Here is a 103,171-nt window from a genome sequence, read left to right on the forward strand (position 1 = left end):
GAAGAAAAGATTGGAGAGTATGTTGCTTCTTTAATTGAAGACCGAAGCACACTGCAAATGGGCATCGGTTCTATTCCGAATGCGGCACTTAGTAAATTGAAAAACCACAAGGATTTAGGGCTACACACCGAAATGTTTTCCGACGGGGTGATTGATTTAATCGAAAGCGATGTGATTAACTGCAATTATAAAGGCACTTTGCGGGGTAGGGTATTGGCCACTTTCCTTATTGGTTCCAAACGATTGTATGATTTTGTCAACGACAATCCGTTTATCGAAATGAAAGAATCCTCTATGGTAAATGATACCGCGCGTATTCGCAAAAACCCGAAAATGATTGCCATCAACTCAGCCATAGAAGTGGATGTAACCGGACAAGTATGTGCCGATTCCATAGGACCCCGAATGTATTCGGGCGTAGGAGGACAAATGGATTTTATTCGTGGCGCTTCGTTAAGCGAAGGCGGAAAAGCCATTATTGCCTTGCCTTCCATAACCAAAAGAGGGGAAAGTCGCATAGTTCCTTTTTTAAAACAAGGTGCCGGTGTGGTTTCTACCCGAGCCCACGTGCAATACATCATCACCGAAAATGGGATAGCCAACCTTTATGGCAAAACCCTAAAACAACGAGCCAGTGAAATGATTAAAATTGCACATCCAACGCATCAGGAGAGTATTGAAAGAGCGTATTATGAAATGTTGAGATAAAAAAATCTCTTTTCCGGAACTTCGGAAACCTTCCCGACGTGGTCAGCACACTTTCCGGCACTTCGGAAACATTCCTGACGAGGTCAGGACTCCAATAAAAAACCCCTCAATTGAGGGGTTTTCTTTTTTATAGTAACGACTTTCCGGTCATGACCTCAGGTTTTTCAATGCCCATCAACTCAAGAATGGTTGGAGCAAGATCCCCTAGAACGCCGTTGTTAACGTTTTTTAATTCCGGGTCAACCAAAATAATCGGCACCGGGTTAGTAGTATGCGCTGTGTTTGGAGAACCGTCAGGGTTTATCATCGTTTCGCAATTTCCGTGGTCTGCAATGATGATGGTAGTATAGTTGTTGGCCAAAGCGGCTTCTACGACTTCTTTTACGCATACATCTACCGCTTCACAAGCTTTAATGGCTGCAGCCATAACGCCGGTGTGTCCTACCATATCGCCATTGGCAAAATTCAGGCAGACAAAATCCACTTTGCCTTCTTTGAGTTCCGGAATCAAAGCGTCTTTTAATTCAAAGGCGCTCATCTCGGGTTGCAAATCGTAAGTGGCTACTTTAGGAGAGTTTCTCAAAATTCGGGTTTCGCCTCTAAACGGAATTTCTCTACCGCCCGAAAAGAAGAAGGTAACGTGCGGGTATTTCTCGGTTTCGGCTATACGGATTTGGGATTTATTGTTTTTTTCCAAGACTTCGCCCAGTGTTTCGGTGATGTTGTCTTTGTCATAAATTACGTGTACGTTTTCATAGGTGTCATCGTAATTGGTCATCGTTACATAATACAGATTCAGCTTGTGCATGTTGAATTCGTGGAAATCCTTTTGCGAAAGCGCTTCGGTTAATTCCCTTCCTCTGTCGGTTCTGAAGTTAAAGAAAATCACCACATCATCATTTTGAATTGTGGCTATCGGAGTATCAGTAGCATCCACAGCAGTTAGCGGATGGATGAATTCATCGGTTACGTTTTCGGCATAACTTTCGGCTATGCTTTGCACCAAATTGGCACTGTGTTTTCCGATGCCGTTAACCACTAAATCATAAGCCAGTTTTACGCGTTCCCAGCGTTTGTCGCGGTCCATCGCATAGTATCTTCCAATAACCGAAGCAATTTTAACGGAAGTATTTTGAATGTAATTTTCTAAATCCTGCAGATACGCTTTTCCTGATTTCGGATCCACATCACGACCATCCGTGAAAGCGTGAACGTATACTTTTTCCAATCCAAAATCCTGTGAAGCATCAATCAATCCGCGCAAATGGGAAGTATGCGAATGCACGCCACCATCAGAAACCAATCCTAAAAAGTGAACCGCTTTGTTATGGTCTTTGGCATATTGAAAAGCATCCACCAACGGTTTTTCCTGATTCATGGTTTTATGGGCTACCGCCAAATTGATTTTGGCCAAATCCTGGTACACAATTCTTCCAGCACCTAGGTTCATGTGACCAACTTCTGAATTTCCCATCTGGCCTTCGGGCAAGCCTACGTTTAGACCATCGGTTCTCAGTTGCGCATTTGGGTATTTAGTATATAGGCTATTGATAAAAGGGACATTGGCATTGTCAATAGCAGAGACTTTTGGGTCGGGAGATTTCCCCCAACCGTCCAATATCATTAGGATTACTTTCTTTTTCATTGGGTAATATTTTAAACAAAGATACTGCTTAAAATTGAGTATTAGAAGTGAATTTTTTCGGTAGGTTTGGTAAAGGACTTGGCTAAATTAGAATTCTTTACCGAATTATAATCGATGAAATAACGAATACTAATGGAGAAAACATGACTTAGATTTTGGTTGTCGATAGCATCCTTAAAATTGCGTTCAAACTGATGGTTTAAATTCTGACTGAACAAGGAAGAATTGTTTCGGTATAAAACAGACATTTGACTACCCGGCGCAAACCACCAAGAGTAAGACAAGTCTAAATTCCACAGGTTTAAATTGTAGTTTTTGTTTTCGTTGAAAGTAGTGTTGGTCACTAAACTGCCGTCATTTTGCAGCGTCAGGAAATCGTGATTGGTTACATAAGACCAATAATGACGCACGTTGAGGTTAAAATTCATCTTGTTGTTGATGGAGTATTTTCCCTGCAAGGTGTTGGTATAAGTAATGCGGTCTCTTCGAGCAAAGATGGTATTGTCGTTTTCATCAAAGGCCACCCATCCGGTGTTCTTGTTTTGACGGTATAAATTAAAATTATAACTCAACGAAAAGTGGTCGCTAAAGCGATACCTCGGGGCAATGACAAACCCATAACTGACTCTTCCTTTTTCATTAAAGAAATTAACGGACGGATTAAAATCCAGGGCAAATCTCTTGTTGTAATTAGAAGAATAATAGAACCACATGTTTAAGCTTTCGGGCAAAGTGACATAGTTGGTTTGAAACTCCGATCTTGGTTCGTAAAAATCATAGAGTTTCAACGGTCTTATATTAAATCCGCCACCATAATAATCGTTTTTAGTATCGTAAGAATTGATGTTGAGATTAATCTGCCCAGCCTGAATTCTTCCGGTTTTATTATCATATTCCGAATAAAGATTCAAATTCGTTTGAAAGGTATTAAAGGTCTTGGTAGGTTTTAAAATTCGGTAACTCATATTGCCATAAAGCGAATGGTAATGCGTTTGAAAATTGATGCCCAAATCGTTAATATCGTATTCTTTCGAATAGTATTCGCTACCCAAACCATACCGGTATTTGCCGCTGGTTTTGGCCACGTAAAGTTCGGAAGTGAATCCTTTTCTGTCTTCAAGATTCGGCGCTTCGTTGATATAACTGTATTTAATGCCGCCATTAACATTGTAGGTGTTTTTACGGGTATTCAAATCAAAAACCATAGCCGAAACATTGGCATCCCGGAAGTCGCCATTACGGGTCACATTGGTATTGACTAAAGAGACCGAGGAATTTTTATTGAAGCGTTGGTCTAAAACCAACACATTGTAGTTGGTCAGCGGCGAAATGGTTTCCAATCGTGTCACGCCAGTATCCGTGTTTTTGATGCTGACACTTGTTTTCTCCGAAACGGCATTCAACACGCCAATTCCCAAACCACCTTTGGTTCTGCCGGAAATTTTTAAAGCATTAATCAGTTTTATGGAACTCGGTCTGTCAACCACTTCTTCATTGCCAGCCGTGGCTATAGACTGTGTTTCGCCAATTCTTCGGGTGTAGAGTAAGCCTCCTTTATTGAACAAATCGGTTCCCTCGGTAAAGAAAGGGCGGTTTTCGCTAAACTGTTGCTCAAAGGCGCTTAGGTTTAATTCCACATTGTCAAATTTGGTTTGCCCAAAATCGGGAATCAAAATAGCATCCAAGGTAAAAGCATCGTTGATGCCATATTTTATGTCCAAACCACCTTTGAATTCACCATACGTTTTATGCGCTTTACTGGCATAAATATATTGGGAGGCATAAGGAATCAGAAACAAACGTGTTGGTGTTTTTACGTTTGCAATGCCTTGTAAAATACCAGCCTGGGTACTTTCGTTGGCAATTTTGTTATCCAAAAAATTCCAGGAATATTGTTGACGATCGCGGCGGATTTCTCTGTAAAAATTCAAGCCCCAGGTTTGTGTTTTTTCCGAAGAGAAGCGCAAAGCAGCGTAAGGGATTTTCATTTCAACGGTCCAGCCAAAATCAGTTATCACGACTTTACTGTCCCAAATAGCATCCCAGGAGAAATCTTCGCCTTTCGATTCGGTATAAATTCCGTCTTGTTGAACACCGGCGGCACTCACAAAAAAGCGAAACTCCTGTTGCCCGTCATTGTATCCATTAAAGAAAACACCAAAATGATCGGCTGTAGCAAATTCATCTCTTGGGGCTAGTTCTTTTAAAATTTTGTTGGGTTCATTGTCATAAAGCGTAGCGGCCACATAAATCGCCTCATTGTCGTACACGATTTTAACTTCGCTTCTTTTTTCCGGGGCGATGGGTTTCCCGTTGTCCGGATTGATCATCATGAAATCGGTAGCGATGGCGGCTGTTTTCCAGCAATTTTCATTCAATTTCCCGTCAATGGTTACTTTTTCAGTAGTGGCTTGCGTCTGCAATGTTTTTTTTTGACAAAAAACGAGGCTTGTGGAAAGCAAAAAAAAGTAGGTTAAAAAGTAGGAATACTTGGGCATTGACATTGTTGTTTGACGAACAAAAATAACTATTTAATTGATATTTACAACGCTACGTAAAAATAAAATGTCTCGTTTTTCGCCACTTTGAAAAATTAAAATTTCCTTAATAAACCCAAAAATATTTTGTTTGTATGAAATAAAATTTACATTTGCCTAACCCAAGTCTAATATTAAACCTATTGTATTCAATGAATTATAAGATTTTCCCCCTATTCTTTTTTGTGTTGCTGATGTCTTTCAATAGTGTTCCTAAGAAAGCAACTTCTGCAGTTAAGAAACTTAAAATTGAAGCTGAATCAGTTTCAAAAAATGTGTCTATATACAATCAATTAGATCCGAATTCTTTCGAAATGCCAAGCTTTGAAAGCTTCAATATGGCGTTGGATGGGTTTTATTATCTTAAAAGTAAAGGAGTTATTCAAAAAGACATCTTGACATTGGTTGATTTCAGTTTGTCCTCTAACACTAAAAGAATGTGGGTAATCGATTTAGATAAAAACATTGTTTTGTTTCAAACTTTAGTGGCGCACGGAAGAAACACAGGTGAAGAATATGCCCAAGAATTTTCTAATGATGCCGAGTCTTTCAAAAGCAGCATTGGTTTTTATGCTACGGGTGAAATTTACAATGGTAAACACGGCTTGTCCTTAAAATTAGACGGGTTAGAAAAAGGATTAAATGATAAAGCCAGAGAAAGAGCTGTGGTTATTCACGGTGCTGATTATGTATCGGAATCGTTTATCAAACAAAACAAAAGATTAGGAAGAAGTCAGGGTTGTCCGGCTATTCCGGTTGAGATGAATCAAAAAATCATTAATGTAATTAAAGATAAATCGTGTTTGTTTATCTATCATCCGGCCAAAGTTCAGGAAATAACGGCAAAACTATCGGCTTAATACCTTGAACATTACAAAGTGTACTCCAACACCTTTTATTTCAAAAGCATTCCCGATTATTTCATATCCCATTTTTTTATAAAAGCGCACGGCATTTTCCCGGGCATTGAACCAAATTAAATCAGTGGTTTGTTGTTGCAGAAACTGTTCAACGTATCTTACCAAGTCGCTTCCATAGCCATTTCCCTGATGGTTTTCTAAAACGGCCATGCCTCTTATTTGTGCTTGATTCGTGCTATCAAACAACAAATTGGCCATTTCAAAAACAGAAATTACCCCAATAAGCGCGTTCTTTTCGAATAAACCAAAATGATGCGTAGTGGCTAAATCATCGCCGTCAAAGCGGCAGCTTTCTATCGGAAGCCCTTTTCTAAGCACCGGATGCCGAACCGAAAAAGTTTGCTGGGCTGTAATTTTTTTGATATCAGGCATAATCAATGGGCATAACTAAATGGTTTTCTATAGGTTATAAAACGGTAAATTTTCTTCAACATTTTTTTTGAAAAAAATTTGCATCAAAGGAAACTTATTCTATATATTTGCACTCGCAATGCGGAAGTAGCTCAGTTGGTAGAGCTCCAGCCTTCCAAGCTGGTTGTCGCGAGTTCGAGCCTCGTCTTCCGCTCTAAAGTCTCAAACGAAAGTTTGGGACTTTTTTTATTTCCCTAAAAAGGCCAAATCTATTTCAGGCTCTACTTCTTCCGGACTTTGATTTTGCCTGAACAAACGAGCGGTTAAAGTTCCTTTCAAAATTATTTTTTCACCGCTTACTTCCAGCCAACTTCCTTCGCGCAATCCTAAAACAGGAAGGGTGTTAAAGGCATGGAATTCTTTAATTCGGGTTTCGCGTGTTTCTCCCATGTGTTTGCTTTGCAAATCAGCATCTAAATAGTGCGGATTCAAATTAAACGGAATCAATCCCAGGGTTTTGAAACTCGGCGGATATATAATTGGCATGTCATTGGTCGTTTGCATGGTTAAACCGGTTATGTTACTGCCGGCACTTGAACCAAGATACGGTGTGCCATTTTCTACCGTTTTGGCTAACACTTCCATCACTTTGTTTTCATATAATTGGGTCACCAAAAGAAACGTATTGCCACCACCGGTAAAAATACCTTCCGCTCGTTGGATTGCATCAATAGGATTTTCAAATTCATGCAATCCTTTAACGGTCTTATTTATTTTGGCGAAAGCCGCACGAACCGTTGCCGTATACTCGTCATGTGAAATTCCCCCCGGACGCGCATAAGGAACAAATAGGATTTCACGACAATCTTTGAAGTGAATCTCCAACGTTGGCAGTAAGTATTCTAAATAGTTGCCACCGTGAATGGTGGAAGTACTGGCTATGATTAGTTTTTTCATCTTTTAGTTAATTCTCCTCCAAAAATACGGCTTTTACCGATTTTATTTAACAAAAAATTACCAAGGCATTGGCATTTATTTAGGATGGTGCTATGATAATTTTACCAAATACTTGACTGCCAATGAAACACCTTTTTCAAATAGTGCTGCTGCTACTCGCCACAAACTTACTTTCTGCACAAAACAACCTTGGTAAAGACATAAGAGGGAAAGTTGTTTCGGAAGCTCCCGAACTGGAAAATATTTATATAATCAATTTAAAAACCGAAGCCACCACAGCCACCACTCAAGGCGGTTATTTTGAGATCGCTGCCGCAGTGGGTGATACGTTAATGTTTTCGGCCATTCAAATCAAAGGCAGAAAAATGGTGGTTACCGATAAGGATTTTGCAAAAGACTTGGTTTTTGTGAAACTTGAGCCGGTTATCAATCATTTGGCTGAAGTAGTGGTAAGGCAATATCCCAATATCAATGCGGTTTCCTTGGGAATTATTCCCGCCAGCACTAAACATTATACTCCAGCCGAACGAAAACTAAAAACGGCTTCTAATGCTGATTTAAAAGGAAATACAGATGGCACTATGGGTGCTTCGGCCAGTTTAGATCCACTATTCAATTGGATGTCGGGACGAACGGCTATGTTGGAAAAAGAAGTAGAAGTAGAGAAAAAAGAAACCTTACTGCAACGAATAGAAAACCAATTTGGCTTCGATTATTTCATTGACCGATTGAAAATTCCAAAAGAATATGTCAAAGGATTTTGGTATTATGTGGTAGAAGAAAAGCGGTTTGTCAGTGCTTTGAATGCCAAAAATAAAACGATGGAGACCTTTGTGTTAGCGGAGTTGGCTAGCAATTATCTGCAAATGCTAAAGACGGAAACTAAATAGTTTTAGTACTTTTGAAATCAAACGGAGCCCACTATGTTTTCAGCCAAGCTTAAAATTCTTTTCTTTTTTTTCTTTCTTCAAAGTATTGGATTTGCACAATCGAATGAGTTGTTTTTTCTGAAAGGGAAAATTGTTTGCTCCGTAAAGGAATTGAGTCAGGTCAATGTTTTTAATCTTCGTTCTGAATCCTCCACAGCTACTGATGAAAATGGGGATTACAGTCTTTTTGTTAAAGTGGGTGACACGCTGAAGTTTGCCAGTTTGCAGGTGGAAACCAAAAAAATAGTCATACTGGAAACCGATTTGAAGAAGCCACTTTTCGTAACCGCACTAACGCCCAATACGATTGCTTTGGAAGAAGTTCAAATAAAAGACTATAAAAACATTAATGCGGTATCACTCGGTATTTTGGAGAAACCGGCCAAACATTATTCACCGGCTGAACGTAGGTTGAGAGCTGCAGAAGAGCTCCATTGGTACAGCCCGTTATTGATTCCTGTAGGAGGGATGAGTGTTGACGGTTTGCTAAATTCCATCAGCGGAAGGACAGCCATGTTGAAAAAAGAAGTAGTGATTGAGAAAAAAGAAAAGCTGTTACTGAAGATAGAAAACCAATTTGGCGCCGATTATTTCACGCAAAAACTGAAAATTCCACCGCAAAACGTTAGGGGATTTTGGTATTATGCTGTTGATGATGAGAGGCTCGAAAATGCTTTAAATACTAAAAATAAAACCAAAGCCTCCTTTATTTTGGCCGAATTGGCGATAAATTATTTGGCATTGCAAAAACAATAGCGAAATAGAAATTTGATTAGGAGAACTTTGTAACTTTGCGACTTTAATTTAGCACTACATAAATATGTTTGGAATAGGCGGCGGCGAAATCATATTCATCATTTTCATAGCTTTAATGCTTTTTGGTTCTGAAAAAGTGCCTGATATTGCCAGGACTTTAGGCAAAATAATGGCGCAATTAAAAAATGCCACTAACGAAATTAAAAGCGAAATCCAAAAAGGAGCTGAAGCTAACGGTTTGGATACCTCTATCAAAGAACTGACTTCTACCTTCACTTCGGAAGTAGATAAAGTCAAAGAAGGATTAGATACCAATTTGACCAATCCGGTGCAGAAAGCTACGCAGGATATCGAAGATATTACCGGCCCAATAAAAAGACAACTGTAGATGTTCGAAAAAATCATTCACCTCGATAAACAACTTTTCGTTTACCTCAATGGATTAGGTTCGGAATCGTTCGACGGATTGTGGTTAATGATTACCAAGCAAGCTTACTGGTCACCACTTTTTGTAGTTATTTTTTATCTGTTGTATAAAAAAATCGGCTGGAAAAACTTCCTTTTATACATCGTTTTTACGGCAGTTTTGATTTTGGTTTGCGATCAAACTGCGAATCTTTTCAAAGACCATTTCCAGCGTTTACGCCCTTGTAATGACGAAGAAATAAAGAACATCATCCGTATCGTGAAATCGAGTGATACCTTTAGTTTTTTCTCTGGTCATGCCGCCAACTCCATGGCAACAACGGTTTTTGCGTTTATGATTTTGAAAAGATATTACCAACACGCCTATTGGCTGTTTTTGTTTCCATTGGTATTTGCTTACAGTCGTATTTACCTGGGATTGCATTTCCCTACCGACATCCTAACAGGCTATATCATTGGTGGTGCTTTTGGATTTATTTTTTATAAACTGTATCAAAAGTACATCCTTAAAGTCGCTTAGCGGTTCAATTCATAAGGCTTGTCAAGTAATGTCATTATAATAAAAAACACAAACAAAATCAGTGTCAGCGTAATGAATACTTTCTTGGCTTTTAATTCTCTTTTTAAAATATTTTTGTAAATACTTTTAAGTATAAGAGTCCATGTTCCGCATAGTAGCACGGCTGCCACGGCGTAAAATACAACAAACCCGAAGGATAAGTTTTCGAAGTGAAATGTCATATTGTAAATTAAATAATCCTTGAAACTGTCAGTCCATCACGGATAGGAAGTAATACAGTTTCCACTCTCGCATCTTCCTTTAGTAATTGGTTGTATTCTAAAAGTATTTTGGTGGCCAAATCACCGGCTTTGAGTTCTTCCACCACTTTGCCACTCCACAATACATTGTCTGAAAGTATGATGCCGCCTTTGTTCATCATCGGAACAATCAAATGAAAATAGTTGATGTAGTTTTCTTTATCGGCATCAATAAAAACCAAGTCGTATTTCTTATTCAGCGTCGGAATAATTTCCAAAGCATCGCCAAGATGTTGGTTGATTTGATTGCCCCACGGACTCCTGTCAAAATACTTTCGTTGAAAATCGACTAGTTCTTCCTCAATGTCTAAGGTGTCAATCGTTCCATTTTGCGCCAAGCCTTCTGCTAAACAAAGCGTGGCATAACCGGTATAAGTTCCGATTTCCAAAATGCTTGTCGGATGAATGATTTTAGAAAGCATGCTCAGTACTCTGCCTTGAAAATGACCGCTCAACATGCGTGGCTGCAGGATTTTCTGGTGAGTTTCTTTGTTCAGTTCTGCCAATAATTCAGGTTCGTTTTCTGAATGTTCGGTAACATAAGTGTCTAATTTTTCGGAAAGGAAATGCATGGTTTTATTTTTTACAAAAATACAAATTACCAACTAACCAAAATACCCTAAATTTGCGCCATGGAAATCGAGAAAAAAGACATCCGAAGTTTAACCAAAGCTCAGCTGCGCGATTTTTTTGTGGCCAATGGCGATAAAGCTTTTCGTGGCAATCAAGTCTATGAATGGTTGTGGAGCAAAGCGTCGCATAGTTTTGAAGACATGACCAACGTGTCTAAAGAAACCCGCGCCATGCTCGAAAACAACTTTGTGATTAACCATATCAAAGTTGATACCATGCAACGCAGCGAAGACGGAACCGTGAAAAACGCCGTTCGTTTGCACGATGGGTTGATAGTGGAAAGTGTTTTGATTCCAACCGAAACCAGGACCACCGCTTGTGTTTCGAGCCAAGTGGGTTGTAGTTTGGATTGTAATTTCTGCGCCACAGCGCGTTTAAAAAGAATGCGAAATTTGGAACCGGGAGAAATCTATGACCAAGTGGTAGCCATTGACCGAGAAAGCCGTTTGTATTATAATCGCCCACTTTCCAATATTGTTTTTATGGGTATGGGAGAGCCGTTGATGAATTACAACAATGTGATGAAAGCCATTGACATGATTACCTCGGAAGAAGGATTAGGCATGTCGCCAAAGCGCATCACGGTTTCTACTTCCGGAGTTTCCAAAATGATTAAAAAGATGGCAGATGATGAGGTGAAATTCAAACTGGCAGTTTCGTTGCATTCCGCGGTGGAAGAAACCAGAAATCGCATTATGCCCTTTACCAAAAACTTCCAATTGCCCGAATTGAAAGAGGCTTTACAGTATTGGTATCAAAAAACAAAAAGTAAAGTAACATATGAATATGTGGTTTGGAAAGGCATCAACGATGATAAAGCTTCCATAGATGCTTTGGTAAAATTCTGCAAATACGTACCATGCAAAGTCAATTTAATCGAATACAATCCAATTGATGATGGCGAATTCCAACAAGCTTCTGACGAAGCGATCGACAATTACATCAAGGCTTTAGAACGCAATGATATCGTAGCCAAAGTACGCCGAAGCAGAGGCAAAGACATAGATGCTGCCTGCGGGCAACTAGCTAATAAATCATAAAAAAAAGTCCCGACACTAACACAGTATCGGGACTTTCTCCTTTTATAATCAGCAATTTTTAATTTCCAAAAGTGAAGGCTACCGGTGCTCCGCCATCAATAGCGATGGTGGCATTGTTGTCACAAGTTCCGGAACCGTAATCTAAAACGGCGGTATGATTTGGTCTGGTGATGGTAAGCGTACCGGAAACAATTCGGTATTGGCAATTCATTTCAATTCTCAACGGACTTGCATCAGTAACCGTATTGGTATGCACCACGCCGTTTGATTTTGTTGTGGTAACACTTCCGGTAATTAAATAGACATTATCATGCCAGTTCAACGGAGAGGTAAATCCATCAATGCATTCTCTTTTTCGGGTTCCTACTCTGGTATAAACATCACCATTCGGGAAAGTAGCCGTCATGTTAATATCCATTACATGAATTGGGTGGTTGGTGGCCAGAAGCGTGCTGCTGGTGAAAGTGCGGGTAACCGTTCTGTTGCCTTCAATTAAGATATTGTTGTGGTGGAAGTTTACAAATTGGTAATTAATCACATAAGATGGCGTATCAAAATTCAAGCTACCGCTAACGATAATGGTTCCTTCCAATACGTTTCCGTTAGGCATAGTACAACCGCCAGTGGCAAAAACAATAGTTCTGGTCCATGTAGTAGCAGTTACAACCGTTGTTACAGTAGCACAAGAAGGCAATATGGATGCAGGAGCGACACTAGTTTTACCGGCAGCGGAAGGATTTTGTTGTAAATATTGATCTTCCACAATTTCGGAAACATCATTTGATGCCTGATCCATTTTGTTACTTGCCTTTACATCATCAGAGGTAAGTGTTGAATCGCTGGTGCTACTGTCTTTAGAGCAACCGGTTAATGAAAAAACAGCTACTAACGCTATTAATCCAAGTAAATTCTTTGTTTTCATATTTGTAGTTTTTTTTTAGTTTTAGTTAAGACCTTGTTAAATAGAAATGGTTTAATCCAAAGTAAAAATTTTTTTCAAACGATGGCTTTGTTGTATATTTGAAAGCGATGAATATCACCTCACAAATAAAACAACCCATCCAGCAGGAAATGGAACTTTTCGAGAAAAAGTTCTATGAATCGATGACTTCGAAGGTGGCGTTACTCAATCGCATTACCTATTATATAGTCAACCGAAAGGGAAAACAAATGCGACCGATGTTTGTTTTTCTTACGGCTAAAATGCTTTCGGATGGCAATGTCAACGAGCGAACTTATCGTGGGGCGAGTGTAATCGAATTGATTCACACGGCAACCTTAGTGCATGATGATGTGGTAGATGACAGTAACCGCCGCCGCGGATTTTTTTCGATTAATGCGTTGTGGAAAAACAAAATAGCGGTTTTGGTCGGTGATTATTTATTATCAAAAGGCTTATTGCTTTCTATAGACAATGGTGATTTTGATTTGCTCCGAATCATATCAGTGGCCGTGCGCGAAATGAGTGAAGGTGAATTATTGCAGATAGAAAAAGCCCGAAGATTAGACATAGTGGAAGCTGTTTACTATGAAATCATCCGAAAAAAGACAGCGACTCTAATTGCTTCCTGTTGTGCGCTTGGCGCCAAGTCCGTTTCGGAAGATGAGGTTAAGGTGGAAGCGATGCGTAAGTTTGGCGAACTCATCGGGATGGCCTTTCAAATCAAAGACGATTTATTCGATTATACGGATGATGCCATTGGCAAACCTACCGGCATTGACATCAAAGAGCAAAAAATGACATTGCCTTTAATTTATGCTTTGAACAATTGCAGTTCCAAAGAAAAGAGCTGGTGCATCAATTCGATTAAAAATCACAACAAAGACAAAAAGCGCGTCAAGGAAGTGATTCAGTTTGTAAAAGACAAAAACGGTTTGCATTATGCCGAACAAAAAATGGTGCAATTCCAGCAGGAAGCCCTTCAAATCTTGGAAAATTTCCCCCAATCGGAATATAGAGATGCTCTTTCACTCATGGTGAATTACGTAATCGAAAGAAAAAAATAAATTTTTTTACTTTTTTTTTTTGCTTTGCTAAGGCTTGATTTTATTGGGTTTTATCATTTTTAAATCTTCAAATCGAAAATTTTTCAAACCACCATGCAACCATTTTCCAACGACACTCGTCTATGCTAATAGAACACTCTAACAATAGGTTTTGAAAGTAATCAACTTACATAAAGATGAAAAAGAATTAATCGAACTGGCTGTCGACAACAATCGTCACGCACAGCATCAGATTTATTCCAAATTCGCTCCCAAAATGTTGAGTGTTTGCCGTCAGTATATCAAAGATGTGCACCAAGCGGAAGACATTATGATTACGGCTTTCATGAAAGTGTTTACCAATTTGAAAAACTTTGAACACAAAGGAAGCTTTGAAGGTTGGATTCGCCGAATCATGATTAACGAATGCATTTCGTTTATCAGAGTGGATAAAAAAGTGAAGTTTATCGAAGACGAAAACTTCTTCGAAGAAAGACACAACAATATAGAAAGCCAGTTTTCGGTAGAAGACATTCAGTTTTTGATTGACAGTTTGCCGGAAGGTTACAAAATGATTTTTAATTTATACGCCATAGAAGGATTCAAACACCAGGAAATTGCGACGATGCTGGGCATCAGCGAAGGCACTTCGAAATCGCAATTATCACACGCCCGAAAAATGCTGCAGGAGAATATTACCAAATTAAAAAACTACGACAATGGAACCGAATAAAATAGAAAAACAATTCAGAGACCAATTGAATGCCAGAGAAATTCAACCCTCAGCGCAAGCTTGGGACCGATTGGATGCGATGCTTTCGGTGGCCGAAGAAAAAAAAACAAAACGACCTTTTGGCTTTTTGTTTATTGCTGCCAGCATTTTGGTTTTAGTCACGCTTGGTATCTTTTTCTTCACCCAAAACGGTACAGAAATTAAACCGGTAAATGGTGTTGTCGGAACAGAAACTAAAAAAGACACCGTTCAAAATCCGACCACTAAAATTCAAAGTCCAGTTCCGCCGGAAGCCTTAGAAAAACAAGTTGTGGTTTCTGAAAAACCTATAGAAAGTAAGGAACAACCGATCATTAATCATCAATCATCAAGTCATAATCAAGGAGTTGCAATCATCAATCAAAAAACAACAGTAAATCAAAAAAACAATGCCAATCAAAATCAAATCATTAAAGACAAAGCCATTCAATTCCAAAACTCGTCTGATGTAGCACTAAAAGACCTGCCCGTTATCGAAACCAGAAAAGAAATTGTAGTGGAGAATAAAAAAGAAATCAAATCAGATGATGCTTTATTGGCCGATTTAGACAAAACGGCGAAACAATACACGAGTAAAAAATCAACTTTGAAAGTAGATGCCAAAAGCCTGCTTTCGCAAGTGGATGGGGAATTAGATTTGACTTTCAGAGAAAAAGTAATCAATAAAGTCAACAAAAATTACCAGGAAGTAAAAGTGGCTTTGGCCAACCGAAACAAAGAATAATCATTAATCAAATAAATCAAAAATCATGAAACATTTTACTATTTATGCAGCGTTATTACTGAGTCTGATTGTCAGTAAAGTAACGGCACAGGAAACTTTTGAAGGAAAAGCCAGAGCCATAGCCGATAAAATCGAAAATATTACCAAAGAAGAAAAAGCGGCTTTGAAAGTGGAAATTGAAGCGGTAAACAAAGAACTGGAAGCCGGAACCATCACCAAAGAACAAGCCGATGCTAAGAAAATGTTATTAGCCGAAACCCGCTCCACCAACATTGAAACCCGCATTGGGCAAGCGCAAGACGAGTTGAAAGATTTGGTAAAACAAAAAGTAGACGGCAAAATCAAGGATTGGAAAAGCGAATATTTTTCTTTTTCCGTTAAGAAAGATTCTTTGCGAAGAAACAGAGGAGAAGCAAGAACCACATCTCAGTTTGTGTTTGCTACCGGTGTAAACAATGTAGTGACTGATGGAAGCGTTGCCAATTCTGATTTCAGATATTGGGGTTCGCACTTCTACGAATGGGGGATTACCGCCAACACCCGTCTTTTCAAAAACGATAATTTATTGCACTTGAAATACGGACTTTCGTTAATGTACAATAACCTTCGCGCCACTGACAACCGCTATTTTGTGGTCAATGGTGATCAAACCGACTTAACGGATAGCCCAATTCATTTAGAAGATTCCCGTTTCAGAAATGTGTTTTTGTCGGTACCGGTGCATTTAGAATTTGATTTTACCAAAGCCAAAGATAAAGACGGAAAGAAAATCTTCAGAACTCATGAAAGCGTGCGTTTCGGAATTGGAGGCTATGCCGGTGTGCGTGTGAAATCAAAACAAATTCTGCAATACGAAGAAGGCGGCCGCGATGTAACTCAGAAAACCAAAGGGAATTTCAACGTGAACGATTTCATTTACGGAGTGAGCACATACATTGGTTACAAAGAAACCAGTTTGTATTTGAAATACGATTTGAATCCGATGTTCAAAGACAATGCTATCAAACAAAACAACATCTCGTTGGGCGTGCGTTTTGACTTTAATTAATTTTGTTTAGGTTAATTTTATACTTTGAAAAGATGTTTCAGCAATGAAGCATCTTTTTTTATTTTTGTGTATTTTTACCCTCTTTCAAATTTTAAAATTCAAAACTTGATTACCCGCGAAACCATAGATAAAGTTTTTGAAACTGCGCGAGTAGAAGAAGTCATTGGTGACTTTGTTCAACTGAAGCGTGCCGGTAGCAATTACAAAGGATTGAGCCCATTTTCGGATGAGCGCTCTCCGTCGTTTATGGTGTCTCCGGTGAAGCAGATTTGGAAAGATTTCAGTTCCGGAAAAGGAGGCAGTGTCGTGACTTTTTTGATGGAGCACGAGCATTTCACGTATCCGGAAGCGATTCGTTTTTTGGCCAATAAATACAATATCGAAATTGAAGAAACCGAAGTTTCCCAAGAAGATAAAATTGAAGCCAACGAAAAGGAAAGCATGTATTTGGTTTCAGAATTTGCCAAAACCTATTTCCACGAAACTCTTTTAAATTCGGAAGAAGGTAAAGCCATTGGTTTGTCATATTTTAAAGAGAGAGGTTTTACCAATGAAACGATTACCAAATTTGGGTTGGGTTACTCGCCCGAATCCTGGGATGCTTTTACCAAAGAAGCATTGTCAAAAGGGTATCAATTAGAATTTCTGGAAAAAGTAGGATTGACGATTGCCCGGGAAGACGGCAAACATTTCGATCGTTTCAAAGGCAGAGTGATGTTTCCTATTCAAAGTTTGTCCGGCAGAAACTTAGGTTTTGGCGGTAGAATTTTAACCAATGATAAAAAAGCGGCTAAATATCTCAATTCGCCAGAAAGCGAGATTTACCATAAGAGTAAAGTCCTTTACGGAATTTTTCATGCCAAGCAAGCCATTGCCAAACAAAACAATTGTTATTTGGTAGAAGGTTATACGGATGTGATTCAAATGCATCAGGCCGGAATTGAAAATGTTGTAGCGTCTTCGGGAACGGCTTTAACACCAGATCAAATTCGGTTAATCAATCGGTTGACCAAAAACATCACCGTGCTTTTTGATGGTGATGCTGCCGGATTGCGAGCTTCCGTTCGTGGAATCGATTTGATTTTGGAAGAAGGCATGAATGTAAAAGTTTGTACTTTTCCTGACGGCGATGACCCGGATAGTTTTGCGAGAAAGAATTCGTATGAAGATTTAGTACAGTATTTAGAAAACAACGCCAAAGATTTTATTCAGTTCAAAGCCTCACTTTTGATGAATGAAGCCAATAACGATCCTATTAAGAAAGCTGATTTGATTCGCGATATGGTCGTAAGTATTTCCAAAATTCCGGACCGAATCAAACGCGAAATCTACATTCAGGAAACGGCCCGTATTATGGATATTTCGGAGCAAGTGTTACTGAATACTTTGGCTCAATTGGTTCAGAAAGACATTTCGGAAGCCGGAAAAAAACTGAAGACGGAACAAAAAGCCTTTGAAGTTGTTAAGGACGATATCAAAGTTACGCAAGAAAAGTTCAATGTTATCTATGAACTCGAGCGCAAGATTATAGAAATGCTGTTGCTTTACGGTTCACAGGAAGCCGATTTTGACGACTATATTTTAAAAGCCAACGAAGAAGGTGAAATGATGGAAGAGAAAGAAACCAACACGGTTAAAGTCTTTCAGCGCATTTATCTGAGTTTGCAGGAAGACGAAGTGGAGTTGGCCAATCCTCTGTTTAAAGAAATCTATAATGATTTGATTGGGTATTTCAACCAAAACGAAGAATTCAATATTGAACATTATTTGATGCAATTGTCATCCGAACATTCCCAAATGGTGACTGATATTTTGATGTTGGAAGAAAAAGAGTTGCTGCACAATTGGGAAACCAAACATATCTATGTAAAGACTAAAACACAAAATGTAAGTCAGTATGTTTCAGAAACCATCATTTCACTACGCGAATATCTAATCAACAAGTTGATAATGGATTTGATGCAAAGTTATAAAGAAGAAGAGGAAAATGATCTGGAGGAACTAAAAGCAACCATCAACGATTACAACAAACTTAAGGTTAGTTTGACCAATAAAATAGGGCGAATCCGTTCGACTTACCTATAAAAAAACCCCGCGTTTGCGAGGCTCATTTTTTAGACGATTTCCAAAGTCTTAGCTTTATTAACAAGATCTACCAAGTTGGTTACATTGAGCTTCGTCAGCAGACGAAGTTTGTAAGTACTAATGGTTTTCTCATTAAGAGCCAAAATTTTAGCGATCTCATTGTTTTTCTTGCCATCACTTAAGAAACGCAATACTTCAATCTCTCTGTTCGAAAGTTTTCGGTACAACCGCTCTGATTTGTTTTGTTTGGCAATAAGCGCTAAGTTTCTCTTGATTTCTTCATTTAGAATAATTTGTCCTTGGTTTACTTTGACAATCGTTATTCCTAAATTCTCAAGCTTTGATGTCTTGTGAACATATCCTGCACAGCCCGCTTTGATGGCGTTTGGTGCGTAAATGTGTTCAGACAAACTACTGAAAACGATAACTTTAGTTTTTGGAAAATTTCTGATGATTGACTTGATTTCATAAATACTTTTTAATCCCTCAAGCTCTAAATCGATGATTAAGACGTCAATTTCTTTGTTTCTTAAAGCATCGGGAACCATAAAAAAATTTCCTACGTTGGATACAATGCTTATTTCAGGATGGTCCTTGAAGTAAGCTTTCATTCCAAAGTGTACAACTGGAAAGTTATCAGCAATACATACATTTATCATAATTGTGGTATTTGATAAAAAATTAATAGAAATTTACTGTAAAGTTAAATAATTATATTTTAAAAAAGCGTAACTATTTCAATTTTTTTGGGATTAAACATACAGGAATTGGATTCATTTTGTGTTGGTTACCGGAGTTTAACTTCTTGTAAATTCCAAACACTTCTTTCTCTCTTCCTGAAAAATCATCCGTGGTTTTGTTGTTTTCAGCCTCTAGCATCGCCCATTCCAATTCATCATAACTGGCGCCCAATTGATCTTCGTCGGTTCTGGAATCGCCAAACAAACCATCCGTAGGAGCTGCGTTCTGAATTGATTCCGGAATTTCCAGGTATTTCCCCAAAGCATACACATCACTTTTCATCAAATCAGCAATCGGACTCAAATCAACCCCGCCATCTCCATATTTGGTATAAAACCCAACCCCAAAATCTTCGACTTTGTTTCCGGTTCCTGCTACAAGCAAACCATGAATGCCTGCAAAATAATATAAGGTCGTCATGCGTAATCGGGCTCTGGTATTGGCTAATGACAAATAGAGCTTGGCATCATCATCGGAACTGGGTACATTGCTTTTAAATGTTTCAAAAACAGATGTCAAATCGGCCTCAACATTTTTTACATTCGGGAATCGCTTTTTCAATTGCTCAATATGTTCTCTGCCACGACTCACTTGAGTACTGTCCTGATGAATCGGCATTTCCACACACAAAGTGGTTAATCCCGTTTGGGCACACAATGTTGAAGTAACAGCCGAATCCACTCCCCCCGATATTCCAATCACAAAACCATTCACTTTTGATTTAGCTGAATAATCTTTCAACCATGAAACAATAAAGGCATTGACTTCCCCTACCTTGATTTTACTTTTTTTAGCCATTTGTTATGAATTTTTTTGAAAACTGCAATGTATATTTGCAAAAGTAAAAAAATCGAGAACCTTTTAACTTGATTTCCATCTTATAAATTTCTTAAAAATGAAAAAATATAGTTTAGTCGTTTTTTTAGTTTTGATGCTTATTTCTTGTGATAAAAAATCAAAGGTTGAAAAAGCGGTAGAAGCCATTCCGGTGGAGTTAAAAGTTGATCGTTTTGATAAAGCTTTTTTTGAAACGGCTCCCAAAGATTTGCCAAAGCTAAAGGCCGAGTACCCTTTTTTCTTTTCAGATCAATTTGAGGATAAAGTTTGGATAGACAAAATGCAGAATCCATTGTGGCGAGAATTGTATCAGGAAGTGGAAAAGAAGTATTCCGATTTTGGCAAGCAAACCACAGAAATTGAGGATTTGTTCAAGCATATAAAATATTATTTTCCGGAAACAACTACGCCAAAAGTTTACACCGTTATTGCCGAAATGGATTATAATAAAAAAGCCATTTACGCCAATGATAAACTGATTATCGCTTTAGAATTATACCTTGGCGCTAACCACAGGTTTTATGAATTTCCAAAATATTTGAAGCAAAATTTTGAAGAAAGACAAATGATGCCCGACATAGTGACGAGTTTTTCGTTGCATAAAATTCCACCACCAAGCGATAAAACCTTATTGGCCAATATGATTTATTATGGTAAGGAGTTGTATTTAAAAGATCTTTTACTGCCTGAGTATACCGATGCCGAAAAGATTGGATACCAACCCCAGCAAATCACTTGGTGTCAGGAAAACGAGAGTTATATGTGGCGTTTTTTTATTGATGAAAACCTGCTTTTTGATTCCGATTCCAGATTGCCAAATCGCTTTATTAATTTAGCGCCTTTTTCTAAGTTTTATCTTGAAATTGATAACGAATCTCCGGGTAGAGTTGGACAATGGGTAGGTTGGCAGATTGTGCGTTCCTTTATGGAAAACAACGAAGTGAGCGTGCAGGATATGCTAAAAATGGATGCCAAACAATTATTTGATAAATCAAAATACAAACCTAAAAAGAATGAGTAAGACCATTAAATCCGAAATAAAATTCCTGGTAGAATTAGATGAAAACCGAGTGCCCGAAAAATTATCGTGGACGGCGCAGGACGGTGGTGTGCAACAAGAAGAAGCCAAAGCCATAATGCTTTCCATTTGGGATAGTAAAGTGCAGGAAACGCTCCGTATTGATTTATGGACGAAAGACATGCCGGTAGATGAAATGAAGTTGTTTTTTCATCAAACCTTGGTAGCGATGGCCGATACTTTTCAACGCGCCACTGCCGATGAAAAAATGGCGGACACTATGAAAGATTTCTGCGATTATTTTGCCGAAAAACTGGAATTGAAGAAATAAAAAAAGCGGTCTGTTGACCGCTTTTTTTATAAACTATTGCTTTTAAACATTTCGTCATTCACACTATCAATGAAGTTTAACACTTGATCCCTTCCGGTAGATTCCAGGGCTGAGGTTACAAAGTGTTGTGGCATTTCTTCCCAGTTGTTAGCCAAAAGCGCTTTGCGGTAAGCGGCAACATGAGAATCTATTTTTGTTTTACTGATTTTGTCGGCTTTGGTAAAAATGATGCAAAACGGCACTTCAATTTCTCCCAAATAATTGATGAATTCCAAATCGATTTTCTGAGCTTCCAGTCGAATGTCTATCAAGACAAAGGCACAAACGAGTTGTTCTCTTTTTTCGAAATAATCAGTAATGAATTGCTGAAAAACTTCTTTGGTTTTTTTCGAAACACGGGCATAACCATATCCTGGCAAATCGACCAAAAACCAATTCAGATTGATTTTAAAATGATTGATTAATTGCGTTTTTCCGGGTTTTCCCGAAGTTTTGGCCAAATTTTTATGATTCGTCAACATGTTAATCAAAGATGATTTTCCCACATTGGAACGACCAATAAAAGCATACTCCGGCAAAGGGTCTTTAGGACATTTGCTCACATCGGAATTGCTGATGATGAATTCGGCTGAATTGATTTTCATTGGTTTTTTATTTAAAATAAAAAAGCCCCAAAACAGGACTTTTAGTCTATAAATGCACTTCTTTTAACCATTCGTGTAACAGGCGGTTAAACTCGTCCGGATGTTCCATCATGGCAGCATGGCCACATTTATCAATCCAGTACAACTCGGAATTTGGCATCAATTTGTGAAATTCTTCGGCTACATCCGGCGGCGTAACTTGGTCGTTTTTCCCCCAAATGATACAGGTTTTTACATGCATTTTTGGCAAATCTTTAGCCATGTTATGACGAATTGCACTTTTGGCAATCGTCAACGTTTTAATCACTTTTATACGGTCGTTTACCACTGAAAAAACTTCGTCAACGATTTCTTTACTGGCCACTTTTGGGTCGTAAAAAACTGCTTCTGCTTTTTTCTTGATGTAGTCATAATCACCACGCTTTGGATAACTATCGCCCATAGCGCTTTCGTAAAGCCCTGAACTTCCTGTGATTACAAGTCCGGCTACTTTCTCCGGATACATTTTAGAATGGTACAATGCTATATGTCCACCAAGCGAATTCCCTAAAAGAATCACTCGGTCAAAACCTTTAAACGTGATGAAGTCTTTCACATATCTCGCAAAAGCCTTAACGTTAGTTTTTAGTATATTTTGAGTATAAATTGGCAATTCAGGAATAACTATTTTGTATCCTTTGGTTGAAAAATAATCAGCCACTCCGTTGAAGTTGCTCAAGCCTCCCATCAAACCGTGTAAAACAACGATTGGCGTGCCTTCGCCCACTTCATAATAAGAATACCTGCCTTCTTTTTTAAAATTTCCTTCCATATATTTTTCGACTTTTACATCGGCAACAAATATATGATTTTATAGCTAAAAACACTTTTCTATTAGGAATATTTACTACTAAAATCGAGAATTCCATCAACAATTCTTGAAATGGACCACCGCCAAAATCTTCAAAAATCATTGTTCCATTTTCTGTTAATAAAAATTGATTTTTCGCAACAAAAAACCTTAAAATCAGTTTTTTATGTTTTTTTCTTTTTGTCTGCCAGTATTCCTTAAAGATTTGTTAAAAAAAGCAAGAAGTTGATTTTGATGTATTTTTCAAACAAACGGGAATAAAGTGGTAAAACTTATTAACAAAGTGGTATTTTGTGGTAAATTGTGGTAATTATTTTTATATTTTTGCTGATAATCAAAACAAACCACTCTTGAACTCCATAATCGGAACATACGAATGCAAGGTTGATGCCAAAGGAAGACTCATGATTCCTTCGGCATTGAAGAAGCAATTGGCTAGCTCTCTGCAAGATGGCTTCGTCTTGAAGCGTTCCGTTTTTCAACCGTGTCTCGAATTATATCCGATGACGGAGTGGAATTTGATGATGCAAAAAATCAACAAACTCAACCGATTTGTAAAGAAAAATAACGACTTCATTCGTCGGTTTACCGCTGGTGTGAAAGTGGTGGAAGTTGATGATTTGGGTCGTTTGTTAATTCCAAAAGATTTGGTGGCATTTAGTAAGATTTCTAAAGACATTGTTCTTTCGTCAGCTGTAAATATCGTTGAGATTTGGGATAAAGATTTATATGAAAAATCAATTGCCGGTGACGATGTTGATTTTGCTGATTTAGCTGAAGATGTAATGGGAAATAGTAATGATGACAACGATGGAATATCATAATCCGGTTTTATTGAAGGAAACTGTTGATGGCTTGAATATCAAACCTGACGGAATTTATGTGGATGTGACTTTTGGTGGCGGTGGGCATTCCAAAGAAATTTTGAGCCGATTAGGAGCCAATGGAAAACTGTTCGGATTTGATCAGGATGAAGATGCTTGGGCTAATGCTTTACCGGACGAACGATTTACTTTGATTCAGGAAAATTTCAGATATATCAAGCGCTTTTTGAGATTTCACGGCGTAAAACAAGTGGATGGGATTTTAGCTGATTTGGGCGTTTCGTCTCACCAGTTTGATGTTCCGGAAAGAGGTTTTTCTACTCGCTTTGATGCCGATTTGGATATGAGAATGAGCAAAAAAAATGATTTAGACGCTTACAAAGTCATCAACGAATACGACGAAGCTAATTTGAAAAGAGTCTTTTTGGATTATGGCGAATTGAAAGCGGCACCGGCCTTGGCAAGAACCATTATCGAAGCCAGAGAAAACAAAGCTATTGCCACAACTGACGAATTAAAATTGATTTTGGCGAAGTTTTTACCGGATCAGTTCAAAAATAAAATATTGGCACAAATCTATCAGGCCATCCGTATCGAAGTGAATCAGGAAATGGATGTTTTAAAAGAATTTTTGGAACAATCCCTTGAAATATTGAAACCGGAAGGAAGATTAAGCGTGATATCCTATCACTCACTCGAAGACAGATTGGTGAAACGTTTCATGAAAAACGGTCTGTTTGAAGGCGAGCCGGAACGCGATTTCTTCGGAAATTTTTCGGTTCCGTTCAAATTAGTTGGAAAACTGATTGTTCCTGATGAAGCTGAAATCAAACTCAACAACAGAGCGAGAAGTGCCAAACTAAGAATAGCAGAGAAACGATGAAAAAAGGAGTTTACGGCATATTAAAAGCTCGGTTTCTTGTCAATGAAGACGCTACTAAAAACTGGCGATTCATAGTGTTTTTAATCCTTCTGGCTATTTTGATGATTGCGAATGAGCATCGATACGATGAGAAAATTTTTAGGATTGCCGAATTGACTAATGAAGTAAAAGAACTGCGTTCCGAATTTGTAGACAAACGCTCAGAATTAATGAAATTAAAAATGGAATCGACCGTTTCAGAAAAAATGGAAGAACGAAAAATTTTCCCTTCCTCGGTTCCGCCCCAAAAGATAAAAGTTAAAAAACCGGCAGAAAAAAGTTTCTTTCAAAAACTATGGCAATAGAAGATAAACATATCTCTTACCGCATTTACCTAGTTGCTTTCAGCATCTTTTTGATGGCTATGGCAATTACTTTCAAACTCTCTAAAATTCAGTGGGTGGAAGGTGATTACTATAGAAAATTAGCCAAAGAAAGAACCGTGAAAAACTTCGTGATCCCAGCCAATAAAGGGAATATCTATTCTGCTGACGGCAGTTTACTAGCCACTTCCATTCCCAACTACAACATCCGATTTGATGCCGTGGCACCGAAAGGAGAATCATTTGAAAAAAATGTAAAACCATTGTCGGATTCTTTGGCTTTGTTATTGGGCAAACCAAGTTCCTATTACCAAACGCAATTAAGAATGGCACGCGCCAACAAAAACAGATACTTGTTCGTTGCCCGTGATTTGAGTTATACCGAATACATGCGAATGAAGTCTTTTCCATTGTTCAATTTAGGACCAAACAAAGGCGGAATGATTACTGAGCAGGAAACGATTCGTAAACATCCGATTGGAAAAATTGCCGAAAGAACCATTGGTTATGAAAGAATTACTCCGGAAGGAAAGCCCGACGGTAAAGGGATTGAGTGGTCATTTCGAAGCTATTTAAACGGAAAAGACGGGAAAGTTTTAAAGCAAAAAATTGCCAAAGGCCAATGGAAACCTATTCGTGATGTAAACGAAGTAGATCCACAGGATGGCTATGATGTGATTTCGACTATCGATGTGTATATTCAGGATATCGCGCACCATGCCTTGCTGAAACAGCTTCAGGAATACAAAGCCGAACACGGTTGTGTGGTAGTAATGGAAACCAAAACCGGTAAAATCAAAGCGATTTCCAACTTAGGAAAATTAAATCCAACCGATTCCACTTATTTCGAAACTACCAATTACGCTATCGCCGAAGCACACGAACCGGGCTCTACCTTTAAGTTAATTGACATGATTGCTTTGTTGGATGATCATAAAATTGACACCAGCAAAACTTATGACAGTCAAGGCGGGATTATTGAATACAGAGGTAAAAAAGTACGCGATTCCCATGAAGGCGGTTACGGAAGAATCTCTTTGGCCAGAGGTTTTGAAGTGTCATCCAACACCATTATGGTACAAGCGGTTTATGAAAATTATAAAAACAATCCACAGGAATTTGTGGATCGAATTGACCGAATGGGCTTGAACAAACCTTTAGGATTGCCGTTTCAAGGAGAAGGAAAACCATATATTCCGCAACCAAACGATAAACACTGGAGCGCTATATCCTTGCCATGGATGGCTTTTGGCTATGGCGTTGCCGTGACACCATTGCAAACGCTGACATTGTACAATGCCATTGCCAATAACGGCGAAATGGTAAAACCACAATTCGTTTCCGAGATTAAAGAATGGAACAAAACCATCAAAAAATACGACAAGCAAGTCATCAATCCTAAGATTTGTTCGGATGAAACGATTAAGAAGTTGAAAGCTGTCATGCAGAATGTGGTGAAACGAGGAACGGGCGCCAAGTTGTATTCCAAAGATTTCTCAATGGCCGGAAAAACAGGAACAGCTCAGGCTAATTACGCTAAAAATGGTGGTTCTGAGAAACATTATATTTCTTCTTTTGTTGGGTTTTTCCCGGCTGAAAATCCAAAATATTCCTGTATCGTGGTGGTGCACAAACCGAATACTTCCGGAAACAATTATTATGGAGCCGATGTGGCCGGCCCGGTCTTCAAACGCATTGCGCAAAAGATTTTTACCGATGCGCCATCCACTAATGAGATTAAAAATCTGAATCGAAAAATCGACAAACAAGAGAAAGCCTATAACGATTACGCCATCAAATCGCAGGAAGAAACCAAAGGAGTGCCTAATGTTAAAGGCATGAGCGGCATGGATGCTGTAGCGCTTTTGGAAAATTTGAAATATAAAGTAAAAGTAATCGGTGTTGGAAAAGTCAAAAAACAATCCATTCAACCGGGAGAAGCTATAGATAAAAACAAAATCATCATACTCGAATTATCGTGATTATTTTAAAAGACATATTATACAAAGTCGCCATCGAAGTCGTAAAAGGTTCGACGGAAATGACTATTAACAAAATTGAATTCGACTCCCGAAAAATTCAGGAGAATGACGTATTTGTGGCCATTCGCGGGACAGTTTCTGACGGGCATGACTTTATCGAAAAAGCCATTAATCTTGGCGCTGTTGCGATTGTTTGCGACACGTTGCCGGAAGTGATAGTGACCGGAATTACTTATATACAAGTAAAAGACACCAATTTGGCTTTAGCCTTTTTGGCCACCAATTACTATGGCAATCCGTCACAGAATTTAAAGTTAGTCGGCATCACCGGAACGAACGGAAAAACTACGATAGCATCTTTATTATACCAATTATTCAAAAAGGCAGGTTTCAAAGTGGGATTGCTTTCTACCGTGAAAATCCTAGTGGATGATATGGAATACAAAGCCACTCATACTACGCCAGATTCGTTGACCATCAACTATTATTTGGCTGAAATGAATGCCGTTGGTGTGGAATATTGCTTCATGGAAGTGAGTTCCCACGGGATTCACCAAAAACGTACCGAAGGCTTACAGTTTGCCGGAGGAGTATTCACCAATTTGTCGCATGATCATTTAGATTACCATCCAACCTTCGCGGAATACCGCGATGTGAAAAAATCATTTTTCGACCATTTGCCAAAAACCGCTTTTGCCTTGACCAACATCGATGACAAAAATGGTTTGGTGATGTTGCAAAATACTTTCGCCAGAAAACTAACATACGCCTTAAAATCGTACGCCGAATACAAAGCGCAAATCCTGGAAAATCAATTGTCAGGCTTGTTGTTGAAAATCAATGAAAATGAAGTTTGGGTGCGATTGATTGGCACTTTCAATGCCTATAATTTATTGGCGATTTACGGTACAGCTGTAGAATTAGGTTTAGACAAATTGGAAGTATTGCGATTGTTGTCGGAACTGGAAAGCGTTTCCGGGCGTTTCCAATTTATTGTTTCCAACGACAAAATCACAGCGATTGTGGATTATGCCCACACACCGGATGCTTTGGAAAATGTGTTGAGTACCATCAATGATATTCGAACCAAAAATGAACAACTAATCACCGTTGTTGGCTGCGGTGGTGACAGAGACAAAGCCAAACGTCCAATCATGGCACACATCGCCAGTTCAATGAGCAATAAGGTCATCATCACTTCGGACAATCCAAGAACAGAAGATCCGATTGATATTATCGCGGATATGGAAAAAGGGGTTGAGCCTCAAAATCAAAGAAAAACATTGTCGATTGTCGATAGAAAACAAGCCATCAAAACCGCTTGTCAGTTGGCAGGGCCAAACGATATCATTCTTATCGCCGGAAAAGGGCATGAAACCTATCAGGAAATTAACGGCGTGCGCCACGATTTTGATGATATGCAAATTGTAAAAGAACTTTTAGAACAGCTAAACAAATAAACCTATGCTATATTATTTATTTGAATACCTCGACAAAACTATGGATGTTCCCGGAACGGGAGTTTTCCAATACATTACTTTTCGTTCGGCTTTAGCGTTAATCTTATCGTTAATGATTTCGACCATTTACGGGAAAAAAATCATCAACTTCTTGAGAAACCAGCAAGTGGGGGAAACCGTGAGAGAATTAGGTTTGGCAGGCCAAACACAAAAAGCAGGAACACCAACCATGGGGGGATTAATCATCATCATCTCCACGTTGATTCCGGTTTTGTTGTTAACCAAACTGAATAATATTTATATCATCCTCTTGATTGTGACCACACTTTGGATGGGAACTATCGGTTTTATCGACGATTACATCAAAATCTTCAAAAAAGACAAACAAGGTTTAAAAGGTATTTTCAAAGTAATTGGTCAGGTAGGATTAGGATTAATTGTGGGTTCTGTACTTTATTTTCACCCGGGTGTTACCGTTAGAGAAAGATCTACGACACCAATAACTTTCAACCAAACACAAAACGAAATTTCTCAGGCACCTACCGAAAGCAAGTCAACCGTTACCACGATTCCGTTTATGAAAAACAACGAATTGGATTATGCCAAAATCTTGGAATGGACCGGCGATGGTTATGAAAACTGGGCTTGGTTGGTATTCATTCCAATCGTAATTTTCATCATTACAGCAGTTTCTAATGGAGCCAATCTTACCGATGGAATTGATGGTTTGGCCGCTGGAACTTCCGCTATCTCAGTACTGGCACTTGGAATCTTCACCTTTATTTCAGGTAATATCATTTTGTCCAGTTATCTAAATGTAATGTACATCCCCAATTCAGGAGAAATGACCGTTTTTATTTCGGCTTTTGTGGGAGCTTTGGTTGGATTTCTTTGGTACAATTCGTATCCGGCATCAGTCTTTATGGGCGACACCGGAAGTTTAACCATTGGTGGAATCATTGCAGTGTTAGCGATTTCTGTTCGTAAAGAAATGTTGCTGCCGGTATTGTGCGCCATCTTTTTTGCCGAAAATCTATCGGTGATTTTACAGGTTTCCTATTTCAAATACACCAAAAAACGCTTTGGCGAAGGGAAGCGAATTTTCCTGATGTCGCCATTGCACCATCATTACCAAAAGAAAGGCTACCACGAAAGTAAAATCGTAACCCGTTTTTGGATTGTGGCCATACTGTTAGCCATCGTTTCCATAGTGACTTTAAAATTGAGATAATGAAGAGGTTAGTGGTGCTTGGCGGAGGCGAAAGTGGCGTGGGAACGGCCATTTTAGGAAAGAAAGAAGGATACGATGTGTTCGTTTCCGATTTCGGACAAATAAAAGATAAGTATAGAGAAGTTCTTAAACAATATGAGATTCAATGGGAAGATGACCATCATACGGAAGCATTGATTCTGAATGCGGATGTCGTGATGAAAAGCCCGGGCATTCCTGAGAAATCGCCGATAGTAAAAAAACTGTTGGAAAAAGGAATACCCGTGATTTCCGAAATCGAATTTGCTTGCGAATTCACCAAGGCAAAAACCATCGGAATCACCGGAAGCAACGGAAAAACAACGACCACCATGTTGACCTACCATTTGCTGAAACAAGGCGGATTGAATGTAGGATTGGGCGGTAACATCGGAAAAAGTTTTGCCTGGCAGGTGGCCGAAGAAAACTACGATTGCTATGTGTTGGAGTTGAGCAGTTTTCAATTGGATGGTATTATAAACTATCGCCCGGACATTGCCATCATTACCAATATCAGTCCTGATCATTTGGACCGATACGATTACAAATATGAAAATTATATAGCATCAAAATTCAGAATAACCATGAACCAAACCGAGAGCGATTATCTCATCTTCGATGCCGATGACGAAGCGATTTCAGAATGGTTTAAACAAAACAAAACAAACGCAAAACTAATTCCTTTTTCACTAACCCAAACCTTTGAAAACGGAGCCTTTATAAAAAACGAAACTATGGACATCATCATCAACAACGAGGAATTTGAAATGAAAACCGGAGAGGTTTCATTGGAAGGAAAACACAACCTGAAAAACGCTATGGCCGCCACTTCGGTAGCCCAGCTGATGAAAATCAGAAAGCAAACCATCCGTGAAAGTTTATCCAATTTCCAAGGGGTAGAGCATCGTTTGGAAAAAGTACTCAAGATTCAAAATGTTCAGTACATCAACGACAGTAAAGCGACCAATGTAAACGCGACTTTCTTTGCTTTAGACAGCATGACTGTGCCAACCGTTTGGATTGTCGGAGGGGTTGACAAAGGAAATGATTACAACGAGTTAATGCCATTGGTGAGAGAAAAAGTAAAAGCCATTATTTGTTTGGGTGTCGATAATAAAAAAATCGTGGATACGTTTGGAAATGTGGTGGATATGATGGTGGAAGTGGACAACATGCGCGATGCGGTAAACACAGCCAGTCACATTGCCGAAAAAGGGGATGCCGTATTGTTATCACCAGCTTGTGCGAGTTTCGATTTATTCCAAAACTACGAAGACAGAGGACAACAGTTTAAAGTAGCCGTACAGAATTTATAATTTGGTTATGCGGTTATTTGGTTATCTGAATTACGAATAACCGAATCCACAAATCCACAAATCCACACTATGAAAGAACTAATTCACAGTTTAAAAGGAGATAAAGTCATCTGGGCCTTCGTGGCTCTGTTGGCGTTATTTTCGTTTATGCCGGTGTTTAGTGCGAGTAGCAATTTGGCTTACATGCGCCACGGTTCCGGAAATGCGTTGACGTATTTGCTGAAACACGGAGCACAGGTGTTTGTTGGGTTTTTTATTTTATACAAAATTCATAAGGTTCCGTACCATTATTTCAGAACCATTTCAAGGTTATTATTGCCTGTCGTTTGGCTGCTCTTAATTTACACCTTGCTCAAAGGAACGGTAATCGAAGGCGCCAATGCCAGCCGTTGGATTCAGATTCCGTTTATCGGCATTACATTCCAGACTTCCACTTTGGCTTCGATAGTGTTGTATGTTTTTGTGGCGCGTTATTTGTCCAAAACCAGAGAAACCCCTATCACTTTTCAATCGTCTTTATGGGAATTATGGACATCGGTTTTCATTACTTTAATCTTGATTTTGCCAGCGAATTTATCTACGGCAGCGTTGATTTTTTCGATGGTGATGATGTTGGCTTTCATTGGTAAATACCCATTGAAATATATCGGAATCATTATCGGTGCCGGAATCATTGGCTTGACCTTTTTCATACTTGTTGCCAAAGCCTTTCCGGGAGCCTTTCCCAATCGTGTGGATACCTGGATTGCCCGTATCGATAATTTCACCAGCGACAAACCCGATGAAGATGATTACCAAATTGAGAAAGCTAAAATCGCTATTGCTTCCGGTGGAATTTATGGTTTAGGACCCGGGAAAAGTGTACAGAAAAACTTTTTGCCACAATCATCTTCCGATTTTATCTACGCAATCATTGTGGAAGAATATGGTCTTTTAGGAGGATTATTAGTCTTGGGATTATACCTGTTGTTGCTGTTCCGATTTGTAGTAGCGGCACACAAAGCCAATTCGCTTTTCGGAAAACTCGTCGTCATTGGCTTAGGATTCCCCATTATTTTTCAGGCAATGACTAACATGGCAGTGGCTGTGGAATTATTGCCGGTAACGGGACAAACCTTACCCTTAATCAGTTCGGGAGGAAGTTCCATTTGGATGACGTGTATTGCTTTGGGAATCATTTTAAGCGTGACCAAAAAAGACGAAGAAATTGCCGAAGAACAAGCCGAAAAACAAAAACGCGAAGACGCTTTGCAAAAGCTAATCGATAAACAACTAAAAGAAGACGAGGAAACCGAACAGGAAGATTTCTCGATTGAAGACAAAACCAATCCATTGGAACCAATTTTAAAAAGAAGTTAAGCATGGGCAAATTAAAATTCATATTAAGCGGTGGCGGTACGGGTGGACATATCTATCCGGCGGTGGCGATTGCCAATGAATTAAAGTTGCGTTTTCCGGATGCGGAGTTTCTTTTTGTAGGTGCCCAAGACAAAATGGAAATGCAAAAAGTACCCCAATCCGGTTATAAAATCGAAGGATTGTGGATTGCCGGTTTGCAACGAAAATTGACAGTACAGAACATGATGTTCCCATTCAAGCTAATGAGCAGTTTGTGGAAATCAAGAAAAATAATCAGAAAGTTCAAACCCGATGTAGTAATCGGAACTGGTGGTTTTGCCAGTGGCCCTTTATTACAAGCGGCGAACAGTTTCAATATACCAACCGTGATTCAGGAACAAAATTCCTATCCGGGTATTACGAACAAATTGTTGAGCAAAAAAGCCAATGCGATTTGTGTAGCGTATGAAAATTTGGAGCGCTTTTTTCCAAAAGAAAAAATCGTGTTCACTGGAAATCCCGTTCGTCAGGATTTGTTAGATGTGGAAACCAAAAGACAGGAAGGTATCGCCTATTTTAAATTAGACACCAATAAAAAAACATTGTTAATTCTCGGCGGAAGCTTAGGAGCCAGAAGAGTAAACCAGTTAATCGCTAAAGAACTCGATTTTCTTTTGGCAAGTGGCGTTCAGGTTTTTTGGCAATGTGGAAAATTGTATTTTGACGAATACCAACATTTCAACGAAAAAGAAAATGTGCAGGTCGTTGCCTTTATTGACCGAATGGATTTAATTTATGCCGCAGCTGATTTTGTGATTTCGCGTGCCGGAGCTTCATCGGTTTCGGAGTTGTGTTTGGTGGGAAAACCGACCATATTCATTCCGTCACCCAATGTAGCCGAAGATCATCAAACCAAAAATGCGAAAGCCATCGTTGATAAAAATGGCGCCATTCTTTTAAAGGAAAGTGACCTGGATGCAAGGTTTGAAGAAACCTTTTCCGATTTGATTTCCAATGAAGATTTACAGGTAACGTTAAGTGATAATATCAAAAAACTGGCAAAACCAAACGCGACTAAAGACATTGTAGCAGAAATAATAAAATTGATAAAATAAAGTGAATCTAAACCAAATCCATAACGTCTATTTCATCGGCATCGGAGGCATCGGAATGAGTGCTTTGGCTCGTTATTTCCAGAACATTGGCAAAAATGTTTCGGGCTACGACAAGACACCAACTATGTTGACCGATGAGCTTGTTGCAGCTGGAATGAACATTCACTTTGAAGACAATATCAGTTTAATTCCGGCTGATTATTATACCGAAAACACCTTGATAATTATTACGCCGGCTGTTCCCAAAACGCACTCGGAATGGAATTACTTTTTGGAAAGAGAGTACGTGGTGAAAAAACGCGCCGAAGTATTGGGCATTATCACCAAAGATACCTTTTGTTTCGCCGTTGCCGGGACGCACGGGAAAACAACAACTTCCAGTATTCTTGGTCATATTTTGTATGAAAGTGGTGCTGATGTTACTGCTTTCCTTGGTGGCATTGTAGAAAATTACCATTCCAATTTAATCGGAAATGGAAAAACGGTTACTGTTGTAGAGGCAGATGAATTCGACCGTTCGTTCCTGCATCTGCATCCGGATATTGCCTGCGTAACTTCGATGGATGCGGATCATTTGGATATTTATGGTGATAAATCGGCAATCGAAGATTCGTTCCGCGAATTTGCTGCCAAAGTAGCAAATAAAAATAAGCTGTTCGTTCCGAAAGGTTTACCATTAGAAGGCTTAACCACCGGAATCGAAGAAGACTCAACTTATAAAGCTTTCAACATCCGAATAGAAAATGGTTTTTATGTTTTTGATGTGCAAACGCCGTCGGAAACCATCCAGAACTTGCAATTCGGTTTGCCCGGAAGACACAATTTAATGAATGCTCTGATGGCTTTGGCGATGGCTAAAACTTATGGTACCCCAACCGAGTCCATTGCTAAAGCCCTGGCATCATTTAAAGGAATTCAGCGTAGATTTTCGTATCAGATTAAGTCGAAAGACTTGGTTTATATTGATGATTATGCACATCATCCGACTGAAATTAACGCGGTCCACCAAGCCGTTCGCGAATTGTATCCGAATGAAAAAGTGTTGGCGATTTTCCAGCCACATTTATTCAGCAGAACCAAAGATTTTGCCGATGATTTTGCCAACAGTTTGTCGCAATTCGATGAAATCTTACTGTTAGATATTTATCCGGCCAGAGAATTACCAATGGAAGGAATCACCTCAAGTTGGCTGCTTTCCAAAATGGAAAATCCAAATAAAAAATTGATTTCCAAAGCCGATTTAATTCCAACAATTTTGGCCAACGACGCTAAAATAATTGTAACCATCGGTGCCGGAGATATTGGAGAATTAGTTCCTAACATTAAGAAGGCTTTATTATGAAAATTTTCACCTGGACAAATATCAGATTGGTCTTGATGGTTGCGGTCGTAATCTTCCTGTATTCGTTCACTTCGCACCGAAATGCGTTGCGAAAAATTAAAAAAACAGAGGTGATTTTTGTGGGCGAAAAGAACCTTTTTTTGAAACCGGAAACGGTTAATAAATTGTTAATAGAAAAAAATCAGGACCTAAAAACATTAAAAAAAGATGGGTTAGATTTGAATAAATTGGAAAAGTCCATCAACCAACAAAAATTGATTGAGAAAGCAGATGTGTTTGTCAGTGTTGATGGGGTTTTAAAAGCGGTGGTGAAACAAAAAACACCTCTTGGGCGAGTGTTTGACGAGACGGGTTCTTTCTATATTGATAATGAGGGAAATAGTATGCCGTTATCGGATAATTATACCGCCAGAGTGCCGCTACTATCGGGGGAGATTACAGTAGTAAAAAAAGAAAAATTATCTGAAGTTTTACGGATGATTGCTGAAGATGATTTTTTGAAAAAAAATATCATTGGTGTACAGGTTTTGCCTAACGGTAGCCTGATTATGGCGAACCGGAATTACGATTATCAAATCGATTTTGGAAGAACTATTAACATCGAGACTAAATTTAAGAATTACAAAGCATTTTTTCAGAAGGCTGTTTCCGATAGCACTTTGAACAAATACAAAAGAATCAACCTGAAGTTTACCAAGCAAGTGGTGTGCATAAAATAGAAGATTATGGAAAAAGAGAATATTGCAGTCGGATTAGACATTGGAACAACCAAGATTGTTGCCATGATTGGCAAGAAAAATGAGTATGGAAAATTAGAGATTTTGGGCGTTGGAAAATCCAAAAGTCTTGGTGTGGCACGCGGTGTAGTAAATAATATCACGCAAACCATTCAGTCAATTCAGCAAGCAGTTCTTGAAGCGGAAAATAATTCAGGATACAAAATTAACGATGTGGTGGTTGGGATTGCCGGACAACACATTCGCAGCATTCAACACACCGATTACGTTATCAGAACCAACCCGGAAGAAGTAATCAGCGGTAGAGATATTCAGTTGTTGATTGATCAGGTAAATAAACTGGCAATGCTTCCCGGAGAAGAAATCATCCACGTATTGCCACAGGAATTCAAGATTGACGGACAATCGGAAATCAAAGAGCCTATAGGCATGTACGGTGGTAGACTGGAAGCCAGTTTCCACGTAGTAGTAGGACAAGCGTCTTCTATCCGCAATGTGGGCAGATGCATCCAAAGTTCAGGTATTGAATTGTCAGGATTGACGTTGGAGCCATTAGCTTCGGCTGATGCGGTGTTGAGTCAGGAAGAAAAAGAAGCCGGTGTTGCGTTGATTGACATAGGGGGTGGAACTACCGATTTAGCTATTTTCAAAGATGGTATCATTCGTCATACTGCTGTTGTCCCATTTGGTGGAAACGTAATTACAGATGATATCAAAGAAGGCTGTTCGATTATCGAAAAACAAGCCGAATTGTTAAAAACCAAATTCGGTTCGGCCTGGCCAGGAGAAAATAAAGACAATGAAATTGTATCGATTCCGGGATTGAGAGGAAGAGATCCCAAAGAGATTTCATTAAAGAATTTGTCGAAAATAATTCACGCGAGAGTGGTTGAAATTATTGAGCAAGTGTTCACCGAAATCAAAGCCTACGGACACGAAGATCCGCGCAAAAAATTAATTGCCGGAATCGTATTAACCGGTGGTGGTTCGCAGTTGAAACACATCAAACAATTGGTGGAATATATCACCGGCATGGACACCAGAATTGGGTATCCAAACGAACATTTGGCAGGCAATTCGAGCGAAGAAATTTCCAGTCCGTTGTTTGCAACTGCTGTAGGATTGGTGATGAACAGCATCGAAAACAATTCGAACAGCGCTTATAAAATTGAACTGAAAGAAGTAGTAGCGGAAGCACCAAAACAAGTGGTTTTCCAACCGGTAGCGGAAGAAAAAATAGAAGAAGAAGTTTTCAATGAAGTAGAATTACCAGTTTCCAAAATTGAAAATGAAACGACCGAAAGCAAAATCAGAAGATCCTTTTTTGACCGCTATGTAGATAAGATTAAAGATTTTTTAGATAACGCAGAATAGAAACCCTGAGGTTTCAGATAATTTCGCTTTAGCGAAACACAAAAGACAAACAGAATACAGAATATATAATACCTAACAAAACCAAAATAGTATGATAAGCAACTCAGAATTTGGAAGCATCTCATTTGATTTACCAAAAAATCAATCAAATGTGATTAAAGTAATCGGAGTTGGTGGCGGCGGAAGCAACGCGATCAATCACATGTTCAAACAGGGCATAAAAGGAGTTGATTTTATAGTTTGTAATACAGACTCACAAGCACTTCAAAACAGCCCGGTACCCAATAAGATCCAGTTAGGCGTAAACTTAACCGAAGGTCTTGGCGCAGGCGCTAATCCTGATGTAGGACAACAATCCGCTTTAGAAAGTGTGGGCGACATTGAAAAGATGTTGGATACCAATACTAAAATGGTGTTCATTACAGCCGGTATGGGTGGTGGGACAGGAACAGGTGCTGCTCCGGTCATCGCACAATTGGCCAAAGAACGTGATATCCTTACGGTCGGAATCGTAACTATTCCTTTCCAGTTTGAAGGGAAAGTGCGTTCAGAACAAGCGTTGTTAGGCGTTGAAAAATTAAGAAAACAGGTCGACTCTTTAATTGTTATTAATAACAATAAATTGAGAGAAGTATACGGAAATTTAGGGTTCAAAGCCGGATTCTCCAAAGCGGACGAAGTGTTAGCTACGGCTTCTCGTGGGATTGCCGAAGTAATTACACACCACTACACTCAGAATATCGACTTGAAAGATGCCAAAACGGTATTGTCTAATAGCGGAACAGCCATCATGGGTTCGTCTATCGCTACTGGGGATAACCGTGCCAAAGAGGCTATCATTACTGCTTTAGATTCTCCGTTATTGAATGACAATAAAATCTCCGGTGCCAAAAACGTATTGTTGCTTATCGTTTCGGGTTCCAACGAAATTACTATTGACGAAATCGGTGAAATCAATGACCACATCCAATCGGAAGCGGGTCATAATGCCAACATCATTATGGGAGTTGGTGAAGATGAAACGTTAGGTGAAGCGATTGCGGTTACCATCATTGCTACAGGTTTCAATGTAGAACAACAAAATGGGATTGTTAATACCGAAGTAAAGAAAATCATCCACACCTTGGGTGACGAACAAAAATTGGTACGCGATTTAACGCAAAAACCAGTGGAAGTTTTTCAATCCATCGTAGAAACACCAACGGAAGTAAAAGAAGAAAAAATCGTATTCGAATTAATCGAAGATGAGATAGAAACTCCAACAGTAACTGCGGCTATTGTTGATGATAACGAATTAATAGCGATGAACCAATTCATCCGCAATCTGGATGTGACTTTTGAAATCGTATCGCCAATCATGGACATCGATTACAAAGTAACCACTCCTGAGGTTCGTGAAATGAAAGTGATAGAGCCGCAAAACATTGTAGAAGAAGAACAAATTACTTTTACGTTTGATATTCCGGCAGCCTTTGAAAAAGCAGAACCGATTGAAGCTGTACAAGAAGAAAGCAAAATTGTTTTCGATTTGTCAGAAGCTAATGATATCGTAGTGAACGAACCAGTACAATTTGTTCCGGTAACCGAACTAAACGAAGAAGGCGTTATCAAATATTCTTTAGAAGAATACATGGAGTTGGAAAACGACTTATTGAACTCCAAACCAGCAGCAGCTGTGGTAGAAGAGCCAATTGCCGAAGAGCTGAACATTATCATGAAAGCCCAACCGGAAGTTGAAAAAACACAGGCTCCCGTAGTGATGCATTTTGACGATGTTTCTCCGGTAGAAATGACCATCGAAGAAACGTTGAAACACAGAGCTGACGAGCGCAGAAGAAAGTTAAAAGAGTTCAATTACAAATTCCACAACAATCCTTCCCGTATCGAAGAATTAGAAAAAGAACCAGCATACAAACGCCTTGGTGTTGACCTGTCAAACAACGCCGACAATACTGCAAACTCAAGAATGTCTTTGGGCACTGATAGTAACGACGATTTACAAATCAGAACCAACAATTCATTCCTGCACGATAATGTAGATTAATCTGCCATTTTTTTAATCGGATAACCCGAAAATTTCACTGAGATTTTCGGGTTATTTTTTTTACCTTCGCAGTGCTTTTTAGGAGCGAATGGTTCGGGCTGTTTCAGTCATCCATTTTCCTGCTGTCCGCACTACATGGTAGTCGCTCCCATCAGGGCTAAAAAGTAAATCCTAATGATTAAACGTAAATAGAAATACAATGAGTTTAGAAACACAAATCATGGACGAAATGAAAAACGCCATGAGAGCCAAAGATACTGTCGCTTTAGAAGCTTTAAGAGCCATCAAATCGGGTATCATCTTAGCCAAAACCGAAGCCGGTGCCAGCGATGTTTTAGCCGCTGACGACGAAATCAAATTATTGCAACGTTTGGTAAAACAACGTAAAGACAGCGCCGCCATTTATACAGAACAAAACCGTGCCGACTTAGCCGCACCCGAATTGGCGCAAGTAGCCGTTATAGAGAAGTTTTTACCGGCACAGTTATCTGAGGCCGAAGTAGAAGCTATAGTAGCTAAAATCATCGCAGAAGGTGGTTTTTCAGGCATGGCCGCTATGGGTCAGGTGATGGGGAAAGCCTCAGCAGCCTTAGCCGGCAAAACCGATGGCAAAACCATTTCGACTATCGTTAAAAAATTATTGGCATAAGCGAATAAAATGGCTGCGTAGTTCAACTGGATAGAATATCAGATTTCGGCTCTGAGGGTTGGGGGTTCGAATCCCTTCGCGGTCACATAAAATGCCTGAGAGATAATCTCAGGCATTTTTTATTTCTACTCTAAAATAGATTGCTTATTATTGGCATAAATATAAAAGTATGATTATCATTTTAATTGTGATTTTAGCCTTATCGCTATTGGCTTTGCTGCTTTTTTTTAATATCGTTTTTTATGTGGTGGAGTATTATTACAGCCTTGTTTTTGGTAAACCTTTATTTGTTCATTTTTATACTCATTTAAAAACACTTTCGCCACAGGAAGAATCCATACTGCGTCAAAAGTTTCAGTTTTATAATTCCCTTACGGATAAAAAGAAACACTATTTTAGGCACAGAGTGGCTAAGTTCCTCGAAAGCTATACATTCATTGAAAGAGAAGATTTTTTGATTACAAATGAAGTCAAGCTACTGGTGGCGGCTACTTATGTGATGCTTACTTTCGGAATGCGAAGTTATCTTATTGATGAATTTGATAAAATAATACTATATCCCGACGAATATTATTCAACTGTTAGCGAGGAATATCATAAAGGAGAATTCAATCCAAGACTAAAAGCGGTTGTCTTTTCCTGGAAAGATTTTTTACTGGGGTATGAAATCAGCAATGACAATCTAAACCTCGGAATACATGAGTTCACCCATGTTATCCTTTTCCATGGTTTAAAGAAGAATGATGCCAGTGCCACCATTTTTTCAAGCCGGTTTAACCGACTGAAAAAAGAAGTAATGCATCCGCCAAACAGACAGCGCCTCATCAATTCAAACTATTTCAGGGTTTATGCCTACACCAATGAGTTTGAATTTGTATCGGTAATCATCGAACATTATTTTGAAACACCCCAGGATTTCAAAAGAGAATTCCCGGAGTTGTTTTTGAATGTGAGTTTACTGCTCAACTACCAACCGTAATGGGTTAATTATATTACCAGAAAACAGTATATAAAGCCGCCAGAACAGCTACAATAATCAGCATTCCAACAGTAAAGCTTGGCGACATTTTGAACATCGTTTTGTTTACTTCCAAGCCGTTGGTCTGGACGCCTTTTCTGTTTTCATACATACTGATGATATACATTCCAATCACACAAATCAGGAACACAAATCCCATCCGGTCAATAAACGGAATCTCGTAAATACCATTAGCATTCGGTACCGCAAATCCCATTGGATTCAGGAATGATAAATCGACAAAAGCCGGCATGAATTTGAAAATAATCGAGAATAGAAACCCGCCAATTGTGGCAAATAAAGCCGCATTGGAAGTCGTTTTTTTCCAGAAGAACCCTAAGATGAACATCGCAAAAACACCCGGACTCACAAAACCGGTATATTCCTGAATGTATTGGAAACCGCCTTTTTTGTCAATGCCTAAAAACGGAGCTACAATAACCGCAACAATCATGGCCGTTATGATAGTCATTTTTCCCATGCTTACTAATTTCTTCTCGCTGGCTTCTACGTTTAATTTGTTTTTATAAATGTCTAACGTAAAAATCGTAGCGATACTATTGGCTTTTCCGGCTAACGAAGCTACAATGGCAGCCGTCAAAGCGGCAAAGGATAATCCTTTCAAACCAACCGGCAGCAGATTTAGTAAAATTGGATAAGCTCTGTCTGGATTTACAGTTCCGTCTTGTAGCATTTCGGTGTGAAAGTGTCCGTTTTGGTATAAAACATAAGCGGCAATTCCGGGTAAAACCACGATGACCGGCATTAATAATTTTAAGAAGGCTGCGAATAAGATGCCGCCACGCGCTGTTTTTAAATCGGCGCCCAAAGCCCGCTGCGTGATGTATTGGTTGCAACCCCAGTAATTCAAATTGATAATCAGCATTCCGCCAATCAATACGGAAAGCCCTGGCAAGTCCATGTAATTCGGATTCGTCTTGTCAAATATCATGTGGAAATGGTCATTGGCATGGGTCGTCATCAAAGTAAAACCATTGAGAACTCCGGTAGAACCAAATTCGGTAGCGACCAAATTCAACGCTAAATACGTTGTTACCAATCCGCCCAAAATCAAAAAGAACACCTGAATCACATCGGTATAGCCAATCACTTTCATGCCGCCAAGCGAAATCATCACAGCAAAAAGCGCCAAGAAAACCATACAGAAAGTAATGTTCAATCCGGATATGCTACTAATCGCCAAAGCGCCTAGGTATAAAATTGAAGTCAGATTCACCAAGACATAAAGTAACAACCAAAACACCGCCATAATCATCGCCACATTGCTGTTGTAACGCTTATTCAGGTATTGCGGCATGGTGAAGATTTTGTTCTTCAGATAAACCGGCATAAAGAAAACCGCCACGATGACCAGTGTTGCTGCCGCCATCCATTCGTAGGTTGCAATGGCCAATCCCATTTTGAAACCGCTACCGCTCATTCCGATGAATTGCTCGGCACTGATGTTACTGGCAATTAACGAAGCGCCAATGGCCCACCAGGTCAACGAACCTTCCGCTAAAAAGTAATCGTTACTACTGGTTTGTGCTTTCTTTTTTCGGTTGTAAATCCAATAGCCGTATCCGACAATAATGACGAAATACAGCAAAAAAACGATATAGTCTTTGGTGGTTAGGGTTTGCATGTTATTTGGTTTTAGTTTTGTAATGTAGGGTTGGTAAGTCTCTTAAAATTTTGGCACTTTGTTCCGGTGAAATATCGCGTTGTGCTTCGCCCAGCATTTCGTAGCCGACCATGAATTTCTTTACGGTTGCACTTCGCAACAAAGGCGGATAAAAATGCATGTGAAAATGCCATTCGGGATGCGAAATCCTATCGGTTGGTGTTTGATGAATTCCCGAAGAATACGGAAAAGAAGTCTCAAAAAGATTGTCGTATTTCACCGTGATTCCTTTTAAGATTTCGGCAAATGCGGTGGTTTCTTCCTTATTCATGGCAATGATATTGCCAAAATGTCTTTTGCTGATAATCATCGTTTCATAAGGCCAGGTTGCCCAAAAAGGCACCAAAACCACAAAATGATCGTTCTCCAGCACGATGCGTTCTTCTTTTTTCAATTCTTCGTTTACATAGTCTTTCAGCAAACTGGTTTTGTTTTTTTCGTAATAGGAGCGAAGGCTTTTTTGGGTTTTTTCGACTTGTGTCGGCAACGAAGATTGTGCCCAAATTTGTCCGTGCGGATGCGGATTGCTGCACCCCATCACGCTGCCTTTGTTCTCAAAAATCTGAATGTAATTAATGAAGTTGTGGCTGCCCAGTTCAATGTATTGTTCGGCCCAGGTGAGTATTACTTTTTCAATAGCCGAAACTTCCATTTCGGGTAAGGTGAGGTTGTGTTTGGGCGAAAAGCAAACCACTTTGTTAATGCCCCGTTCCGGTTTTAATTGAAACAAGGGTTTGTTGTTGTTTTTAAAGGAAACTTCCTCTTTCAGCAAAGCTGAAAAATCATTTTCGAACACGTAGCAATCGGTATACTCTTCATTTTTCACACCATTGGCACGCACATTTCCGGCACATAAATAACAGTCTTTATCGTGTTCTGGGCGATTGTCTTCGGCTATTTTTTCCTTTTGACCTTGCCACGGCCGCTTGGCGCGATGCGGCGAAACCAAAATCCATTCGTCAAGCAAAGGATTGTATCTTCGGTGTGGGTGCTCGTTATTATTGAAATGTTGCATGATTTAGTTTTTGTAAAGCGTAGTGCCTTTTGAAATTTTTATTTTATAGGGTTTCAATTCGATGCCAAAAGCGTTGCGGTATTGTTGGGAAATGCGTTCAATGAGTTCATTTTCGGAACCTTTTTCCACCAAATTAATGGAACAACCACCAAAACCGCCGCCCATCATTCTCGAACCTAAAACCGATTTTTCATGTTGTACGGCATCGACTAAAAAGTCAATTTCATCACAACTCACTTCATATTCTTTGGACAAGCCTTCGTGTGTTTCAGACATTAATTTGCCCAGTTTTTTGAAATCAGCTTGTGTCAAAGCAGTAGTCGCATCTAAAACGCGCTGGATTTCTTTCACAACAAAATGACAACGTTTGAAAACAGTATCGCCTAATTTTTCGCGGAGCTCCAAAACCATTTTTTCAGAACAGTCTCTAAACGTTTTGACTTCCGAAAAGTGCTGTTTGATAATCGCCAAGCCTTGCTCTACTTCTTGTCTTCGGACATTATACCCTGAAGTCAAATGCGTATGCTTTACATTGCTGTCCAATAAAAGTAACGAATATTTTTTGAAATCCGCTTTGTAATATTCATAGTCAAGCGTGTTGCAATCGAGTTTGATAACGCTGTTTTTTTTGCCAAAAACCGAAGCAAACTGATCCATAATGCCACAGTTGACGCCGGCAAAAGTATGTTCTGCTTTTTGTCCGATGAGCGCAATCTCTTCTTTGGTTAAACCCAAATCAAACAGCGTATTCATGGCGTAAGCAATCCCACATTCCAACGCAGCAGAAGAAGAAAGTCCGGCACCCATTGGGATGGTACTACTGAAAACGATGTTAAAACCATTCATAGCAAACCCTCTTTCTTTCAATTGATACAAAACGCCCAGAATATAATTGGCCCACATTTTATCAATGGGTTTCAAGTCATCGTTTAAATCAAATTTATAGGCTTCGTTCAAATCTTTGGCAATTAACGTGCATTCAGAAGTGTCATTTTTGGAAATGGCAAAGCAGATGTATTTGTTGATGGCGGCCGGCATCACAAAGCCATCATTGTAATCAATGTGTTCCCCAATGATATTGATTCTTCCCGGCGAAAGGAAAATGTATTCCGGTGTTTTTTGAAGTATTTTTTCAAAATGTTCCGAAGTATGCTGGATTAATTTCTTTTTCATCAGTTAAGATTTCACAAGGTTGATTATGGTAGAACCGGAGTTTAGTCCGTTCGATTTGGCTTCCAGTTTTATGGACCCCGCAGTTTTTCCGGCTTGAATAATGATTTGACATTTTCCGTTGAAGGCACTTCTTTGCCAGGCACCGTCCTTGCATTTATCCGGTTCGTGAGAACTTGGGTCGCCATTGCCCACTCCTATAATTTTGGCATCGCCGGTTAGATAAAACTTCACCATATTATCAGCAATCGGAACTTCACGTCCTTTGTCATCGGTTAAGGAAATATTGATTACTGTAGCATCAGTACCGTCAGCCATCAATGTGGTTTTGTCGGGGGCCATTACCACATTGACTACCTGATCGGTGGTTTCTACTTTTGAGGTTATTTTTTTGCCTTTTTTATAGCCAATAGCTTCCAGCGTCCCGGGTTCGTAATTGACTTGCCATTGCAAATGACTGTTTCTCGGCATTACTTTTTTGCCCAAACTTTTGCCATTTAAGAAAAGTTCCACGTCATCAGCATTGGAGTTCACCCAGACATCTATAGGTTTTCCTATTTTTTCAGGCCAATTCCAGTGGGGAGATATGTGCAAAACATCTTCATCGGTCCACCAACTTTGATAGTAGTAATAAATATTTTTTGGGAAACCACACACATCCATGATTCCGAAATGAGAGTTTACATTTGGCCATTTATAGGGAGTTGGTTCCCCGCGATAATCAAAACCGGTCCAGACAAAACCACCTTGCCAATAATCATTTTCAGCGGCTAGTTTCCACCAGTCTTCGGCTTTACTGGCCCACCATGGCGCGGTAATATCTTGATCGGGAACATAGGCTCTGATGCTGTCTTTTTCATAAATGCCACGAGTGGTTACGGTACTTCCCATTTCAGTTCCGATCAAAGGCTGATTCGGATGGTCTTTGTGGTAATCGGCGACAGCAAATTGACGGTAATTGAAACCGCGAACCGGAATCACTTCATTAACTCCATTGAATTCATTACCCATATCGGCAGCATACGTACTCGTTCTTGACGGGTCTAGTTCTTTTTGTTTGGCCAAAAGTGTTTGTGCTATTTTTTTGCCGTGTTCTGTTTTTTGAATCCAGCCTTCTTCGTTTCCGATAGACCACAGAAATACAGAAGGATGATTTCGGTCTCTCAAAATCAATCGCTCGAATTGGTTTATGTATTCCGGACTGCTGTTGAGTAAACGTTGTTCGTCCAGCACCAACATGCCCAAGCTGTCACAAGCTTCCAGAAGTTCAGGCGTAGGAGCATTGTGACTGGTTCTGTAGGCATTAGAGCCTAATCTTTTTAATTGTTTGATGCGATAGTATTGCATATAATCAGGCATTGCACTACCGATGCCGGCATGATCCTGATGGTTGTTGGTGCCTTGAATTTTGAGGTGTTTCCCGTTTAAGAAGAAACCGTCTTTGGCATCAAATCTCACATTTCTGACACCAAATCGGGTTTTAGTCTGATAAACAATTTGACCATCCTGTTTCACTACTGAAAATGCTTTGTACAAATAGGGGTCTTCTAAAGACCACAGGCGGGCATTGTTTATCGTTAGTTTTTGTTTGACAGTTGATTGGGCATTTACCGCAAGTGACAATTTCTGTTCGTTAGTTTTGGCCAATACCTTTCCATTTCTGTCTGTGATATAGGAGTATACCGTACACTGGGAAGTTTTCAGATTTTTATTCTCAACGGAAGTCTCAATTGCTACAATTGCCTCTTTTCCTTTTATTTCCGGAACGACATACAAACCGCCTTCCGGGATGTGTAAGTTGTTGTATTGATTGAGCCATACATGGCGGTAAATTCCGGCACCTTCGTAGAACCAGCCTTCGTATTGGGTGGCATCGACTCTTACGACGAGTACATTTTCTTTATCAAAATTGATGTAATCGGTCACATCATAGGCCATCCCAACATAGCCGCTCATATTAGTTCCCACATAAAAACCATTTAACCAAATGGAAGCATTGCGATAAATACCGTCAAATTGAATTTGAAACCTATCATTAGCATCCTTTTTGTTTACCGAAAAATGCTTGCGATACCAGCCAATACTGGTTTCCGGATAAAATCCGCCCACCGGTTTGTAACCATGGGATTCCACATCAAAATTGGGAGAATTTTCAAAAGGCAACTCCACTGCCCAATCGTGTGGGACATTTACAGATGTCCAAGTGCTGTCGGCAAATTTTGGATCAATAGCTGTTTTTGCAGCGGCACCCGATTTAGAGAAAATCGTGGCAGTACTGTAATTAAAATCCTTATCGGGATTGGCAGCATGGCCGAAATGAAATTTCCAACCTTCATCAAAGTTGATTTTCTTTTGAGCGTTGGAAAGGAAGCCATTCAGTAAAAGACTGGCCAGTATCAATGCTGATTTTAAGGTTAGGTTACGCATATCCATTACTTTAATTTTCTTTAAAAGCATCTAAGGCCGGCGAAGGTTTGCCATCAGCCTGCCAAGCGCTTAAACTGTAATGACTCCAGCTTTTGGCGCCTTGCGGTTCCCAGTAAAGCACGCCCAATCCTTTGTGGTTCGGAACATTTTTTACGGCTTTAATCGTCGCTGCTAAAAGTTCGTAAGTGTTTTGCACTTTGTCATCTTCACCACCTACTTCCACCACCATAACTTCTTTGTCGTAACGTTTTGCCATGTCGTTTAAGTTAAATTGTAAATCGGCAATCGTTTCGCTGTAATCTTTTTTGATCCAATAGGGATAATAGGACATTCCGATTACGTCATATTTTACTTTTTGAGCAGTGGCATTGTCAAAGAAGGTTCGGAATTTGGCATTGTTGTTTCCTTCATCTACATGCACTATGACTTTGATGGATTGATCCACGGCTTTTGTAGCTTCGTATCCTTTGTTTAATAATTGGCCAAGTTGTTTCCAATTGTTGGTGCTTCCGTCAGGCCAAAGCATTCCGCCCGGAATTTCATTGCCAATTTGAACCCATTCCGGAGTTACACCTGCTTTTTTCAAGGCTGATAAAACATCAAAAGTATGGTTGTACACATCGTTTAGTAATTCAGGAAATGAATGTTTCTCCCAAGCTTTCGGTTTGAATTGCTTAGCCGGATCAGCCCAGGAATCGGAATAATGAAAATCAATCATAATGCGAAAGCCCATTTTTTGAGCCCGTACTGCCATGGCAACCGTTTCGTCTTTGCTGCAATGGCCGCTGGCTTTATCATCGTTCGGATTGACCCAAACCCGCAACCGAATTGAATTCATGCCGCGGTCTTTTAATAGTTGCAGACAATCTTTTTCGCGGCCATCGGAGTCGTAAAATTTATACCCTGTGGCTTCCATTTGGGGTAACCAACCTACATCGGCGCCTTTGGCAAAGGGTTTGTTTTGGCTGAAGCCAATTATTGAAAAGAATACTAATAAAATCGTTTTTTTCATAATTAATTAGCATTAAACACATCCATAGCAGGAAGTGCATTGTTATTAAAATCCCATAAAGCCTGGTTTTCCCATGAAGAACCATTGGTGGCCGTTGGCCCTCTGAAAGCTACCCATTCGGTTCCCCAATAACAAAAACCGATTCCGGATGTACTTTGGGTTAAACCATTTTTTATAGCAGAAAGAAACCCTTTTTGGCCTGTTTCTGTGGCAGGGAAAGCGGGAATTATTTGATTGTCTAATCCAATAATATTGTTGGTATAATCGTTATAACCAAAGGTAAACGGATAAGCTGTTTCGGCAATCAGTACTTTTTTGTTATATAATTGCCCCAAGCTATTGATGGTGCTTTGCAGTGTAGCCAAATTTTTTCCGTGATATATTGGATAATAAGACAAACCGATGTAGTCATAATCGATGTTAGCCACTTTGCTGAAAAACCAATCAGAACCGGTAATTCCGGCGAAATGAAGCATGATTTTGGCAGTGGATGATTTACTTCTTACGGCTGCAGTAGCACTGGAAACCAATTGTAAATACTGACTTTCATTCGTTGATAATTTGCCTTCCGGCCAAAGCATCCCGTCGTTGGTTTCGTTGCCAATTTGAATAATGTCCGGATTGATTTCAGTCATTATTTGCGTGGTATAGGTAGCCACAGCCGTTTTCAAATCGGTAAATGATAAACTCTGCCAAGCCGCTGGTTTGGTTTGGTTTCCCGGATCAGCCCAAGTGTCTGAATAGTGAACGGTGAGCCAAACTTTCAAACCGGCCTGTTTTACCCGGAGTGCTAAAGCTTTTACTTCAGCCAGTCCCGAATGACCGTCGGAAGGATTTTGCCAAAGGCGAATTCGGATGGCGTTGCAACCGGCATTTTTTAGTGTGGTTATGGCGTCTTCTGCCTGATTGTTGTGTTTGTAAATGGTTCCTTCGCTTTCGATTAAAGGCAAAAAAGACATGTCGGCACCGCGAATGAAAGTGTCTTCTACAACGGGTTGAGGAGTTGAACTACTGTCGGAAGAACAAGAAAATAAGGTGATGGTAAGTAAACTGAAAATTAGTTTTTTCATACTTGATAGATTATAGGTTTTCAAATTTGAATGTTGTTTGGTGTAAATATTCTTCCTCTTTTTTCAATAAAGCACTCGGAAAATGAGAATGATTTGGAGCATCGGGAAAGTTTTGTGCTTCAAAGCAAATGCCGCTTTTGGGATGATAATTTGCCTTTTCTTTTCCTTTTATTTGGCCAAAACAATTACCGCCAACATAAATGTGAACAGCTGGTTGATTCGTTAGTACCGTCATTTTTAATTTGTTTTTTTTGCTGTAAAGAACCGCCGCTTTTTTACCAGTAAGCACAAAAGTGTTGTCAATGGATGTTGGGCAATTTTTGGCAACAGCAAAATCAAAAGGATGGTTTTCTAACGAGATAAAATTTCCGGTTGGAATAAGTTCATCAGTGGTTTCCAATATTTTATCAGAATTGACCAAAAGCGTTTGATTGGTAATATCATCGGAATGTCCGTCAAGATTAAAATAACTGTGTTGGGTTAAATTAATGATGGTGTCTTCTGAGGATTTAGCGATAAAGGTTATTTTAAGTTCGTTGTCTTCGGTTAACATATAAGTCACTTCCACATATAATTCTCCCGGGAAATTTTCTTCGTTGTTCTTACTGGTGTATTCTAGTGTGATGGAGGGATTTTCCTCGTCGGAGATTGATTTTACATTCCAAAATTTTCGACTGAACCCAATGGAGCCGCCATGAATTTGATGCGAGTTCCAATTTTTGGATAAGTCAATAGTTTTTCCGTTCAATGAAAAAGAGCCATTGTTGATTCTGCCGGCATAACGACCCACAATGGCGCCGAGATAAGGAGCACTTGGCAAATCAAAGGAATTGATATAATCTTCTAAAGTTTCAAATCCCAATACGACATCTACTTTTTCTCCAGTTGAGTTGGGGATTTTTAAGGAAGTAATGGTGGCACCATAGTTTATCACAGAGAATTCACAACCATTTTTATTACTCAGGGTATGACGGAAAACCACTTGGTTAGTAGTTAGCTCCCCAAATAATTTCGTATTTTTTGTACTGTAAATTTGTGAAAAATGATTTTTATTCATTGCTTTTTTATCAATATGATAACGAAATTATTATTTATTCTTTCGCTTCCATACCACTACCTACCAGTTTTTTCATATCTTGCTACCAGTTAGTGCATTTCGATGAAAATTATTACTATAAATAATCAGTCAAATCAACCCAAATACAAACAGATAGTGCTTTCTGTTGAAATGGCTATTGCCGAAAAAAGACTGAAGCGGGATGAGAAATTACCTTCAGTTAACAAAGTCAGTTTGGAGTTTTCCATTTCCAGGGATACCGTTTTGCTGGCGTATGATGAATTGAAAAAAAGAGGCATTATTTACGCTATTCTGGGCAAAGGCTATTATGTGAAAAGCGTTGAGTTTACTTTGGAACAGCGTATCTTTCTGTTGTTTGATGAACTAAATGCGTTCAAAGAGGATTTGTATAATTCTTTTATGGCGCATGTCAACAAAAATTTTCAAATCGACATTTTCTTCCACCATTTCAATTTAGAAATGTTTAAAAAACTCGTTAACGAGAGCAGAGGGAATTACTCAAAATATATTATTATGCCATCCAATCTGGAAGGAACTACGGAGTTTATTAAAACCTTGCCGTTGAACAGTACTTACATTTTGGATCAGACTAATGAAAAACTAAGTGATTATCCTGCCGTTTATCAAAATTTCACAACTGATATGTATGATGCTTTGGTTTTTGGCAAAGATAAATTAGACAAATATGAGGAGCTGATTTTGATATTTCCGGGAGATAAAGAGCCCATAGGAATGGTAGCCGGTTTTGAAAATTTTTGCAGGGAAAATGGGTGTAAACATAAAGTCGTTGCGACATTTGATAATGATGCAATTGAAAAAGGCAGCTTGTTTATCATTCCGAGTGACCGGCATTTAGTGAATGTTATCGAACAGTCGAAAAGTCAAAACCTAAAATTGGGAGTTGATTTTGGCATCATTTCCTATAACGAAACCTCCTTGAAAAAAGTTGTAGAAAACGGCATCACAACCATTTCAACAGATTTCAAAGTCATGGGGAAAATTTTGGCCGAAATGATTAATACCAATTCTAAACAACAACTGAAAAACAGCAGCCAATTAATAATCAGAAATTCTATTTAAAGGAATTAGAATGTTGTGATTTTTTTCAAGTCGGCGATGGTTAGCGTTGGGTCTTCGGCTTTAAAAACAAAGCTTCCCGCTACTAAAACATCAGCACCGGCTTCAACCAGTTGTTTGGCATTTTTATTGGTCACGCCACCATCAATTTCGATAAGAGTAGCAGCGTTTTTTCGGATGATTAGCTCTTTTAGTTTTGCCACTTTTGAATATGTATTTTCAATAAAAGATTGTCCGCCAAAACCTGGATTTACACTCATCATGCAAACCAAATCGATATCCTGAATCACATCTTCCAACAAATCCACACTGGTATGCGGATTTAAAGCCACGCCGGCTTTCATGCCTTCGGCTTTGATGGCTTGTAGCGTTCTGTGCAAATGCGTACAGGCTTCGTAGTGAACGGTTAAAATATTGGCGCCTAATTCGGCAAAAGTTTTGATGTATCGGTCGGGTTTAACAATCATTAAATGCACGTCGATGGTTTTCTTAGCATGTCTTTTAATGGCTTCCAAAACCGGCATCCCGAAAGAAATATTGGGAACAAAAGCACCGTCCATGATGTCGATGTGAAACCAGTCGGCTTCACTGTTATTAATCATTTCAATATCGCGTTGCAGATTAGCAAAATCAGCAGCAAGAACAGAAGGTGCAATAAGTGTATTTTTCATTGTTTGTGTTGTTTCGGCAAAGATAATTATAAAAAATAAAACTCCGGTAATCAGCCGGAGTTTCAATCATCAATCAAAAAACGAACAGTTAATCAGACTGTTGTTATCGTGCTTAGGATTATCCTAAATATGTTTTTAATATTTTACTTCTGGAAGTGTGTTTTAATCTGCGAATCGCTTTTTCCTTGATTTGACGTACACGCTCACGAGTTAAATCGAAAGTTTCTCCAATTTCTTCTAAAGTCATTGGGTGTTGATCGCCTAAACCGAAGTATAAACGCACTACGTCAGCTTCTCTTGGTGTTAAGGTCTCCAAAGAGCGCTCAATTTCTGTACGCAACGATTCGTGGATTAATTCTCTATCTGGATTTGGAGATTCGCCTGAACGCAAAACGTCGTAAAGGTTTGAATCTTCTCCTTCAACAAGTGGCGCATCCATGGATAAATGACGACCGGAGTTTTTCATGGACTCTTTTACATCATTAACTGTCATGTCCAATTCTTTGGCAATTTCTTCAGCAGAAGGTGGTCTTTCGTTAGATTGCTCTAACAAAGCGTACATTTTGTTGATTTTATTGATCGAACCAATTTTGTTCAAAGGCAAACGTACAATACGAGATTGCTCAGCCAAAGCTTGCAAAATCGACTGACGAATCCACCATACCGCATAAGAAATGAATTTGAAACCACGTGTTTCATCAAAACGTTGAGCTGCTTTAATCAACCCTAAGTTTCCTTCGTTAATCAAATCGGGAAGTGTTAATCCTTGATTTTGGTATTGTTTGGCTACCGAAACCACGAAACGCAAATTGGCTTTTGTCAATTTCTCTAACGCACGTTGGTCGCCGGCCTTGATTTTCTGAGCTAATTCTACCTCTTCATCAGCAGTAATTAAGTCAACTTTTCCAATTTCTTGTAGGTACTTGTCTAAGGAAGCAGTTTCACGGTTGGTTACCTGCTTGGTGATTTTGAGCTGTCTCATTAATGTATCTCCTTTACTTTAAAGTGTTCAGGTGGTTATACGTATTGAAAATCAAAAAAGTTACAAAATGATAAATAAAATTTAATGCAGGAGATCCACCTGGCTGTTTAATTTCTCTAAATAATAATCAATTTTTCTATTCGCCCGGTTGAAAAACAGCTGTTGTTCTTTGATTCCGGATTGGTTCAATAGTTTTGAATTGACAATTTGCTGGTCAAAAAATTGCTGGGCATTATGACAACTTTCCGGATGGTCAGTGATAAAATAACCAAGCAAAGTATAAGGGACAAACATCGTGAGTTTGTTTGCGGTTTCGATTAGCATATTGTTATTTAAAAGAATCAATTCGTTGTAAAAGAGCGAGTAGTTGGTGTTTGTCTTATTTGATTTTTCTTGAATCACCTTTAAAATTCTCTTTAAATCCTGATACAAAGCAGTGGCGTTTTTGAAAGAAAGTAAGCCAGCCTCATAAAAATATAGGATTTGCTGTAAACTACTGTTTATGGTGGTGTCATTCCAGATTTCCTTCACGCTAACCGTTTCGTATGTTTTTTTCAGCTTTTGCATGTGTTCCATAAACGATTCGTCAATTATGAAATACTCAAACGCTTCTTTGGGTTGGGTTTGATTTAAGAGCATCAGCCATACATAGGCCTTGAATTTAGACATTATCGTTCCATCCATAAAATAAAAAAGCGGAATGTCTTTGGCCGAATAATACAAGATTGCATCACTATTTCTAGTGAGTTGTTCAATGCGTTCCGCCGATGTTTTAAAATAGGACAGCATGTCTTTTAACGAAGTAATTTCAATGGTTTTTTCGATGATTACTTTCTCATTTTTAAGAAATAAAGCATCCAACGAAATATTGTAATGATGCACTAATTGTATGGTTTCATCAATAGAAAATTTACTTTTTCCCGAAACACGGCGGTGGGCGGCATCATAACTAATATTCAGTACAGTAGCAATCTCATCATTTAGTGATGTGCCGGAAAGTTGCTTTCGGATAGTTTTTAAAAGAAGTTCTTGAGGGTTCATAATTTGTGATAATCGCAAATATATAAATTTTAATTATTATTTATTACCAATTTAAATGTAATAATCACAATAGGTTTGTGGTGTTAATTTTAAAACAAGTAATTATGAAAACAACAATTATGCTAGTGCTGATTTTAGTTTCTGAAATCACGTTCGCCCAAGACACTATCAATTCACAATGTCCTGATAGAAAGGAAGTTTTCTTCTGGATTAAAGAAAAAAAGCAAGTTTTTGCCATTACTCCAATGTCGAAAAGAATAGAAGAGGTGAACGGTTTGGCGTTTGGTTTTGGTCATGTTGACAACAAACTAGTGGCAAAACAAACCATCAATGGCTTGAATGTTGAAGTAAATCCGGCGCCAATTGTCGGTGGTTTTATGGCTTTTATGTATTTGATGTATTTGCCTGAAATTATTCAGAGAAACCACCACGCCAAAGCAAATGGTAAGCCCCGAAAGTTAGAACATAGCTATATTGTTAAAGATTTTGACACAACAACCCATCTGGTCATTAACGGACTCAATATAAGCTCTGGCTGTTTTTTTACTCAAACGAGTATGAATGGACTGAATCTTTCTTTTGGAAACAAATTCAAAAACTTCAATGGACTGTCGATTGCGCCTCTGGGAACAATGGCAGACAGACAAAATGGTATTTCAGTAGGATTACTAAATGCAAATAATGATTTGAATGGTTTTGTTGTTGGGGTTTACAATCAGTCGTTCCAATTGGATGGTTTGCAAATAGGACTGGTCAATCAAGCGGTAACTAATCATGGCCTGCAACTAGGATTGTTCAATAGATCTCATTCCAAAGGTTTTCAAATTGGTATTTGGAATAAAAATGTAAAAAGGTCTTTCCCAATTCTAAACTGGTAAGCACAAAAAACCAACTCAAATCGTGAGTTGGTTTTTTGTGATCTAGTTTTTTTGAAAACTATATTGAATTCCGGTTCGGATGCCAAAAACAAAAGGCTTGACATTAGTATTGTTTTCAAACGTTTTGAGCTGGTAATTAAACATCGGTTCCAGGATGAGTTTTAGTTTTTTGGCTATTTGATAATCTAATCCAATGCCAAAATTGGCCGAAAAAGCCATTTTAGATAAACTCGAAGTTTTTCCAATAGTTTGACTGAAACCAGTATCTGTTTTGATGCTGACTTCATTGTCATTCAGCAACAAATAACTAAATCCGAAAATTCCTTTGACACCAATTTTTTTATCCAAAAATTTATATTTCACTTCCATAGGAATCTCAGTGTAGGAAATTTTCTGAGTGATATCCATGGTTTGGGCATTGTTGGAAGCGGCATAAATCGATTGATTGGAAACGTTGCTGTTGTAACCAATGTTGTTGTAATTAGCAGTATTGACCGCCGCTCCTTTAGTAATCAGACTTGCATTGGTTTTTTGAAATCCAAGACGAAACGAAATCCGCTCTGTCAAATTGAAACTAATTCCCACGCCAAAACTAAATTGAATTTTGGAAGAACGGGAAAGCGAATCCAACCGCGTATCAAACATCGATTTGTTGGGAAAACTACCATAAAGCGTTGGGGAAACAAAAACATCGATGTCAAAGTTGCGATGGCTTTCATCAATACTATCTTTTTTGGTTGGATCTTTTGGATACATAGTGATGGTTTTGACTTTGTCCTTCTCTTTTTTGGCCGCAATCGAGTCGGTTTTTTTAAGAGCCGTTTCAGTTGTTTTATCAGAAGGAACAGCGGTTTGTAATGATGTTGGGTCAAAAAGGGCAACGGTATTTTTATTGGAAATAGTTTTGTCTTTGCTGTTGTTTTCTTTTGATTTTCGGTGTTTTGATTTGGTTTTTCGGCTTGATTTTTTGACTAATTTTTTCAAGCTAACTTTTGAAAGCAGTTTGTTTTTTCCTTTAGAGACTTTCAACGTATTGGCTTTGGAATAATTCCCATTTGCTGAATTATTGCTGTTAGTAGTACTGGTAGTTTTGGTTTTTTCGTTGTTCACGCCATTTTTGGAAGTTATGTTGTTTTCTTTTCCGGAAATGGTTTCCTTTTCAATACTGCTTTTGTTTCCGTTGCCAATAGAACCATCACTTGTTATGGTGTTTTTATTGTCAATGGTGTTTGTGTTTTCGCCACTAACGGTAGTCGTTTTTGTGTTTTTTCCAGTACCATTCTCCATTGTCGATTCATTGGAATTGATTTGTGGCAAGGAGTTAGAAGATGTAGTCGCATGGTATACATAAAAAGCAGCTATAGCGCCGGCAAGCAATAATCCAATGGTTTTTGTCCAAAAGAAAAAGAAAGCGATTCGTCTTTTTTTCTTCTTTTGAAGCTCATAACTGATGCCGTTCCAAACGTTCTCCCTTGGCGTTTTGTCCAAAGAATTCAGCTTGTCGCTAAAGGCTCTTCCTATGTCTTTTTTATTTTCCATATTTCATATTCAGATTAGGGACGGTGGTATTGGCTTTGATTTGTTCTTTCAAAATCATCTTAGCTCTGTGCAGGTTTGATTTGGAAGTACCAATAGATATCGTCAGCATTTCGGCTATTTCGGCATGCGAATAGTTGTCTAATTCGTATAAACAAAAAACCAGTCGGTATTGGTTGGGTAAATTTTGAATCAGCGAAAGTATATAGTCTAACGAATACTCCTCCAACTCATTTTCATCAAGGTCAGTGTCGGGGAAAGTCTGGTCACTTATCGGCACTAATTGATATGATTTTTTATAACTGTCAATGGCTTTGTTAATGGTGATGCGTTTCATCCAACCTTCAAACGAACCACTGTTATTGAATTTTTTAATATTGGTAAATATCTCCAAAAAAGCATTCTGCAGATTGTCTTCTGCCTCCTCCACATTCTTGCAATACTTCAGACTCAAGACAAAAAGCATATCCTTATACAGATGATACAGTTCTTCTTGAGCCTTGAAATTATTGTTTTTACACTTTTTTATGAGCTCTTCTAAATTCAAAAATCAGTTTTTTTAAAAATAACGAATACATCTAACATTTATCGTGTTTGGTGCCGGAACTTTTAAACTATTAACACTTTGTCCGTTGCTAAAGTCAATGGTTTTAACGGTTGTGGCATCATTTTCAGTAGAACTCCAATAAATGGTGCTGGCGAAATTGCCTAAATTCTGCTGCTGCAAATTAGTATAAAGTAACAACAATTCCCCTTCCGATGGCAAAAACCAATCTTTAACGCCATTGAGTTGATAAGCCAATGCTTCTTTGGCTACGACCGTTCCGTTATTGGCAACATCGCAAACGCCTGGAGTAGTATAAAAGTTAGTCAAAGCATCATGGAAATTTAAAATAGCACCCGAGTTATAAAGTCCTTTTCCAATGGCACCGTCTTGAGAATTTGCAATAGAAGAGCTGGCGCAACCCCATTCAAAATAAGTCAAGTCAACCGGGGAAGCTTCGGCATAACGCCATCCTTCGGTGTAAGAGCCTTTGTCATAAAAGACAATGCCACCGGCCGGGCCAACATCCCCAATAGCATAAGGCGCTATATTTTGACAGGTTTTTTTCAGATGAATGTCTTTCGGCGGATTGACGATTATGATTTCATCACCGGCAATAATGACTTTCCGGTCAATGTTCCAATCCTGTGCCACCTGCGAAGTTCCTTCCAGATTGATATTAATATGGAATTCATTATTGATAAACAGGAAAACCCAACTGCCTAAATAATCCTGTCCACCATAATGCAATTTTATGGTTCCATCCACATTGACATCAAAATAACCACTCAAATAACGATTATCTCCCGTGGCATCGTATTGCACTTTCCAGACACAAGGCGTGACTATGGATGGGCTTGCCGTACAGAATAATCCGCTGCAATAACTAATGATGTCTTCACGCGAACAACTGTCAATAGCCAGTTTCAGTTCAGAGTTATTGTTTACCGTGAATACAGTTCCATCGCTGAGTGTGGTTGCTATAGGATAACTTATGCTCAATGATTGGTCGGCTGGTAAAATGCCAAGAAATGCACTGAAATTATCATCGCCTATAATGGTTACTGAACCAACAGGAACTAAATTGGCATCGTAAATTTCTAAATGAATTGGATACACAAAATCAATACAAACAATGTCTTTTATAGGATCGCCTTCTTCTTTAGTAACGCGACCAATCAAATCATACAACTCCGAATCTTTTTGAATCAAATCTTGCGCTTCCGGAATTCTTATAGTGTCATCAATGTCTTTACAACTGTTAGTAACCAAGGTTAAGAGTAGCAAAGCAACTAGTTTCGGGAAATGGTTTAGGTTTTTCATGATTATTGACTTTTTATACAAAGTCTGAAAAGAACAAAATGGTTGCGTGCTACATTTAAAAAAATCAAAAATCCCTATTCCAAAGTAAGGAAACAGGGATTCTGATAACTAACTAATTATAAATACCACTTTTATAACATATATTAGTCGGAATAAATTAAAAAGGTTGCGTTGTCTCCAAATAAAAAATCCGTTCCAAAAATTGAAACGGATTAAAATAGTTGAGATGTTTACTATTATAGTTTTCGGGTGCCCGACCAACTTCCAGATTCTGAAAAAGTATTTTGCCAAGTGCCACTCATACTGTTGCCGCTAGCAGTGCCAATAAAAGTTCCGTTTTCCCATCCTCCGGCAATAGTAGTTCCGGTTAGGCTTCCGCTTAAAAGAACAGAATTGTTATCGTCGCTTGGTTTAGCCAATCCGTAAAGTACATTCCCTTTAATTATTAGGTTAAGCGCTCCCGAACTATCTCCGGTAAAGGTGCCTACATAGCATTTGACTAGTGAATTTGAATATTCTTTAACAATATCAATGTTGGCGTTGGGATGACCGCTTATGTTGATGTTGCTGATAGCAGCATTGCCACCCACAGCACTTACATTAAAGTCAAAAGAAGAACTGCCGTTGGTAAAAGTTAAACCTTCTATGGCTGTAGCCAATGTAACCGTTTCAGAAGAGGTATAAGTAGAAGCAGTTCCGTCAATTGTTAAGGTGGCCGAAAGAGTACCTTCGTTCTTGATGTTTATTAAAACCGTCCCGGTTGAACCTACAAAAACTCCTTTGTAAATTCCGTAATTACTGCTGTCATATTCTGATTTTGCAGTGGGTGTGTCAGATAGTGAACTGCCAGAAGAACTGTCACTGGAACATGAAAAAGTCAACGTTCCTAAAAAGAGTGCTAAAAATAATCTTTTCATGATATAAAATATTTAATGGTTAGTCCTATTAAAGTTAATAGTTTTATTTAACACTCTGATTTTTAATCGTTAAAGTGTTTTAAATATCGGTTTATCTATTGTGTGAAATTAAAAACCCCGACTCAAAACAATGAGTCGGGGTTTTATATGAATTAATATATTCTGAATTAACCTTGTGGAGCGTCTTTTCTTTCTTCTCTTGGAGGTCTTGGTAAAAGTGCTTTTTTCGACACTTTTTCTTTTCTGGTTTTTGGATCCACACCTAAGTATTTTACCATAAACACATCGCCCATCTTTACAACATCGGCAACGTTTTCTGTGCGTTCCCAAGCCAATTCCGAAACGTGTAATAATACTTCATTTCCTGGAGCAGCGGTATATTCTACAACAGCACCAAAGTCAAGCATCTTAATTACTTTCACTTCGTAAGATTCACCAACCGTTGGTTTGAAAATGATAGAATCGATTTTCGCCAATACTGCTGCAATTCCGTCCGGATCAGTTCCTAAGATTTCAACCACACCTTGTTCGTCTACTTCGTTAATAACGATTGTAGTTCCCGTAGCTTTTTGTAATTCCTGAATCACTTTTCCACCAGGTCCGATTAAAGCACCAATGAAGTTTCCAGGAATGGTACGCATGATGATTTTAGGAGCATGTTTCTTAACGTCAGCTCTTGGTGTAGCAATAGTTTCCACCAATTTGCCTAAGATGTGCATACGACCGTCACGAGCTTGGTTTAAAGCTTGTTCCATAATGTCATAACGCAATCCGTCGATTTTGATGTCCATTTGACAAGCCGTGATTCCGTCTTTCGTTCCGGTTACTTTAAAGTCCATATCGCCTAAGTGATCTTCATCCCCTAAAATATCTGAAAGAACCGCAAATTTTTGACCATCTGTAATCAATCCCATAGCAATACCAGAAACCGGTTTTACCATTTGAACTCCGGCATCCATCAAGGCCATAGTACCCGCACAAACGGTAGCCATAGAAGAAGAACCGTTAGATTCTAAGACTTCAGATACAATACGGATAGTGTAAGGACAATCAGCAGGAATCATATTTTTTAAAGCTCTTTGCGCTAAGTTTCCGTGACCTACTTCTCTTCTTGAAGTTCCTCTTAAAGGTTTAGCTTCTCCAGTTGAGAATGGTGGGAAATTATAGTGTAAATAGAATTTTTCTTCTCCTTGTTCTGATGGAGAATCAATTTGGTTAGCTTCTCTGGATGTTCCCAAAGTTACTGTAGCTAAAGCTTGAGTTTCTCCACGGGTGAATAAAGACGAACCGTGAACCGAAGGTAAATAATCGGTTTCACACCAGATTGGTCTGATTTCGGTTGTTTTTCTTCCGTCTAGACGGATTCCTTTTTCAAGGATTACGTTACGAACGGCTTCTTTATTGGTTTTGTAGAAATATTTCCCAACTAATCCGGCTAAGTCAGCGTTTTCAGCATATTCTTCTTCAGTAAATAAAGCTTTACATTCTTCTTTTACAGCGGCAAATTTTTCACCTCTTTCACTTTTTCCTGAAGCTTCCTGAGCAATGGCGTAACATTTGTCATACCCGGCTGCTTTTACTTTTGCATAAACTGCTTCATCTTCTACTTCACCTTCATAAGTACGGATTTCTTTTTTACCAAAAGCTTCCTGTAATCTTAATTGGGCTTGGATTTGAACTTTAATCGCTTCGTGTGCAAATTTGATAGCTTCTACCATTTCGGCTTCTGAAATCTCTTTCATTTCACCTTCTACCATCGCCACTGAATCCAAAGAAGCGCCAATCATCATATCAATATCGGATAACTCTAATTGTGCTTTGCTTGGGTTGATGATGAATTTTCCGTCTACGCGTGCTACACGTACTTCAGAAATTAAGTTGTAGAAAGGAATGTCAGAAACGGCTAAAGCTGCTGAAGCGGCTAATCCTGCTAAGGCATCCGGCATCACGTTTTCGTCATGCGACATTAACTGAATCATTACCTGAGTTTCAGCGTGGTAATCATCCGGGAATAATGGACGTAAAACACGATCCACCAAACGCATGGTTAATACTTCGTTGTCGCTTGGACGTGCTTCTCTTTTGAAAAAACCACCAGGAAAACGTCCTGCAGCGGCAAATTTTTCACGGTAATCTACCGTCAAAGGTAAAAAGTCAACATTTGGGTTGGCTGTTCTTGCAGATACGGCTGTGGCTAAAAGCATACAGTCTCCTAATTGAACAACAACAGAACCATCTGCTTGTTTGGCTAATTTACCGGTTTCGATTGTGATAGTTCTACCATCACCTAAATCGATTGTTTCTTGGGTTACTTTTGGAATCATAAAAATTAATTCGTTTAAACTATTAGGTTAGTTGTGTTGTAGTTGTTGTAGTAGTTGTTTGTAACCCAATGAAAAACCGAAACTTTTCTTCTTTATTTATAAAACAAAAAGAGGCGCGCAAGCACCTCTTTAGATATGTATTATTTTCTAATACCTAATTCTTTGATAATCTCACGATATCTGTTGATTTCTTTTTTCTTCAAGTAGTCAAGAAGACTTCTTCTTTTACCTACTAAAAGTACTAACGAACGCTCAGTGTTGTAATCGTGACGATTTTTTTTCAAGTGCTCTGTTAAGTGAGAGATTCTGAATGTGAACAAAGCGATTTGCCCTTCAGCAGATCCAGTGTTTTCAGCTTTTCCTCCGTGTTTAGCGAAGATTTCAGCTTTTGTTTCTTTACTTAAATACATTCCAATATTATTTTAAATGATTATTATGTATGAATCGAGGCTTTCCCAATTCGAGTGCAAAGGTAATTTTATTTTTTAATTAGGCAAATAAAAAGAGGGTGTAAACTTAAAAAAGTTTAGCAACTTGCTCATTTACAAACTCTAAAAATCGTTCGTCAGCTTCGGTAAAAGGATCAATCACATGACTGTCGATGTCAATCTGGCCAATGTTTATGCCGTTAACAAAAAGCGGCACCACGATTTCCGACTTCACGGTAAAGCTACAGGCAATGTAATTGTCCTGAGCCGCTACATCGGGAACGACAAAGTTAGCATTCGATTCAGCCACTTGTCCACAAATGCCTTTTCCGAAAGGAATCACGGTGTGATCGGTTTCGGCACCTACATAAGGACCGAGATGCAAGGTTCGGTTTTCGTGATGGGCAAAATAAAAACCAACCCAATTGTAATATGAAACAGTATCAGATAAGAACTGGCAGAGCGATTTTAGTTTCGCATCTCTTTCCACATTCGCTTCCGAAAGGATGGTAATGACCTGAGGTTTTAAGTTTTCGAAATTCATTTTCAATTTTTTATGCAAAAGTAACGACTGCGCTTTTTTTATTTTATATAAATTTGTTAAAAATTATCTCTTGAAAAATCTCCTGCTGCAATACAAACCATTTTTACTTTTTCTGGGGAAATTTTTATTGAGCTATCTTATTCTTACGATTCTCTACCAATCGTATTTAAACAAGTTTGATGCCTCCAAATCAGAAGTGGATACGTTTACACAATCAGTAGCCCAACAAACGGTTACAGTTTTATCTTGGTTTGATTCGCAATCCTATACGATGCCCAATCTCAAAGAACCGAGTATCAAGATATTTTATCACAGCAAATACGTTTCCCGAATCATTGAAGGCTGCAATGCTTTGAGTGTCATTATATTGTTCATTGCCTTTGTCGTTGCGTTTACCGGAAAGTTCAAGCAAACGGTCTTGTTTATCCTTCTTGGAAGTGTTTTTATTCATGTGTTGAATATCGGCAGAATCGCATTGTTGAGTATCGCTTTATATCATTTTCCACAATACGAACATCTACTTCACGGCGTCATTTTCCCCTTGATTATTTATGGAATAGTGTTTTTATTATGGGTTGTTTGGGTCAATAAATATTCGTTATATGCTACAGCAAGTATTACAAAATAAAGAAAAAGTGTTTTGGGCACTATTCCTAATCGGACTTTTGGTCTGCATCCGGCTTTTCGAAAACCAATTGTTTTATGATCCGTTTTTGAATTATTTCAAAAGTGAATACGCTCATTTGCCATTTCCGAGAATCAACATTTTCAAACTGTTTTTCAGTCTCGGCATGCGGTTTTACCTGAATTCGGTGATTTCGTTGCTGCTGTTGTATGTCATTTTTAAAGACAAAAAAATGATTAAATTCTCCATGTTGCTTTACATGATTTTAGGTTCGGTATTAATGATTAGTTTCATTTTTGTACTCAATTTTTTTGGTGAAGAAAACAAAATGACGTTGTTTTATATCCGACGATTTTTAATTCAACCCATTTTCATCCTGCTTTTTATTCCTGCTTTTTATTATCAGAAACAAATCAAAAAGTAAGTGATTTTTTCGTAATTTTACTAGTGTCTACAAACTGAAATTTAATTTAGTTGATTATGAAAATAGTAAAGCATTCGGGGAGCATCGTTGATTTCAATCGGGACAAACTCAGAAATTCTTTGCTCAAATCCGGTGCCGATACACATACAGTAGAAGATGTGCTGAGTGCTATTAATGAGCAGATTTACGAAGGGATTACTACTAAAAAAATCTACAAGTTAGCTTTCAACTTACTCAAAAAATCTTCCAATTCCCATGCAGCGCGTTATAATTTAAGAACGGCCATTCAACAACTTGGGCCGGCAGGTTTCTTTTTTGAAAAATATATTGCCAGGCTATTCATTTCCGAAGGCTATTTGGCACAAACCAATCTTTTCTTATCCGGCAGATGCGTCGGCCATGAGGTGGATGTGGCGGTTATGAAAAACGATTATGTCGAAATGATTGAATGCAAGTTTCACGCCCGAAATGAAACGAATTCCGATGTAAAAGTACCGATGTACATACTCTCGAGATTCAATGACCTAAAAGATAGAAACCACTTGATTTACACCAAGGAAGATAGAATTTCCGGCTGTTGGATTGTGACCAATAATCGCTTTACCTCTGATGCTATGGCTTTCGCCAAATGTTCGGGCCTGCAATTGTTGAGCTGGGATTATCCCGAAAAAAACAGTTTGCGAAAACGGATCGATACCGATCATTTGTATCCCATTACGTGCTTAACGACTTTGACTTTGGCAGAAAAAGACAAACTCATGGTGCAGGATGTTATTTTGGCCAAAGAAATCATTAATAGCATGGAACTCCTGGAGAAAATAGGATTGAGCCCTAATCGAGTAAAAAATGTAGTAAAAGAAGTTACTGAACTTTGTAAATAATGATACAATGAAAATCAAATTTTTAGGCGGAGCCGGAACCGTAACAGGATCTAAAACATTAGTCGAAAGTAACGGAATTAGAATCCTAATTGACTGCGGACAATTTCAAGGCATCAAGCCTTTGCGCGAACTCAATTGGGAACCTTTACCGATTTTGCCCAATACCATTGATTTTGTTTTGCTGACGCATGGTCATTTAGATCATTGCGGTTGGTTGCCACGCTTGGTGAATCAGGGATTTGAAGGGAAAATTTATTGCACGTCACCCACCAAAGACGTCACAAAGTTGATTTTGCTAGACAGCGCCAAAATTCAGGAAGAGGAAGCCGAGCGCGCCAACAAAGAGCAGTTTTCCAAACACGAAAAAGCCGAACCCTTATACGATTTGGCACAAACCGAAAAAGTATTTCCGTTGTTCAGAGTCATCCAACCCAATGAAGAAGTTCAGTTGGATGCCGAAATTTCAGCCACTTTTCGAAATGCCGGTCACATTATTGGCGCCTGCTCCATCGAATTGAAACTGGAAAACAAAACCTTGGTTTTCTCCGGGGATATCGGTCGAGATGATGATGTGTTGATGTATGCTCCAACCAAACCAACAACAGCCGATTACATTTTTCTGGAAAGTACTTATGGTAACAGAATCCATCCGGAGGAAGATGTGAAACTTTCTTTGGAAACCTATATCAATAATGCTTTCCAAATGGAAGGAACTGTAATCATTCCGAGTTTTGCAGTAGAACGGGCGCAAAGTCTTATGTACCTGCTTTGGCAATTGAAAAAAGAAGATAGAATTCCCAATATACCGTATGTTATTGATACGCCTATGGGAATCAGTGTTTTGGAAGTTTTTACCAACAACAAAAAATGGCACAAACTTTCCGAAAATGATTGCATTGAAATGTGCCGAATGTTTACCATGAACACCGATTATCAGGAAACGATTAACACCATTTTTGACAAACAACCCAAAGTGGTTATTGCCGCCAGTGGCATGATTACCGGTGGAAGAGTTTTGAGTTATCTGGAACGTTACATCGGTTTGCCCGAAACAACGGTTATTATGGTAGGCTATCAAGCCGAAGGAACCAGAGGAAGAAAATTGCTGGAAGGGGCTACCGAATTAAAAATCTATGGAAAATATTATCCTGTTCTAGCCAAAGTTCTCGAAATAGAAGGCTTATCAGCACATGGCGATCAAAATGATTTACTGAACTGGCTTTCGGATTTGAAAACTAAACCCAAAAAAGTCTTTTTAGTTCATGGCGAAAACCAGCCTGCCGATGAGTTGCGCATCAAAATCCAGGAGAAATATGGTTTTGATTGTTCTGTCCCTATGATGGGACAAGGGTTGGAGTTATAAGTTTAAGACCATTTTAAGTTTTTTCTTGGCTATTTGTTAGTAACTTTGTCCTATGATTTTCAAAAAAAACCTAAGCCTTTTGCTCACTTTTTTCCTGTTGGTTTCCAACTTGGGATTGGCGTTCAATGTGCATTATTGTGATAATCAAATCGCTTCGGTTACATTAAGTACAGCTTCCGCCTCACAAGAAGCAGAGATGGATTGTTGCGGTGTGGTGGAAAAAAAATCTAAGTGTTGTAAAGACAAAATCATCAAATCGGAAATCAAATCAGACCAGCTTGTTGCTAAGAGTTTGTCATTCGATGTTGATGCCATTCCGGTTTATAACGATTGGCAACCCATAGTTTTTACTACTGTTTTCAATTTTAATACAAGAGAAAATTTCTCTTACTATTGTGATGCCCATGCGCCACCACTTTATCTCTTGTACAGCCAATATACTTTTTACTCCTGATTTTTCTATTCGATAAAACACCATTTATACGAATATTAAAATCTATTTATAATGAAAAAAACACTGTTATTCTTAACGTTGTTGCTTTCTGTAGTTGCTTTTTCGCAGGAAACCATCCAACAAGATTCCCTGAAAACCGTAACGGTGGAAGCCCAACGCAAAGGATTAAAAAAGTCTCTCTCGGGAACAGCCAACACAACTTTAGTGACCAGCAAAGAACTGCTCAAAGCCGCTTGCTGTAATTTAGCCGAAAGCTTCGAGACCAATCCGACCATCGATGTCAATTTTTCGGATGCTTTGACCGGAACCAAGCAAATCAAAATGTTGGGTCTGACCAGTCCGTATATCATGATTACCGAGGAAAACATTCCTTCGGTTCGCGGCGCTTCCCAGGCTTACGGTTTGTCCTTCACTCCGGGAACCTGGGTGGAAAGCATTCAAATTACCAAAGGAGCCGGGAGTGTGGTGAATGGCTACGAAAGCATTTCCGGGCAAATTAATACGGAGTTAATCAAACCGATGAAAGACATACTATTTTTATTGAATGCCTATGGTTCGACGGATTCGCGGTTTGAATTGAATACCCATTTCAACAAAAAAGTCTCTGATCATTGGGCGACGAGTTTGTTTGTACACGGTAACACTCGCGTTTCCAAAAACGATATGAATGATGATGGTTTTCTTGATAATCCTTTGGGGAAACAAGTCAATGTGGCCAACCGTTGGCAATACGCTAATCCGGAAACCGGCTGGGTTTCGTTTCTGAATCTTCGTTTCATGAAAGACGATAAACAAACCGGAGAACTCAATTTTGATCCAGACAGAGACAAGCTAACAACTAATTACTGGGGTTCCGAAATCAATACGGAGCGTTTGGATTTTACTTCCAAAGTGGGCTACGTTTTTAAAGACATGCCGTATCAAAGTATCGGTTTTCAGAATGCCTTCAGCAATCACAATCAGCAATCGTATTTTGGTTTGAATCAATACGACATCAAACAACAAAGCTATTATTCGAACCTGATTTTCAATTCGATTATCAGCAATACGATGCACAAGTTTGCTGCCGGGTTGAATTTTACCTACGATAAATATGCAGAATTTGTGAATCTGACAGATGTGAGCCGCATTGACAATTCGGTGGGGACTTTCTTTGAGTACACTTATGATGATATGGATAAATTCAGTTTTATTTTGGGTGGACGATTGGATTATCACAATAAGCTAGGAGCATTCTTCACGCCGAGATTGCATGTGAAATACAATCCGTGGGAGAAAGCAGTGCTCCGATTTTCAGCCGGAAGAGGTAAACGCGCCGCTAATATTTTTGCCGAAAACCAAAACCTTTTTGCCAGTTCCAGAACGTTTTCCGTTTTAGATACTAATGGAAAAATCTATGGCTTGCATCCGGAAATTGCCTGGAATTATGGTGTGAGTTTCACCCAAAACTTTCTGTTGTTTGGCAAAAGTGCCGATGTGACGTTAGATTTTTATCGCACCGATTTTCAAAACCAAGCCGTGGTGGATGTAATGAATTCGCCGCAACAAGCGTTGTTTTACAACTTAAGAGGGAAATCGTATGCCAATAGTTTACAATTGGATTTTAATTTGGAAATCATCAAACATCTGAATTTAAGAACAGCTTACAAATACTATGACATTTCTACGGATTACCTTTCCGGGAGTTTTCAAAGGCCGTTGCAGGCGAAGCACCGTTTTTTTGGTAACTTAGAATTCGCTACCCACATAGCCGACAAAGGCAAACAATGGAAATTTGATTATACGTTCAATTGGTTAGGGAAACAGCAATTACCCAATACCGCCAGCAATCCGGAGCAAGACAGATTACCCGAGTTTTCTCCATCTTTTAGTGTGATGAATGCGCAAATTACCCGAACTTTTTCGAGTACTTTTGAAATGTATGTTGGAGGTGAAAATATTGGGAATTACCGTCAGGAGAAAGCCATTTTAGGAAGTGATAATCCTTTTGGCCCCAATTTTGACACTTCGATAGTATATGCGCCGGTATTCGGACAAATGTATTATGCCGGATTGCGATTTAAAATAAAATAACTTTAAAAATTTATAATATGAAGAATATAGTTTTAGGAATGATGTTACTGTTTGTAGCTATTTCAACACAAGCACAGGAAAAGAAAAACAAAAATGCCAAATACGAATTTGAAGTCAGTGGCAATTGTGAACAATGCCAGAAACGAATTCAAAAAGCCGCTCTCTCAGTTTCCGGAGTGAAAAGCGCCGAATGGCATATTGACGATCACATGTTGCATTTGATTATCAATGAAGAGAAATGCACTGTTTTGGATGTAAAAAAAGCAGTGGCCAAAGCCGGTCATGACACCGATGAAGTAAAAGCAACGGTTGATGTTTATGATAAACTTCCGGGCTGTTGTCAATACGACAGAAAATAATGTTGAAAACTCCTCTATTTTGAGGAGTTTTTTATTTAAAATAGTTTCGACTAATAATTTTATCTTTACGGCAAGTAACGTATTACAACCTTTCTTATGAGTGATTTTTATAAAAAGATACTGGACAACAATAAACAATGGGTGGAAAACCAGTTAAAGCTTGATCCTAATTATTTCAAAGATTTATCACAAGGTCAAAATCCACCACTACTTTGGATTGGTTGTTCGGATAGTCGCGTTCCGGCGAATGAAATTATTGGAGCCAAACCGGGAGAAGTTTTTGTGCACCGTAATATTGCCAATATGGTCGTGCATTCGGATATGAACATGTTGAGCGTTTTGGATTATGCGGTGAATGCCTTGAAAATCAAACACGTTATTGTTTGTGGGCATTATGGTTGCGGTGGAATCAAAGCGGCAATGGGCAACACTTCTATCGGGATTATTGATAATTGGATTCGTCACATTAAGGATGTCTATCGTTTGCATCATCAGGAACTGAATGCGATTGAAAATGAAAACGACCGTTTTAATCGCTTTGTAGAAGTTAATGTTGTTGAGCAAGTTTGTGATTTGGCCAAAACATCCATCGTACAATCCGCCTGGAAAAGTGGTCAGGAATTGACACTTCACGGTTGGGTTTACGGTTTGAATTCGGGATTTGTGACCGATTTGAATGTGAATTTCAGCAGCAATAAAGATTTAGATGATGTTTATCAATTGGAGTTTTAATGCGTAAAATTTTAGTGCTGTTTAGCTTTCTTTTCGTTTCCATTTTTGGTTTGCAGGCACAGTCATTGGAGCAAAATCAAAATGTATGGTTTTCCTATATTGGCCAATTTAAGGTTTCTCAAAAATGGGGTTTCCAACTGGAAACGCAGTTCCGTTTTGATAATCAATTGGATCAAAATCTTCAAAATGTATATAGAATTGGCGGTATTTATTTTTTGTCACCAACTCAAAATCTTATACTGGGCTACTCTTTGGTTAGTACTTTTAACGCAGGATTGGATGATTTTTATAAAGAGAACCGACTTTGGGAGCAATATCAATGTAACAAAAAATGGCACGAAAACAAGCATAGTATTTCCCATCGCATTCGATTAGAGCAACGATGGGTGGAGAAAATAGGTAGCATTGACGGGAATGTGGTTTCCCTCGGCAATACCTATCAAAACCGACTGCGCTATCTCAATAGGAATTTATTTCATTTAACTAATCTCAATACGGAACAAAGTGAACTCTATGCTATACTTCAGAATGAAATTTTTATAACGCTGGGGAACAATAAAATCAACTCCAATGTCTTTGATCAAAACAGATTTCTGGTAGGCTTAGGATTGAATTTAAATCAAACGCGATTCGAAGTGGGGTATATGAATCAGTTTGTGAATTCTAACGTTAAAAATGATGTTATGAATCATACGGTTTCCTTTTCAATAATTCAAAATCTGGATTTGCTTAAACAATAGCATAGTTTAACTTTTGAAAAAGTGATAATCCCAAAAAAAAGGAGTATTTTCACGCTCGATTTTTTATCTTTTAAATTTATAATCCATGAGTGATTTTGATTGGATGCAATTAGTGAACCCTGAGTTTTATATCACCATGTCTGTTGGGGGTGTAAAAGTAGGTCTTTGGATTGTACTGTTCATTGTATTTGCCGAAACAGGACTTTTTGCCGGTTTCTTTCTGCCGGGTGACAGCCTACTTTTTTTATCAGGAATTTACAGCCGGGATTTGATAGAGAATTTTTCTTTTATCAAAAGCGATATGGTCAATGTAACGCTATTGTCAACACTAGTAGCCATTGCCGGAATTTTTGGGAATATGATGGGCTATTGGTTTGGTGCCAAAAGCGGTTATTATTTATATAAAAAAGAAGACAGTTTTTGGTTTAAGAAAAAATATTTGATTCAGTCTAAAGATTTTTTCGAAAGATATGGTGGCAAAGCAATCATTTTCGCTCGTTTCTTGCCTATTGTAAGAACGTTTGCCCCTATAGTGGCCGGAATTGTAACGATGGATAAAAAGAAGTTTATGTTCTATAATATCGTGAGTTCTTTCCTTTGGTCGTTTGTGCTTATTTTCTCCGGACATTATTTGTACGGCATGTTTTTAGACAAATTTGACATCGATTTAAAAAAGCATATTGAAGTCATTGTCATCGGAATTATCATAGTATCAACGTTTCCTGTTTTTCTGAAGTTCTTAAAGAAAACACCAAAACAAACCGAATAAAAAAACGCCTCAAGTACTTGAGGCGTTTCTGTTTAATTTAAATCTATAATCTTTTCTTCCTGAAACAATTGACCCTCGTTAGTCATGCCTTCAATTATAACTTTGCCTTTGGGTTTGTTATAATCGGTAATTTCAAAAAGGAATTGTCCTGAATCGTCTGTTTGTATTCTTGGCGACCAATTAATCAATCCACAGTTGTCAAAACCCTGACTCTGGGTATTTTCATAATCGGCATTTTTAAAAAAAGTATAGCGACTAAATCCTTCTTTGACATAAAAAGAATTGGGATCTGGTTTTTGATTGTAACTGCTAAATGAAATCTTCTTTCGGTAAATTTTAATTATTCCTTCATAATTATTCATTCCCGGAACAATAGCATGCGGGTTGAGATAGATTTCATCAATTTCATTCATTTGAATCATAGTTAATTCATCAGGAGTCATTACTATTCGCTCGTCGATATAAATTAAAGGGGTTGCCCTAGCGCTTCTTAATGTAGTTCGGAGGCTGCTATAGATAGTGACACTTCCAAAATCCCTGGATACAATAAAACCATTATTCTCTATAAAACTCAACAAGTCTTGGCGTTCCAGAGTTTCATCTATTTTATACCCTCTTAAATAGCCATTGCCCAGTTTGTTTTCATGTGTTAAGGTTTGCTTGGTTTTGTTGATAATCTTTATTTCTTTTAATTGAACAGTATTGGAACTGAAAGTTGGAATATCAAAGCTGGTAACGAAATCTTCGCTCTCAGATTCTTCACAATTTTCCGGAATATTGATCTTGAAAGGTTTGTAAAACGGTTTTTTTCGATTTAATATTTGAGGAGAAAGCTTTGAGGGAACGATTTCAAAATTGGGTAATTTTTGCAACGACATATTTACATAAGTAGAATCGGCCAAAAGGATATATTTGAATTGATAATCTCCTTTTTCAGTAATATCAGATGCCATCATGATTAAATCTTTGCGGGCAGTCAATTTTACTTTATGATAAGTTTTATTGGGGATTTTCGAGTCAATAGTTCCTTTCACGTTGATGCCAATGTCAAAACTATAATTAGATGTTGGACTAGTAGTTTTCATGAAGTTCCAATCATATTTTGATTTCTCTTGATTTAACAAAGCCAGGTCAAGAGCAAAATACGTAGCTCTTCCTAAGGAATTAAAATATACAGTAGCATTGGGCAAAGGCTCGGTTAAATAGGGATTGAGGGTAAGACCGCTGTAGATGGAATTACTGTCGTCCCAGGATTTAGTGTCTTGGGGCATAACAGAAACACTCAAATTTGAGGTGGGATATGAACTATAACCTACAAAATGTATTTTGTCTGCTTTTCTTATGTTTTTGGCAATGCTAATAGTACTTGAAATTTTCGGATAAATATAAATCAATCGTTCGGCCCATTGTTTCATATCACTGTCAATGATTCGGATAGTATTAATTCCTTCGGCTAAATCGGCATTGTTTACAGAAATAGTTTGCTCCAATTCAGCATTTAGCTTAACATCATAAAGCTGGTATTTTTGGTCCTGATGCACTAATAAATAATATTTTTTGGAAGCCATTGCAGTTGTAGTAGTACTGTTGGTTTTGATTTTTACTATGGTTTTGCCTTCTAGTGTAAAATCATTCACTTCCAATGCAAATCCTATGGTTTCCGGTTCAGGTAATTGTTTTTCATAGCTGTTGTTTTCGTAATTGAGAGATACTTTTAAGTTTTGGGCATTGGGTGTTATTTCAAATTTTCCAAACCCAAACCGGTTTAATTTAAAAGTTTTCAAAATTTCATTGTTGTCATTTTGCAAAGAAACTTCAAGGTTTTCGGGAGCGTTACCCCGGCAATCTTTTACTTGAACTCCAACAATATTAGCTACTCCATTTACAAAACTTTTTCCTTCAGGATTGAGTAGGATCTGCAGCGTTTTTGGATTTACTTTTTTATTGTTTTTTACTCCTTCAGTCGGGTTTATAATATTGACTTTAGTAATGGTGGATTCATTTTCGCTAAAATTATTCATCCAATTGGTGTAAACCTGAATATAATAATTACCCGAATGCAGAGTTGATTTTAAATCAATAGAGCCAGAAAAAACACCGTTGCTGGCATAAATGAGTTTTTCAGAAAGTTGATTTCCGGCTTCATCATAGAGCAATACATAAACATTGGTTGTGAAGAAAGGTTTGCCAGTTTTTCGGTTGATTATATAACCTTGATACCAGATGGCTTCATTGGTGATAAAGCTGGTTTTGTCAAGATGAAGATGAATGGCTTCTCTTTCTAAATCAAAATAGTTTTCTATAACATTGATTATTTTGGTTTTGTTTTCGTCAACGGCGGTTTGACCATAGCTGATTTTTAACATCAAAAAAGCAATAATTAAAAAAAAACACTTCGACTTTCTCATTAAACTAAGTTTTAATTTGATTTAAAAGTATAAAATTTTATTTACAAACTAAATAAAAAACGCCTCAATTTCTTGAGACGTTTTTATAGTATTTACTTCGTACTTTAAATTACATCATACCCGGCATTCCGCCACCCATTGGCATTCCGCCACCGGCATTTTCTTCCTTGATTTCCACCAAAGCACATTCGGTAGTCAGGATCATTCCGGCCACAGAGGCTGCATTTTCCAAAGCTACACGGGTTACTTTCTTAGGGTCAATGATTCCGGCTTTTAGCATGTCAACGTATTCGTCGGTTTTGGCGTTGTATCCAAAATTAGCTTTTCCTTCCGCTACTTTGGCTACTACCACCGAACCTTCTAAACCTGCATTTTCTACAATCGTTCTCAACGGAGCTTCTACCGCGCGGGATACGATTTGAATTCCGGTTGCTTCATCAGCATTATCGGCTTTGATTTTATCTAAAACTGATTTGGCTCTCAATAAAGCAACGCCACCACCGGCAACAATTCCTTCTTCAACGGCAGCTCTTGTTGCGTGTAAAGCATCATCAACACGGTCTTTTTTCTCTTTCATTTCTACCTCCGAAGCCGCGCCAACGTATAGTACAGCCACACCTCCGGCTAATTTAGCCAAACGTTCCTGCAATTTTTCTTTGTCGTAATCCGAAGTTGTGGTTTCCATTTGGGCTTTGATTTGGTTTACACGATTTTTAATCATGTCCGCATCACCGGCACCGTTTACTAGGGTGGTATTGTCTTTGTCGATAGTTACTTTCTCAGCAGTACCTAGCATTTCTAATGTGGTATTTTCCAAAGTGTAACCACTTTCTTCCGCAATTACAGTACCTCCGGTTAAGATGGCAATGTCTTCCAACATCGCTTTTCTACGGTCACCAAAGCCAGGAGCTTTAACGGCGGCAATTTTCAAGGCACCACGCAATTTGTTGACTACTAATGTTGATAACGCTTCGCCATCTACATCTTCGGCAATAATCAATAAGGGTTTCCCTGATTGAGCAACAGGCTCTAATATTGGTAATAATTCTTTTAAAGAAGATACTTTTTTGTCGTATAAAAGAATATAAGGTCTTTCCAATTCCACTTCCATTTTCTCCGGATTGGTCACGAAGTACGGAGACAAATAGCCTCTGTCAAACTGCATGCCTTCCACAACGTCAACATAAGTATCCGTTCCTTTAGCTTCTTCTACAGTGATAACACCTTCTTTGCCCACTTTACCAAAAGCAGTAGCGATTAGTTCGCCAATCACTTCATCATTATTAGCCGAAATGGATGCAATTTGTTTGATTTTTTCGGAGTCACTTCCCACCACTTGGGCTTGTTTGCCAAGGTCAGCCACGATAGCTTCCACAGCTTTGTCAATTCCGCGTTTTAAATCCATTGGATTAGCGCCTGCTGCTACGTTTTTCAAGCCTTCTTTGACGATAGCTTGTGCCAAAACGGTAGCCGTAGTTGTTCCGTCACCCGCTAAATCGTTGGTTTTAGAAGCTACTTCTTTTACCATTTGAGCACCCATGTTTTCTAACGGGTCTTTCAATTCAATTTCTTTGGCTACGGTAACCCCGTCTTTGGTAACATTTGGTCCGCCAAATGATTTTCCGATGATGACGTTACGCCCTTTTGGTCCTAAGGTTACTTTTACTGCATTGGCCAACGCATCCACACCACGCTTTAAGCCGTCGCGTGCTTCAATGTCGAATTTTATATCTTTTGCCATAATTTTTTATTGTGTATTTGATAATTTGTTGATTCGGTTATTTGGATTAGATAATCGCAAGAATATCATCCTCACGCATGATTAGGTAATCTTTTCCGTTGAACTTTAAATCGGTTCCGGCATATTTGCCATAAAGAACAGTATCGCCAACTTTTACAGTTAACGGCTCATCTTTTTTGCCATTTCCTACCGCAACAACAGTCCCTTTTTGTGGTTTTTCTTTAGCGGTATCAGGAATAATAATCCCGGAAGCAGTTTGCGTTTCAGCAGCGGCCGGTTCCACAATTACTCTGTCTGAAAGTGGTTTAATATTTAATGCCATACTTGTATGTATTTATGTTAGTAGAATGTTTGGTTTCGATTTTTCAGAAATTGTGCCAAGGCTTGTAAACTGACATTTTTTCCTAAAAAAAATGCCAGCATGTCAGCGCTGGCATTATATTTTTGTATGCTAAAAATTATTTTTTAGTTCCCTCAGCTGGTTTGCCCGGAGTAACCGGAGCCGGAGTAACTGTTTTAGGCGCTGCAGCTTCTTTGGCGTCTTTCTCGTTGATGATTTTTGAATTAGCATCGCTCAAGCTTCCTGAGAAACTCAAACTTGATAACAAAATCAAAACGATTAAGATAGTAGCTAAGGTCCAAGTACTTTTATCTAAAAAGTCAGTTGTTTTTTGAACGCCTCCCATTTGTGTTGATCCGCCTAATGAAGAAGATAAACCGCCACCTTTTGGGTTTTGTACCATGATTACAATAATCAATAGAAAACAAACTATTGTGATTAATACTAAAAAGATTGAAAATGTGCTCATTATTTAATTATTATTTTGTTGTACTATTTTAATATCCGAAATTCGGTCTGCAAAGAAACTACTTTTTTCCGGATATTTCAAAATTAATATTTCATAGGCTTGAATTGCTTTGGAATATTTTTTTTGTTCCAAATAAACCCGCGCTAACGTTTCGGTCATCAGGTAAGAGGTGTCATCGGCAACGGCTTCAATTACGGGCACTGAGGCATCTTTGGCAATGGGAGAAATCTTCGGATTGTTCTCGATGAATTTATCGATTAAGTCCAGTTTTTTCTTTTTATCCTCATCAATTGATGGAGTGTTTTTTGTGATTTCTTCTCTAACAATTGGTTTTAATCTAGATAATTGCAGCCATTCCTGAAACGAATGTTTTTCGTCTTTCGAAAATTCCAAAGGTTTGCCAATAGCTAATTTTTCCTCAGCTTTTTGTTCTTCGGTAGTAGTGGCTTCTTTGATAGAAGTTAGTATAGATTGTTCCAGCGGGTCAATCATTGCTTGTCTTGCTTCAACGATTACTACTTCACTGCCTACAACATTCATATTCATTAACTCTTCCAGTTTCTTTTCATACAAACCTTTTTGAACGGCTATAAAAGAATCTGAAGTGATAAAATCAAATAAAATACTTCGATCTGTGGTGTAAGCGGCGGTGACTTTTAAAGAATAATTATAGTTAAAACTATCCTGATTGTATAAATGCTTCAATCGCAACACACGCGCACTCTGAAAATAAGGGAAAGCCGTCAAAACATTGTCTAATGTCTCGGCATACCTATCGTTGATGGCCTCGGGTTTGTTGAGTAAATATGTGAAATCCGTTAAGTTCATTTTACCATTTGGCTAACGACGCGTTAAAAATATCTTGTGTGATGCGTTCGAAAATCACATCCAAAGCTTCTGTCAGTTTAGGGCCGTTTAGTTGTGTCGAACCATCATAATCATAGTAAAAAGAGAAGGGTTTTTCAAAATCGTCAGTTTCTTTATTCTTATTGCTGAAACGAACTTTGACTGTAATGGTGAGTCTGTTTTGTGCTGCTTTTTGGTCAGCCGTGGCGGTCATTGGAGTAATTCGGTAATCGGTAATTTCTCCTTCGTACAATAAATCACCATTAGAACCTGTTAAATTCAGGTTGGTTTGATTTTGAATAAGTTCCTGTAGCTTAAGGGTAAAAGTTCTTTCTATTCCGGGCTCAATCAATTCGGCATTATTCTGAAAACGATTCACCTGAAAGGTTTTAGCATCAATTTTGCCGGTTCCGGTAAAATTATAATGACCACAGCTGTTGAAACTGATAGCGACACAAAAAATGAAAATAAATTTGAAAAGCTTCATGATAACATTTAAAGGCGCTAAAGTAATTCTTTATTTTGAATTATGAATTACTGAGCTTGGTAGTAGTATTCAGCAAACTGAATGAAATCGACATCATTGTTGTTGTCCAAAACTTCTATGCCAACTGAAAAATACTTGTTTTCACCTATAACCATACCGTAATTGTAATAATAAGGGTCGCTGGCACCACGGTCAAAACCAACTGGAATTGATTTTGAAGCCTGACCGTCTATAAAAAAGTCCGGATCGAGTAACGATTTTACTCTTGCAACCGGTAAAACAGCACTGGCAATAGGGTTGCCGTAAAGGGTAGATTCAAAATGGAAATTTTTAAGTACTTCGGTAGTACCATTAGTCACTTTTTCAAAAGAAGTCATGTTACCATTGGTGTAAGCAAAATGGTACTCTTTAGCATCAGTACCGGTTCGACTATAGTTGAGAGCCAATTGATCCGAATTAACTTGACAAGTCATGCTAAAAGTACCTGAATACGAATACGCATACGTTTGGGTGGCAGCCTCATAGGTGTATTCTAAACCATTGATGCTTTTAATGGTATTGTTGGTGTTGTATACGATGTCGTTAGTTTCAGTAGCTACTCCATTAGTGTATTTTACATCTTTAACAAGGCGCTTTTGAATGTCGTAGGTAAATGCTTCCACAAGAGTGCCATCTAGTAAAGTAATGCTAGTTAACAAATCATTACTAAAGTTCCATTGTCTGGCATCGGGACTGTTGCGGTAAAAAATCACTTTTTTTATAGAATCTGTAGCAGCAGTATTTGAATTGTCATTGCTGCAAGAGAATAATATAGTGCTTACTGCGAAAAGAAAGAATAGTTTTTTCATTAGGAACGGATTTGGTGTACCAAACCTAAAAACAATTCGGTTTAGAATCAAACTTATAGGTCAAACTGCTTGATTTTTCGATAAAGTGTTCTTTCTGAAATGCCCAATTCGTCAGCGGCGGCTTTTCGTTTGCCCTTATGACGTTCCAAAGATTTCTTGATGAGCTCAATTTCTTTTTGTTCCAATTTCAATACTTCTTCCTCTTCAACGGTTTCGGCTACCAAATAATTTTGGTCATCCTCTTCGTCAAATTCTTCCTGATGCGTTGGGTTTTGCGTCGGAATTACACTTCTTCTCGGTTCTTCTTCAAACGAAATTTCACTTTCGGTATCTTTTGAACCATATACTTTTTGAATCAAACTCGGATTAATATCCTGGACTTTGGCGCCGTTTTTCATCAACTCTAAGGTCAGTTTTTTCAAATCGTTCAAATCACTTTTCATGTCGAAAAGGACTTTGTATAAAATATCTCTTTCCGTAGAAAAATCACTCTCTGATTTCTTTCCGCCAATTACCGAAGGCAAAGTGCTGCCTTCCACCGGAAGATAGGATTGTAAAGTAGCCAACGAAATATCGCGATTAGTTTCCAAAACCGAAATCTGTTCGGCCACGTTTCGCAGTTGACGAATATTACCACTCCAACGGTATTTTTGCAAAAACTGAACAGCGTCATCACTCAGTTTAATTGGCGGCATTTTGTATTTATGGGCAAAGTCAGCTGCAAATTTTCGAAACAACAAATGAATGTCATCTTTTCGGTCTCTAAGCGGTGGCAAAGGAATATCGACGGTACTCAAACGATAGTACAAATCTTCCCGGAATTTTCCTTTTTCAATCGCGTCAAACATATTGACATTGGTAGCGGCCACAATGCGCACATTGGTTTTTTGTACTTGCGAAGAACCTACTTTAATGAATTCGCCATTTTCCAAAACACGCAACAAACGCACTTGGGTTGTCAAAGGCAATTCACCCACTTCATCCAAGAATATGGTTCCGCCGTCAGCCACTTCAAAATATCCTTCACGCGTATTCGTAGCGCCCGTAAAAGCGCCTTTTTCGTGGCCGAAAAGCTCACTGTCAATTGTTCCTTCGGGAATCGCACCACAGTTTACGGCAATATACTTCCCGTGTTTTCGGTGCGAAAGCGAATGAATAATTCTAGGAATACTTTCCTTACCCACACCACTTTCACCTACTACCAATACCGAAATATCAGTAGGCGCGACCTGAATAGCTTTCTCTATGGCGCGATTCAGTTTTGGGTCATTCCCAATAATCTCAAATCGCTGTTTTATGCTTTGAACTGATTCCATATGCCTTTGCGAGTTTGCGAAGCAACCTCCATTAAATTTATTGCATTTCTGAATAACCAACAGCTTCTCCAATCAAGGTGCCGCTGGTACAACTGGTTATTTTCACATTGACAAAGTCACCAATTTTATACTTTTCTCTTGGGAAAACCACCATCAAACTCTGAGAGTTTCTTCCCGATAAGTCATTGTCCGATTTTTTAGAAACCTTCTCTACCAGGACTTCTACCGTTTTACCCACAAACTCCTGTGTTCTGAAGCCACTGTGAATCCTTTGCAAATCGACGATTTCCTGCAATCTGCGCAATTTGGTTTCTTCCGGCACATCGTCTTCCATCTTTCTTCCGGCCAAAGTGCCCGGTCTTTCAGAGTAAGCATACATATACCCAAAACTATATTTCACATATTCCATCAAACTCAACGTATCTTGATGATCTGCTTCTGTTTCTGTAGGGAATCCGGCAATCATGTCCTGTGTGATGCCACATTCCGGAATGATTCTTCTGATAGTATCGATTAATGTTTTGTATTCTGCCCGCGTGTGTAAACGGTTCATTTCTTTCAATATCCGGTCGCTTCCCGATTGTACCGGTAAGTGGATGTGTTTGCAAATGTTTGGATATTTGGCAATCACATGCAGCACTTCTTCGTGCATGTCCTGCGGATTGGAAGTCGAAAAACGAATCCTCATTTTAGGGAATTGCACGGCTGCCATTTCTAGTAATTGGTCAAAACCAACAGCAGTCGCTTTCTGCATCTCGGTTGCTTTGTCAAAATCTTTCTTCAAGCCACCGCCATACCAAAGATAACTGTCTACGTTTTGTCCCAAAAGCGTAATTTCCTTAAAACCTTTGTCCCATAAATCCTGAATTTCTGCCAAAATACTTTGCGGTTCCCGACTGCGTTCCCGTCCACGGGTGAAAGGCACCACGCAAAACGTACACATATTATCACAACCCCGCGTAATCGAAACAAAAGCGGTCACGCCATTGCTCATCAAACGCACTGGTGAAATATCGCCATAGGTTTCGTCTTTCGACAAAATCACATTGATGGCATCGCGGCCTTCTTCGACTTCTTTTAATAAATTGGGCAAATCTTTATAGGAATCAGGACCAACCACCATGTCCACAATTTTTTCTTGTTCCAAGAACTGAGTCTTTAAACGCTCGGCCATACAACCCAAAACGCCCACTTTCATATTAGGGTTCACTTCGCGTTTCACGGCATTGTATTTCTGCAAACGTTTTCTAACGGTTTGTTCCGCCTTGTCGCGAATAGAGCAGGTGTTCACCAAAACCAAATCGGCTTCTTCCAATACGGTAGTGGTATTGTAGCCTTGCTCTGTCAGGATGGAAGCCACAATTTCGCTGTCCGAAAAATTCATCGCACAGCCGTAGCTTTCTATAAATAGTTTTTTCTGATTGCCTGCTTTGTGTTCTAAAACAAGGCTGGTACCTTGCTTTTGCTCGTCAATTTCCTTTTCCATAATACTATATCACTTTCGGGACAGCAAAGATAATACTAAAAATGAATATCTGACAAGATGGCAGACGAGGTTTAACAAAAGTTTTGGAGCGACCCGAGCAAAGCGAATTGGCAAAGCAATGGTTTAGGCCTACTTGAAATCCTTGTTCTCGTCTTCCGCGTTACACTGTAACTGCTTCAGCCGGTGCTAGAAAGTTGTCGTCTTTTCTTCCCGAAAAGGATGTGTAAAATAATTACCAAATGTTGAATACTATACTAAGGTGTAATTCTATTTTTCTGTCAATCATCGTGAAAAATGAGCAATAAAACGGTTTTTTAAAAAAAACAATTACTTTTGTCCGCACAAACAAACGGGATATGGCAAAGAATTTAGTAATCGTGGAGTCGCCGGCAAAGGCAAAAACAATCGAAAAATTTCTGGGAAGTGAGTTTCAGGTAGAGTCCAGCTACGGGCACATTGCCGACTTGCCCTCCAAAGAAATAGGAGTAGATGTCGAAAACGGATTCAAACCCAAATACGAAGTCTCCTCCGATAAAAAAGCTTTGGTCACCAAACTAAAAGGACTAGCCAAAAACGCCGATATGGTGTGGTTAGCTTCCGATGAGGACCGCGAAGGAGAAGCCATTTCCTGGCACTTGGCGGAAGAATTAAAGTTAGACAAAAGCAAAACCAAAAGAATTGTTTTCCACGAAATCACCAAAAATGCCATCCTAAAAGCCATTGACAATCCCCGTGAAATTGACTATAACTTAGTCAATGCCCAACAAGCGCGTAGGGTTTTAGACCGATTAGTAGGATATGAACTGTCTCCGGTATTATGGAAAAAGGTAAAAGGCGGTTTGTCTGCCGGTCGTGTGCAATCGGTTTCGGTTCGATTAATTGTAGAACGCGAAAGAGAAATACAGGAATTCAAAGCCGTAGCTTCATATTCAGTAACAGCTGAATTTACTAACGAAGCCGGAAAAGTGGTAAAAGCCAAACTACCAAAAAACTTCGCCACCAAAAAAGAAGCCGAAGACTTCCTAAATAAAAACATCGGTTCTACCTATAAAGTGGCCGATTTAGAAACAAAGCCAACCAAGAAAACTCCGGCTGCTCCGTTTACAACGTCAACGTTGCAACAGGAAGCGGCCCGTAAATTATATTTACCTGTTGGGATTACGATGCAAATTGCCCAGCGTTTATATGAGGCCGGACTCATTACATACATGAGAACCGATAGTGTAAACCTTTCGCAGGAAGCGATGGCGGCAGCACAAGCCGAAATCACCAGTTACTACGGAGCAGAATTCAGTAAGCCTAGAAGTTTCAACACCAAATCAAAAGGAGCACAGGAAGCGCACGAAGCGATTCGCCCAACGGATATGTCGCGCCACACGGTTAATGTAGAAAGAGACCAAGCGCGTTTATACGAATTGATTTGGAAAAGAACTTTGGCTTCGCAAATGAGCGATGCTGAGTTGGAAAGAACTAACGTAAAGATAGAAGCCAATAACCACAGCGAAATTTTCCAGGCGACTGGTGAAGTAATCAAGTTTGAAGGGTTTTTAAAAGTATATTTAGAAGGCAATGACGATGACGATGAAGAACAAGAAGGAATGTTGCCGGCGTTGAAAGTCAATGAAAAGTTATTGAACAACAACATCACCGCGACCGAAAGATACACTCGCCCAGCGTCAAGATATACTGAAGCTTCTTTGGTAAAGAAATTGGAAGAGTTAGGAATCGGTCGTCCATCTACTTATGCGCCAACGATTTCTACCATTATTAATAGAAACTACGTGGAGAAAGGAAACTTAGAAGGCGTAGAGCGAAAGTATGTGCAGTTAACATTAGCTTCGAATAAAGTTGATGAAAAGATATTAAAGGAAAACACCGGTTCCGATAAAGGAAAGTTGGTGCCAACAGACATCGGAACGATTGTGAATGACTTTTTGGTAAAGAACTTCGCGGCTATTCTTGATTATAATTTCACCGCAAAAGTGGAGCAGGATTTTGACGAAATCGCCGAAGGGAATATCAACTGGACGAAGATGATGCAGGAGTTCTACGATAAATTCCACCCCAATGTTCAGGAAGTTGAGAAAAATGCAGATCGGGAAAGTGGTGAAAGAATTTTGGGCACCGACCCAAAAACAGGAAAACAAGTTTCGGTTCGTTTAGGGAAATTTGGTCCGATGGCTCAAATTGGAGAAGCGGATGATGAAGAAAAGCAATTTGCCAGCCTGCGTCAGGAGCAAAACATTGGAAACATTACTTTGGAAGAAGCCTTGAATTTATTCTTGTTGCCAAAAACTTTGGGAGAATATAAAGGAGAAGATGTGGAAGTGAGCAATGGCCGTTTTGGACCGTATGTTCGTTTCGGAAAGCAATTCATCTCCTTGCCAAGAGGAGAGGATCCTTTGGATGTCACTATGGAGCGCGCTCAGGAACTTATTAACGAGAAAGCTAAAGCAGATGCGCCGATTGCGGTATATAAGAATATGGATGTTCAGAAAGGCGTAGGTCGTTTTGGTCCTTTCCTGAAATGGAATGGAATTTTCATCAATGTCAATAAAAAGTACAATTTCGATAATTTGTCACAATCGGATGTGGCGGAATTGATTGAAGAAAAGTTGCAAAAGGATATTGATAAAGTCATTCACAACTGGTCAGAAGAAGGTATTTTGGTGGAAAAAGCCCGTTGGGGAAAATCAGTAATCACCAAAGGCAAAATCAAAATCGAATTGAATAAAGATATTGATGCTGCCAAGTTGACTTTGGATGAAGTGAAAGAAATGATTGCCAAAAAAACACCGGAAAAGAAAACCGCTGCCAAAAAAACTGCCGCCAAGAAAACCGCAACTAAAAAAGCACCTGCTAAAAAGAAATAAACTATGGAATTTGATTTTTTGTCACCTGTTGACGACGAAATTATTCACTATATAAAAGGACTGTCCTCACAGCATTTGGGAAGCAAAGTAGCTTTTCATACCAATAAGGATTTTCCGGATACCGATCAAATAAAGATTGCCATTGTTGGTGTTTTAGAGAATCGCGGTAATTCCAACGCTTTTGAAGAAGTGGATTTAACAGCTATCCGTAAAGAATTGTACAGCTTATTTCCGGGGAATTGGCAGAGTCCCATTGCGGATTTAGGCGATATTCTTCCGGGGAATTCATTAGAAGATACTTTTTTTGCGTTGCAGAAAGTAGCCTCAAAATTGATTCGCAAAGGAATTATTCCGATTGTTATTGGGGGCACGCAGGATTTGACCTATCCTTTGTATCGGGCTTATGATAGTTTGGAGCAAATGGTCAACTTGGTGTCTATAGACAGTAAGTTTGATTTTGGCAAACAGGAAGAAGGAATTTCAACGAATTCGTATCTGTCCAAAATAATTCTGGATGAGCCTAATAATCTTTTCAATTATAGTAATGTAGGCTATCAAACCTATTATAACTCTCAGGAAGAGATTGATTTAATAGAGAAATTATATTTTGATGCTTACCGATTGGGAGAAATTTCCAACAACATTGAATTGGCCGAACCGGTTTTTCGCGATGCCGACATTGTTAGTATTGATTTAAATTCTGTAAAGTCTTCATATTCAGGAAATTTTATTACTTTTACGCCTAATGGTTTTGACGGAAAAGAAATTTGTAGTTTGTCAAGATATGCCGGTATCAGTGATAAAGTAAGTTCGTTAGGAATTTTTAATCACAATAATAAAAAAGAAGAATCAGTTCTTGTTTCCCAAATCATTTGGTATTTTATAGAGGGTGTTAATTACCGTTCCAATGAGTATCCGTTTGGGACAAGAGAAAATTATTTAAAATATATAGTTCCCTTAGAAACGGAAGAATTGGTTTTTTACAAAAGCAATAAAACAGACCGATGGTGGATAGAAATCAATTTTTTTTCAGGCCAACACAATAAATTGAAAAAAAATACGTTATTACCTTGTTCGCATGAAGAATATTTAACCGCATGTAACCAGGAAATCCCCGAAAGATGGTGGAAGGCGCAGCGGAAAAATAGTATTTAGGAATAAAAAGAAGTTAAATAGTAGCAACAAAACAATATAATAGAATATAAATATCTTACAAAATATTAATAAAAACGCTCTTTAACGGAAATAAAGTGCATTTTGTCGATAAAATATTTTTTTTTTAGAGTAATTAACTTTAGCTTTGGCTTGTTAATTAATTTTTGATTTTATAATTGTTTTTTTGAAAAATAATAAATAGGTTTACGCCCTTAAAAAATAGAATATTCAAATAACCCCAATTTATATGAAGAAGTTCATTGCATTCGCATCATTTTTAGCTTTATTAACAAGCTGTGGAGGATCAAGCGACAAAGGTGAGTTAGTAGGAGTTAAAGGTAAAAAATGGCACCCGGAAAAGCCTTTCGGAATGACATTAGTGCCTGGTGGTGCATACATTATGGGTAAATCAGATGGTGATTTAGCTAATGTGCAAGACGCGCCTACCAAAACCGTTACTGTTAGATCATTCTATATGGATGAGACTGAGATTACCAATAGTGAATACAGACAATTCGTAGAATGGGTAAAAGATTCTACTATCAGAGTTCGTTTGGCGATATTGGCTGATGAAGTTGGGCAAACAGCAAGCTCTGGCGGAAAAGGCGGAAAAGGCGGCGGAAAAGGAAGTAGTATCGGGGATTTTGCCTTTGATGACAAAGATCCGGCTAAAATGACTCCCTACGACAAGTATATGTATGAGAATTATTATAGTGTAGGTACTGATGATGATCCATATGCCGGTAGAAGATTAAATCACAAAGTGAAGCTTATTAAAGATACCAGTAAATATCCGGATGAATATTATTCAGAAGTTATGGATACTATGTATTTGCCTTTAGCAGAATCTTTTAACGGATTAAGAACTATAGATGTTAGAAAATTAAAATTCAGATATTCCTGGATGGATATTCAGGCGGCAGCCAAAGCTAAAGTAGGAAAAAGAAGTTCATTCATCAGAACAGAACAACAAGAGGTTTATCCTGATACAACGGTTTGGATTAAAGATTTTGCTTATTCATACAACGAGCCAATGCACAACGATTATTTTTGGCACCAAGCTTATGGAGAATATCCTGTAGTGGGTGTTAACTGGAAACAAGCAAAAGCTTTTTGTGCCTGGAGAACGCTTAACAAAAATACGTATATCAAATCGAAGAAGAAACACCACGATTTAATCAACTCTTTCAGATTACCAACAGAGGCAGAGTGGGAATATGCTGCCAGAGGTGGTTTAGAGTCGGGAACTTTCCCTTGGGGTGGTCCTTATGCTAAAAATGACAGAGGTTGTTTCTTGGCAAACTTCAAACCTAACAGAGGGGATTATGCGGCTGACCAAGCTTTATACACAGTAGAAGCGAAGTCGTATGAGCCAAATGGTTATAACTTATACAATATGGCCGGTAACGTAGCCGAATGGACAGATTCATCTTATGATGCCGCTGCTTATGAATACGTTTCATCAATGAATCCAAATGTTCCGGATACGAAAAACATGCGAAAAGTGGTTCGTGGCGGTTCATGGAAAGATGTTGCTTACTTCTTGCAAGTGGGAACCAGAGATTTTGAATATGCAGATACCGCAAGAAGTTATATTGGCTTCCGTACTGTTCAGGATTACATGGGAACACAAGTGACGAAAAACGGAAAAGCACCTAAAAAGTAATTTCAAAACCAACTTAAATTATATTAACTTAACTAACTAAAATTTTTATTATTATGGCATTATTACCAAAAAAAGTTATGAACTTCGCCTATGGAATGGGTGCAGCAGTTGTAATCGTAGGAGCATTATTCAAAATACAACACTGGACAGGAGCCAGCGCAATGCTTATCATTGGTCTATTAACCGAAGCTTTCATTTTTGCATTATCGGCATTTGATGCTCCTGATGTTGAACTAGATTGGTCATTGGTTTATCCTGAATTGGCTGGCGGACAGGCTATCAATAAAGCCAAAAAAGAAGAGCCTAAAGATGCTCAGGGATTATTATCTCAAAAATTAGACGCTATGTTGAAAGAAGCTAAAATCGATGGTCAATTGATGGAAAGCTTAGGAAACAGTATCAAAAACTTTGAAGGAGCTGCCAAAGCAATTTCTCCAACAGTTGATTCTGTAGCTTCAACTAAAAAATATGCTGAAGAAATGACTAAAGCGGCTACTCAATTAGAAACCTTGAATGGTTTGTACCAAGTACAATTGCAAAGTGCCGAAAAGAACGCTAAAATTAACGATGAGGTTGCTGAAAACAATCTAAAATTAAAAGATCAAATGCAGTCATTAACATCCAACTTATCTACATTGAATAATGTATATGGTGGAATGCTATCTGCAATGAGTAACAAAGGATAATTAGTTTTTTATAACTATATTTTACAAACAAAATAATAATATAAACTAATTAGAAAAAATGGCAGGAGGAAAATTAACCCCTAGACAGAAGATGATTAACCTGATGTACTTGGTTTTCATCGCAATGTTAGCTTTAAACATGTCAAAAGAAGTACTTTCGGCTTTCGGTTTGATGAACGAAAAATTTGAGGCAGCTAATACAGCATCAAAAGTTAATAACAATAAACTTTTGATGACTATAGATCAGAAAGGGTCTGAAAATGCAGGTATGTATGGGCCAGCTAAAAATGCAGCCGATAAAATTGCTGTTGTTTCAAAAGAATTCTTCGCTTATGTTGAAACGTTAAAAGCGGATGCAACATTTGGTGTAGAAGTTGAAAAGGAAAGTGGCAAATTACCGTATGAGGCCATGGATAAAGGACCTCATATTGATGAGACTTGGTTTAAAGGTGATAATTACTCATCTAAAGGAACTGAGATCGTTGCTAAAATAAACAAATATGTAGCTGATATGAAAGCGGCTGTGGCTAGTGAGCCAACTTTATCTAGTAAATTGACACCAATTATCAAAGATTTAGAAGCTAAATTTAATACAGCTGATATTAAAGATAGAGAAGGAGTTACCAAAAAATACCTTTCTTATCATTTTGAGCATTTTCCAGCTATAGCCTCATTGGCTAAATTAACGGCTTGGCAAAATGATGTTCAAAAAGCAGAATTTGATTGTTATAGCTCTTTATTAGGAGGAGCCGCAGTTGATGCAGCTTCTATGAATAACTATACTGCCATGGTAGTACTTGAAAAAAGCGCCTATTTCCAAGGAGAAGCTGTAAAAGGAAAAGTTGTTTTGGGAAGATATGATGATAGTACTAAACCAACATCATTCCAAGGTCCTGGAAAAATAGAAAACGGTCAAGCCGTAATCTCTATGACCGCTGGAAGTGTAGGAGAGCAGTCAATTACAGGTAAGTTTACTTTTGTTGAAAACGGTAAAACTATTCCGCTTCCTTTTGAAGGTAAATATGTTGTAGTACCTCGTCCAAATACGGCTAATATTTCTGCAGATAAAATGAATGTAGTGTACAGAGGATTACCAAATCCAATGACTATCTCATTTGCCGGTATCGGAGATAACTTTGTAACTGCATCCGCTCCAGGTTTATCAAAAGCCGGTGGTAATGGTAAATACAATTTAAGCCCTCCATCAGGTACTGAAGTTACAGTTAGTGTTTCTGGTAAAATGAATGACGGTAAAACAGTTACGGATAAAAAAGTATTCAGAATTAAAAACATTCCAGCTCCAGCAGGTGCTATTGGTGGAATGACAGGAGTTACTAAAGGTGCTAAATCACGTTTGGCAGTTTCTCAAATTACAGCTGTATTACCTGATTTCTTGTATGAATTGAATTTCCAGGTTACTCAGTTTACTTTCAAAGTGCAAGGACAAGCGGCTATCATCGTTACAGGTGACAGAGTTAATGCACAATGTAATGCTGCAATGGGTAAAATTGGTCGTGGAGATCAAGTTACAATTTCAGATATTAAAACAAAACTTGTAGGTGCAGGAACAGATATTAAAATACCAACAGCTGCTCCGGTAATATACGAAATACAATAATAATTTAAGTTGATAGAAACCTACTTAAATAACTTAGAATTTTAAAAAATGAAATTAAGAAATCTTTTAATCGTTGTTTGTGCAGTAGCGGGTAGTTTTACTACTTCAGCTCAGTCAAACCTGTTGAATGCCAAAACCCCAGATCAGATTGGCAAGAAAACACCGGCACAATTAATCTCTGATAATGACAAACCATTACCCTATGGTTATGTACACGATAGAGATGTATTGATGGGTAAGACCATTTGGGAGTTGGTTGACTTAGATGAAAGAATTAATTTCCCTTTGTACTATCCTATAGATACCGCTAATATTGGTAAAGACAGACGCTCTTTGTTTGATGTTTTAATTAAAAACATTAAGAACGGTAAGATAACGGAAGTATATGCCGATGATTATTTCAATAATAAGAAAACATTGAAAGACATGGAGTCTTCTTTTACCTATATCGATACTACTGAAGCGGGTATTAGTGAATACAACAATCACATTGAAGAGTACAAGTCTGGTAAAATGAAACTTGATCCTCAGTATATCAATAAACAAGATTTAACAGCTCAGGATATTGCTGGCTACAAAATCAAAGGGTATTGGTATTTTGACAAACGTCAAGGTGAATTGAAATACAGATTGTTAGCGTTATGTCCTGTTTCTGTTGAGGCAAGAGATATTGGTAAAGAGAATCCTGATGTTATCGAATTGTTTTGGGTGTATTTCCCATCCATCAGAGATATTTTGCACGAAGCGAAAGCGTTTAATGACAAGAACTCTGCCCAACCCATATCCTTTGACCACTTGTTGAACTCCCGTAGATTTAATGGAGAGATTTATAAAGAGGAAAATGTGTACGGCGATAGAGAAATCGAGCAATACATGAAGGATAATGCACAAAATCAACTGTTAGAATCAGAAAGAGTCAAAGAAAAGATTCGTGATTTTGAATCCGATATGTGGAATTACTAAAAGATTTCAGAATAATATAAAAACTCTCACCTCTATGGTGGGAGTTTTTTTTAGCTTTAAAGTATGATTGACTATATAGTTGTAGGTTCAGGATTGGCCGGTATTGCTTTTGCCGAAACGCTTTGGCAACACCAGAAATCATTTGTGGTTTTTGATAATCATTCGCAAAACTCCACTAAGATTGCCGGAGGGTTATACAATCCGGTAATACTGAAACGATTTAGCGAAGTGTGGAATGCCAAACAACAATTGGAACTGGCCGATATTTTCTATAAAAGAATAGAACAAAAGCTATCGGTTACGGTTGATTTTAAACTTCCCATTTATAGAAAATTCTTTTCTGTAGAAGAGCAAAACAATTGGTTTTCGGCTTCGGACAAACCTAATTTGTCACCCTTTCTTGCTACCGATATCATCCATAAAAAATACCAATCCATTGACTCTCCTTTTGGTTATGGAGAAGTACTGCAAACCGGTTATGTGGATACAGTTGCTTTGCTGAATCATTACCATGAGTATTTGAAAAGCCAAAAGGCATTTGAAGAAACTACTTTTGATTATAGTCAGTTACAGATTTTTGATGACTATGTTGCTTATCAAAATCTGAAAGCCAAACACATTGTCTTCGCAGAAGGCTTTGGGATGCACGCTAATCCCTTTTTTAAGTATTTACCGCTGGATGGCACTAAAGGGGAATTATTCATCATTAAAGCTAATGATTTGGATTTGGATGTGATTGTCAATACCAGCGTGTTTATTTTGCCTCTTGGTACTAATCTCTTCAAAGTGGGAGCCACTTATAATTGGGAAGATAAAACCTGTACGCCAACTGAAGAAGGAAAACAGGAATTGGTCGACCGACTAAAAGAAATCCTAAACTGTGATTTTGAAATTATAGAGCATTTTGCCGGAGTGCGACCCACAGTGAAAGACAGAAGACCGCTCTTAGGCACACACCAGTCTCATAAAAACCTGCACATTCTCAACGGATTGGGTACCCGTGGCGTCATGCTGGCACCGGCGATGGCTTTAGATTTATTCGAATATATCGAAAACGGAAAGCCTTTAGACAAGACTATTGATATAAAACGGTACACTACTTCTTAGCCGCCTCTTTATCAAAATGCACAAAAATATTGATGTAAATATTACGCGATAACCTTGCCGTTATGGGCATTAAAGCTATAAGTGCCACAATAATGGCTACAAAGGATTTGGGTAAATCCAACCCCAGAATGGTATTGGCAATGATAAAAGCAGCCACGCCAATGGCAACGGTCAATCCATAACTCACATACATGGCTCCATAAAAAAAGGAAGGCTCTATCTGATACCGCAATCCGCAATGGCTGCAGGTGTCCTGCATATGGTAAATCTCTTTAAGATGGTAAGGGTTTTGGTCCACATACATGCTTTCTTCTTGGCATCTCGGACAAGTTCCTGTTAAAATGCTATTTAGTTTGGATCCTTTTTTTAACATTTGCAAAAAATTTCTACAAAGGTACTTTATAGAAATCTTTTACTTATAATTTTTGCAACAAATCATTATGTTAAACATACACAATTTATCGGTTTCATTTGGAGGTACGTATCTTTTCGAAGAGGTGACTTTTCGGTTAGGTTCGGGAGATAGAGTAGGATTGGTGGGAAAAAACGGTGCCGGTAAATCGACTATGCTTAAAATTTTAGCTGGTGATTTCAAACCCGATAGCGGCCAGATAGCTACCGAAAAAGAAGTCAGAATGGGGTTTCTGCGTCAGGATATCGATTTTGAACAAGGAAGAACCGTACTGGAAGAAGCTTATGAAGCTTTTACCGATATAAAAGTAGTCGAAAAAAAACTGGAACAAATCAACCATCTTTTGGTTACCAGAACCGATTACGAAAGTGACGAATATGCTCAAATCATTGAGGACTTGTCTGACTACACCCATCGTTTTGAATTATTAGGAGGATACAATTATGTAGGCGATACCGAAAAGATCCTTTTGGGACTGGGTTTCAAAAGAGAAGATTTCGAAAACCAAACCGATACGTTTTCCGGTGGATGGCGTATGCGTATCGAGTTGGCCAAATTGTTATTGCAATCCAATGACATCTTGCTGCTGGATGAGCCAACCAATCACTTGGATATCGAAAGTATCATTTGGCTGGAAGGCTTTTTAAGAAACTTTCCGGGCGTAGTGGTGATTGTATCGCACGATAAGATGTTTTTGGATAATGTGACCAACAGAACCATTGAAATCTCTCTGGGGAAAGCCTACGATTTCAACAAACCCTATTCGCAATATTTAGTCTTGCGGGAAGAAATTCGCGAAAAACAATTGGCTACCCAAAAAAATCAGGCCAAGAAAATAGAAGAAACCGAAAAGTTAATCGAGAAGTTTCGGGCCAAAGCGTCCAAGGCTTCCATGGCACAATCGCTGATTAAGAAGTTGGATAAAGTAGAACGCATTGAAGTGGATGAAGACGACAACTCGGTGATGAATATCTCGTTTCCGGTTTCGCAAACGCCCGGTAGAGTAGTGATTGAAGCGGATCATGTGACCAAAGCCTATGATGATAAAGTGATTTTAAAAGATATTTCACTATTGGTGGAACGCGGTAGTAAGATTGCTTTTGTCGGTCAGAATGGCCAAGGAAAATCTACTTTTGTAAAAGCCATAGTCAATGAGTTCAAGTATGATGGGACTATCAAACTGGGACACAATGTACAGCTGGGCTATTTTGCGCAAAACCAGGCCGAATATTTAGATGGTGAAATTACGTTATTGGAAACGATGACTAATGCGGCTACGGACGGTAATCGTTCGAGAGTTCGCGATATGCTGGGTTCATTTTTGTTTCGTGGCGATGATGTAGAGAAGAAAGTGAAAGTGCTTTCGGGAGGCGAAAGAAACCGCTTGGCGTTGTGTAAATTATTGTTGCAGCCTATCAATGTGTTGCTGATGGATGAGCCTACGAATCACTTAGACATTAAATCGAAGAACGTATTAAAAGCCGCGCTTCAGAAATACGAAGGAACTTTACTATTAGTGTCGCACGACAGGGATTTTCTTCAGGGCATGTCGAATATTGTTTACGAATTCAAGGATCAGAAGATTAAAGAATACTTGGGTGATATCAACTATTTCTTAGAACAAAGAAACGCTTTAAACATGCGTGAAATTGAGAAGAAAGATGTGGTGGTTACCACCAATGCCAATAAAGAAACCAAAAACGTGTCTTACGAAGACCAAAAGAAAAGCAAATCGCTGCAAAACCGTTTGAGCAAAATAGAAAGCCAAATCAAGCAACTCGAAATCGATATTCAAAACGATGACAAGGAACTGGCTTCCAATTATGACAAACATATCGAAAATGCTAACTTCTTCATGGCTTACAATAAGAAGAAAGCAGAATTAGATAAACTACTCGAAGACTGGGAAATTGTACAAGGAGAGATAGATAATTTATAGCTCAAGGCTGTAGACTGAAAACGGCGACTGCAAACTACTTAAAAGGATGGCGTTGTTGCCAAGCTAAACTCGGTTCCAGTTTTGGGAAGACTTTTGACATGAGTTGGTCAATCCATTTATTGGTGTGGTAAATAAATCCGGTCATTTGGATAGGGGCCGCACCAACAGAACTCTTAATTTCCAGAGCGGTTCTGCCAAAAATAATTTTCCTGAATTGATGCTCTATGCCGAATTTAGTCATATTATACAGCATGTTCAAATACAACATTTTCTCTTTTTGCACTTGTTCGTCATACCCCAGGAAGTAGGTTTCTAAAACCGTCCCGTTCAGGAGTAATGTGTGAAAACCAACTAACTTTTCATTTAAGAAATAACCACACAACACAAACCTATCGCCGCATTGTTCTTTAAAGGTTGAGAAATGATTCCTGGCCAGGAAAAAAGTATTGAACGGCGCATTTTTGGCTACGTGGTAATACAACTCATAAATCCGGTCTTCCTTTGAGACAATCTCTTCAACGGACAATTCTTTGGTAATAATCCCTTCAAACTTTTTATGGGAGCGTTTGTATTGGTCGCGGTATTTTTTGGAAAGCGCCGCTATATAATCGTCATTGGTTTTCCACGAATCGGGCAATTCAAAAACCATATTGGGCTGGGTGTTGAATTCGTACATGCCCGCAAAACCATATTGTTTTAGTTCCTCAGCACAAGGCTGATAGAAATCTTTAAACGAAACAATATGTATGGTAATCTGTTGGTTTTTGAAATACTTTATAATTTCATCCGAACAGGCCATTAGTAATTTGCTGATGCTTTTGTGGTCAATGTTTTTGGTAAAGGCATAACCGTTTTGTCCGGTGATCATATTGTTTCCCAGAAACAGGACATGCGAAGCGAAGTTTTTAAAGACAAAATTCCGGATATAGGTTTTCAGGCATTGGTCTCTTTCGCCAAAGGATTCCAGCTTATTCAAATCGAGGTATTGCGCCAGTGCTACGCCCATCAATTCCGACGCTTCAAAAACGCCTATATAGAAACACTGCATGTTGGTAGGTGCTGAGGCTTCCAAAACCTTTAGGTAAGGCGTTTGCAGAAAGGCATTCTCAGCCGCCACTACATCCCAGGTAACAGGAAGTTGTGCAATGGAGGAGTAAATTGTAAAAGTAGTTGTTTCCAATAAGCTAAAAAAAATCGCCCTACAAATGTAGAGCGATTGATTGATAATAAAATGTTAATTATTGCATCATACAGATGATTCCGCCCATAATCATAAAGCTTACCATCCAGAAACCGCTGGTGACCATCACATATTTGAAACTTCTTCTTTCGTATAAGGCACCAGTGCCAATAACCGGAAATATCATAAATAATCCGGTCATGAAACCGTGTAAGGCGCCATGCTTGAAACTACGGAAAGCCGTACCATAATCGGCCATAAAAGCGGCATACGATGGCTTGGCAATAGAAGCGTCGCCGCCAACCATTCCTAAAGCACCGAATTGGTGAATCACCACCATTTGCAATACAAAGGAAATAAGAAAGGCATAAACGATAGAAAGTCCGAAAATTTTAAACATGTTAAAATTTTTGCCGTCTTCGTGTGTAATGCCGGCTTCTTTCATCCAAATGGTTCCGAAAACCTTTGGGTTGTACCAAATAAATCCAACAACCAGTGTTGATAAAGCCGCCAGTAAAAGAGCAATCCAATTGATGTTCATAATTTTAAGTTTTATGGGTTAGTGTACCAAAAGTAAAAAATATTATTTAAATCGATTTTTTTCGGAACCCGAAGCCAATTTTAATAAGAATTTCTTACAACATTGTAAGATAAATACATGTAAATAGCATATCGATATGCATTTCATCGATTATTTTTGTTTTTAAACGTGTTTACTTATAGTTTTACTTCGTCTTAACCCCAAATCGGAATCGTTATGAAAACTATTTTTACCTATGTAACTCTACTTTTAGTATCTGTTTCAGCCATGGCCGAAATATCAGCTACAGAGAAAAATGCTTTACTAAAATTATACAAAGCCACCAAAGGTTCGCAATGGACCAATAAATGGGATACAAAAGCACCAGCTACTACTTGGTATGGTGTGGAAATCAAAAATGATAAAGTGGTTAGCCTCAAATTGATGAATAACAATTTGGTGGGGCAACTGCCAACAGAAATTGGGGACTTGACGTCACTGGAAGTTTTAAACCTATTCAGAAATGATATTTCAGGAACGTTACCGGCTTCTATCGGAAATTTAAAAAGCCTTACGAAATTGAACCTTGCGTTCAACAAAATATCGGGTGCTTTACCGGAAGCTTTGGGCAATGACACCCAATTGAAAACCATTGAAATGCACATGAACCGTTTAACAGGAGTATTGCCTGTAGGTATTGGAAAATTAGCCAGCCTGGAAACCTTATCCTTATTCAACAATGAAATCGAAGGGGAAATCCCAACGTCATACTATCAGTTAAAAGCGTTAAAAGTATTGTTGTTGAACAGCAATAAACTAACCGGTAAATTAGACAAAGAAGTAGCCAATCTTTCTTCTTTGGAAACCTTGAGTTTGTTTGAGAACAAAATGGAAGGGACCGTGCCGTTTGATTTAGAAAAACTACACAACTTAAAAGAAATGAATATTTCGTATAATATGTTCAACGGATTTGTTTCTAAAAACTTATCCAAATTGGACACACTGAATATGACTATGGTGAATGAGCAAGGTGTAGCCACCACATTAAAAGTAAATATTGATAAAAACTCGGCTTTCGCAGCTGATGAATAAGCAATACATTTTGTTGGGTTAACAAAAGAAAAAGGTCTCCATTTGGAGACCTTTTTTATATAATATGGTTTACCGTTTAGTCAGCGGCTACTAATTTTGAAGTGCTTCTGTAGATAAACTCATTGTAAATATGCCTGCGGGCAAAACGGCTCGGCGATTCGGCATTGACCATCTTGATATAAATAGGTCGTAACACCCCAAAATACTCAAAGGAATTCCCATCCAAAAAAGTGATATACAACACACTGTTCTCATAATAAAAATCAGCGATGTTAGTGCTGGTGGTGATACGGGTGTATTCCGCTTTGTCTTTTTCTAAGGTTTCCGGAGCAATGCTTACCAGAAAATGATAGGCTGCGATAATCTCTTTACTTCTTTCTTCCGCCAAATGACGCTCTTCTGCATCGGCAATCGTATCCGGATGGATGTCCTTCATGCTGTTGCGGTAAATGGTTTTCAGCTCTTTTAAAGTGGCTGTCTTAGTAACGCCAAGTAACCCTCGGTACTCGACAATTTTTTTCATGTTCATAGTTTGCAAATAAAAAACCCGCGCTTTTCAGTAGGGTTTTATGTCCTGGCGGCAACACTTACCGCTTTCGGGGGGCAAAGATAGGTTTTTTATTTGGGTTTGTTCCCGATACCATTTTTGTTTCGCTTCACTCCACAAAAACCACTCAAACTGACGCACCTATTTATCACGTCACCTCGAGTGTTTTGAGCAAAGCTCAAAATGTATCGAGAGGCTTAGTACTGCAACTTCTCGGTACTGTAATCATCGGGCAGTTTTCGGGAAAACTGCCGCATCTGTTTGCGGGTTAGGTGTTTGGTAATCTTATAATTGTCCTTATAAAGTAATTGTACCATGATGGGATAATTGAACTTGCTGTTGACATTGACCAGTTTATTCCCTTGCAGGTGGTAGAGATCAAACAACAGATAGTTGTGCTTCTTATAATTCTGGAAACTGCATACCACTATTTCGTAGACTCCATCACCATCGAGGTCTCGCTCAGGACGGTTTTGGTAGTCGTAGAGCAGTAAATCGCTAAACGATACTTGGCTCAGGCTGCCATCCCGGTTTTGCAAAAAATACACCACCGGGCAGTAATAATTAAACGCCCCACACCCAAAAAACGGAAGAATAAATTTAATATCGGGCAGCCCATCCTGATTATAATCGGCTACATAAAAGCGTTCAATGGTAGCAAAGTCGCCAAAATGATACAACCCCATCAGCCTTTTCCTTTTTCCTGTCCCTCGGTGTATCTTGATGGTAGCCACACCCGAGGTATCAGGAGGAGTAACGGTTAACCTCGCCCTTTCGGTACCGCCAAAAAACCTCGGAATAGTGATATAATGGTTGATATCGTAATTATAAAGGTCTTTCTTTCCTTGTCGGTCAATAACATACCCCGTTGGGTACACTTTAGCCTTAATCGCCGGATGCTTTTCAAACGGGTATTGCGCCATAGCCTGGAGGCTGAAAAGCAGGACTAAAAGGCATAAAGGGAGTTTCATAGGCTTATTTTTTTGTTTAAATAAAGGTACTCCTGCTTTGCGAACTGACGAACCTCAATACCGTCACTTCGAGTGTCCGCCACGGCGGATGTATCGAGAAGTTAACCCAGCAGCTCCAGCAAAATGGTGTTGTACTTGTTGATATTGATGAGCCTTAAGTTTAAATCGATTTGGGTGTTTTTGCAGTCTTTTTTCAGGTAGGAAATCATCAGATACAAGGCTTCTATTAGTTTTTCGAGGTCATAATCTAGTATTCGTTTGATCTTGTATTTTTCGGTTAGTTCGGCGGTTACCTTTTTTCTCGAAAGGGCCACATACGGTATTTCATAACGAACCGCTGCCGAGAGCTCTTCTATATCCAACATGGTAATAATAGCAATGCGACGTTCGGTATCAATTGAAGCGGATTGCTGAATATCAGCCAGAATTTTTTTATTCAGTTTTAATTCTGCTTTTAGCGCGCGTTTTAAGGCGGCGGCTTTAGTGGTCAGCGCTGCACTGTCTTTGGCTACATCGTAGATTTCTTTAATGACACTCATGTGTTTTTATGTTTTAAACAGATGTCTGGTTTATTTACCTCTATAATCATAATTCTAAATCTTTACTGTATTCTTCACTTTGTTCTTGGCACAAGAACAAAGTTAGCTGTCATTTGTTCGTAAGTTTTATTAATCTAAACATTATCCAGTTCTAATTTTCTGTTTTTCAATTAGTTTCAAGTTTAAAGTGAGAATAAAATATAAATTACTGAAAATGATCACATTACATTTGTAAAATCAAAATATTGATCTAATATTTGCAACAAATAATTAGTATGAATACTTCTTTTGAACGTAGCGAAAATACAAAAGTAGAATGGATGACACCACCTGAGTTAGTTAAAAGTTTAGGTGATTTTGATTTAGATCCATGTAGCCCAATTGACGCACCTTTTTATCATGCTAAAACTAATTTCACTACACTTGATTGTGGTTTGACTAAAGAATGGTTCGGAAGAGTTTATCTTAATCCGCCGTATGGAAGAGGAATGGAAATGTGGTTAGAGAAATTAAAATTTCACGGTAATGGTATCGCTTTAATTTTTGCAAGAACTGAAACCAAATGTTTTTTTGAGCATATATGGAATGATGCAGATGCAGTTTTATTTGTTAAAGGAAGAATTAAGTTCTATCATGTTTCCGGTATTCAAGGAGGAACTCCCGGAGCTCCAAGTGTCTTTATAGCTTATGGAAAAGAAAACGCGAATATCTTAAGGGAATGTGGTATTGAAGGAAGGTTTTTGCTGTTAAAATAATTTCATTGTAGATTATGTAATTTCATAACAAATGAATTCGGCAATATTAAACTCAGCATCAATTATCCATTCATTTTCTAACAATAGTTTTTTCAAAGCTTCATTTTCGTCAACTACATTTTCAACAATACCTATAACTTGCATGTTTTCAATTTCATCTCCATTAGGTGAAGTTGTATTGCCTTCGGGTGTAATGAATATGTATTTTTTCATTATTTTATCTTCTTATATGTTGCTCTACCAGTAAATTCAATAATCCCTCTATCTCTTAAAAGCTGCAATTGTTGTCTAATTTTATCTTTAATAAAGTTATTGTTTGGGTATTTTACTCTTAAATCCTTTTCAAAATTATAAATATCTTTTAGTGTAAAGTCTTTATTAGGTGTTTTTTCGATACAATGTAATATATCTAAAATCCATCCTCTGGCATCTATATTTTTAGTTCTTAAAAATGTTGTTTTATTAAAAGCAGTTTGAACAATTTCAGGCTTAATTATTTTAGATTTTTCAACTAAAAATATTTTTCCAAGTTCTGAAACTTTTGATATATCAATATTACAACCAGTCCAACCTGCTCTTCGAGCGGTTTCAGATAAAGGCTTTCTTTTAATAATAATTTCAGGAGTGAAAAACTGTTTTGGGATTATTAAAAAATTATCAACGGTCAAGTCTTTACTATAGGTTAAAAAGAAAAAATTTGGGTTTGTATCTGAGGTTATTCTCTGTATCATTGTGTCGTAAGCACCATCTGTAATGGTATTACTAAATTTTCCACTTTTGCTTTTTAACTCAAATTCTTCTGAACATTTCAAACAATGAAAATCCGCAACAGGTCTATTGTTTTCAAATTCATTGAGTGGTTTTTCTCCACAATTAGGACAATATGAATTTTGCTTTACCCAGCTTTCAGTAAGAACCCTTGCAATTTGTGAATTACTAGTATAACCATTAGCTAATTCAGTTTCGAATTTTAAATTCATTTAAATAGCTATTATAGTCAAATTGATAATATTATAAATAAACTTTGCTTTTTCACCTTTCCATTTTAGAAAAGGTTTTGCTTGCATGATTGGTTAATCTTTTTGCTAATATAACAATTCTCACACGTGGTTTTAAGACCCAAAAAATAAATTAATTAACAGTTTTTGGTCATTAAAAAGAGCGCTTTTTTATAAAAAGAGCGCTCTCTTGAGTTACATTTTAGTCCCTTGGGTATTTAAACCCTTGTTAACTCAAATCTTCCACAGTAGCTCCAGGCGCATTGTTTTTAACCGATTCAATACCATTATCTCTAGCTGCTGTACTTTCATAAAGTTCACTGGTGCCAATAATTTGACCATTGGTAGCTGTTAAATTAAAATAAGGTTTATTGTTTGACGAAGTCTTCCTTTCATAACGTGCATCATTCGAAGCATTGGTTTTTACAGAGTCGATTCCATTTTCACAACCTGCTTTAGAAGCATAACCCTGGCTAGTCAAAATGACCTGCCCATTTGTGGCTTTCAAATTAAATTGAAAATCACCATTCGTTCTTTTAGTAATTACAAATTTCCCCATACTATATATTTTTTAAAGGTTACAAATTAATTTTTATGATGACAATTTCCAAATGTTCTAATCTATAGAGATGTTAATAGGCAAACCTATTTTAAGACCAAAATTCATGTCGTCATCGGGATGTGTATTTAAATTAAGTCTACTCATAAACAATTGAATAGCAATGATGTTTTTTTTCTCTTTTGATTTTAAATTGATGAGTATTCCTGTTTCAAAAGGATAGCTTTCTCTTAAGGCTAGAGCATCATTGTTTTTGTAGCCAATTTTAGCAAAAACACCAGCAACAGATAAAGAGGCATACAATTCAAAAGAAGTTTCTGTAAAAGTGCCATATTCATAATTTCTATTTCCTCCATTCAGGTAACCAGTTCTAGTGTCTATAATTTCAATAGGCACACCATCAACATTTTCTGATGAGGTGGTAAAACTGTAACTTTTCTTTTTGTATTCGTCAAAGTTATTTGACCTTCCTATGGCATTCAGCAAACGGGCAATAATAAAGGATTTACTTTTGCTAACATAAATAAAATTATAACTAATATTCACACCATATAAGTCACTTCTTATTTCCGTAAATCGGTCTTTAAAGCTAACATTGCTGGCTGTGTTGGGATCATATATATCAAACCCTTGTCGCTCATAAAAAGGTGACACACCAAAATAATTACTTCTTTCGGCAGTCCAATATTGTTTAAAATTATTGATTTCAGTTTTATTGTTTTCATAGGCATATTTTTCTAATTTACTATAAGCCTCGTTATAGTCCTTCAAAAGTTTATCAATATTGAAATCGACAGCAAAACCCTGTGAATATACCTGAACTCCATTATTGTCATTAATAGTTACTGTTTTTTGAGTGTGTCCATTTATTTCTGCAATTATCGATGATATTGTTTTGGATGTAAGTCCTTTACAATATTCTTTTATTTTTTTTATCAGCGCAGTGGTATTAGCTGTTTGATAAGTAATTGTATTATAATTATAAGCAACTCCATTACCAGAGTTTGAGTTTAAAAAGGTTCTTTGCTTTATAAATTTTGGGTCATTTATTGAAACAAAAGGGATATTCAACTGTGTAAGTATCACTTCGTATTCCATGATTTTTTTATAAGTACTGTCCGCTAAAGTCTGTCTATCAAATTCATTTTGAAGCATTGCTCTTTTGGTGTCAATGTCATTGCTAGTATTAGTGCCACTTATAGAATAAAATTTAGAATTTAAATGAGGAAAACCATTAAAGAAAAAATTTAGATTAAGCTTTCCTTTTTTACTACCATCGGTTTCATCAAATATAAAAGCTCCACTTTCAACAGCAAATTTTCCATCTACTGTCATGATAAAACTGTCTTTGCTATAAAGCTTTCCGCTCAACGATAATTCAGTATTATCTTCTTTATATTCATAGCTAACTCCTTGTTTAACATTGTCATCTCCCAAAACCATAAAATTGAGATTACCTATGACTAGGGAATCAAAAGCAGTGGTGCTCAAAGGACTATCGATGGTTTGATTTTTCTGACTGTATGTATTTAAATAAAACACAAACAATAAATAGGAAAATAATAATCTTGTTCTCATACCTATAAAATTTAAAAAGTGAATAATACAACTAATCCATAACCTCTAATCGGGGCATAGATTTACAATAGTATTTCGAATAAAATGGGATAGTATTTAAGGCCGTTTGCTAACGTTATACCAATGTAAGAAATAAATTTGTAGTAATGAAAAAGCAGCTTTTCTTGGGCTGGAAATCTGATAAATGACTAAAAATGCCGATAAAATGCAAAATGGTTCGGTGAATGAACTAGGCTCTTTTTCAGTAGTGTAAGAGCAAAAGCATGTTATGACAACAAAATACAAACAGGAAATAGTAAATTTTGAGTTTGAGAGGCTTTTAAGAGTCTTTTTTTCAAAGCTCCGCATCTTCGTGTTCAAAGCTCCGCATCTTTGAAGTCAAACCTTCGCATCTTTGAAGTCAAAGCTCTGCATCTTTTTTAGCGATTTTGGGCAAAATAAGTCGAAAAAAAAGCCCCGGGAGGAAACCGGAGCTTTAAAAAAAGAGTGGCCTAGCCGAAGACAAGTCTGCGTTTACGGTAATTTCTCGTACTTAACCGTCTGTAGGAAATCGCGAAGGCGTTCACCCGGACGGAAGCGTATGCGGTTATTGACAATTGCATGACTCGTTACTCCTTCTTCAGTAGGCATGCCTTCAGAGCTTAGCCCTACCTGGAAGTTTCCTAATCTGCCAAGTTTAACAATGCGGCCTTCTTCCAATTCACTAATGATGTTGGTTTCCAACGAAACCAATACCGCATAGCAGTCGGCTTCGGTAACCGTACACTGAATGGAAATCATCTTGGCTAATTTATCCAAATTAGTTTTTCCAAAGCCAACTGCACTGGCGTAGAATTTTACGGGTGCCACAAGATCCTGCGGATTCTTCTTTGACACTACTTTAAATTTTACTGACATAACGTTTTGTTTTAAAGGTTATTGCCCCAAAGGTAAAAGCATTTTTAGCTCGCTCCGACACCCCTCTGTCAGAACTGTCACTTATTGCCGCGGGTGTACGCTTTTGCCGTTTTTGGTCATTTTGTCAGTTTTGGCTGTTGGCATACTAATTGTGGGCTATTTTACTGACAACGAACCTAGTAACGAAACAATTATGAAACGAATTGTAATTTACCCAAAAGACGTGGTGCTGCTCTTTGGCAAAACCGAGCGGCAGGCCAGGTACCTGCTTTCTAACATTAAGGCTTTCTACAAAAAGGAAAAACACCAGTTCATTACGGTAGTAGAGTTCTGCCTGTATATGGGACTAGCCATAGAAGAGGTGTCGCCGTTGTTGAAATAAAGCCGCCGGGAGCAAAGTGTGGAGGTGTAAGCCTCAAACCATTAGCAGTTATTTAGGCTGTTAGATGGTTTTTTTTTACTTTTTCCTTGACTTATAAGATAATCGTTGTATATTTGCACTCGAAACAGCGCGGGATAGAGCAGTAGGCAGCTCGTCGGGCTCATAACCCGAAGGTCACAGGTTCGAGTCCTGTTCCCGCTAC

99 protein-coding genes and 3 tRNA genes (1 of these 102 running past the window's edge) are annotated in these 103,171 nt (G+C 38.3%); 55 read left to right on the forward strand and 47 right to left on the reverse strand.

Annotation, left to right across the window (positions count from 1 at the left end; genetic code table 11):
• A protein-coding gene (locus V7D82_RS02510) for an acetyl-CoA hydrolase/transferase family protein (RefSeq protein ID WP_333599398.1) crosses the window boundary here: on the forward strand, positions 1–708 show its 3' portion. 561 nt of this gene lie to the left of the window's left edge; the window shows 708 of its 1,269 coding nt (coding positions 562–1,269); its start codon lies off the left edge, out of view; it ends in the stop codon at positions 706–708.
• 127 nt (positions 709–835) lie between these two features.
• Here the strand turns inward: V7D82_RS02510 and gpmI are convergent, their stop codons facing one another.
• The gene (gene gpmI, locus V7D82_RS02515; RefSeq protein WP_333599399.1) at positions 836–2,353 is read right to left on the reverse strand and encodes a 2,3-bisphosphoglycerate-independent phosphoglycerate mutase; all 1,518 of its coding nucleotides are present in this window, start codon (positions 2,351–2,353) and stop codon (positions 836–838) included.
• Between the two features lie 41 nt (positions 2,354–2,394).
• Complete coding sequence (locus tag V7D82_RS02520) at positions 2,395–4,776, reverse strand: DUF5916 domain-containing protein (RefSeq protein ID WP_333599400.1); 2,382 nt, start codon at positions 4,774–4,776, stop codon at positions 2,395–2,397.
• A 266-nt stretch (positions 4,777–5,042) separates the two neighbouring features.
• Here V7D82_RS02520 and V7D82_RS02525 point away from each other — a divergent pair, with 266 nt between their 5' ends.
• Positions 5,043–5,750, forward strand: coding sequence for a murein L,D-transpeptidase catalytic domain family protein (locus tag V7D82_RS02525; RefSeq protein WP_333599401.1), 708 nt, complete (start codon positions 5,043–5,045; stop codon positions 5,748–5,750).
• Here V7D82_RS02525 and V7D82_RS02530 read toward each other — a convergent pair.
• Positions 5,739–6,182, reverse strand: a complete 444-nt coding sequence (locus V7D82_RS02530; RefSeq protein ID WP_333599402.1) for a GNAT family N-acetyltransferase — start codon at positions 6,180–6,182, stop codon at positions 5,739–5,741. The genes V7D82_RS02525 and V7D82_RS02530 overlap by 12 nt on opposite strands.
• 120 nt (positions 6,183–6,302) lie before the next feature.
• Between V7D82_RS02530 and V7D82_RS02535 the strand changes: the two genes are divergently transcribed.
• Positions 6,303–6,375, forward strand: a tRNA-Gly gene (locus V7D82_RS02535).
• A 32-nt stretch (positions 6,376–6,407) separates the two neighbouring features.
• On the opposite strand, the gene pepE is transcribed toward V7D82_RS02535, so the two are convergent.
• Positions 6,408–7,118, reverse strand: coding sequence for a dipeptidase PepE (gene pepE, locus V7D82_RS02540; protein ID WP_333599403.1), 711 nt, complete (start codon positions 7,116–7,118; stop codon positions 6,408–6,410).
• Positions 7,119–7,240: 122 nt separating this feature from the next.
• Between pepE and V7D82_RS02545 the strand changes: the two genes are divergently transcribed.
• From V7D82_RS02545 to V7D82_RS02560, 4 genes are all read left to right on the forward strand, one after another.
• The gene (locus V7D82_RS02545) at positions 7,241–8,008 is read left to right on the forward strand and encodes a hypothetical protein (protein ID WP_333599404.1); all 768 of its coding nucleotides are present in this window, start codon (positions 7,241–7,243) and stop codon (positions 8,006–8,008) included.
• Positions 8,009–8,041: 33 nt separating this feature from the next.
• A complete protein-coding gene (locus tag V7D82_RS02550) occupies positions 8,042–8,803 on the forward strand; it encodes a hypothetical protein (RefSeq protein ID WP_333599405.1) in 762 nt (253 codons plus the stop codon).
• 64 nt (positions 8,804–8,867) lie between these two features.
• Complete coding sequence (locus tag V7D82_RS02555; protein ID WP_333599406.1) at positions 8,868–9,191, forward strand: twin-arginine translocase TatA/TatE family subunit; 324 nt, start codon at positions 8,868–8,870, stop codon at positions 9,189–9,191.
• Complete coding sequence (locus tag V7D82_RS02560) at positions 9,192–9,749, forward strand: phosphatase PAP2 family protein (protein ID WP_333599407.1); 558 nt, start codon at positions 9,192–9,194, stop codon at positions 9,747–9,749.
• A 229-nt stretch (positions 9,750–9,978) separates the two neighbouring features.
• On the opposite strand, the gene V7D82_RS02565 is transcribed toward V7D82_RS02560, so the two are convergent.
• On the reverse strand, positions 9,979–10,620 hold the full coding sequence (locus V7D82_RS02565; RefSeq protein WP_333599408.1) for an O-methyltransferase: 642 nt from the start codon (positions 10,618–10,620) through the stop codon (positions 9,979–9,981).
• Between the two features lie 60 nt (positions 10,621–10,680).
• Between V7D82_RS02565 and rlmN the strand changes: the two genes are divergently transcribed.
• On the forward strand, positions 10,681–11,721 hold the full coding sequence (gene rlmN, locus V7D82_RS02570) for a 23S rRNA (adenine(2503)-C(2))-methyltransferase RlmN (RefSeq protein ID WP_333599409.1): 1,041 nt from the start codon (positions 10,681–10,683) through the stop codon (positions 11,719–11,721).
• Positions 11,722–11,779: 58 nt separating this feature from the next.
• Here rlmN and V7D82_RS02575 read toward each other — a convergent pair whose 3' ends face one another.
• A complete protein-coding gene (locus V7D82_RS02575) occupies positions 11,780–12,643 on the reverse strand; it encodes a hypothetical protein (protein WP_333599410.1) in 864 nt (287 codons plus the stop codon).
• Positions 12,644–12,750: 107 nt separating this feature from the next.
• On the opposite strand from V7D82_RS02575, the gene V7D82_RS02580 reads away from it, so the two are divergent.
• The 5 genes from V7D82_RS02580 to dnaG all read left to right on the forward strand — a co-directional run bounded on the left by V7D82_RS02580 (position 12,751) and on the right by dnaG (position 18,336).
• Entirely contained in the window at positions 12,751–13,728 is a 978-nt protein-coding gene (locus tag V7D82_RS02580) for a polyprenyl synthetase family protein (protein WP_333599411.1), read from the forward strand.
• 151 nt (positions 13,729–13,879) lie between these two features.
• Positions 13,880–14,440 carry an RNA polymerase sigma factor gene (locus tag V7D82_RS02585; protein WP_333599412.1) on the forward strand — a complete coding sequence of 187 codons (561 nt, stop codon included), beginning with the start codon at positions 13,880–13,882 and terminating at the stop codon, positions 14,438–14,440.
• Positions 14,427–15,203 carry a hypothetical protein gene (locus V7D82_RS02590; RefSeq protein WP_333599413.1) on the forward strand — a complete coding sequence of 259 codons (777 nt, stop codon included), beginning with the start codon at positions 14,427–14,429 and terminating at the stop codon, positions 15,201–15,203. Before V7D82_RS02585 ends, V7D82_RS02590 begins: the two co-directional genes overlap by 14 nt.
• 25 nt (positions 15,204–15,228) lie before the next feature.
• On the forward strand, positions 15,229–16,251 hold the full coding sequence (locus V7D82_RS02595) for a hypothetical protein (RefSeq protein ID WP_333599414.1): 1,023 nt from the start codon (positions 15,229–15,231) through the stop codon (positions 16,249–16,251).
• Positions 16,252–16,356: 105 nt separating this feature from the next.
• Positions 16,357–18,336 (forward strand): DNA primase, encoded by a 1,980-nt coding sequence (dnaG, locus tag V7D82_RS02600; RefSeq protein ID WP_333599415.1) that lies wholly within the window; start codon positions 16,357–16,359, stop codon positions 18,334–18,336.
• Between the two features lie 29 nt (positions 18,337–18,365).
• On the opposite strand, the gene V7D82_RS02605 is transcribed toward dnaG, so the two are convergent.
• Positions 18,366–18,995 (reverse strand): response regulator transcription factor, encoded by a 630-nt coding sequence (locus tag V7D82_RS02605; protein WP_333599416.1) that lies wholly within the window; start codon positions 18,993–18,995, stop codon positions 18,366–18,368.
• Between the two features lie 73 nt (positions 18,996–19,068).
• A complete protein-coding gene (gene nadE / locus V7D82_RS02610) occupies positions 19,069–19,875 on the reverse strand; it encodes an NAD(+) synthase (protein WP_333599417.1) in 807 nt (268 codons plus the stop codon).
• 97 nt (positions 19,876–19,972) lie between these two features.
• Between nadE and gldB the strand changes: the two genes are divergently transcribed.
• Positions 19,973–20,935: a gliding motility lipoprotein GldB gene (gene gldB, locus V7D82_RS02615; protein ID WP_333599418.1), complete on the forward strand. Its 963-nt coding sequence runs from the start codon at positions 19,973–19,975 to the stop codon at positions 20,933–20,935.
• Positions 20,928–21,263 carry a gliding motility protein GldC gene (gene gldC / locus V7D82_RS02620; protein WP_333599419.1) on the forward strand — a complete coding sequence of 112 codons (336 nt, stop codon included), beginning with the start codon at positions 20,928–20,930 and terminating at the stop codon, positions 21,261–21,263. The genes gldB and gldC overlap by 8 nt, the downstream gene beginning before the upstream one ends.
• Before the next feature lie 26 nt (positions 21,264–21,289).
• On the opposite strand, the gene yihA is transcribed toward gldC, so the two are convergent.
• Entirely contained in the window at positions 21,290–21,907 is a 618-nt protein-coding gene (gene yihA / locus V7D82_RS02625) for a ribosome biogenesis GTP-binding protein YihA/YsxC (RefSeq protein WP_333599420.1), read from the reverse strand.
• Positions 21,908–21,953: 46 nt separating this feature from the next.
• Positions 21,954–22,718 (reverse strand): alpha/beta fold hydrolase, encoded by a 765-nt coding sequence (locus V7D82_RS02630; protein WP_333599421.1) that lies wholly within the window; start codon positions 22,716–22,718, stop codon positions 21,954–21,956.
• Positions 22,719–23,107: 389 nt separating this feature from the next.
• Between V7D82_RS02630 and mraZ the strand changes: the two genes are divergently transcribed.
• From mraZ to V7D82_RS02710, 16 genes are all read left to right on the forward strand, one after another.
• Positions 23,108–23,581 (forward strand): division/cell wall cluster transcriptional repressor MraZ, encoded by a 474-nt coding sequence (gene mraZ, locus V7D82_RS02635; protein WP_333599422.1) that lies wholly within the window; start codon positions 23,108–23,110, stop codon positions 23,579–23,581.
• Complete coding sequence (gene rsmH, locus V7D82_RS02640; protein ID WP_333599423.1) at positions 23,556–24,464, forward strand: 16S rRNA (cytosine(1402)-N(4))-methyltransferase RsmH; 909 nt, start codon at positions 23,556–23,558, stop codon at positions 24,462–24,464. Before mraZ ends, rsmH begins: the two co-directional genes overlap by 26 nt.
• Complete coding sequence (locus V7D82_RS02645) at positions 24,461–24,808, forward strand: FtsL-like putative cell division protein (protein ID WP_333599424.1); 348 nt, start codon at positions 24,461–24,463, stop codon at positions 24,806–24,808. The genes rsmH and V7D82_RS02645 overlap by 4 nt, the downstream gene beginning before the upstream one ends.
• On the forward strand, positions 24,799–26,808 hold the full coding sequence (locus V7D82_RS02650) for a penicillin-binding protein (protein ID WP_333599425.1): 2,010 nt from the start codon (positions 24,799–24,801) through the stop codon (positions 26,806–26,808). Before V7D82_RS02645 ends, V7D82_RS02650 begins: the two co-directional genes overlap by 10 nt.
• On the forward strand, positions 26,805–28,268 hold the full coding sequence (locus tag V7D82_RS02655) for a UDP-N-acetylmuramoyl-L-alanyl-D-glutamate--2,6-diaminopimelate ligase (protein WP_333599426.1): 1,464 nt from the start codon (positions 26,805–26,807) through the stop codon (positions 28,266–28,268). Before V7D82_RS02650 ends, V7D82_RS02655 begins: the two co-directional genes overlap by 4 nt.
• 4 nt (positions 28,269–28,272) lie before the next feature.
• The gene (gene mraY, locus V7D82_RS02660) at positions 28,273–29,499 is read left to right on the forward strand and encodes a phospho-N-acetylmuramoyl-pentapeptide-transferase (RefSeq protein ID WP_333599427.1); all 1,227 of its coding nucleotides are present in this window, start codon (positions 28,273–28,275) and stop codon (positions 29,497–29,499) included.
• Entirely contained in the window at positions 29,499–30,833 is a 1,335-nt protein-coding gene (gene murD / locus V7D82_RS02665; protein ID WP_333599428.1) for a UDP-N-acetylmuramoyl-L-alanine--D-glutamate ligase, read from the forward strand. Before mraY ends, murD begins: the two co-directional genes overlap by 1 nt.
• A gap of 69 nt (positions 30,834–30,902) precedes the next feature.
• The gene (locus tag V7D82_RS02670) at positions 30,903–32,192 is read left to right on the forward strand and encodes an FtsW/RodA/SpoVE family cell cycle protein (protein WP_333599429.1); all 1,290 of its coding nucleotides are present in this window, start codon (positions 30,903–30,905) and stop codon (positions 32,190–32,192) included.
• 2 nt (positions 32,193–32,194) lie between these two features.
• Positions 32,195–33,286, forward strand: coding sequence for an undecaprenyldiphospho-muramoylpentapeptide beta-N-acetylglucosaminyltransferase (gene murG, locus V7D82_RS02675; protein ID WP_333599430.1), 1,092 nt, complete (start codon positions 32,195–32,197; stop codon positions 33,284–33,286).
• A gap of 1 nt (position 33,287) precedes the next feature.
• Complete coding sequence (murC, locus tag V7D82_RS02680) at positions 33,288–34,628, forward strand: UDP-N-acetylmuramate--L-alanine ligase (RefSeq protein ID WP_333599431.1); 1,341 nt, start codon at positions 33,288–33,290, stop codon at positions 34,626–34,628.
• Positions 34,625–35,347: a cell division protein FtsQ gene (locus V7D82_RS02685; protein WP_333599432.1), complete on the forward strand. Its 723-nt coding sequence runs from the start codon at positions 34,625–34,627 to the stop codon at positions 35,345–35,347. The genes murC and V7D82_RS02685 overlap by 4 nt, the downstream gene beginning before the upstream one ends.
• 6 nt (positions 35,348–35,353) lie before the next feature.
• Positions 35,354–36,739 carry a cell division protein FtsA gene (ftsA, locus tag V7D82_RS02690; RefSeq protein ID WP_333599433.1) on the forward strand — a complete coding sequence of 462 codons (1,386 nt, stop codon included), beginning with the start codon at positions 35,354–35,356 and terminating at the stop codon, positions 36,737–36,739.
• A 91-nt stretch (positions 36,740–36,830) separates the two neighbouring features.
• Positions 36,831–38,783 carry a cell division protein FtsZ gene (gene ftsZ / locus V7D82_RS02695; protein WP_333599434.1) on the forward strand — a complete coding sequence of 651 codons (1,953 nt, stop codon included), beginning with the start codon at positions 36,831–36,833 and terminating at the stop codon, positions 38,781–38,783.
• Positions 38,784–38,982: 199 nt separating this feature from the next.
• Positions 38,983–39,432, forward strand: coding sequence for a GatB/YqeY domain-containing protein (locus V7D82_RS02700; RefSeq protein WP_333599435.1), 450 nt, complete (start codon positions 38,983–38,985; stop codon positions 39,430–39,432).
• An 11-nt stretch (positions 39,433–39,443) separates the two neighbouring features.
• A tRNA-Arg gene (locus V7D82_RS02705) sits at positions 39,444–39,517 on the forward strand.
• Between the two features lie 84 nt (positions 39,518–39,601).
• A complete protein-coding gene (locus V7D82_RS02710) occupies positions 39,602–40,411 on the forward strand; it encodes a zinc-dependent peptidase (protein WP_333599436.1) in 810 nt (269 codons plus the stop codon).
• Positions 40,412–40,424: 13 nt separating this feature from the next.
• On the opposite strand, the gene V7D82_RS02715 is transcribed toward V7D82_RS02710, so the two are convergent.
• From V7D82_RS02715 to V7D82_RS02745, 7 genes are read right to left on the reverse strand one after another with little or no spacing between them, the layout of a single operon-like run.
• Positions 40,425–42,095: a sodium/sugar symporter gene (locus V7D82_RS02715; RefSeq protein WP_333599437.1), complete on the reverse strand. Its 1,671-nt coding sequence runs from the start codon at positions 42,093–42,095 to the stop codon at positions 40,425–40,427.
• A gap of 1 nt (position 42,096) precedes the next feature.
• Positions 42,097–43,149, reverse strand: a complete 1,053-nt coding sequence (locus V7D82_RS02720) for a UDP-glucose--hexose-1-phosphate uridylyltransferase (RefSeq protein WP_333599438.1) — start codon at positions 43,147–43,149, stop codon at positions 42,097–42,099.
• Positions 43,150–43,152: 3 nt separating this feature from the next.
• Positions 43,153–44,322: a galactokinase gene (gene galK / locus V7D82_RS02725; RefSeq protein WP_333599439.1), complete on the reverse strand. Its 1,170-nt coding sequence runs from the start codon at positions 44,320–44,322 to the stop codon at positions 43,153–43,155.
• A 3-nt stretch (positions 44,323–44,325) separates the two neighbouring features.
• Entirely contained in the window at positions 44,326–46,776 is a 2,451-nt protein-coding gene (gene galA, locus V7D82_RS02730; protein WP_333599440.1) for a beta-galactosidase GalA, read from the reverse strand.
• Positions 46,757–47,758 carry a glycoside hydrolase family 53 protein gene (locus V7D82_RS02735; RefSeq protein WP_333599441.1) on the reverse strand — a complete coding sequence of 334 codons (1,002 nt, stop codon included), beginning with the start codon at positions 47,756–47,758 and terminating at the stop codon, positions 46,757–46,759. The genes galA and V7D82_RS02735 overlap by 20 nt, the downstream gene beginning before the upstream one ends.
• 2 nt (positions 47,759–47,760) lie before the next feature.
• Positions 47,761–48,828 (reverse strand): glycoside hydrolase family 53 protein, encoded by a 1,068-nt coding sequence (locus tag V7D82_RS02740; protein WP_333599442.1) that lies wholly within the window; start codon positions 48,826–48,828, stop codon positions 47,761–47,763.
• 10 nt (positions 48,829–48,838) lie between these two features.
• A complete protein-coding gene (locus tag V7D82_RS02745; RefSeq protein WP_333599443.1) occupies positions 48,839–49,885 on the reverse strand; it encodes an aldose epimerase family protein in 1,047 nt (348 codons plus the stop codon).
• Positions 49,886–49,987: 102 nt separating this feature from the next.
• Here V7D82_RS02745 and V7D82_RS02750 point away from each other — a divergent pair, with 102 nt between their 5' ends.
• Positions 49,988–50,986, forward strand: a complete 999-nt coding sequence (locus tag V7D82_RS02750; RefSeq protein WP_333599444.1) for a GntR family transcriptional regulator — start codon at positions 49,988–49,990, stop codon at positions 50,984–50,986.
• A gap of 5 nt (positions 50,987–50,991) precedes the next feature.
• Here V7D82_RS02750 and rpe read toward each other — a convergent pair whose 3' ends face one another.
• The 3 genes from rpe to V7D82_RS02765 all read right to left on the reverse strand — a co-directional run bounded on the left by rpe (position 50,992) and on the right by V7D82_RS02765 (position 53,677).
• Positions 50,992–51,654, reverse strand: coding sequence for a ribulose-phosphate 3-epimerase (gene rpe, locus V7D82_RS02755; protein ID WP_333599445.1), 663 nt, complete (start codon positions 51,652–51,654; stop codon positions 50,992–50,994).
• Positions 51,655–51,772: 118 nt separating this feature from the next.
• The gene (locus V7D82_RS02760; RefSeq protein ID WP_026707723.1) at positions 51,773–52,636 is read right to left on the reverse strand and encodes a sigma-70 family RNA polymerase sigma factor; all 864 of its coding nucleotides are present in this window, start codon (positions 52,634–52,636) and stop codon (positions 51,773–51,775) included.
• An 81-nt stretch (positions 52,637–52,717) separates the two neighbouring features.
• Positions 52,718–53,677 (reverse strand): hypothetical protein, encoded by a 960-nt coding sequence (locus tag V7D82_RS02765; RefSeq protein WP_333599446.1) that lies wholly within the window; start codon positions 53,675–53,677, stop codon positions 52,718–52,720.
• Positions 53,678–53,781: 104 nt separating this feature from the next.
• Between V7D82_RS02765 and V7D82_RS02770 the strand changes: the two genes are divergently transcribed.
• A complete protein-coding gene (locus V7D82_RS02770; protein ID WP_333599447.1) occupies positions 53,782–54,555 on the forward strand; it encodes an LA_2272 family surface repeat-containing protein in 774 nt (257 codons plus the stop codon).
• A 42-nt stretch (positions 54,556–54,597) separates the two neighbouring features.
• On the opposite strand, the gene V7D82_RS02775 is transcribed toward V7D82_RS02770, so the two are convergent.
• From V7D82_RS02775 to V7D82_RS02805, 7 genes are all read right to left on the reverse strand, one after another.
• Entirely contained in the window at positions 54,598–56,094 is a 1,497-nt protein-coding gene (locus tag V7D82_RS02775; RefSeq protein ID WP_333599448.1) for an outer membrane beta-barrel protein, read from the reverse strand.
• Positions 56,084–56,638 carry an RNA polymerase sigma factor gene (locus tag V7D82_RS02780; RefSeq protein ID WP_333599449.1) on the reverse strand — a complete coding sequence of 185 codons (555 nt, stop codon included), beginning with the start codon at positions 56,636–56,638 and terminating at the stop codon, positions 56,084–56,086. The genes V7D82_RS02775 and V7D82_RS02780 overlap by 11 nt, the downstream gene beginning before the upstream one ends.
• A gap of 12 nt (positions 56,639–56,650) precedes the next feature.
• Positions 56,651–57,958, reverse strand: a complete 1,308-nt coding sequence (locus V7D82_RS02785) for a hypothetical protein (protein WP_333599450.1) — start codon at positions 57,956–57,958, stop codon at positions 56,651–56,653.
• A gap of 236 nt (positions 57,959–58,194) precedes the next feature.
• Positions 58,195–58,875 carry a hypothetical protein gene (locus V7D82_RS02790; RefSeq protein ID WP_333599451.1) on the reverse strand — a complete coding sequence of 227 codons (681 nt, stop codon included), beginning with the start codon at positions 58,873–58,875 and terminating at the stop codon, positions 58,195–58,197.
• Positions 58,876–59,042: 167 nt separating this feature from the next.
• A complete protein-coding gene (locus tag V7D82_RS02795) occupies positions 59,043–61,199 on the reverse strand; it encodes a polyribonucleotide nucleotidyltransferase (protein WP_333599452.1) in 2,157 nt (718 codons plus the stop codon).
• A 140-nt stretch (positions 61,200–61,339) separates the two neighbouring features.
• A complete protein-coding gene (gene rpsO, locus V7D82_RS02800; protein WP_121311785.1) occupies positions 61,340–61,609 on the reverse strand; it encodes a 30S ribosomal protein S15 in 270 nt (89 codons plus the stop codon).
• Between the two features lie 106 nt (positions 61,610–61,715).
• Positions 61,716–62,171: a GAF domain-containing protein gene (locus V7D82_RS02805; RefSeq protein ID WP_333599453.1), complete on the reverse strand. Its 456-nt coding sequence runs from the start codon at positions 62,169–62,171 to the stop codon at positions 61,716–61,718.
• A gap of 70 nt (positions 62,172–62,241) precedes the next feature.
• On the opposite strand from V7D82_RS02805, the gene xrtF reads away from it, so the two are divergent.
• From xrtF to V7D82_RS02855, 10 genes are all read left to right on the forward strand, one after another.
• Positions 62,242–62,799: an exosortase family protein XrtF gene (gene xrtF / locus V7D82_RS02810; protein WP_333599454.1), complete on the forward strand. Its 558-nt coding sequence runs from the start codon at positions 62,242–62,244 to the stop codon at positions 62,797–62,799.
• Entirely contained in the window at positions 62,774–63,220 is a 447-nt protein-coding gene (locus V7D82_RS02815; protein ID WP_333599455.1) for an exosortase F system-associated membrane protein, read from the forward strand. The genes xrtF and V7D82_RS02815 overlap by 26 nt, the downstream gene beginning before the upstream one ends.
• A gap of 56 nt (positions 63,221–63,276) precedes the next feature.
• A complete protein-coding gene (locus tag V7D82_RS02820; RefSeq protein WP_333599456.1) occupies positions 63,277–64,101 on the forward strand; it encodes an ATP cone domain-containing protein in 825 nt (274 codons plus the stop codon).
• 7 nt (positions 64,102–64,108) lie between these two features.
• Positions 64,109–65,464, forward strand: a complete 1,356-nt coding sequence (locus V7D82_RS02825) for an MBL fold metallo-hydrolase (RefSeq protein ID WP_333599457.1) — start codon at positions 64,109–64,111, stop codon at positions 65,462–65,464.
• A 52-nt stretch (positions 65,465–65,516) separates the two neighbouring features.
• Positions 65,517–65,918: an HYC_CC_PP family protein gene (locus V7D82_RS02830; RefSeq protein WP_333666313.1), complete on the forward strand. Its 402-nt coding sequence runs from the start codon at positions 65,517–65,519 to the stop codon at positions 65,916–65,918.
• Positions 65,919–65,969: 51 nt separating this feature from the next.
• On the forward strand, positions 65,970–67,991 hold the full coding sequence (locus V7D82_RS02835) for a TonB-dependent receptor plug domain-containing protein (protein ID WP_442902375.1): 2,022 nt from the start codon (positions 65,970–65,972) through the stop codon (positions 67,989–67,991).
• A gap of 17 nt (positions 67,992–68,008) precedes the next feature.
• Positions 68,009–68,350 (forward strand): heavy-metal-associated domain-containing protein, encoded by a 342-nt coding sequence (locus tag V7D82_RS02840; protein WP_333599459.1) that lies wholly within the window; start codon positions 68,009–68,011, stop codon positions 68,348–68,350.
• Positions 68,351–68,446: 96 nt separating this feature from the next.
• A complete protein-coding gene (gene can, locus V7D82_RS02845) occupies positions 68,447–69,082 on the forward strand; it encodes a carbonate dehydratase (RefSeq protein ID WP_333599460.1) in 636 nt (211 codons plus the stop codon).
• Positions 69,082–69,822 (forward strand): DUF2490 domain-containing protein, encoded by a 741-nt coding sequence (locus V7D82_RS02850; RefSeq protein WP_333599461.1) that lies wholly within the window; start codon positions 69,082–69,084, stop codon positions 69,820–69,822. The genes can and V7D82_RS02850 overlap by 1 nt, the downstream gene beginning before the upstream one ends.
• A gap of 85 nt (positions 69,823–69,907) precedes the next feature.
• The gene (locus tag V7D82_RS02855) at positions 69,908–70,591 is read left to right on the forward strand and encodes a DedA family protein (protein ID WP_333599462.1); all 684 of its coding nucleotides are present in this window, start codon (positions 69,908–69,910) and stop codon (positions 70,589–70,591) included.
• A gap of 32 nt (positions 70,592–70,623) precedes the next feature.
• On the opposite strand, the gene V7D82_RS02860 is transcribed toward V7D82_RS02855, so the two are convergent.
• From V7D82_RS02860 to miaB, 9 genes are all read right to left on the reverse strand, one after another.
• Complete coding sequence (locus tag V7D82_RS02860; protein WP_333599463.1) at positions 70,624–72,999, reverse strand: hypothetical protein; 2,376 nt, start codon at positions 72,997–72,999, stop codon at positions 70,624–70,626.
• Positions 73,000–73,108: 109 nt separating this feature from the next.
• Entirely contained in the window at positions 73,109–74,740 is a 1,632-nt protein-coding gene (gene groL / locus V7D82_RS02865; RefSeq protein WP_333599464.1) for a chaperonin GroEL, read from the reverse strand.
• A 46-nt stretch (positions 74,741–74,786) separates the two neighbouring features.
• On the reverse strand, positions 74,787–75,062 hold the full coding sequence (locus V7D82_RS02870; protein ID WP_162127230.1) for a co-chaperone GroES: 276 nt from the start codon (positions 75,060–75,062) through the stop codon (positions 74,787–74,789).
• A 136-nt stretch (positions 75,063–75,198) separates the two neighbouring features.
• Positions 75,199–75,549: a preprotein translocase subunit SecG gene (gene secG / locus V7D82_RS02875; RefSeq protein WP_333599465.1), complete on the reverse strand. Its 351-nt coding sequence runs from the start codon at positions 75,547–75,549 to the stop codon at positions 75,199–75,201.
• 3 nt (positions 75,550–75,552) lie between these two features.
• Positions 75,553–76,377, reverse strand: coding sequence for a tetratricopeptide repeat protein (locus V7D82_RS02880; protein WP_333599466.1), 825 nt, complete (start codon positions 76,375–76,377; stop codon positions 75,553–75,555).
• Position 76,378: 1 nt separating this feature from the next.
• On the reverse strand, positions 76,379–76,882 hold the full coding sequence (locus tag V7D82_RS02885; RefSeq protein ID WP_333599467.1) for an LptE family protein: 504 nt from the start codon (positions 76,880–76,882) through the stop codon (positions 76,379–76,381).
• Positions 76,883–76,929: 47 nt separating this feature from the next.
• Positions 76,930–77,730 carry a hypothetical protein gene (locus V7D82_RS02890; protein WP_333599468.1) on the reverse strand — a complete coding sequence of 267 codons (801 nt, stop codon included), beginning with the start codon at positions 77,728–77,730 and terminating at the stop codon, positions 76,930–76,932.
• Positions 77,731–77,783: 53 nt separating this feature from the next.
• The gene (locus tag V7D82_RS02895; protein WP_333599469.1) at positions 77,784–79,046 is read right to left on the reverse strand and encodes a sigma-54 interaction domain-containing protein; all 1,263 of its coding nucleotides are present in this window, start codon (positions 79,044–79,046) and stop codon (positions 77,784–77,786) included.
• 37 nt (positions 79,047–79,083) lie between these two features.
• Positions 79,084–80,532 (reverse strand): tRNA (N6-isopentenyl adenosine(37)-C2)-methylthiotransferase MiaB, encoded by a 1,449-nt coding sequence (gene miaB / locus V7D82_RS02900; protein WP_333599470.1) that lies wholly within the window; start codon positions 80,530–80,532, stop codon positions 79,084–79,086.
• 356 nt (positions 80,533–80,888) lie between these two features.
• Here miaB and topA point away from each other — a divergent pair, with 356 nt between their 5' ends.
• The 7 genes from topA to V7D82_RS02935 all read left to right on the forward strand — a co-directional run bounded on the left by topA (position 80,889) and on the right by V7D82_RS02935 (position 90,600).
• Positions 80,889–83,405, forward strand: a complete 2,517-nt coding sequence (topA, locus tag V7D82_RS02905; protein WP_333599471.1) for a type I DNA topoisomerase — start codon at positions 80,889–80,891, stop codon at positions 83,403–83,405.
• 3 nt (positions 83,406–83,408) lie between these two features.
• The gene (locus V7D82_RS02910; protein ID WP_333599472.1) at positions 83,409–84,560 is read left to right on the forward strand and encodes a formimidoylglutamase; all 1,152 of its coding nucleotides are present in this window, start codon (positions 83,409–83,411) and stop codon (positions 84,558–84,560) included.
• 247 nt (positions 84,561–84,807) lie between these two features.
• The gene (gene porK, locus V7D82_RS02915) at positions 84,808–86,226 is read left to right on the forward strand and encodes a type IX secretion system lipoprotein PorK/GldK (protein WP_333599473.1); all 1,419 of its coding nucleotides are present in this window, start codon (positions 84,808–84,810) and stop codon (positions 86,224–86,226) included.
• Positions 86,227–86,279: 53 nt separating this feature from the next.
• A complete protein-coding gene (porL, locus tag V7D82_RS02920) occupies positions 86,280–86,912 on the forward strand; it encodes a type IX secretion system motor protein PorL/GldL (RefSeq protein WP_333599474.1) in 633 nt (210 codons plus the stop codon).
• Between the two features lie 58 nt (positions 86,913–86,970).
• The gene (gene porM / locus V7D82_RS02925; RefSeq protein WP_333599475.1) at positions 86,971–88,530 is read left to right on the forward strand and encodes a type IX secretion system motor protein PorM/GldM; all 1,560 of its coding nucleotides are present in this window, start codon (positions 86,971–86,973) and stop codon (positions 88,528–88,530) included.
• A gap of 48 nt (positions 88,531–88,578) precedes the next feature.
• Positions 88,579–89,493, forward strand: a complete 915-nt coding sequence (gene porN / locus V7D82_RS02930; protein ID WP_333599476.1) for a type IX secretion system ring protein PorN/GldN — start codon at positions 88,579–88,581, stop codon at positions 89,491–89,493.
• 63 nt (positions 89,494–89,556) lie between these two features.
• Positions 89,557–90,600, forward strand: coding sequence for an NAD(P)/FAD-dependent oxidoreductase (locus V7D82_RS02935; protein ID WP_333599477.1), 1,044 nt, complete (start codon positions 89,557–89,559; stop codon positions 90,598–90,600).
• Here the strand turns inward: V7D82_RS02935 and V7D82_RS02940 are convergent.
• Complete coding sequence (locus V7D82_RS02940) at positions 90,590–90,973, reverse strand: DUF983 domain-containing protein (protein WP_333599478.1); 384 nt, start codon at positions 90,971–90,973, stop codon at positions 90,590–90,592. The genes V7D82_RS02935 and V7D82_RS02940 overlap by 11 nt on opposite strands.
• 67 nt (positions 90,974–91,040) lie before the next feature.
• On the opposite strand from V7D82_RS02940, the gene V7D82_RS02945 reads away from it, so the two are divergent.
• On the forward strand, positions 91,041–92,951 hold the full coding sequence (locus V7D82_RS02945) for an ABC-F family ATP-binding cassette domain-containing protein (protein ID WP_333599479.1): 1,911 nt from the start codon (positions 91,041–91,043) through the stop codon (positions 92,949–92,951).
• Positions 92,952–92,985: 34 nt separating this feature from the next.
• Here the strand turns inward: V7D82_RS02945 and V7D82_RS02950 are convergent, their stop codons facing one another.
• Both V7D82_RS02950 and V7D82_RS02955 read right to left on the reverse strand, forming a co-directional pair.
• Entirely contained in the window at positions 92,986–94,131 is a 1,146-nt protein-coding gene (locus V7D82_RS02950) for a GNAT family N-acetyltransferase (protein ID WP_333599480.1), read from the reverse strand.
• A gap of 58 nt (positions 94,132–94,189) precedes the next feature.
• Positions 94,190–94,672, reverse strand: a complete 483-nt coding sequence (locus V7D82_RS02955) for a DUF1761 domain-containing protein (protein ID WP_333599481.1) — start codon at positions 94,670–94,672, stop codon at positions 94,190–94,192.
• Between the two features lie 216 nt (positions 94,673–94,888).
• Here V7D82_RS02955 and V7D82_RS02960 point away from each other — a divergent pair, with 216 nt between their 5' ends.
• Entirely contained in the window at positions 94,889–95,743 is an 855-nt protein-coding gene (locus V7D82_RS02960; protein ID WP_333599482.1) for a leucine-rich repeat domain-containing protein, read from the forward strand.
• 76 nt (positions 95,744–95,819) lie between these two features.
• Here the strand turns inward: V7D82_RS02960 and V7D82_RS02965 are convergent, their stop codons facing one another.
• The 3 genes from V7D82_RS02965 to V7D82_RS02975 all read right to left on the reverse strand — a co-directional run bounded on the left by V7D82_RS02965 (position 95,820) and on the right by V7D82_RS02975 (position 97,800).
• Positions 95,820–96,266: a KTSC domain-containing protein gene (locus V7D82_RS02965; RefSeq protein ID WP_333599483.1), complete on the reverse strand. Its 447-nt coding sequence runs from the start codon at positions 96,264–96,266 to the stop codon at positions 95,820–95,822.
• A gap of 221 nt (positions 96,267–96,487) precedes the next feature.
• Entirely contained in the window at positions 96,488–97,261 is a 774-nt protein-coding gene (locus tag V7D82_RS02970; protein ID WP_333599484.1) for a hypothetical protein, read from the reverse strand.
• A 101-nt stretch (positions 97,262–97,362) separates the two neighbouring features.
• Complete coding sequence (locus tag V7D82_RS02975; protein WP_333599485.1) at positions 97,363–97,800, reverse strand: hypothetical protein; 438 nt, start codon at positions 97,798–97,800, stop codon at positions 97,363–97,365.
• Positions 97,801–98,075: 275 nt separating this feature from the next.
• Between V7D82_RS02975 and V7D82_RS02980 the strand changes: the two genes are divergently transcribed.
• Positions 98,076–98,555, forward strand: coding sequence for a DNA N-6-adenine-methyltransferase (locus V7D82_RS02980; RefSeq protein WP_333599486.1), 480 nt, complete (start codon positions 98,076–98,078; stop codon positions 98,553–98,555).
• 12 nt (positions 98,556–98,567) lie between these two features.
• Here the strand turns inward: V7D82_RS02980 and V7D82_RS02985 are convergent, their stop codons facing one another.
• From V7D82_RS02985 to V7D82_RS03005, 5 genes are all read right to left on the reverse strand, one after another.
• Entirely contained in the window at positions 98,568–98,768 is a 201-nt protein-coding gene (locus V7D82_RS02985; RefSeq protein WP_333599487.1) for a hypothetical protein, read from the reverse strand.
• Positions 98,768–99,535, reverse strand: a complete 768-nt coding sequence (locus V7D82_RS02990) for a DpnI domain-containing protein (protein ID WP_333599488.1) — start codon at positions 99,533–99,535, stop codon at positions 98,768–98,770. Before V7D82_RS02990 ends, V7D82_RS02985 begins: the two co-directional genes overlap by 1 nt.
• A 247-nt stretch (positions 99,536–99,782) precedes the next feature.
• Entirely contained in the window at positions 99,783–100,112 is a 330-nt protein-coding gene (locus V7D82_RS02995; protein WP_333599489.1) for a YegP family protein, read from the reverse strand.
• Between the two features lie 57 nt (positions 100,113–100,169).
• Positions 100,170–101,690 (reverse strand): hypothetical protein, encoded by a 1,521-nt coding sequence (locus V7D82_RS03000; protein ID WP_333599490.1) that lies wholly within the window; start codon positions 101,688–101,690, stop codon positions 100,170–100,172.
• Between the two features lie 513 nt (positions 101,691–102,203).
• On the reverse strand, positions 102,204–102,587 hold the full coding sequence (locus V7D82_RS03005) for an HU family DNA-binding protein (protein WP_333599491.1): 384 nt from the start codon (positions 102,585–102,587) through the stop codon (positions 102,204–102,206).
• Between the two features lie 193 nt (positions 102,588–102,780).
• Here V7D82_RS03005 and V7D82_RS03010 point away from each other — a divergent pair, with 193 nt between their 5' ends.
• Both V7D82_RS03010 and V7D82_RS03015 read left to right on the forward strand, forming a co-directional pair.
• Positions 102,781–102,969 (forward strand): hypothetical protein, encoded by a 189-nt coding sequence (locus tag V7D82_RS03010; RefSeq protein ID WP_333599492.1) that lies wholly within the window; start codon positions 102,781–102,783, stop codon positions 102,967–102,969.
• Between the two features lie 128 nt (positions 102,970–103,097).
• Positions 103,098–103,170 (forward strand) — tRNA-Met (locus V7D82_RS03015).
• Position 103,171 lies beyond the last annotated feature (1 nt).

Origin of the sequence: Flavobacterium sp., from assembly GCF_036741995.1 — a bacterium.
In the GTDB taxonomy this organism is placed as follows: domain Bacteria; phylum Bacteroidota; class Bacteroidia; order Flavobacteriales; family Flavobacteriaceae; genus Flavobacterium.

What these genes read in the sequence shown, in the direction of transcription:
- gpmI (WP_333599399.1), bottom strand. Translation starts at nt 2,353, where the DNA reads ATGAAAAAGAAAGTAATCCTAATGATATTGGACGGTTGGGGGAAATCT.
- V7D82_RS02525 (WP_333599401.1), top strand. Translation starts at nt 5,043, where the DNA reads ATGAATTATAAGATTTTCCCCCTATTCTTTTTTGTGTTGCTGATGTCT.
- V7D82_RS02530 (WP_333599402.1), bottom strand. Translation starts at nt 6,182, where the DNA reads ATGCCTGATATCAAAAAAATTACAGCCCAGCAAACTTTTTCGGTTCGG.
- pepE (WP_333599403.1), bottom strand. Translation starts at nt 7,118, where the DNA reads ATGAAAAAACTAATCATAGCCAGTACTTCCACCATTCACGGTGGCAAC.
- V7D82_RS02545 (WP_333599404.1), top strand. Translation starts at nt 7,241, where the DNA reads ATGAAACACCTTTTTCAAATAGTGCTGCTGCTACTCGCCACAAACTTA.
- V7D82_RS02550 (WP_333599405.1), top strand. Translation starts at nt 8,042, where the DNA reads ATGTTTTCAGCCAAGCTTAAAATTCTTTTCTTTTTTTTCTTTCTTCAA.
- V7D82_RS02555 (WP_333599406.1), top strand. Translation starts at nt 8,868, where the DNA reads ATGTTTGGAATAGGCGGCGGCGAAATCATATTCATCATTTTCATAGCT.
- V7D82_RS02560 (WP_333599407.1), top strand. Translation starts at nt 9,192, where the DNA reads ATGTTCGAAAAAATCATTCACCTCGATAAACAACTTTTCGTTTACCTC.
- V7D82_RS02565 (WP_333599408.1), bottom strand. Translation starts at nt 10,620, where the DNA reads ATGCATTTCCTTTCCGAAAAATTAGACACTTATGTTACCGAACATTCA.
- rlmN (WP_333599409.1), top strand. Translation starts at nt 10,681, where the DNA reads ATGGAAATCGAGAAAAAAGACATCCGAAGTTTAACCAAAGCTCAGCTG.
- V7D82_RS02575 (WP_333599410.1), bottom strand. Translation starts at nt 12,643, where the DNA reads ATGAAAACAAAGAATTTACTTGGATTAATAGCGTTAGTAGCTGTTTTT.
- V7D82_RS02580 (WP_333599411.1), top strand. Translation starts at nt 12,751, where the DNA reads ATGAATATCACCTCACAAATAAAACAACCCATCCAGCAGGAAATGGAA.
- V7D82_RS02590 (WP_333599413.1), top strand. Translation starts at nt 14,427, where the DNA reads ATGGAACCGAATAAAATAGAAAAACAATTCAGAGACCAATTGAATGCC.
- V7D82_RS02595 (WP_333599414.1), top strand. Translation starts at nt 15,229, where the DNA reads ATGAAACATTTTACTATTTATGCAGCGTTATTACTGAGTCTGATTGTC.
- V7D82_RS02605 (WP_333599416.1), bottom strand. Translation starts at nt 18,995, where the DNA reads ATGATAAATGTATGTATTGCTGATAACTTTCCAGTTGTACACTTTGGA.
- nadE (WP_333599417.1), bottom strand. Translation starts at nt 19,875, where the DNA reads ATGGCTAAAAAAAGTAAAATCAAGGTAGGGGAAGTCAATGCCTTTATT.
- gldB (WP_333599418.1), top strand. Translation starts at nt 19,973, where the DNA reads ATGAAAAAATATAGTTTAGTCGTTTTTTTAGTTTTGATGCTTATTTCT.
- gldC (WP_333599419.1), top strand. Translation starts at nt 20,928, where the DNA reads ATGAGTAAGACCATTAAATCCGAAATAAAATTCCTGGTAGAATTAGAT.
- yihA (WP_333599420.1), bottom strand. Translation starts at nt 21,907, where the DNA reads ATGAAAATCAATTCAGCCGAATTCATCATCAGCAATTCCGATGTGAGC.
- V7D82_RS02630 (WP_333599421.1), bottom strand. Translation starts at nt 22,718, where the DNA reads ATGGAAGGAAATTTTAAAAAAGAAGGCAGGTATTCTTATTATGAAGTG.
- rsmH (WP_333599423.1), top strand. Translation starts at nt 23,556, where the DNA reads ATGATGACAACGATGGAATATCATAATCCGGTTTTATTGAAGGAAACT.
- V7D82_RS02645 (WP_333599424.1), top strand. Translation starts at nt 24,461, where the DNA reads ATGAAAAAAGGAGTTTACGGCATATTAAAAGCTCGGTTTCTTGTCAAT.
- V7D82_RS02650 (WP_333599425.1), top strand. Translation starts at nt 24,799, where the DNA reads ATGGCAATAGAAGATAAACATATCTCTTACCGCATTTACCTAGTTGCT.
- mraY (WP_333599427.1), top strand. Translation starts at nt 28,273, where the DNA reads ATGCTATATTATTTATTTGAATACCTCGACAAAACTATGGATGTTCCC.
- murD (WP_333599428.1), top strand. Translation starts at nt 29,499, where the DNA reads ATGAAGAGGTTAGTGGTGCTTGGCGGAGGCGAAAGTGGCGTGGGAACG.
- V7D82_RS02670 (WP_333599429.1), top strand. Translation starts at nt 30,903, where the DNA reads ATGAAAGAACTAATTCACAGTTTAAAAGGAGATAAAGTCATCTGGGCC.
- murG (WP_333599430.1), top strand. Translation starts at nt 32,195, where the DNA reads ATGGGCAAATTAAAATTCATATTAAGCGGTGGCGGTACGGGTGGACAT.
- V7D82_RS02685 (WP_333599432.1), top strand. Translation starts at nt 34,625, where the DNA reads ATGAAAATTTTCACCTGGACAAATATCAGATTGGTCTTGATGGTTGCG.
- ftsA (WP_333599433.1), top strand. Translation starts at nt 35,354, where the DNA reads ATGGAAAAAGAGAATATTGCAGTCGGATTAGACATTGGAACAACCAAG.
- ftsZ (WP_333599434.1), top strand. Translation starts at nt 36,831, where the DNA reads ATGATAAGCAACTCAGAATTTGGAAGCATCTCATTTGATTTACCAAAA.
- V7D82_RS02700 (WP_333599435.1), top strand. Translation starts at nt 38,983, where the DNA reads ATGAGTTTAGAAACACAAATCATGGACGAAATGAAAAACGCCATGAGA.
- V7D82_RS02710 (WP_333599436.1), top strand. Translation starts at nt 39,602, where the DNA reads ATGATTATCATTTTAATTGTGATTTTAGCCTTATCGCTATTGGCTTTG.
- V7D82_RS02715 (WP_333599437.1), bottom strand. Translation starts at nt 42,095, where the DNA reads ATGCAAACCCTAACCACCAAAGACTATATCGTTTTTTTGCTGTATTTC.
- V7D82_RS02720 (WP_333599438.1), bottom strand. Translation starts at nt 43,149, where the DNA reads ATGCAACATTTCAATAATAACGAGCACCCACACCGAAGATACAATCCT.
- galK (WP_333599439.1), bottom strand. Translation starts at nt 44,322, where the DNA reads ATGAAAAAGAAATTAATCCAGCATACTTCGGAACATTTTGAAAAAATA.
- galA (WP_333599440.1), bottom strand. Translation starts at nt 46,776, where the DNA reads ATGCTTTTAAAGAAAATTAAAGTAATGGATATGCGTAACCTAACCTTA.
- V7D82_RS02735 (WP_333599441.1), bottom strand. Translation starts at nt 47,758, where the DNA reads ATGAAAAAAACGATTTTATTAGTATTCTTTTCAATAATTGGCTTCAGC.
- V7D82_RS02740 (WP_333599442.1), bottom strand. Translation starts at nt 48,828, where the DNA reads ATGAAAAAACTAATTTTCAGTTTACTTACCATCACCTTATTTTCTTGT.
- V7D82_RS02745 (WP_333599443.1), bottom strand. Translation starts at nt 49,885, where the DNA reads ATGAATAAAAATCATTTTTCACAAATTTACAGTACAAAAAATACGAAA.
- V7D82_RS02750 (WP_333599444.1), top strand. Translation starts at nt 49,988, where the DNA reads ATGAAAATTATTACTATAAATAATCAGTCAAATCAACCCAAATACAAA.
- rpe (WP_333599445.1), bottom strand. Translation starts at nt 51,654, where the DNA reads ATGAAAAATACACTTATTGCACCTTCTGTTCTTGCTGCTGATTTTGCT.
- V7D82_RS02760 (WP_026707723.1), bottom strand. Translation starts at nt 52,636, where the DNA reads ATGAGACAGCTCAAAATCACCAAGCAGGTAACCAACCGTGAAACTGCT.
- V7D82_RS02765 (WP_333599446.1), bottom strand. Translation starts at nt 53,677, where the DNA reads ATGAACCCTCAAGAACTTCTTTTAAAAACTATCCGAAAGCAACTTTCC.
- V7D82_RS02770 (WP_333599447.1), top strand. Translation starts at nt 53,782, where the DNA reads ATGAAAACAACAATTATGCTAGTGCTGATTTTAGTTTCTGAAATCACG.
- V7D82_RS02775 (WP_333599448.1), bottom strand. Translation starts at nt 56,094, where the DNA reads ATGGAAAATAAAAAAGACATAGGAAGAGCCTTTAGCGACAAGCTGAAT.
- V7D82_RS02785 (WP_333599450.1), bottom strand. Translation starts at nt 57,958, where the DNA reads ATGAAAAACCTAAACCATTTCCCGAAACTAGTTGCTTTGCTACTCTTA.
- V7D82_RS02790 (WP_333599451.1), bottom strand. Translation starts at nt 58,875, where the DNA reads ATGAAAAGATTATTTTTAGCACTCTTTTTAGGAACGTTGACTTTTTCA.
- V7D82_RS02795 (WP_333599452.1), bottom strand. Translation starts at nt 61,199, where the DNA reads ATGATTCCAAAAGTAACCCAAGAAACAATCGATTTAGGTGATGGTAGA.
- rpsO (WP_121311785.1), bottom strand. Translation starts at nt 61,609, where the DNA reads ATGTATTTAAGTAAAGAAACAAAAGCTGAAATCTTCGCTAAACACGGA.
- V7D82_RS02805 (WP_333599453.1), bottom strand. Translation starts at nt 62,171, where the DNA reads ATGAATTTCGAAAACTTAAAACCTCAGGTCATTACCATCCTTTCGGAA.
- V7D82_RS02815 (WP_333599455.1), top strand. Translation starts at nt 62,774, where the DNA reads ATGCTACAGCAAGTATTACAAAATAAAGAAAAAGTGTTTTGGGCACTA.
- V7D82_RS02820 (WP_333599456.1), top strand. Translation starts at nt 63,277, where the DNA reads ATGAAAATAGTAAAGCATTCGGGGAGCATCGTTGATTTCAATCGGGAC.
- V7D82_RS02825 (WP_333599457.1), top strand. Translation starts at nt 64,109, where the DNA reads ATGAAAATCAAATTTTTAGGCGGAGCCGGAACCGTAACAGGATCTAAA.
- V7D82_RS02830 (WP_333666313.1), top strand. Translation starts at nt 65,517, where the DNA reads ATGATTTTCAAAAAAAACCTAAGCCTTTTGCTCACTTTTTTCCTGTTG.
- V7D82_RS02835 (WP_442902375.1), top strand. Translation starts at nt 65,970, where the DNA reads ATGAAAAAAACACTGTTATTCTTAACGTTGTTGCTTTCTGTAGTTGCT.
- V7D82_RS02840 (WP_333599459.1), top strand. Translation starts at nt 68,009, where the DNA reads ATGAAGAATATAGTTTTAGGAATGATGTTACTGTTTGTAGCTATTTCA.
- can (WP_333599460.1), top strand. Translation starts at nt 68,447, where the DNA reads ATGAGTGATTTTTATAAAAAGATACTGGACAACAATAAACAATGGGTG.
- V7D82_RS02850 (WP_333599461.1), top strand. Translation starts at nt 69,082, where the DNA reads ATGCGTAAAATTTTAGTGCTGTTTAGCTTTCTTTTCGTTTCCATTTTT.
- V7D82_RS02855 (WP_333599462.1), top strand. Translation starts at nt 69,908, where the DNA reads ATGAGTGATTTTGATTGGATGCAATTAGTGAACCCTGAGTTTTATATC.
- V7D82_RS02860 (WP_333599463.1), bottom strand. Translation starts at nt 72,999, where the DNA reads ATGAGAAAGTCGAAGTGTTTTTTTTTAATTATTGCTTTTTTGATGTTA.
- groL (WP_333599464.1), bottom strand. Translation starts at nt 74,740, where the DNA reads ATGGCAAAAGATATAAAATTCGACATTGAAGCACGCGACGGCTTAAAG.
- V7D82_RS02870 (WP_162127230.1), bottom strand. Translation starts at nt 75,062, where the DNA reads ATGGCATTAAATATTAAACCACTTTCAGACAGAGTAATTGTGGAACCG.
- secG (WP_333599465.1), bottom strand. Translation starts at nt 75,549, where the DNA reads ATGAGCACATTTTCAATCTTTTTAGTATTAATCACAATAGTTTGTTTT.
- V7D82_RS02880 (WP_333599466.1), bottom strand. Translation starts at nt 76,377, where the DNA reads ATGAACTTAACGGATTTCACATATTTACTCAACAAACCCGAGGCCATC.
- V7D82_RS02885 (WP_333599467.1), bottom strand. Translation starts at nt 76,882, where the DNA reads ATGAAGCTTTTCAAATTTATTTTCATTTTTTGTGTCGCTATCAGTTTC.
- V7D82_RS02890 (WP_333599468.1), bottom strand. Translation starts at nt 77,730, where the DNA reads ATGAAAAAACTATTCTTTCTTTTCGCAGTAAGCACTATATTATTCTCT.
- V7D82_RS02895 (WP_333599469.1), bottom strand. Translation starts at nt 79,046, where the DNA reads ATGGAATCAGTTCAAAGCATAAAACAGCGATTTGAGATTATTGGGAAT.
- miaB (WP_333599470.1), bottom strand. Translation starts at nt 80,532, where the DNA reads ATGGAAAAGGAAATTGACGAGCAAAAGCAAGGTACCAGCCTTGTTTTA.
- topA (WP_333599471.1), top strand. Translation starts at nt 80,889, where the DNA reads ATGGCAAAGAATTTAGTAATCGTGGAGTCGCCGGCAAAGGCAAAAACA.
- V7D82_RS02910 (WP_333599472.1), top strand. Translation starts at nt 83,409, where the DNA reads ATGGAATTTGATTTTTTGTCACCTGTTGACGACGAAATTATTCACTAT.
- porK (WP_333599473.1), top strand. Translation starts at nt 84,808, where the DNA reads ATGAAGAAGTTCATTGCATTCGCATCATTTTTAGCTTTATTAACAAGC.
- porL (WP_333599474.1), top strand. Translation starts at nt 86,280, where the DNA reads ATGGCATTATTACCAAAAAAAGTTATGAACTTCGCCTATGGAATGGGT.
- porM (WP_333599475.1), top strand. Translation starts at nt 86,971, where the DNA reads ATGGCAGGAGGAAAATTAACCCCTAGACAGAAGATGATTAACCTGATG.
- porN (WP_333599476.1), top strand. Translation starts at nt 88,579, where the DNA reads ATGAAATTAAGAAATCTTTTAATCGTTGTTTGTGCAGTAGCGGGTAGT.
- V7D82_RS02935 (WP_333599477.1), top strand. Translation starts at nt 89,557, where the DNA reads ATGATTGACTATATAGTTGTAGGTTCAGGATTGGCCGGTATTGCTTTT.
- V7D82_RS02940 (WP_333599478.1), bottom strand. Translation starts at nt 90,973, where the DNA reads ATGTTAAAAAAAGGATCCAAACTAAATAGCATTTTAACAGGAACTTGT.
- V7D82_RS02945 (WP_333599479.1), top strand. Translation starts at nt 91,041, where the DNA reads ATGTTAAACATACACAATTTATCGGTTTCATTTGGAGGTACGTATCTT.
- V7D82_RS02955 (WP_333599481.1), bottom strand. Translation starts at nt 94,672, where the DNA reads ATGAACATCAATTGGATTGCTCTTTTACTGGCGGCTTTATCAACACTG.
- V7D82_RS02960 (WP_333599482.1), top strand. Translation starts at nt 94,889, where the DNA reads ATGAAAACTATTTTTACCTATGTAACTCTACTTTTAGTATCTGTTTCA.
- V7D82_RS02965 (WP_333599483.1), bottom strand. Translation starts at nt 96,266, where the DNA reads ATGAAAAAAATTGTCGAGTACCGAGGGTTACTTGGCGTTACTAAGACA.
- V7D82_RS02970 (WP_333599484.1), bottom strand. Translation starts at nt 97,261, where the DNA reads ATGAAACTCCCTTTATGCCTTTTAGTCCTGCTTTTCAGCCTCCAGGCT.
- V7D82_RS02975 (WP_333599485.1), bottom strand. Translation starts at nt 97,800, where the DNA reads ATGAGTGTCATTAAAGAAATCTACGATGTAGCCAAAGACAGTGCAGCG.
- V7D82_RS02980 (WP_333599486.1), top strand. Translation starts at nt 98,076, where the DNA reads ATGAATACTTCTTTTGAACGTAGCGAAAATACAAAAGTAGAATGGATG.
- V7D82_RS02985 (WP_333599487.1), bottom strand. Translation starts at nt 98,768, where the DNA reads ATGAAAAAATACATATTCATTACACCCGAAGGCAATACAACTTCACCT.
- V7D82_RS02990 (WP_333599488.1), bottom strand. Translation starts at nt 99,535, where the DNA reads ATGAATTTAAAATTCGAAACTGAATTAGCTAATGGTTATACTAGTAAT.
- V7D82_RS02995 (WP_333599489.1), bottom strand. Translation starts at nt 100,112, where the DNA reads ATGGGGAAATTTGTAATTACTAAAAGAACGAATGGTGATTTTCAATTT.
- V7D82_RS03000 (WP_333599490.1), bottom strand. Translation starts at nt 101,690, where the DNA reads ATGAGAACAAGATTATTATTTTCCTATTTATTGTTTGTGTTTTATTTA.
- V7D82_RS03005 (WP_333599491.1), bottom strand. Translation starts at nt 102,587, where the DNA reads ATGTCAGTAAAATTTAAAGTAGTGTCAAAGAAGAATCCGCAGGATCTT.
- V7D82_RS03010 (WP_333599492.1), top strand. Translation starts at nt 102,781, where the DNA reads ATGAAACGAATTGTAATTTACCCAAAAGACGTGGTGCTGCTCTTTGGC.